Source organism: Xanthobacter oligotrophicus, from assembly GCF_008364685.1.
Lineage (GTDB): Bacteria > Pseudomonadota > Alphaproteobacteria > Rhizobiales > Xanthobacteraceae > Xanthobacter > Xanthobacter oligotrophicus.
The window spans coordinates 110740-222180 of the sequence record NZ_VTTL01000005.1 but is presented as its reverse complement, the minus strand read 5'-3'; the positions used below and the strand labels follow the sequence as shown (position 1 = coordinate 222180).

At 68.6% G+C, this 111441-nt stretch carries 107 protein-coding genes, 2 other RNA genes and 2 pseudogenes (2 of these 111 cut by a window edge); 54 read left to right on the top strand and 57 right to left on the bottom strand.

Annotated elements, in window-relative coordinates; translation table 11 throughout:
* Positions 1-630, top strand: the end of a protein-coding gene (gene gcvPA / locus FZ033_RS10015; RefSeq protein WP_149575992.1) for an aminomethyl-transferring glycine dehydrogenase subunit GcvPA. Its footprint begins 711 nt before the window's first position; the window shows 630 of its 1341 coding nt (coding positions 712-1341); its start codon lies off the left edge, out of view; it ends in the stop codon at positions 628-630.
* On the top strand, positions 630-2201 hold the full coding sequence (gene gcvPB / locus FZ033_RS10010; protein ID WP_149575991.1) for an aminomethyl-transferring glycine dehydrogenase subunit GcvPB: 1572 nt from the start codon (positions 630-632) through the stop codon (positions 2199-2201). Before gcvPA ends, gcvPB begins: the two co-directional genes overlap by 1 nt.
* A 259-nt stretch (positions 2202-2460) precedes the next feature.
* Here gcvPB and rpmB read toward each other — a convergent pair whose 3' ends face one another.
* From rpmB to FZ033_RS09995, 3 genes are all read right to left on the bottom strand, one after another.
* The gene (rpmB, locus tag FZ033_RS10005) at positions 2461-2763 is read right to left on the bottom strand and encodes a 50S ribosomal protein L28 (RefSeq protein WP_149575990.1); all 303 of its coding nucleotides are present in this window, start codon (positions 2761-2763) and stop codon (positions 2461-2463) included.
* Between the two features lie 144 nt (positions 2764-2907).
* Positions 2908-4401: a sensor domain-containing diguanylate cyclase gene (locus FZ033_RS10000; RefSeq protein ID WP_149575989.1), complete on the bottom strand. Its 1494-nt coding sequence runs from the start codon at positions 4399-4401 to the stop codon at positions 2908-2910.
* 87 nt (positions 4402-4488) lie between these two features.
* Positions 4489-5412 (bottom strand): LysR family transcriptional regulator, encoded by a 924-nt coding sequence (locus tag FZ033_RS09995; protein ID WP_149575988.1) that lies wholly within the window; start codon positions 5410-5412, stop codon positions 4489-4491.
* 244 nt (positions 5413-5656) lie between these two features.
* On the opposite strand from FZ033_RS09995, the gene FZ033_RS09990 reads away from it, so the two are divergent.
* From FZ033_RS09990 to mmsB, 5 genes are all read left to right on the top strand, one after another.
* Positions 5657-7153, top strand: coding sequence for a CoA-acylating methylmalonate-semialdehyde dehydrogenase (locus FZ033_RS09990; RefSeq protein ID WP_149575987.1), 1497 nt, complete (start codon positions 5657-5659; stop codon positions 7151-7153).
* A gap of 83 nt (positions 7154-7236) precedes the next feature.
* On the top strand, positions 7237-7461 hold the full coding sequence (locus FZ033_RS09985) for a FitA-like ribbon-helix-helix domain-containing protein (protein WP_138400290.1): 225 nt from the start codon (positions 7237-7239) through the stop codon (positions 7459-7461).
* Positions 7458-7883 (top strand): type II toxin-antitoxin system VapC family toxin, encoded by a 426-nt coding sequence (locus tag FZ033_RS09980; protein WP_149575986.1) that lies wholly within the window; start codon positions 7458-7460, stop codon positions 7881-7883. The genes FZ033_RS09985 and FZ033_RS09980 overlap by 4 nt, the downstream gene beginning before the upstream one ends.
* A 1-nt stretch (position 7884) precedes the next feature.
* Complete coding sequence (locus FZ033_RS09975; RefSeq protein ID WP_149575985.1) at positions 7885-9027, top strand: isobutyryl-CoA dehydrogenase; 1143 nt, start codon at positions 7885-7887, stop codon at positions 9025-9027.
* Positions 9028-9248: 221 nt separating this feature from the next.
* Entirely contained in the window at positions 9249-10148 is a 900-nt protein-coding gene (gene mmsB, locus FZ033_RS09970) for a 3-hydroxyisobutyrate dehydrogenase (RefSeq protein ID WP_149575984.1), read from the top strand.
* Between the two features lie 162 nt (positions 10149-10310).
* Here the strand turns inward: mmsB and FZ033_RS09965 are convergent, their stop codons facing one another.
* From FZ033_RS09965 to FZ033_RS09885, 17 genes are all read right to left on the bottom strand, one after another.
* Positions 10311-10910, bottom strand: a complete 600-nt coding sequence (locus tag FZ033_RS09965) for a HupE/UreJ family protein (RefSeq protein WP_149575983.1) — start codon at positions 10908-10910, stop codon at positions 10311-10313.
* 23 nt (positions 10911-10933) lie between these two features.
* A complete protein-coding gene (gene hypE, locus FZ033_RS09960) occupies positions 10934-11998 on the bottom strand; it encodes a hydrogenase expression/formation protein HypE (protein ID WP_149575982.1) in 1065 nt (354 codons plus the stop codon).
* The gene (gene hypD, locus FZ033_RS09955) at positions 11995-13119 is read right to left on the bottom strand and encodes a hydrogenase formation protein HypD (RefSeq protein WP_149575981.1); all 1125 of its coding nucleotides are present in this window, start codon (positions 13117-13119) and stop codon (positions 11995-11997) included. The genes hypE and hypD overlap by 4 nt, the downstream gene beginning before the upstream one ends.
* 10 nt (positions 13120-13129) lie before the next feature.
* Positions 13130-13429, bottom strand: a complete 300-nt coding sequence (locus FZ033_RS09950; RefSeq protein ID WP_149575980.1) for a HypC/HybG/HupF family hydrogenase formation chaperone — start codon at positions 13427-13429, stop codon at positions 13130-13132.
* Positions 13430-13440: 11 nt separating this feature from the next.
* Positions 13441-14934, bottom strand: coding sequence for a sigma-54-dependent transcriptional regulator (locus FZ033_RS09945; protein ID WP_149575979.1), 1494 nt, complete (start codon positions 14932-14934; stop codon positions 13441-13443).
* Entirely contained in the window at positions 14931-15980 is a 1050-nt protein-coding gene (gene hypB, locus FZ033_RS09940) for a hydrogenase nickel incorporation protein HypB (protein WP_149575978.1), read from the bottom strand. Before hypB ends, FZ033_RS09945 begins: the two co-directional genes overlap by 4 nt.
* The gene (hypA, locus tag FZ033_RS09935; protein ID WP_138400210.1) at positions 15980-16321 is read right to left on the bottom strand and encodes a hydrogenase maturation nickel metallochaperone HypA; all 342 of its coding nucleotides are present in this window, start codon (positions 16319-16321) and stop codon (positions 15980-15982) included. The genes hypB and hypA overlap by 1 nt, the downstream gene beginning before the upstream one ends.
* Entirely contained in the window at positions 16314-17327 is a 1014-nt protein-coding gene (locus FZ033_RS09930; RefSeq protein ID WP_149575977.1) for a nickel-dependent hydrogenase large subunit, read from the bottom strand. The genes hypA and FZ033_RS09930 overlap by 8 nt, the downstream gene beginning before the upstream one ends.
* Positions 17324-18238, bottom strand: a complete 915-nt coding sequence (locus FZ033_RS09925) for a [NiFe]-hydrogenase assembly chaperone HybE (RefSeq protein WP_149575976.1) — start codon at positions 18236-18238, stop codon at positions 17324-17326. Before FZ033_RS09925 ends, FZ033_RS09930 begins: the two co-directional genes overlap by 4 nt.
* Before the next feature lie 5 nt (positions 18239-18243).
* Complete coding sequence (locus FZ033_RS09920) at positions 18244-19098, bottom strand: hydrogenase expression/formation protein (RefSeq protein ID WP_149575975.1); 855 nt, start codon at positions 19096-19098, stop codon at positions 18244-18246.
* 30 nt (positions 19099-19128) lie between these two features.
* On the bottom strand, positions 19129-19539 hold the full coding sequence (locus FZ033_RS09915; protein WP_149575974.1) for a thioredoxin domain-containing protein: 411 nt from the start codon (positions 19537-19539) through the stop codon (positions 19129-19131).
* Positions 19539-19871 (bottom strand): HypC/HybG/HupF family hydrogenase formation chaperone, encoded by a 333-nt coding sequence (locus tag FZ033_RS09910; protein WP_149575973.1) that lies wholly within the window; start codon positions 19869-19871, stop codon positions 19539-19541. The genes FZ033_RS09915 and FZ033_RS09910 overlap by 1 nt, the downstream gene beginning before the upstream one ends.
* A 3-nt stretch (positions 19872-19874) precedes the next feature.
* Entirely contained in the window at positions 19875-20501 is a 627-nt protein-coding gene (locus FZ033_RS09905; protein WP_149575972.1) for a HyaD/HybD family hydrogenase maturation endopeptidase, read from the bottom strand.
* Positions 20502-20895: 394 nt separating this feature from the next.
* Complete coding sequence (gene cybH, locus FZ033_RS09900; RefSeq protein ID WP_149575971.1) at positions 20896-21648, bottom strand: Ni/Fe-hydrogenase, b-type cytochrome subunit; 753 nt, start codon at positions 21646-21648, stop codon at positions 20896-20898.
* A gap of 12 nt (positions 21649-21660) precedes the next feature.
* Positions 21661-23475: a nickel-dependent hydrogenase large subunit gene (locus FZ033_RS09895; protein WP_149575970.1), complete on the bottom strand. Its 1815-nt coding sequence runs from the start codon at positions 23473-23475 to the stop codon at positions 21661-21663.
* Positions 23472-24584, bottom strand: a complete 1113-nt coding sequence (locus tag FZ033_RS09890) for a hydrogenase small subunit (RefSeq protein WP_149575969.1) — start codon at positions 24582-24584, stop codon at positions 23472-23474. The genes FZ033_RS09895 and FZ033_RS09890 overlap by 4 nt, the downstream gene beginning before the upstream one ends.
* A gap of 189 nt (positions 24585-24773) precedes the next feature.
* Entirely contained in the window at positions 24774-25757 is a 984-nt protein-coding gene (locus FZ033_RS09885; protein WP_149575968.1) for a DUF4917 family protein, read from the bottom strand.
* Positions 25758-25869: 112 nt separating this feature from the next.
* Here FZ033_RS09885 and ffs (FZ033_RS09880) point away from each other — a divergent pair.
* Positions 25870-25967: signal recognition particle sRNA small type (gene ffs, locus FZ033_RS09880), an RNA gene on the top strand.
* 197 nt (positions 25968-26164) lie between these two features.
* On the opposite strand, the gene FZ033_RS09875 is transcribed toward ffs (FZ033_RS09880), so the two are convergent.
* Complete coding sequence (locus tag FZ033_RS09875) at positions 26165-26461, bottom strand: GIY-YIG nuclease family protein (RefSeq protein ID WP_149575967.1); 297 nt, start codon at positions 26459-26461, stop codon at positions 26165-26167.
* Between the two features lie 165 nt (positions 26462-26626).
* Between FZ033_RS09875 and ffs (FZ033_RS09870) the strand changes: the two genes are divergently transcribed.
* The 5 genes from ffs (FZ033_RS09870) (at position 26627) to FZ033_RS09855 (ending at position 32034) form a co-directional block, all read left to right on the top strand.
* Positions 26627-26724, top strand: an RNA gene (gene ffs, locus FZ033_RS09870) — signal recognition particle sRNA small type.
* Between the two features lie 202 nt (positions 26725-26926).
* Positions 26927-27190, top strand: coding sequence for a hypothetical protein (locus tag FZ033_RS24010; protein WP_188079431.1), 264 nt, complete (start codon positions 26927-26929; stop codon positions 27188-27190).
* A gap of 148 nt (positions 27191-27338) precedes the next feature.
* Positions 27339-29216 carry a DNA polymerase III subunit gamma/tau gene (locus FZ033_RS09865; RefSeq protein WP_149575966.1) on the top strand — a complete coding sequence of 626 codons (1878 nt, stop codon included), beginning with the start codon at positions 27339-27341 and terminating at the stop codon, positions 29214-29216.
* A gap of 55 nt (positions 29217-29271) precedes the next feature.
* The gene (locus FZ033_RS09860) at positions 29272-29592 is read left to right on the top strand and encodes a YbaB/EbfC family nucleoid-associated protein (protein ID WP_138400198.1); all 321 of its coding nucleotides are present in this window, start codon (positions 29272-29274) and stop codon (positions 29590-29592) included.
* Positions 29593-29691: 99 nt separating this feature from the next.
* Positions 29692-32034, top strand: a complete 2343-nt coding sequence (locus tag FZ033_RS09855; protein WP_408068475.1) for a Tex family protein — start codon at positions 29692-29694, stop codon at positions 32032-32034.
* Between the two features lie 95 nt (positions 32035-32129).
* Here FZ033_RS09855 and FZ033_RS09850 read toward each other — a convergent pair whose 3' ends face one another.
* Positions 32130-32429 carry a hypothetical protein gene (locus tag FZ033_RS09850; protein WP_149575965.1) on the bottom strand — a complete coding sequence of 100 codons (300 nt, stop codon included), beginning with the start codon at positions 32427-32429 and terminating at the stop codon, positions 32130-32132.
* A gap of 241 nt (positions 32430-32670) precedes the next feature.
* Here FZ033_RS09850 and FZ033_RS09845 point away from each other — a divergent pair, with 241 nt between their 5' ends.
* The 8 genes from FZ033_RS09845 (at position 32671) to FZ033_RS09810 (ending at position 38431) form a co-directional block, all read left to right on the top strand.
* On the top strand, positions 32671-33117 hold the full coding sequence (locus tag FZ033_RS09845; protein ID WP_149575964.1) for a host attachment protein: 447 nt from the start codon (positions 32671-32673) through the stop codon (positions 33115-33117).
* Between the two features lie 189 nt (positions 33118-33306).
* The gene (locus FZ033_RS09840) at positions 33307-33813 is read left to right on the top strand and encodes a TspO/MBR family protein (RefSeq protein WP_149575963.1); all 507 of its coding nucleotides are present in this window, start codon (positions 33307-33309) and stop codon (positions 33811-33813) included.
* A 30-nt stretch (positions 33814-33843) separates the two neighbouring features.
* A complete protein-coding gene (locus FZ033_RS09835) occupies positions 33844-34038 on the top strand; it encodes a twin transmembrane helix small protein (RefSeq protein ID WP_012114190.1) in 195 nt (64 codons plus the stop codon).
* Between the two features lie 42 nt (positions 34039-34080).
* Positions 34081-34662 (top strand): cob(I)yrinic acid a,c-diamide adenosyltransferase, encoded by a 582-nt coding sequence (locus FZ033_RS09830; RefSeq protein ID WP_149575962.1) that lies wholly within the window; start codon positions 34081-34083, stop codon positions 34660-34662.
* 141 nt (positions 34663-34803) lie between these two features.
* On the top strand, positions 34804-35535 hold the full coding sequence (locus tag FZ033_RS09825; RefSeq protein WP_149575961.1) for a rhomboid family intramembrane serine protease: 732 nt from the start codon (positions 34804-34806) through the stop codon (positions 35533-35535).
* A 180-nt stretch (positions 35536-35715) separates the two neighbouring features.
* Positions 35716-36465 carry an electron transfer flavoprotein subunit beta/FixA family protein gene (locus FZ033_RS09820; RefSeq protein WP_149575960.1) on the top strand — a complete coding sequence of 250 codons (750 nt, stop codon included), beginning with the start codon at positions 35716-35718 and terminating at the stop codon, positions 36463-36465.
* Positions 36465-37409: an electron transfer flavoprotein subunit alpha/FixB family protein gene (locus FZ033_RS09815; protein WP_149575959.1), complete on the top strand. Its 945-nt coding sequence runs from the start codon at positions 36465-36467 to the stop codon at positions 37407-37409. Before FZ033_RS09820 ends, FZ033_RS09815 begins: the two co-directional genes overlap by 1 nt.
* 140 nt (positions 37410-37549) lie before the next feature.
* Entirely contained in the window at positions 37550-38431 is an 882-nt protein-coding gene (locus FZ033_RS09810; RefSeq protein WP_012114184.1) for a 3-hydroxybutyryl-CoA dehydrogenase, read from the top strand.
* Positions 38432-38492: 61 nt separating this feature from the next.
* Here the strand turns inward: FZ033_RS09810 and FZ033_RS09805 are convergent, their stop codons facing one another.
* The gene (locus FZ033_RS09805) at positions 38493-39821 is read right to left on the bottom strand and encodes an ATP-binding protein (protein WP_149575958.1); all 1329 of its coding nucleotides are present in this window, start codon (positions 39819-39821) and stop codon (positions 38493-38495) included.
* A complete protein-coding gene (locus tag FZ033_RS09800) occupies positions 39818-40603 on the bottom strand; it encodes a response regulator (RefSeq protein WP_232847417.1) in 786 nt (261 codons plus the stop codon). Before FZ033_RS09800 ends, FZ033_RS09805 begins: the two co-directional genes overlap by 4 nt.
* Positions 40604-40743: 140 nt before the next feature.
* Here FZ033_RS09800 and FZ033_RS09795 point away from each other — a divergent pair, with 140 nt between their 5' ends.
* From FZ033_RS09795 to FZ033_RS09755, 9 genes are all read left to right on the top strand, one after another.
* On the top strand, positions 40744-41445 hold the full coding sequence (locus tag FZ033_RS09795; RefSeq protein ID WP_149575957.1) for a hypothetical protein: 702 nt from the start codon (positions 40744-40746) through the stop codon (positions 41443-41445).
* A gap of 249 nt (positions 41446-41694) precedes the next feature.
* Complete coding sequence (locus FZ033_RS09790) at positions 41695-42759, top strand: substrate-binding domain-containing protein (protein WP_149575956.1); 1065 nt, start codon at positions 41695-41697, stop codon at positions 42757-42759.
* Positions 42760-42826: 67 nt separating this feature from the next.
* The gene (locus tag FZ033_RS09785; RefSeq protein ID WP_149575955.1) at positions 42827-43855 is read left to right on the top strand and encodes an ABC transporter substrate-binding protein; all 1029 of its coding nucleotides are present in this window, start codon (positions 42827-42829) and stop codon (positions 43853-43855) included.
* A 95-nt stretch (positions 43856-43950) separates the two neighbouring features.
* Complete coding sequence (locus FZ033_RS09780) at positions 43951-44769, top strand: ABC transporter permease (protein ID WP_149575954.1); 819 nt, start codon at positions 43951-43953, stop codon at positions 44767-44769.
* Positions 44770-44773: 4 nt separating this feature from the next.
* The gene (locus FZ033_RS09775; RefSeq protein ID WP_149575953.1) at positions 44774-45580 is read left to right on the top strand and encodes an ABC transporter permease; all 807 of its coding nucleotides are present in this window, start codon (positions 44774-44776) and stop codon (positions 45578-45580) included.
* Entirely contained in the window at positions 45577-46638 is a 1062-nt protein-coding gene (locus FZ033_RS09770) for an ABC transporter ATP-binding protein (RefSeq protein ID WP_149575952.1), read from the top strand. The genes FZ033_RS09775 and FZ033_RS09770 overlap by 4 nt, the downstream gene beginning before the upstream one ends.
* A gap of 38 nt (positions 46639-46676) precedes the next feature.
* The gene (locus FZ033_RS09765) at positions 46677-47507 is read left to right on the top strand and encodes a phosphodiesterase (protein WP_149575951.1); all 831 of its coding nucleotides are present in this window, start codon (positions 46677-46679) and stop codon (positions 47505-47507) included.
* Between the two features lie 182 nt (positions 47508-47689).
* Positions 47690-48394, top strand: a complete 705-nt coding sequence (locus tag FZ033_RS09760; RefSeq protein ID WP_149576153.1) for an SDR family oxidoreductase — start codon at positions 47690-47692, stop codon at positions 48392-48394.
* Positions 48395-48520: 126 nt separating this feature from the next.
* A complete protein-coding gene (locus FZ033_RS09755) occupies positions 48521-48934 on the top strand; it encodes a hypothetical protein (protein WP_149575950.1) in 414 nt (137 codons plus the stop codon).
* Between the two features lie 177 nt (positions 48935-49111).
* Here FZ033_RS09755 and FZ033_RS09750 read toward each other — a convergent pair whose 3' ends face one another.
* A complete protein-coding gene (locus FZ033_RS09750) occupies positions 49112-49753 on the bottom strand; it encodes a cyclic nucleotide-binding domain-containing protein (RefSeq protein ID WP_149576152.1) in 642 nt (213 codons plus the stop codon).
* Between the two features lie 246 nt (positions 49754-49999).
* On the opposite strand from FZ033_RS09750, the gene FZ033_RS09745 reads away from it, so the two are divergent.
* The 11 genes and pseudogenes from FZ033_RS09745 to FZ033_RS09695 all read left to right on the top strand — a co-directional run bounded on the left by FZ033_RS09745 (position 50000) and on the right by FZ033_RS09695 (position 64360).
* Positions 50000-52756 carry a nitrate/nitrite transporter gene (locus tag FZ033_RS09745; RefSeq protein ID WP_149575949.1) on the top strand — a complete coding sequence of 919 codons (2757 nt, stop codon included), beginning with the start codon at positions 50000-50002 and terminating at the stop codon, positions 52754-52756.
* 17 nt (positions 52757-52773) lie between these two features.
* Positions 52774-56517, top strand: coding sequence for a nitrate reductase subunit alpha (locus FZ033_RS09740; protein WP_149575948.1), 3744 nt, complete (start codon positions 52774-52776; stop codon positions 56515-56517).
* Positions 56514-58040: a nitrate reductase subunit beta gene (gene narH, locus FZ033_RS09735; protein WP_149575947.1), complete on the top strand. Its 1527-nt coding sequence runs from the start codon at positions 56514-56516 to the stop codon at positions 58038-58040. Before FZ033_RS09740 ends, narH begins: the two co-directional genes overlap by 4 nt.
* Positions 58040-58750, top strand: coding sequence for a nitrate reductase molybdenum cofactor assembly chaperone (narJ, locus tag FZ033_RS09730; RefSeq protein WP_149575946.1), 711 nt, complete (start codon positions 58040-58042; stop codon positions 58748-58750). Before narH ends, narJ begins: the two co-directional genes overlap by 1 nt.
* Before the next feature lie 12 nt (positions 58751-58762).
* Complete coding sequence (narI, locus tag FZ033_RS09725) at positions 58763-59539, top strand: respiratory nitrate reductase subunit gamma (RefSeq protein WP_149575945.1); 777 nt, start codon at positions 58763-58765, stop codon at positions 59537-59539.
* Positions 59540-59544: 5 nt separating this feature from the next.
* A complete protein-coding gene (locus FZ033_RS09720) occupies positions 59545-60387 on the top strand; it encodes a peptidylprolyl isomerase (protein WP_149575944.1) in 843 nt (280 codons plus the stop codon).
* Between the two features lie 9 nt (positions 60388-60396).
* Positions 60397-60753, top strand: coding sequence for a hypothetical protein (locus FZ033_RS09715; protein WP_149575943.1), 357 nt, complete (start codon positions 60397-60399; stop codon positions 60751-60753).
* Positions 60740-61378 (top strand): annotated as a pseudogene (locus FZ033_RS09710) (carbonic anhydrase); the annotation flags it as partial. The gene FZ033_RS09715 and the pseudogene FZ033_RS09710, both read left to right, overlap by 14 nt.
* Before the next feature lie 182 nt (positions 61379-61560).
* Complete coding sequence (gene moaA / locus FZ033_RS09705) at positions 61561-62592, top strand: GTP 3',8-cyclase MoaA (RefSeq protein WP_149575941.1); 1032 nt, start codon at positions 61561-61563, stop codon at positions 62590-62592.
* Between the two features lie 71 nt (positions 62593-62663).
* A complete protein-coding gene (locus FZ033_RS09700) occupies positions 62664-63131 on the top strand; it encodes a hypothetical protein (RefSeq protein WP_149575940.1) in 468 nt (155 codons plus the stop codon).
* A 41-nt stretch (positions 63132-63172) separates the two neighbouring features.
* On the top strand, positions 63173-64360 hold the full coding sequence (locus FZ033_RS09695) for an NnrS family protein (protein WP_149575939.1): 1188 nt from the start codon (positions 63173-63175) through the stop codon (positions 64358-64360).
* 294 nt (positions 64361-64654) lie between these two features.
* Here FZ033_RS09695 and FZ033_RS09690 read toward each other — a convergent pair whose 3' ends face one another.
* The 5 genes from FZ033_RS09690 to rplU form a co-directional block, all read right to left on the bottom strand.
* On the bottom strand, positions 64655-65449 hold the full coding sequence (locus FZ033_RS09690) for an outer membrane protein (protein ID WP_149575938.1): 795 nt from the start codon (positions 65447-65449) through the stop codon (positions 64655-64657).
* Between the two features lie 309 nt (positions 65450-65758).
* Positions 65759-66277: an RNA pyrophosphohydrolase gene (locus tag FZ033_RS09685; RefSeq protein ID WP_149575937.1), complete on the bottom strand. Its 519-nt coding sequence runs from the start codon at positions 66275-66277 to the stop codon at positions 65759-65761.
* Positions 66278-66426: 149 nt separating this feature from the next.
* The gene (locus tag FZ033_RS09680) at positions 66427-67056 is read right to left on the bottom strand and encodes a GNAT family N-acetyltransferase (protein ID WP_149575936.1); all 630 of its coding nucleotides are present in this window, start codon (positions 67054-67056) and stop codon (positions 66427-66429) included.
* 146 nt (positions 67057-67202) lie between these two features.
* Positions 67203-67475 carry a 50S ribosomal protein L27 gene (gene rpmA / locus FZ033_RS09675; protein ID WP_149575935.1) on the bottom strand — a complete coding sequence of 91 codons (273 nt, stop codon included), beginning with the start codon at positions 67473-67475 and terminating at the stop codon, positions 67203-67205.
* Between the two features lie 21 nt (positions 67476-67496).
* Complete coding sequence (gene rplU / locus FZ033_RS09670) at positions 67497-67871, bottom strand: 50S ribosomal protein L21 (protein ID WP_149575934.1); 375 nt, start codon at positions 67869-67871, stop codon at positions 67497-67499.
* A gap of 791 nt (positions 67872-68662) precedes the next feature.
* Here rplU and FZ033_RS09665 point away from each other — a divergent pair.
* Together FZ033_RS09665 and FZ033_RS09660 are read left to right on the top strand one after the other, a co-directional pair.
* Positions 68663-69793 carry a type III PLP-dependent enzyme gene (locus FZ033_RS09665; RefSeq protein WP_149575933.1) on the top strand — a complete coding sequence of 377 codons (1131 nt, stop codon included), beginning with the start codon at positions 68663-68665 and terminating at the stop codon, positions 69791-69793.
* A gap of 276 nt (positions 69794-70069) precedes the next feature.
* Complete coding sequence (locus FZ033_RS09660) at positions 70070-70624, top strand: GNAT family N-acetyltransferase (RefSeq protein WP_232847415.1); 555 nt, start codon at positions 70070-70072, stop codon at positions 70622-70624.
* 180 nt (positions 70625-70804) lie between these two features.
* Here FZ033_RS09660 and FZ033_RS09655 read toward each other — a convergent pair whose 3' ends face one another.
* From FZ033_RS09655 to FZ033_RS09645, 3 genes are all read right to left on the bottom strand, one after another.
* The gene (locus FZ033_RS09655) at positions 70805-72235 is read right to left on the bottom strand and encodes a homospermidine synthase (protein ID WP_149575931.1); all 1431 of its coding nucleotides are present in this window, start codon (positions 72233-72235) and stop codon (positions 70805-70807) included.
* Positions 72236-72492: 257 nt separating this feature from the next.
* A complete protein-coding gene (locus tag FZ033_RS09650) occupies positions 72493-73767 on the bottom strand; it encodes an MFS transporter (protein ID WP_149575930.1) in 1275 nt (424 codons plus the stop codon).
* A gap of 209 nt (positions 73768-73976) precedes the next feature.
* Positions 73977-75194, bottom strand: coding sequence for a polyhydroxyalkanoate depolymerase (locus FZ033_RS09645; protein WP_149575929.1), 1218 nt, complete (start codon positions 75192-75194; stop codon positions 73977-73979).
* A 511-nt stretch (positions 75195-75705) separates the two neighbouring features.
* Between FZ033_RS09645 and FZ033_RS09640 the strand changes: the two genes are divergently transcribed.
* Together FZ033_RS09640 and FZ033_RS09635 are read left to right on the top strand one after the other, a co-directional pair.
* Positions 75706-76356 carry a glutathione S-transferase family protein gene (locus tag FZ033_RS09640; protein WP_149575928.1) on the top strand — a complete coding sequence of 217 codons (651 nt, stop codon included), beginning with the start codon at positions 75706-75708 and terminating at the stop codon, positions 76354-76356.
* Between the two features lie 8 nt (positions 76357-76364).
* Positions 76365-77153, top strand: coding sequence for a sulfite exporter TauE/SafE family protein (locus tag FZ033_RS09635; RefSeq protein WP_149575927.1), 789 nt, complete (start codon positions 76365-76367; stop codon positions 77151-77153).
* Between the two features lie 22 nt (positions 77154-77175).
* On the opposite strand, the gene FZ033_RS09630 is transcribed toward FZ033_RS09635, so the two are convergent.
* From FZ033_RS09630 to FZ033_RS09620, 3 genes are all read right to left on the bottom strand, one after another.
* Positions 77176-78327, bottom strand: coding sequence for a patatin-like phospholipase family protein (locus FZ033_RS09630; protein ID WP_149575926.1), 1152 nt, complete (start codon positions 78325-78327; stop codon positions 77176-77178).
* 189 nt (positions 78328-78516) lie between these two features.
* On the bottom strand, positions 78517-79266 hold the full coding sequence (locus tag FZ033_RS09625) for an acetoacetate decarboxylase (RefSeq protein WP_149575925.1): 750 nt from the start codon (positions 79264-79266) through the stop codon (positions 78517-78519).
* A 272-nt stretch (positions 79267-79538) separates the two neighbouring features.
* A complete protein-coding gene (locus tag FZ033_RS09620; protein ID WP_232847414.1) occupies positions 79539-80531 on the bottom strand; it encodes a WD40 repeat domain-containing protein in 993 nt (330 codons plus the stop codon).
* A 249-nt stretch (positions 80532-80780) separates the two neighbouring features.
* On the opposite strand from FZ033_RS09620, the gene FZ033_RS09615 reads away from it, so the two are divergent.
* Together FZ033_RS09615 and hrpB are read left to right on the top strand one after the other, a co-directional pair.
* The gene (locus tag FZ033_RS09615; RefSeq protein ID WP_149575923.1) at positions 80781-81707 is read left to right on the top strand and encodes a cation diffusion facilitator family transporter; all 927 of its coding nucleotides are present in this window, start codon (positions 80781-80783) and stop codon (positions 81705-81707) included.
* Between the two features lie 36 nt (positions 81708-81743).
* Positions 81744-84248, top strand: coding sequence for an ATP-dependent helicase HrpB (hrpB, locus tag FZ033_RS09610; protein WP_232847413.1), 2505 nt, complete (start codon positions 81744-81746; stop codon positions 84246-84248).
* A 29-nt stretch (positions 84249-84277) separates the two neighbouring features.
* Here the strand turns inward: hrpB and FZ033_RS09605 are convergent, their stop codons facing one another.
* On the bottom strand, positions 84278-84676 hold the full coding sequence (locus tag FZ033_RS09605; RefSeq protein ID WP_149575922.1) for an acyl-CoA thioesterase: 399 nt from the start codon (positions 84674-84676) through the stop codon (positions 84278-84280).
* 348 nt (positions 84677-85024) lie between these two features.
* Here FZ033_RS09605 and FZ033_RS09600 point away from each other — a divergent pair, with 348 nt between their 5' ends.
* Together FZ033_RS09600 and hemA are read left to right on the top strand one after the other, a co-directional pair.
* Positions 85025-86140 carry a linear amide C-N hydrolase gene (locus FZ033_RS09600; RefSeq protein ID WP_210247879.1) on the top strand — a complete coding sequence of 372 codons (1116 nt, stop codon included), beginning with the start codon at positions 85025-85027 and terminating at the stop codon, positions 86138-86140.
* 240 nt (positions 86141-86380) lie between these two features.
* Positions 86381-87670, top strand: a complete 1290-nt coding sequence (gene hemA, locus FZ033_RS09595; RefSeq protein ID WP_149575921.1) for a 5-aminolevulinate synthase — start codon at positions 86381-86383, stop codon at positions 87668-87670.
* Positions 87671-87853: 183 nt separating this feature from the next.
* On the opposite strand, the gene FZ033_RS24005 is transcribed toward hemA, so the two are convergent.
* From FZ033_RS24005 to FZ033_RS09570, 5 genes are all read right to left on the bottom strand, one after another.
* On the bottom strand, positions 87854-88054 hold the full coding sequence (locus tag FZ033_RS24005; protein WP_188079409.1) for a KTSC domain-containing protein: 201 nt from the start codon (positions 88052-88054) through the stop codon (positions 87854-87856).
* Positions 88055-88196: 142 nt separating this feature from the next.
* Positions 88197-88811, bottom strand: coding sequence for a HupE/UreJ family protein (locus tag FZ033_RS09585; RefSeq protein ID WP_149575919.1), 615 nt, complete (start codon positions 88809-88811; stop codon positions 88197-88199).
* The gene (locus FZ033_RS09580; RefSeq protein ID WP_210247878.1) at positions 88808-89419 is read right to left on the bottom strand and encodes a HupE/UreJ family protein; all 612 of its coding nucleotides are present in this window, start codon (positions 89417-89419) and stop codon (positions 88808-88810) included. Before FZ033_RS09580 ends, FZ033_RS09585 begins: the two co-directional genes overlap by 4 nt.
* Before the next feature lie 42 nt (positions 89420-89461).
* Entirely contained in the window at positions 89462-90478 is a 1017-nt protein-coding gene (locus tag FZ033_RS09575) for a HupE/UreJ family protein (RefSeq protein WP_232847412.1), read from the bottom strand.
* Complete coding sequence (locus FZ033_RS09570; protein ID WP_188079408.1) at positions 90475-91305, bottom strand: peptidyl-prolyl cis-trans isomerase; 831 nt, start codon at positions 91303-91305, stop codon at positions 90475-90477. The genes FZ033_RS09575 and FZ033_RS09570 overlap by 4 nt, the downstream gene beginning before the upstream one ends.
* Before the next feature lie 380 nt (positions 91306-91685).
* Here FZ033_RS09570 and FZ033_RS09565 point away from each other — a divergent pair, with 380 nt between their 5' ends.
* Entirely contained in the window at positions 91686-93593 is a 1908-nt protein-coding gene (locus FZ033_RS09565) for a hypothetical protein (protein ID WP_149575917.1), read from the top strand.
* 111 nt (positions 93594-93704) lie between these two features.
* The gene (locus FZ033_RS09560) at positions 93705-96425 is read left to right on the top strand and encodes a fused MFS/spermidine synthase (RefSeq protein WP_232847411.1); all 2721 of its coding nucleotides are present in this window, start codon (positions 93705-93707) and stop codon (positions 96423-96425) included.
* Between the two features lie 52 nt (positions 96426-96477).
* On the opposite strand, the pseudogene FZ033_RS24295 reads toward FZ033_RS09560, so the two are convergent.
* From FZ033_RS24295 to FZ033_RS09500, 12 genes and pseudogenes are all read right to left on the bottom strand, one after another.
* Positions 96478-96723: pseudogene (locus FZ033_RS24295) on the bottom strand (copper resistance protein CopC); the annotation flags it as partial.
* A gap of 77 nt (positions 96724-96800) precedes the next feature.
* A complete protein-coding gene (locus tag FZ033_RS09550) occupies positions 96801-97421 on the bottom strand; it encodes a TIGR02466 family protein (protein ID WP_149575915.1) in 621 nt (206 codons plus the stop codon).
* 115 nt (positions 97422-97536) lie between these two features.
* Positions 97537-98163: a hypothetical protein gene (locus FZ033_RS09545; protein ID WP_149575914.1), complete on the bottom strand. Its 627-nt coding sequence runs from the start codon at positions 98161-98163 to the stop codon at positions 97537-97539.
* A 218-nt stretch (positions 98164-98381) separates the two neighbouring features.
* The gene (gene gspM, locus FZ033_RS09540; protein ID WP_149575913.1) at positions 98382-98957 is read right to left on the bottom strand and encodes a type II secretion system protein GspM; all 576 of its coding nucleotides are present in this window, start codon (positions 98955-98957) and stop codon (positions 98382-98384) included.
* Positions 98954-100036 carry a PilN domain-containing protein gene (locus FZ033_RS09535; RefSeq protein WP_149575912.1) on the bottom strand — a complete coding sequence of 361 codons (1083 nt, stop codon included), beginning with the start codon at positions 100034-100036 and terminating at the stop codon, positions 98954-98956. The genes gspM and FZ033_RS09535 overlap by 4 nt, the downstream gene beginning before the upstream one ends.
* Positions 100033-100974 carry a type II secretion system minor pseudopilin gene (locus tag FZ033_RS09530; protein WP_232847410.1) on the bottom strand — a complete coding sequence of 314 codons (942 nt, stop codon included), beginning with the start codon at positions 100972-100974 and terminating at the stop codon, positions 100033-100035. The genes FZ033_RS09535 and FZ033_RS09530 overlap by 4 nt, the downstream gene beginning before the upstream one ends.
* Positions 100971-101684 carry a PulJ/GspJ family protein gene (locus FZ033_RS09525; RefSeq protein WP_188079407.1) on the bottom strand — a complete coding sequence of 238 codons (714 nt, stop codon included), beginning with the start codon at positions 101682-101684 and terminating at the stop codon, positions 100971-100973. Before FZ033_RS09525 ends, FZ033_RS09530 begins: the two co-directional genes overlap by 4 nt.
* Complete coding sequence (locus tag FZ033_RS09520) at positions 101681-102094, bottom strand: prepilin-type N-terminal cleavage/methylation domain-containing protein (RefSeq protein ID WP_149575910.1); 414 nt, start codon at positions 102092-102094, stop codon at positions 101681-101683. The genes FZ033_RS09525 and FZ033_RS09520 overlap by 4 nt, the downstream gene beginning before the upstream one ends.
* Positions 102072-102563: a prepilin-type N-terminal cleavage/methylation domain-containing protein gene (locus FZ033_RS09515; RefSeq protein ID WP_149575909.1), complete on the bottom strand. Its 492-nt coding sequence runs from the start codon at positions 102561-102563 to the stop codon at positions 102072-102074. The genes FZ033_RS09520 and FZ033_RS09515 overlap by 23 nt, the downstream gene beginning before the upstream one ends.
* On the bottom strand, positions 102560-103039 hold the full coding sequence (gene gspG, locus FZ033_RS09510; protein WP_149575908.1) for a type II secretion system major pseudopilin GspG: 480 nt from the start codon (positions 103037-103039) through the stop codon (positions 102560-102562). Before gspG ends, FZ033_RS09515 begins: the two co-directional genes overlap by 4 nt.
* A complete protein-coding gene (locus tag FZ033_RS09505) occupies positions 103036-104247 on the bottom strand; it encodes a type II secretion system F family protein (RefSeq protein WP_149575907.1) in 1212 nt (403 codons plus the stop codon). The genes gspG and FZ033_RS09505 overlap by 4 nt, the downstream gene beginning before the upstream one ends.
* Complete coding sequence (locus tag FZ033_RS09500) at positions 104247-105944, bottom strand: GspE/PulE family protein (RefSeq protein ID WP_149576145.1); 1698 nt, start codon at positions 105942-105944, stop codon at positions 104247-104249. Before FZ033_RS09500 ends, FZ033_RS09505 begins: the two co-directional genes overlap by 1 nt.
* A gap of 498 nt (positions 105945-106442) precedes the next feature.
* Here FZ033_RS09500 and gspD point away from each other — a divergent pair, with 498 nt between their 5' ends.
* The 3 genes from gspD to FZ033_RS09485 are packed head-to-tail and all read left to right on the top strand — an operon-like array spanning position 106443 to position 109850.
* On the top strand, positions 106443-108701 hold the full coding sequence (gene gspD / locus FZ033_RS09495) for a type II secretion system secretin GspD (protein ID WP_232847408.1): 2259 nt from the start codon (positions 106443-106445) through the stop codon (positions 108699-108701).
* An 8-nt stretch (positions 108702-108709) separates the two neighbouring features.
* Positions 108710-109297 (top strand): prepilin peptidase, encoded by a 588-nt coding sequence (locus FZ033_RS09490; protein ID WP_149575905.1) that lies wholly within the window; start codon positions 108710-108712, stop codon positions 109295-109297.
* Positions 109298-109316: 19 nt separating this feature from the next.
* On the top strand, positions 109317-109850 hold the full coding sequence (locus tag FZ033_RS09485; protein ID WP_149575904.1) for a tetratricopeptide repeat protein: 534 nt from the start codon (positions 109317-109319) through the stop codon (positions 109848-109850).
* A gap of 113 nt (positions 109851-109963) precedes the next feature.
* Here the strand turns inward: FZ033_RS09485 and FZ033_RS09480 are convergent, their stop codons facing one another.
* From FZ033_RS09480 to FZ033_RS09470, 3 genes are all read right to left on the bottom strand, one after another.
* Positions 109964-110710 carry a TetR/AcrR family transcriptional regulator gene (locus FZ033_RS09480; protein WP_149575903.1) on the bottom strand — a complete coding sequence of 249 codons (747 nt, stop codon included), beginning with the start codon at positions 110708-110710 and terminating at the stop codon, positions 109964-109966.
* 96 nt (positions 110711-110806) lie between these two features.
* Positions 110807-111025, bottom strand: coding sequence for an SAM domain-containing protein (locus FZ033_RS09475; RefSeq protein WP_149575902.1), 219 nt, complete (start codon positions 111023-111025; stop codon positions 110807-110809).
* A 127-nt stretch (positions 111026-111152) separates the two neighbouring features.
* Positions 111153-111441: the 3' portion of an SRPBCC family protein gene (locus FZ033_RS09470; protein WP_149575901.1), read on the bottom strand. The gene runs 182 nt beyond the window's last position; the window shows 289 of its 471 coding nt (coding positions 183-471); the start codon falls outside the window, past its right edge; the stop codon is at positions 111153-111155.

Genomic DNA, 111441 nt, shown 5'->3' with positions numbered 1-111441 from the left:
ACGGAAGCGGTGGCGCTGGGCCTCATCGAGCCGCCGGGGGCGCAGGGCGCCGACATCGTGGTGGGCGAGGGCCAGTCCATCGGCAATGCGCTGAATTTCGGCGGGCCTTATGTGGGCCTTTTCGCCACCCGCCAGAAGTTTGTGCGCCAGATGCCGGGGCGGCTTGCCGGCGAGACGGTGGACGCGGAAGGCCGGCGCGGCTTCGTGCTGACGCTGTCCACCCGCGAGCAGCACATCCGCCGCGAGAAGGCCACCTCCAACATCTGCACCAATTCGGGCCTGTGCGCGCTGGCCTTCACCATCCACATGAGCCTGCTGGGCAAGACCGGCCTCACCCGCCTCGCCCGCGCCAACCACGCGGCCGCCTGCGATCTCGCGGACCGGCTGGCGGCGGTGAAGGGGGTGAGCGTGATCAACGATACCTTCTTCAACGAATTCACCCTGCGCGTGCCCGGCTCGGCGGCGGACATGGTGGAGAAGCTGGCGGCCAGGGGCATCCTTGGCGGCGTGCCCTATTCGCGCCTCGCGCCCACATCGGGCCTCGACGACCTCATCCTCGTCGCCGCCACCGAGACGACCACGCAAGACGACCGCGCCGCCTATGCCGCCGCCCTGAAGGAGGTGCTGTGATGAACCGCGAAGGCCGCGGCGCCACCGCGCCGCATTCCACTGCCCTCACGGGCCCGCAGACCTTCACCGGCAACCGCGCGCTGGACCTGGAGGAAGGCCTGATCTTCGAGATCGGCCGCACCGAGGTGACGGGCGTCGACATTACCGAGCCCGCGCCGTTCCGCGACCGCCTCGGCACCCAGGCCCGCACCGCGCCGCTGGACCTGCCCGGCCTCTGCGAGCCCGAGGCCATGCGCCATTACGTGCGCCTGTCGCGCATGAACTATGGCATCGACAGCGGCCTGTTCCCGCTCGGCTCGTGCACCATGAAGCACAATCCGCGCCTCAACGAGAAGATGGCGCGGCTGCCGGGCTTTGCCGACATTCATCCGCTGCAGCCGCAATCCACGGTGAAGGGCGCGCTGGGCCTCATGGCCGAGCTGTCGCGCTACCTCTTGGAACTCACCGGCATGCAGGCGGTGGCGCTCACCCCCAAGGCCGGCGCCCACGGCGAATTGTGCGGCATGATGGCCATCAAGGCCGCACACGCCTCCCGTGGCGAAGGCGATGCGCGCCATGTGGTGCTGGTGCCCGAGAGCGCCCACGGCACCAATCCCGCGACCGCCGCTCTCATCGGCTATCAGGTGCGCTCCATCCCCGCCCGCCCGGACGGCACGGTGGACCCGGAGGCGGTGAAGGCCGCGCTCGGTCCCGAGGTGGCGGCGCTGATGCTCACCAATCCCAACACCTGCGGGCTGTTCGAGCGCGACGTGGTGGCCATCGCCGAGGCGGTGCACGACGCCGGCGCCTATTTCTATTCGGACGGCGCCAATTTCAACGCCATCCTCGGCAAGGTGCGCATCGCCGACCTTGGGGTCGATGCCATGCACATCAATTTGCACAAGACCTTCTCCACGCCCCACGGCGGCGGTGGTCCGGGGGCGGGGCCGGTGGTGCTCTCCGACGCGCTGGCCCCCTTCGCACCGGTGCCGGCGCTGGTCGCCACCGCCGAGGGGCTGGTGCTGGTGGAGGATGAAGGCGCGGACGGCGCCCAGCAGGCACTGGGCCGCATGAGCGCCTTCCACGGCCAGATGGGCATGTTCGTGCGCGCCCTGGCATGGATGCTGTCCCACGGCGCGGACGGCATGCGGCAGGCCTCGGAAGACGCGGTGCTGTCGGCCAACTATATCCGCGCCTGCCTCATGGACCTCATGAGCGCGCCCTTCGCCGAGCGGCCGGCCATGCACGAGGCGCTGTTCGACGACACCTGGCTCGCCGGCACCGGCCTCACCACCCTGGACGTGGCCAAGGCCCTCATCGACGAGGGCTACCACCCCATGACGGTCTATTTCCCGCTGGTGGTGCACGGGGCCATGCTCATCGAGCCCACGGAGAGCGAATCCAAGGCCTCGCTCGACCTGTTCATCGCGGCGCTCAGGGATCTGGCGCTGGCCGCCAAGGCCGGGGACAAGGAGCGCTTCCTCGGCGCCCCCTATTACGCCCCGCGCCGCCGCCTCGACGAAACCCGCGCCGCCCGCTCCCCGGTGCTGCGCTGGGTGAAGCCGGCGCCGGTGGCCGACGCGGCGGAGTAATCACGGCGGCCTCCCGCCTGCTCCCCCCGCAAGGGAAGAGCCGGCGGGAGGCGTCTTCGGGCACGGCTCTCGGCGCGTCGATCGGCGCAACACTGGGGTAAAGCCCGGACATGGCACCGGGAGGGGCTCACCCTTCAGGACTCACCCAAGATTCCATCAGGCCGGAATCCATCAGGCCTGGAACGACGAAAACCCGCGGGGGCATGGCCACCCGCGGGTCGATTTCTCGAAAATCGTGCCCGGAACCCGGGCGCCGGCCTCAGGCCGCGGTGGAGGCCGCCTCGGCCGCAGCCTTGGCGATCAGGCGCTTGAAGTCGAGCGCGCGCGGGGACAGTTCCTCGTCGTGGGCCTTCTTGAGGAAGGCGTCGAGGCCGCCGCGATGATCCACGCTCTTGAGCGCGTTGGCGCTCACCCGGAGGCGGATGGTGCGCTTCAGCGTCTCGCTCTCAAGGGTGACGTTGCACAGGTTCGGGAGGAACCGGCGCTTGGTCTTGTGGTTCGAGTGGCTCACCTTGTGGCCGCTCAGAACACCCTTGCCGGTCAGGTCACACCGCCGGGACATGGCAGAAGTCCTTCTTATCTGGTCTTCAGCGGGGAACGCGAAGCGGGGCCAGACGACCCTGCCGCACTCACCCGCTCTATCGGGAAGCGGCTCGTATAGGGGCAGAGCGCTGCTGCGTCAAGGTATGGGATGCCGCCGCCCCCCTCAATCCGCCAGCGCCGCCCGGTTGCGCCCGGCCCGCTTGGCGGCATAGAGCGCCCGGTCGGCGGCGCGCATCAGCGCGTCGAGGCTTTCCCGCCGGCCCAGCCGGGCGATGCCGATGCTGACGGTGACATGGAACAGGCCGCCGGTCGCGATCTGGACCGGGGCCGCCGCGATCTGCCGGCGCAGCCGTTCGGCCAGTTCCTGGCCGCCTTCAAGGGTGGCGTGGGGCAGGAGAAGCGCAAATTCCTCGCCGCCGATCCGGCCCGTCACATCAGTCTGGCGCGCGACCGCCGTACAGGCCTCCGCGATCATCTTCAGGGCGGCATCCCCGGCGGCATGGCCGTATTGGTCGTTCAGCTCCTTGAAATTGTCGGCATCGAGCATGAGCAGCACCAGGTCGCGGCCGTAGCGCTGCGCGGCGGCTACCTCGCGGTCCGCTCTCTCGATGAAATGGCGGCGGTTGTGAAGCTCGACCAGCGAATCCCATGACGCAAGCCGGGTCAGCCGGTCGATGAGGAGCCGCCGCTCCTCGAACATGGCGAACAGCATCAGGGAAAAGGTGCACGCCGCCGCCACGAAGAAGCCGACGTTGGACAGGCGGTCGGCCACCGACAGATGGGACATGAACCCCGCCCCCGACGCCCCCGCCCAGGTCACCGCGGCACCGATGAGCACGTTGGCGAGGGTGATGCCCCGCAGCCCCCGCCGAAGCCCGATCCACACCAGGAGGAAATAGGTCACGGCAAGCAGGAGCAGGGGGTGGGTCGGGATCCCGCTCAGGGCCAGCGCCGCCACCAGCAGGACGCCGCCGGCGCTCAGCATGAAGTCGAGTCGGCTCTTGGGCGCTCCCGGGCGGGTCGGCGGCACGCTCCAGGCGAGGATGAGCGGCGCCACCAGCAACTGCCCCACCGAATTGCCGATCCACCAGTGCACCCAGGCCGAGGGGACCAGATCCAGCGACGGCAGGGGCTTCTGCAGGCCCTGGATCCACCACGGCGCCCAGCCCGCCGGGATGAGGTCGGTGGGGATGGCGCCCAAAAGATACAGCACCAGCACCCCGCCGCTGGCGCTGACGGGCTGCAGGATCAGGAACACCATCGCCACGAACAACGCCACGTCGCGCGGGCGGCCGAAGCGCGGCGAGATCGCCATGCGCCGGAACAGCCAGCCCCCGAGGGCGCCTTCAGCGGCATTGGTGAGGCCGATGACCGCCCCGCCGAGCAGGGATGGCCCCGACCACAGGGACAGGATGGTCTGGCCGAGGAAGATGCCGAGCGCCACCCGCGGGCCGAACAGGATGCAGAAGGCCAGCGCCACGCCCTCCGGCGCGAACACCACGCTGGTGACGTTGCCGTACTCCACGGACACGGCGAACGTCAGCCGCCCCAGCACCACATAGGCGGCGGCAAGCACCAGCGACATGGCCACCGTACGGTGCAGGCTGGCAGGTCTCGCAGCGGGCGGCATCGCGGCCGGCGGTGTCCTGGTATGCATCGCGGTCTCGGCCGACGGTTCGTGCCTCAGGCTCGGTTCCGTCCGCGACGCGCCGGTGGCCGATGCTTTACGGTCGTTGATATCCTATTACCTTGGAGACAGGAATTGACTCCGCGCCGCCTGCACCACGCCGGCGATGAAATCCGCCGCTACCCGGATGCGGGCGAGGTCGCGCGTATCGGTATGGGTGAGCAGCCAGAAGGTGCGCGTCAGCCCCACCTCGCCGGGCAGGATAGGCACCAGGGCATCGGGCCGCTCGCCGGTGAACAGGTCCGCCATGAAGCAGGGCAGCACGCACACCCCCGCCCCCGCCTGGGTGGCGGTGAGCTGGGCAACGAGGCTCGAGCTCTTCAGCCGAACGCGGATGTCCTTGGCCACCAGCGGCACATAATCCAGCTCCGGCGCATAGATCAGGTCGTCCACATAGCCGATGAAGGGATGGCGCTGAAGGCCAGCGCGACTCTCGATGGGGCCGTGCCGCTCCAGATAGGCCCGCGCCGCATAGAGCCCCAGCCGGTAGTCGGTGAGCTTGCGCGCGTGCAGCCGCCCCTCCTTGGGCCGCGACAAAGAGATGGCGATGTCCGCCTCGCGCTTCGACAAAGAGAACAGGCGCGGCATGGCGAGGAGCTGGATGTCCAGCTCCGGGTGCAGGTCCGCCAGCGCCGAGATGCGCGGGGCGAGGAAGAAGGTGCCGAAGCCGTCCGGCGCGCCGATGCGCACGGTGCCGGCGACGCCCAGGTCCGCCCCACCGATCTCGCCCTGCGCCGCCAGCGCCAAGGTCTCCATGCCCTCGGCGGCAGCCATCAGGCGCTCGCCGGCGGCGGTGAGGCCATAGCCATGGGGCCGCCGGTCGAACAGCTTCGCCCCCAGCGCCTCCTCCAGCGCGCCGATGCGCCGGCTCACGGTGGAATGCTCCACCTTGAGGCGCGCGGCCGCCGCCGTCAGCCGCCCGGCCCGTGCCACGGCGAGGAAGAAGGTGAGGTCCGACCAGTCGAAATCCCCCGCGCGCACGGCTCCCCCTCATGTGATCCCGGCGGCCCGGACACGCCCGCCCGGCGCTTGGGTAAAACGCCAGGAGCCGGTCCAAGACCGGTGCCGCAGGTGTGAATTAGCGCACATCTATGGTGCGGAGATTGCCGTAGCTGTGCACAAAAAGATAGGGCAATGTGCCGGCCAACAAAGGGGTGCCGCCTAGGCGGCGCCCTCGCTCAAAAGCATCAGATCTTCGGAAACGCACCACAAGGGAACACCCATCATGCGCGAGATCGGCCATTTCATCGGCGGCAAGCACGTGCCCGGCACGTCGGGCCGCTATGCCGACGTCTACCAGCCCATGACCGGCGAGGTGATCGCCCACGTGGCCCTCGCCTCCAAGGACGAGCTGAACGCTGCAGTCGCCAACGCCAAGGCCGCCCAGCCGGCATGGGCCGCCACCAATCCCCAGCGCCGCGCCCGCGTGCTGATGAAGTTCCTGGAGCTGGTGCAGCGCGACTACGACCTCCTCGCCGACCTGCTCGCCCGCGAGCACGGCAAGACCGTGCCGGACGCCCGTGGCGACATCCAGCGCGGGCTGGAAGTGGTGGAGTTCGCAGTGGGCATCCCCCACCTCATGAAGGGCGATTATTCCGACGGCGCCGGCCCCGGCATCGACATCTATTCCATGCGCCAGGCGCTGGGCGTGGTGGCGGGCATCACCCCGTTCAACTTCCCGGCCATGATCCCCATGTGGAAGTTCGGCCCCGCCATCGCCTGCGGCAACGCCTTCATCCTGAAGCCGTCGGAGCGTGATCCCGGCGTGCCCATGCACCTCGCCGCGCTGATGCTGGAAGCCGGCCTGCCCCCTGGCATCCTCAACGTGGTGAACGGTGACAAGGAATCGGTGGACGGCATCCTCGACCATCCGGACATCCAGGCCATCGGCTTCGTGGGCTCCACCGCCATCGCCCAGTACATCTATGCCCGGGGCGCGGCCAACGGGAAGCGGGTGCAGGGCTTCGGCGGCGCCAAGAACCACATGATCATCATGCCCGACGCGGACATGGACCAGGCCGTGGACGCCCTCATCGGCGCCGGCTACGGCTCCGCCGGCGAGCGCTGCATGGCCATCTCGGTGGCGGTGCCGGTGGGCGAGGACGCCGCCGAGCGGCTGCTGGAAAAGCTGGTGCCCCGCGTCGAGAACCTGAAGATCGGCCCTTCCACCGACGGCTCGGCGGACTTCGGCCCCCTCGTCACCCGCGAGGCGGTGGAGCGCGTGAAGAGCTACGTGGACATCGGCCTTCAGGAAGGCGCGAAGCTGCTGGTGGATGGTCGCGGCTTCAAGATGCAGGGCTATGAGAACGGCTTCTACATGGGCGGCTGCCTGTTCGACAACGTGACCGCCGACATGCGCATCTACAAGGAGGAGATCTTCGGACCCGTCCTCTCCGTGGTGCGCGCGCCGGACTACCAGGAAGCCCTGCGGCTTCCCACCGAGCACGAATACGGCAACGGCGTCGCCATCTACACCCGCGACGGCGACGCGGCCCGCGACTTCGCCTCCAAGGTGAACGTGGGCATGGTGGGCATCAACGTGCCGATCCCGGTGCCACTCGCCTACCACACCTTCGGCGGCTGGAAGCGCTCGGGCTTCGGCGACCTCAACCAGCACGGGCCGGACGGCGTGCGCTTCTACACCAAGACCAAGACCGTCACCTCCCGCTGGCCCTCGGGCATCAAGGACGGCGCGGACTTCGTCATCCCCACCATGGGGTGAGGCGCGGCTGGGCCGGCGCTCCCTTGCAACCAAAATCTCGTGCTATCATTTTTGATAGCACGAGATGTGCGAAGGAGGGTTCCATGGCCCAGGTGCTGATCCGCAACATTCCCGACGAGACCCTCAACGTCTACCGGGAGCGGGCCAAGCGGAACGGGATCTCGCTGGAGCAGGAAATCCGCAACCTGCTGGAGAAGAACCGGCCTTACACGCCGGAGGAGCGGGTGGCGGTGTCGCGGTATTTCCGTTCCCGCACCAAGCCCTCTCCCCCCTTGACCCTTGATGAGATCCGCGAGGGCAGCAAGTGAGCCGCTTCATCGTCGATGCCTCCATCGCGCTGAAATGGTTCTTCGATGAGGGCGACGAGGCCCAGGCCGAAGCCCTTGCCGCCTCCGGCGCCACCTTGCTGGCGCCGGTTCTGATCCAGACGGAAGTCGCGAACGCCCTGTGGAAGAAGGGCCGGACGGGAAGGGTGACGGTGACCGAGGCGATCCACATCTGCGCCCAGCTGCCTGCGTTCTTCGAGCGGCTCTTTCCAGTAGAGCCGCTGCTTCCCGAAGCTGTGGCGCTGTCGTTCCGGCTGGATCACCCCATCTACGACTGCATCTATCTCAGCCTTGCCCGCCATGCCGATTGCCCGCTCGTGACCGCCGATCGCCGACTGGTCCAGAAGACCAGGGGCGAAGCCGGCCTGCCGCACATCCTCTCCCTCGATCACTGGCGCCCCTGACATGTTCACGCTTACCGAAGACCAGATCGCCATCCGCGAGATGGCGCGGGATTTCGCGAACGCCGAGATCGCCCCCTTCGCCGTGGACTGGGACGAGAAGAAGCACTTCCCGGTGGACACCCTGCGCGCCGCCGCGGCGCTCGGCATGGGCGGCATTTATGTGCAGGACGACGTGGGAGGCTCCGGCCTGTCGCGGCTCGATGCGGCGCTGATCTTCGAGGCGCTGGCCACCGGCTGCCCCGGCACGGCGGCCTTCCTTTCCATCCACAACATGGCGACCTGGATGATCGACCGCTTCGGCGACGAGGACCAGCGCGCCACATGGGTGCCCCGCCTCACGAGCATGGAGCACATCGCCTCCTACTGCCTCACCGAGCCGGGCGCTGGATCGGACGCCGCCGCGCTGAAGACCAAGGCGGTGCGCGACGGCGAATATTATGTGGTCGATGGGCAAAAGCAGTTCATCTCCGGCGCTGGCGCCTCCGACATCTATGTGGTGATGGTGCGCACCGGCGGGGACGGCCCCAAGGGCATCTCAACCCTGGTGATCGAGGCGGGCACCCCCGGCCTCTCCTTCGGCGCCAACGAGAAGAAGATGGGCTGGAACGTGCAGCCCACCCGCGCCGTCATCTTCGAAGGCGTGCGCGTACCGGTGCAAAACCGCCTCGGGGCGGAGGGAGACGGCTTCAAGATCGCCATGGCCGGGCTCGACGGCGGGCGGCTGAACATCGGCGCATGTTCCCTCGGCGGGGCGCAGGCGGCCCTGGACAAGACGCTCGCCTACATGCGCGAGCGCAAGGCCTTCGGACAAAGGCTCGACGCGTTCCAGGCGCTGCAATTCCGCCTCGCCGACATGGCCACCGAACTGGAGGTGGCGCGCACTTTCCTGTGGCGCGCGGCAGCGGCGCTGGACGCCAAGACGCCGGACGCCACAACACTCTGCGCCATGGCCAAGCGCTTCGCCACCGACGCCGGGTTCAACGTGGCCAACGAGGCGCTCCAGCTCCACGGCGGCTACGGCTATCTCGCCGACTACGGGGTGGAGAAGATCGTGCGCGACCTCAGGGTCCACCAGATCCTGGAAGGCACCAACGAGATCATGCGGCTCATCATCTCCCGCGCGCTGATCGCGCGGGGGAACTGAGCAGGGCGGCTCCCGATGCTGACCACGGATCGTGGGCAGGACAATTCAGACCGTCATGCCCGGGCCTGTCCCGGGCATCCACGCGGATGGGCCGGGCACTGCATCACAGGTTCAACACAAGCGGCACGGCGTGGATGGCCGGGACAAGCCCGGCCATGACGACCCGCCAAGGACACGCATCAGGAACGCCTGCAAGACGTTCCATCCGGGGAGGAACCATCATGACCACCATCGCATTCATCGGCCTCGGCAACATGGGCGGGCCCATGGCTGGCAACCTGGTCAAGGCCGGCCACAGCGTGCTCGGCTTCGACCTCGCCCCGGCGGCACTGGTGGGGGCGAAGGCGAGGGGCGTGGTGCTGGCTGACAGCGCGAAGGCGGCCGTCGCGGCGGCGGATGTGGTGGTCACCATGCTGCCCTCGGGCAAGCACGTGGTCGCCGCCACCACCGGCTCCGACGGCCTTTTCGCGGCGGCCAAACCCGGCACGCTGTTCATTGATTCATCCACCATCGACGTCGCCTCCGCCCGCGCCTTCCACGAGGCGGCGCAGGAGGCGGGGCACGCCAGCGTGGACGCGCCCGTCTCCGGCGGCGTGGGCGGGGCGGAAGCGGGCACGCTCACCTTCATGGTGGGCGGCACCGACGAGGCCTTCGGCGCGGCAAGGCCGCTGCTGGAACTGATGGGCAAGAAGATCGTGCATTGCGGCGGCGCAGGCGCGGGTCAGGCGGCGAAGATCTGCAACAACATGATCCTCGGCATCTCCATGATCGCGGTGTCGGAAGCCTTCGTGCTGGGCGAGAAGCTGGGGCTGTCGCACCAGGCGCTCTATGACGTGGCCTCCACCTCGTCCGGGCAATGCTGGTCGCTCACCACCTATTGCCCGGTGCCGGGGCCGGTACCCACCAGCCCGTCCAATCGGGACTACGTGCCGGGCTTCGCGGCGGCGCTGATGCTGAAGGACCTGAAGCTGTCGCAGGACGCCGCCGACACATCGGGCGCCGCCACGGCACTGGGCGCGGCGGCCACCGCCCTCTACACCGCCTTCGCGGCGGAGGGGAACGAGGGCAAGGATTTCTCCGGCATCGTGGAGTGGATCCGCACCCGCACCGACGAGACCTGACGGCCATTCTAAAATCGTCCGCGCTTTCTGCAGACGCCATGGCCGGACTTGTCCCGGAAGTCGGCTGTTGCCGGCTTCTGGCCTAGCAAACGGAACCCGCAATCATGCGGGTTCCGTTTCTTCACGCCCGCTCAGCTTAAAGAAAGCGGGCAGGCGCAAACCTCACAGGATGCCGGTGACGAGCCCGATGCCGGCCAACGCCACCGCAGCGCCCGCGCCGCGCACATAGCGCGCGCCATGGGTCTCGCCGAAGCGGCCGATGGCCATGCCGAGCCCGAGGCCGGCCACATGCAGCAGCGCGGTGGCGGTCATGAAGCCGAGGCCATAGGTGAAGCCGGAGGCGTCCATGGGCATCTCGGTGCCATGGGCGTGGCCGTGGAAGAGGGCGAAGAAGCCGACAAGGCCCATGGCCAGCGCCAGCGGCGCCTTGAGGCCAAGGGCCACCACCGCGCCCAGCACCACCACCGACAGGGCGATGCCCAGCTCCACGAACGGCAGGTCGATGCCGCCGACGCCCAGGGCGCCGCCCACCGCCATGAGGGCGACGAAGCTCAGCGGCACCGCCCACAGGGCGCGCCCGCCCAACTGGAAGGCAAAGACGCCCACGGTCACCATGGCGAGCAGGTGGTCGAGGCCGCCCATGGGATGGGCGAAGCCGGCATCGAAGCCGTGCACGGCCCCCGCGCCCGTATGGGCGAAGGCCAGCTGCGGCAGGACCGAGAAGGCTGCAACGGCAAGGGCCGTGCGGGCTGTGTGACGCATATTTTTCTCCCCAAATGAAGGTTTCAGCAGATGCGGGGCAATTGATCGCCGACCAGCATATCGACGATGCGCTCTCCCCCGAAGCGCGTTTGCATGACCACCCGTCCGGGCCGCTGGGCCGTGACCGCGCCGATGATGGCCGCCTCCCGTCCCAGCGGATGGGCGCGCAGCGCCGCAAGCGCGGCGTCGGCCTCCTCCGGCGGCACCACGGCGAGGATCTTGCCCTCGTTGGCAAGATAGAGCGGGTCGAGGCCGAGGATCTCGCAGAAGCCCATCACCTCGGCCCGCATGGGCAGGCTGAGTTCCTGAAGCCGCACCCCCACAGCGCTGGCCTCGGCCAGTTCGTTCACCACCGCTGCGACGCCGCCACGGGTGGCATCGCGCATCATGCGGATGCCGGGGGCGGCCGCGATCAGCGCGTCGATGAGGCCGTTGAGGGGCGCGCAGTCGCTCTCGATGGCGGTCTCAAGGGCAAGGTCGCCGCGCGCGTTCAGGATGGCGGCGCCATGGTCGCCCAGAAGGCCGTTCACCAGCACCACGTCGCCGGGTCGGGCCTTGGCGATGCCCACGTCAAGGCCACGCCGCACCACGCCGATACCGGTGGTGGTGATGAAGAGCTTGTCGCACGCCCCGCGCGCCACCACCTTGGTGTCGCCGGTGGCGATGGCAACGCCTGCCGCCCGCGCGGTCTGCGCCATGGAAGCCGCCACCTGCCGCAATGTCTCCACCGGCAGGCCTTCCTCGATGATGACGGCGCAAGACAGCGCCACCGGCGTCGCACCGCCCACGGCGAGGTCGTTCACGGTGCCGCAGACGGCGAGCTTGCCGATATCGCCGCCGGGAAAGAACAGAGGGTCCACCACGAAGCCGTCGGTGGTGAAGGCGAGGCGGTCGCCATGGGCCATCAGGGCCGCGAGGTCGAAGCGGGCCTGGTCCTCCGGCGCGGCGCGGCCATCGCCGGAAAAGGCGGCAAGGAACACGTCATCAATGAGGTCACGCATGGCGCTGCCGCCGCCGCCGTGGGCGAGCGTCACCGTCTTGTGGCTCAGCGGCCGGCGCCGGGTGGGGGGAACGAAGGGGATATTCATGCGGCTTCTCCCCGCACGCCACCATATTGGTAATAGGCAGCGCAAGAGCCTTCGGACGACACCATGAGCGCGCCCAGCGGCGTCTCGGGGGTGCAGCCGGTGCCGAATTCCGGGCAGGCCCACGGCTTCACCGCGCCGGTCAGCACCTCGCCGCAGCGGCAGGACGAGGGGTCCGCCACCTTCACGTCCGGCACGCTGAAGCGCTTCTCCGCATCGAACGCCGCGTAGGGCGCCTTGAGCCGCACCCCGGAGCCGGCGATGGAGCCGAGCCCGCGCCACTCGAAGGTCTCGCGTGGCTCGTAGACTTCTTCCACCGCCTTCAGCGCCTGCGGGTTGCCATGCTCCGGCACCACGCGGGCGTATTGGTTCTCGATCCGCGCCGTGCCGGCCTCGATCTGGCGCAACACCATGAGCAGGGATTGCAGCAGGTCGATGGGCTCGAAGCCGGCCACCACGAGGGGCTTGTTGAACTCTTCGGCGATGAAGCGGTAGGGCGACGTGCCGATGACCATGGAGACATGCCCCGGCCCGATGAAGCCGTCGATGCCGAAATCCGGCTGCTCCAGCAGCGCCCGCAAGGTGGGGATGATGGTGATGTGGTTGCAGAACAGGGAGAAGTTCTCCACCTGCTCCCGCGCCGCCCGCAGCACGGTGAGCGCGGTGGAGGGCATGGTGGTCTCGAAGCCGAGGCCGAAGAACACCACCTGCCGCCCGGGATTGCGCTTGGCCAGAGTAAGCGCATCAAGGGGCGAATAGACCATGCGCACGTCGGCCCCGTCCGCCTTGGCCTGAAGCAGGCTCTTCCGGGAGCCCGGCACGCGCATGGCGTCGCCGAAGGTGGCGAAGATCACATCGTCCCGCTCGGCGATGGCGACGCAATCATCCACCCGGCCCATGGGCAGCACGCACACCGGGCAGCCCGGTCCGTGCACGAACTCCACAAGGTCCGGCAACAGGCCCTCGAGCCCATAGCGGAAGATGGCGTGGGTGTGCCCGCCGCAAACTTCCATGATGGCGAACGGCCGGTCGCGCCCGCGCTCCAGGCGGGCGGAGATGGCGCCGATCTCCTTCACCAGGGCCGAGGCGAGGGCGGGGTCGCGGAATTCGTCGACGTAGCGCATGGCCGTCTCCTCAGGCGATGGCGGGGTGAAGATCGACGCTGCCATTTGTCAGCGCTTCCATTTCCGCCGCCGCCTCGCCGATCTCGGTGAGCACCTTGAGGGTGGCGGCGGCCTCCTCCTCGTCGATGCGGCTCATGGCGAAGCCCACATGCACCAGCACCCACGCGCCCACGAGGTCGGAAAGCGGCGCACCGGGCTCGGCGACGCACACCACGTCCACGCTGCGGCGGACGCCGGAGACATCCACCACGCACAGCATGGCGTCCTCATCCGCGACGGCGACGATCTGTCCGGGAATGCCGAGGCACATGGCAAGGCTCCTCAATGCGACTTGGAAAAGGCCCCGCCGCGGGAGATCCCGTAGCGGTCGAGTTTCGCCCTCAGGCCCACGCGGGAGAGGCCCAGTTCCTCCGCCGCGCGGCTCTTGTTCCAGCGACAGCGCACCAGCGTCTCGGTGAGGATGGTGGCTTCCATGCGCTCCACCCGCTCCTTCAGCGGCCCGCCGTCGGGCAGGGCGATGGCCTGCGACGCGCCTGCCTCGGACAGGCGGGTCTCCACCGCCCGCGTCTCGGCAGCGGCGGCGCGCACCACATGGGGCGAGAGCAGGTCGGCGGACAACGTGTCGCGCTCGGCCAGCACCAGCATGCGCGTGATCTCGTTCTGCAGCTCGCGCACGTTGCCCGGCCAGTCATAGGCCCGCATGCAGGCGAGCGCTTCCTCGGTGAAGCCCTTGACCCGCTTGCCGTGATGGGATGAGAGCGCATCGAGGATGCTCTGGGCCAGCACCGGGATGTCGGCGCGTCGCTCGCGCAGGGCCGGCAGGGTCAGCACCATGGCGCAGAGGCGGTAATAGAGATCCTCGCGGAAGCGGCCCCGCCCCACCTCACCATAAAGGTCGCGATGGGTGGCGGCGAGCACCCGCACGTTCACGCGCTTGGATTCGTTGGAACCCACCGGGCGGATCTCGCCCTCCTGCAAAAAGCGCAGCAGCTTCACCTGGAAGGCGGGGGACACGTCGCCGATCTCGTCGAGGAAGATGGTGCCGCCGTCCGCCTGGTCGAGCAGGCCGATGCGGGTGACGTGGGCGCCGGTGAACGACCCCTTCTTGTGGCCGAACAGCTCCGATTCCAGAAGCTCGTCCGGGATCGCCCCGCAATTGACGGCGAAGAACGGCCGGTCGCTGCGCAGGCTGGAATAATGGATGGCGCGGGCGAGCAGTTCCTTGCCGGTGCCGGTCTCGCCATGGACGAGCACGGGCACGTCGAAGGTCGCCACCTGCGCCGCCCGCAGGCACACCGCGCTGAGCGGGCTGCCGGGCGCGCGGATGAGGGTGTCGAAATGGAAATTCTGCTTCACCCGCGCCTGCTGCGCGCCGAGCCGCGCCTCGGCGGTGACGGCGGTGAGTTTCATTTCCAGGTTCAGCCGCTCGTGGTCGCGCTGGAGCTCGAACAGATGCGCGGCATTGCGGGCGGCGAGTAGCAGTTGGTCCGGATGCCAGGGCTTGGGGATGAACTGGTAGATGCCAGCCTCGTTGATGGCGCCGATCATGTCCTGCGGCTCGGTATAGCCGGTGACGATGATGCGCAGGATGTCCGGCCAGCGCTCGCGCACCTCGGTGAGCAGCGCGACGCCCGAGGTGTGCGGCATGCGCTGGTCGCAGAAGATCACCTGGATCCACTCGTTCTCGAGGATGCGCCGCGCCTCGTCCGCGTTGAGCGCGGTGAAGACATCGAACTCCTCGTCGAGCACGCGGGCGATGACTTCCACCGAACGCGGCTCGTCGTCCACCACGAGGATGGCGGGGCGGCGGTTCACCGCGCGCCTCCGCTCACGGCGGCAGTCATGGCCGCGCGCAGGGCCTGCGCCTCGCGCTCGCGGGCGGCGGCGAGCGCGTCGAGGCGCTCCGCGCGGGCCTTGTCCAGCCACGCCAGCCAGCGGGTGAGCCCCACCTCGCCGCGCGCGGAGACGCGCAGGATCTCGGCCCGCGGGTTCACCCGGCGGATGTTGGCCTCAAGCTGCGCCATGTCCGCGTCCACATAAGGCGCAAGGTCCGCCTTGGTGATGAGGACGAGGTCGGCACCCTCGAAGATGTCGGGATATTTCAGCGGCTTGTCGTCACCCTCCGCCACCGAGATGAGGGTGACGCGCTTGGTCTCGCCGAGGTCGAAGGCGGCGGGGCACACAAGGTTGCCCACATTCTCGATGAACAGCACGCCGCCCGGCGGCAAGGGCAGTTTTTCCACCGCGTGCCCCACCATGTGGGCGTCGAGGTGGCAACCCTTGCCGGTGTTGATCTGCACCGCCGGCGCCCCGGCGGCGCGGATGCGGGCGGCGTCATTGTCGGTCTGCTGGTCGCCCTCGATGACGGCGGTGGGCAGGCGGCCGGCCAGCGCTTTCAGCGTCTCCACCAGCAGCGTGGTCTTGCCCGCGCCGGGGCCGGAGAGAAGGTTCAGGGCGAGCAGCCCGGCGGCCTCGAAGCCGGCGCGGTTGCGGGCGGCGTAATCGTCGTTCTTGGCGAGGATGGAGGTCTCGATCTCGACCATGCGCGCCTGCGACAGCCCCGGTGCATGAGCGCGGGCGGGGCCGGTGCCGTAGTCGAGGGTGCCGCCGGCGGGGTGGTGGTCGTGATCGTCGTGGGGGTGATGGGCGTGCCCATGGCCATGATCGTGTTCATGGCCATGGGCATGGCTGTGCCCGTGACCATGCCCATGGCTGTGGGTGGTGCCGTCCGCATGGGTGTGGACGTGGCCTTCGCCGGGGGCATGGCCCTCGCCGTGCTCATGAGGGTGGGCGTGGGCATGCCCGCCCGTGGCATCGGAAATGGTGGCGCCGTCGCCGCTACAGCCGCAGACCGTGCACATCACAACACCTCCAGGTCCTTGATCTTCATGTCCGTGCCGCCGTTGGGCACGAGGCGTTCCCCGCCGCATTTCGGGCAGGAGGCGAGGCGGTGGGAGAGCGCCACCGTCTCGCAGCAGTCGAAGCACCAGGCGCTGCCGTCCTCTTCCAACACCACCAGTTCGGCGCCCTCGGCGAGGGAGCCGCGCATGACCACGTCGAAGCCGAAGCGCAGGGCCTCCACCTCAATGCCGGCGAAGCGGCCGATGGCAAGGCGCACGCGGGTGACGCGGGAGAAATTCTGCGCCTGCGCCGCCTCTTCCATGGCGGAGAGCAGGCTCTCGCACACGGCCATCTCATGCATGGGCCGGCTCCTCCGCGAAGGACAGGGTGACCGGCACGCAGGGATTGATGGCCGACACCAGCAGCGGCGCCAGCCGCCGCACGCCCGGACCGGGAGTCAGCGCCGCGAAGGCGCGTTCCAGCAGGCCGCCGGGGGCAAGGTTCCACGCGCTGGGGGAGAGGATGCGATAGGCCGCGACGCGCCCCGCCTCCACCCGCGCCCCATGGCCCAGCAGCCCGCGCGCGGCGGGCGCGATGCCGAGGCCGGGGGGCAGATCGTCTGTCGAAAGGGGTGCAGGTTTCAGCGCCACGAGGCAATCCACCAGCCGGGCCAGCAGGCGCACGAACAGGCTCGGCCCCTCGCGGACGAGAAGGGCGGCGACCAGCGGGGTGCGCGCCACGCGTCCGAGGGCGCCGGTCTCGCGGAGACCGCCTGCGATTGAAGCCCGCGCGGGATCGAGTGCCGTCGCCACGTCCTGCACCGTCAACTCCGGCAGCCCCGCCCGCCCCTCGGCGGGATCGGTGTCGCGGCGCAAGCGGGCCAGCAGGCGGGCGGTGGCCGTAGGCGCCTCGGCAAGCCACGCGTCCAGCTCGGCGGGCGAGAAGGACGGCAGGTCTGCCCCCTGCCCCACCAGCGCCGTGGCGAAATCCTCGGTGCGTCCCGGTCGGGCCAACAGGCCCAGCGCGGCGCGGTCGGGCGCCTCGCCCAGCGCCTGCGGCCAGGCGTGGAGCATGGCGAGGGCGTGGTCGCGCACGGTCTCCCGCGCCATGGTCACCCCGTCCGCCGCCCCATCCGCCGCCGCCGGCAGGCCGAGGGCGGTGGCGGCGGCAAAGCTGTGTGCGGCGCCGCACAGGTTGAAGACGAGGGGCGCGAGCCGCGCCGCCTCCTGCGGCGTGCGGCCCACCAGCGCCTGCGCCGGGTCCAGCCCGGTCTCCCGCCCAAAGCGCCAAGTTTCCGCGCCCTCCCTCCCCGCGCGCTGATCGAGCGCGATGGTGAGGCGGCGGAGCGTGGCGGGAGCGTGGATCATGCGATGCTGTCCTGCGGGCCTTCCGGGGCCGCGCTCTGTGCCGCGCGCGGGCCGAGGATCACGGCGCGGCGGGACATCTCGGGCGGCGGACCGGCGGGCCGGGGGGCGGGCTCTTCGGACGCGAGCGCCGCAGCTTCGGCCTGGGCCAGCGCCGCCGCCTCCTCTTCCGCGCGTCGGCGGATCTCGCCGGAGCGGGTGCCCTCCTCCCGGTTGGCGACATCGAACAGCGCCGGCAGTACCGCCGCCGCCGTCTCCACCGCCTGCAGCATGGAGGAGAAGTCGAACATGGGCGAGAACAGGGAGCAGGCCTTGTAGGGCCCCGTCTCCGGCCGGTTGGCGGCGAGAAATTCATACGCCCCGGACGGGAAGGCGATCAGCTCCTTGTCGCCGGTTTTCAGGCCACTCCAGTCGTCCTGCGCACCGGGCAATAGCACGAGATTCATGAACCAAGGCGTCACCAGCACGCCGAGCGCGCGACCCTCATGGGCGCGGAAGCCTACCGCCTTCACCCCCAGGCTCTCGTTCACGAAGGGCACGCCCTTCATCTTGGCCGAATGGATCTCGCGGAACACCGCCTCGAACCGCCCCGGCATGTCCTTCAGCTGGGCTTCCAGATGGGGATCCACCGCCGGTGCGAGCGCGGGCACGGAGACCGAAGGAAGATCCGGCGCGCCGCCATCCAGCACCATGAACTGGTCGCGCGCGCCGTCGCACACCGGGCAGCGCCAGTGCTCGGGCAGCGCGGTGAACGGCGTGCCGGCCGGGATCTGCCACGTCTCGCACCCCTCGGCGGGGTCGTAGACGTGCCAGCATATCTTGCATTCCAGGCGCGCGGTGGGGGCAAGGCGCGCCCGGTCGCCCAGATAGGAGCCTTCGAAGAAGGCGTGGGAGGGGGAGGAGGTGGCGGACATGGCGCTCACCGGATCGCCGCGAGCACGTCGGTGAGGCGCTCGGCGCTGTCGGCGATGTCCTCGCGGGCGGCGCAGGCCACTTCCGGCACCTCGGTCACCTCGATGGTGTCGAGGATGAGCATGTCCTGCGAATTATAGAAGCGCACCCGCCAGACGTTCCGCGTGGCGCAGGCGTCGATGCGGCAATTGCCGTAGCCGCGCGAGAGCACGGTGGTCGCCCCCTGCCCCAGCCGCTCGTCGAGCATGGCGAGGTCTTCGGGCGTGTGGGGCAGCAGCGACAGGTTGATGACGTGGGGCAATTCCCCCGGCTGGCGGGAGCGGGCGCGGTGGTCGATCTCCACCAGAAGCGCCGGCGCATTGAAGATGCCGGGTGCCGGCGTGTCCAGGCCCTCGAGGTCGATGCCCGTTCCCAGCCCGAAGGCCCGCACCAGCGCGCCGCGCGGGAAGGCCGCCACCTCGATGCGGTCGGTGCCGGCGGCACCCCGCAGGCGCCACACCCCGGCAAAGGTCGCTTCCTGGATCTCCATGGCGCGGGCATCGCCGAATGCCGCCACCTTGATGGCCACTTCCCCCTCGCCCATGGCCTCGTCCACCAAAGCGATATTGTCCCGGTCGAGATGGGTGAGCGGGATGACGTGGCTCGTCCCCGGCTGCCAGGCCTGGAGCGCCGCGATCACCTGTTCCAGCACGCTGAGCGCCGGGGCGAGGCGATCGGCGTCCTCCACCTCCGGCAGATGAGCCTCGAAGATGCGCATGCCGGAGGGCAGCGGCAGATAGGCGAGGCCCTCCTCGTCGCTGCCGGACTGGCTGCCAGGACCGAAGCCGACGGGGGGCTGTGTGGCGAAGGGGGAAGAGGACATTCGGGGCGTGCCTTCTTGTGGGTCTTAACCTCAGTGGGTGGCGGCGGACGGGGTCTTCAGCAGCGCGCCGAGGCGTTCGAGATATTCGTCCCAGTCACGCATGCGGGAGATGGCGCCCACCGGCAGGCCGCCGCGCACCACCACGATGGCCGGCAGCGCGAGGCTGAGCGCGTCACGCAATGCGGCCTCGGTCTTCGGCCCCGCCACCGCGACGCCGAGCACCGCCTCGCCGCCCAGCGCATTCACCAGCTCGGGCAGGACCACGGCGATGTCCGGGCTTTCCAGATGCGCCTTGCCGTGGGCCGGCAGGAACAGGAAATGGTCGCGGGCATCGAGCCGCGCGGTGTCCTCGGGCGCTTCGAGATAGGGCCAGGCGCGCTCGGACACGAGCCGGCGCACCAGGGGATGCAGGTTGGGATCGGGGATCGCGGCCTCGGACATCAGGCTTCCTTTCGGCCGGCGGCATAGGCCGCGGCGAGATGGGGCGGCAAAGTGGGCTCGCGGTCGGCGAGGTCGGCGAAGGCGCGGTCGATGGCTGCGGTGTCCGCCTCCCCCGCCATGATGGCGGCGACGCCTTTGAGCGCATCGGTGATGAGGCGCGCCTCGTCGGCGTCCAGCAGACGGCGGGCGGTGCCCTGAAACACCAGCACATGGTCGCCGGCACGCGCCTCAGGCACCAACGCGAGGTCCACCCGCTCGCGCGCGTCCTCGGCGCGGCACAAAGCAAAGGTGCCCTCCACCTCCTCGATGCGCATGGGAAGGCCGAGGCACATGGCTCAGCTCCGGGGCGTGGCGAGCACGCGGGGGTCGCCGATGCGGCATGCCGCCTCGGCGCTCGGACGCTCGCTCTCGTAGGACTGCCGGCCGACCGCGGCGGTGACGAGGCTGCCCTCTCCCGCGCGGGGCGCGGGAACCACCCCGAACTCGTCCTTCAGGATGTCGAGCACCTTGCGCGCCGCCGGCTCCACCTGGGCGGCGATGGTGGCGGTGAGGCCGCCGCCGTAATCGTCCAGCAGCTCGGGCTGCACGCCCACCAGAACGATGCGTGCGGGAGTCTTGCCGCGCAAGGCGAGTAGGCCGAGGATTTCCTGGAAGCCGGTCTGGTGCAGGCTCACCTTGCGGGCGGCGAGCACGGCGGGCACCTCGCCATCGGCGAGGATGTGGAGGGTGCCGGGGACAAGGCCGTAATCCACCGCGTCCACGATGACCACGCCGTCCGCCTCTTCCAGATAGGGCAAGAGATAGAGGCCCTGGGTCCCGCCATCGAGCAAAGTGACGGTGTCGGGGAAGACGTGCGAGGCGTCGAGAGCCTCCAGCACGCGGACGCCGAAGCCCTCGTCAGCCCACAGGATGTTGCCGATGCCGAGCACCAGAATGCGCGCAACTTGCCGATCGTCGTCCATGCGACGCATCCCTCCTGGCTAGCCTCCCACGGCGGTCTACCGCCGCCTGATTTTCGAGATCCTCCAATTCAAAGAGCATGCCAGTCGTTCGCAATTCCGGACAAAGCGTTGATTCGGATCGTGGCGGCTGCATACCTCATACGTGGCGCCTGCATGACAAGTGGAAGAACCCTCGCATTTTCATCCACAAATTGGAATTCTGATTTCCATTTTCCGCATGGCGGGATGCTATTTCACACCACTCCGAGCCCACACAGCCGCCTGACCTTGCGGCAACATGCGACAGCGCAAGCACGGGCGTGCCCCCTTCCTGACCGAAAAACACGGGACGGCACGCCAAACAAAAAGGGCGCGGCCGAGGCCGCGCCCTTTCCTTCCAAGCTGCTTGCGCCGCTCACTCCGGATCGTCGTCCCGGAAGGTGCGATGGCCGTTGGTGATGGCCGAGACCATGGTCTGGCGGGACATGATGTCCTCGCGGATCACCGAATAGACATGGATGATCACGAACAGGATGATCACCCACATGCCCAGGTGATGCAGCGTGTGCACCTGCATGGACCCGCCCAGCAGCGGCAGCACCCAGCCGAACAGCCTGTCCTGCCACGAGCCGGCCCCGGTGCCTTCCGAATAGAGGGCGAAGCCGGTGACGATCATGAAGGCCAGCCCCAGCACCATCACGAAGAACATGAAGACCTGGGCCAGCGGATTGTGCCCCACGAACTTCAGCGGGCGGGGCTTCAGGAACGCATACCACTTGATCTCGACGAAGAAGCCCCGCCAGAAGCTCTTCCGCCAGAACGGGAAGGTGAACAGCTCGCGGGAATACTTGTTGCCGAAGAAGGCCCAGATGATCCGCCCCAGGAAGCCCACGGCAAGGATGTAGCCCGCCGAGAAGTGCACGAAGCGGATGGTGCCCATGAGGTAGTGGGAACTCGCCTCCCCCGACAGGGTCGGGAACGGCGAGCCGATGAAGTAGCCGGTGATGCACAGCACCACGATGGAAAGCGCGTTCACCCAGTGCCAGAGGCGCACCGGCGCCTCGTACACATAGACGGTGGTCAGCTTCTTTCCACCTTTGATCGCCTGCGCGACCGGGGTCGCGGGGGCCGCCGGAGGCGCGGCGCCGGAGAGGGATGTATCGCTCATGGCATCCCTCCCTCAGCGGACGGTGACGCGGGCGAGTTCCTCGCCGCCTTCGGACATGACGTGCGTGGAGCAGGCCAGGCACGGATCGAACGAGTGCAGCGTACGCAGGATCTCCACCGGCTCCTCGGGGCGCTGCATGGGCGTGTTCATGAGGGAGGCCTCGAACGCGCCGATATTGCCCTTGGGATCGCGCGGCCCGCCGTTCCAGGTGGTGGGCACCACGCACTGGTAGTTCTCGATCCGCCCGTCCTTGATCTTGATCCAGTGGCCGAGGCCGCCGCGGGGCGCGGCCACCGTGCCCACGCCCTTGGCCTCCTTCGGCCAGGTCGAGGGGTCCCACTTCTCCATGTTGGCGGTGGAGGTGTCGCCGGCCTTGATGTTGGCGATGAGGTGGTCGAAATCATCAAGGAACATCTTGGCGCAGTAATGGGCTTCCAGCGCCCGGGCCAGCGTGCGCCCGATGGTGGAGGGCAGCGCCTGCTTCGCGGTCAGCTGGGTACCGGCCAGGGTGTTGAACTGGCCCAGCGCCTCGTCCACCTGCCCCTTCACATAGTCGACGCCCTGGGCATAGGCGAGGATGTAGCGGGCGAGCGGGCCCACCTCCACCGCATTGCCCTTCCAGCGCGGCGCCTTGATCCACGAATACTTGGCGTTCTCGTCCACCGCCTCGATATTGGTGCGGGTGCCCTTGGCGTTGGGGCCGAGCACATACTGGGGATCGGTGATGCCGTCCCACGGATGCAGGCCCTTGTCCTTGTTCGCATCGCCGTAGGTGTACCAGGAATGCGCCACGAACTCCTGCACCTCATCCGGGTTGCGCGGATCGATGGGGTGTACCTCGTTCCAGTTGCCGTTGAGGATGACGCCGCCGGGCAGGCGATCGGTCCGCTTCTGGCCCTGGATGGCTTCGTAGTCGCCATAATCCATGACGTTCTGGCCGGAAAGCCCGCCGCCATAGAGCCAGCCCTTGTAGAAGCTGGCGATGGCGATCACGTCCGGCACATAGACGTTCTGGGAAAACTCGAAGGCTTCCTGAAGCTTCAGCTTCACGAAGTTCAGCCGCTCCATGTTGAGCGGGGCGCCGGCAGCCAGGTCGCCGTCCATGTTGATGGCGCAGGGCACGCCACCCACCAGATAGTTCGGATGCGGGTTCTTGCCGCCGAAGATGGTGTGGACCTTCACGATCTCCTTCTGGAAGTCGAGCGCTTCCAGATAATGCGTCACCGCCAGCAGGTCCGCCTCGGGGGGCAAGAGATAGGCCGGGTTGTCCCAATAGCCGTTCTTGAAGATGCCGAGCTGGCCGCTCTCCACGAACTTCTTCAGCCGGTTCTGCACGTCGCGGAAATAGCCCGGCGAGGACTTGGAATGCGCCGAGATGGACTGCTGGAGGACGCTGGTCGCCTTCGGGTCCGCCTTCAGGGCGTTGACCGGGTTCACCCAGTCCAGCGCGTGCAGGTGGTAGAAATGGACCACATGGTCATGCCACTGCAGCACCTTGGCCATGATCTCACGGATCAGGAAGGCGTTGTTGGGGATCTTGATCTGCAGTGCGTCTTCCACCGCACGCACGCTGGTGAGCGCGTGGCAGCCGGTGCACACGCCGCAGATGCGCTCCACGAAGGCCCAGGCGTCGCGCGGGTCGCGGCCCTTCAGGATCACCTCCAGCCCGCGCCACATGGTGCCGGTGGAGACCGCGTTGCGAATGATGTTGTTGGAGTCGACATTCACCTCGCAGCGCATGTGGCCTTCGATGCGAGTGACCGGATCGACCACGATGCGCTTGCCGGAGGTGTCGAGGGAAAAGCCATTCGGCGTCTGGATGGTCACTTCTCGCCTCCCGTCGCGCCCGTATCAGCGCTGTTGTCCGTCGTCTTGTGCTGGGCGCGCTTGAGCGCGCTCACCGCCGCATGCACAGCCACCCCCGCGCCCACCGCGCCGGCGGCGATGAGGCCCACCTGGTCGGCGTTGGATTCGATGCCGAAGCCGGCGCTCTTCAGGTCGGACAGGCGGGCGTACCACGAGCCCTTGTCCCAGAAGCCGTCTTCCGAGCAGCCGATGCAGCCGTGGCCGGCCTGGATGGGGAAGGAGACGCCGTCGTTCCAGCGTACCGTGGAGCAGGCGTTGTAGGTGGTGGGGCCCTTGCAGCCCACCTTGTAGAGGCAGTAGCCCTTGCGCGCGCCCTCGTCGTCGAAGCTCTCCACATACTGGCCGGCGTCGAAATGGGGACGGCGGTAGCACTTGTCGTGGATGCGCTGGGAATAGAACATCTTGGGCCGCCCCTGCCGGTCGAGGTCGGGCAGGCGGTCGAAGGTGAGCATGTAGGTGATGACGCCGGTCATCACCTCGGCGATGGGCGGGCAGCCCGGCACCTTGATGATGGGCTTGTCGAAGATCACCTCATGCACCGGCGTGGCGCGGGTGGGGTTGGGCCGGGCCGCCTGCACGCAGCCATAGGAGGCGCAGGAGCCCCAGGAGATGATGGCCTTGGCGTCTTTGGCCACCTTCTTCAGCTGGTCCACGAAGGGCTTGCCGCCGATGATGCAATACATGCCATCCTCGTTCAGCGGCGGGTTGCCTTCCACCGCGAGGATGTAGTTGCCCTTGTACTTCTCCATCACCTCGTCGAGGATCGCTTCCGCCTGATGGCCGGCGGAGGCCATGAGGGTGTCGTCGTAATCCAGCGAGATCATGCTCAGCACCACATCCTTGGCCAAGGGATGGGCCGAGCGGATGAAGCTTTCCGAGCAGCAGGTGCATTCCAGCCCGTGCAGCCACAGCACCGGGGTGCGCGGTTTGGTCTCCATGGCCTCCGCGATCTGCGGCGCGAACTCCGGCCCGAGGCCGAGGGCCGCGGCGGTGAGCGAGCAGTATTTCAGGAACGAGCGGCGGGTGATGCCCTGCCGCCGCATGACTTCATAGAACGTCTCGAGGGCCATCCGGCGCTCCCCCTTGGCTGACCACCCCACCGGCGTCGAGGCCGGGGGATTGGGGCAAGTTCAGCAAGGGGTGTGCCAGAGGGGGAGTGTGTGGGATTTCAGTTGGTTAGGCGGGATAGGCGGCGGAGGGGGTGGATGGGGGGTGAGCGGTTGGGTGGGGGAGGTGGAAAGGGGGTTATCGGGGCGAGGCTACGGAGTGATCCGATCCCAGACTTTTGCGCTTTCAGCATCGTAAAAAGTGTAATCAATTTTCGATTTTGCAAGCCTTTGATAGCGAGCTAATTGAGAGTCGAGTTGCGCAATATTTTCAGAATTTGGCCTGTAGACTCCGAAATATATATGCTCAATATTAGATGAAAATATCTTATTATATATGTGAGAATCATTATCTGCGGCTGAGTGACCGAAAATGAATAGGTTTCCCTCCATACGACCTAAAGTCGTATAACAAAATCTAAGATATTCAACTGAATTTATTTTTGCCACCTTTTGCCAAGAGGTTCCTTCGGCGACGTATGTTGGAAGTTTCTTTTTGTTCTCTATAGTGCTTGTGATCGCATCAATGATGCCGTTCGAATTTTTTAGATGCTTATGGATATCACCTTGGTGGTCTGAAAATAAATGAAGCCCCCCGTGCAGATAGTACGTATTACAATAAGCTCCCTCTTTGAATGGGCCTATCATCCCCTGACTGACCACACCAAGGCCAAATCCATCACCCACGAACGTCTTGGGGTTTTCAAGCAGAACCCAGTATAGTAATAGATCGTAGTTTAACGAGAAGAATTTATTGAAACTGTTCAAAAATTCAATGCAACTTGGGATGATTGTTTCGATGTCGGTACGATTCGTTGGGTGGTTCGCTCGGATTGCATGCACCAATTGCGCACGTAGTGAATCAGCGTCCCCCAAAAATCGCGAGGCGCTATCTGTATCTCCATACGTTTCTGAAACCGCCGCAGCATCCGTCAAGGAGCGAATTACAGATTCAAAATCAAAAGTGTCCAACTTTTTAAAAAGTTTCATAACAGGCTCTTCTGAGCCAATGGCGACAGAATCAAGCAGAGTCTTATAACTGAAAAATTTCGAAGAAAAGCCATTTCCGATTAGAAGAGCCCTATCTTGGTTGGCAGTTGCGCTGATAGCATCGTCGAACGAAATGATTGGTGGCATCTCCCCCCCATTCGAATCTTGGTAACGCAACTATCACGGGTTGTTGCAGTTTTGACAACCAAAATTCAAGCTAAAGCCCCCTCGCATCCCCCGCCCCTGCCATATCGCGCGTGGGAGGTTCGCGGTGGACGAGCCACTCGCCGACCGGGTCAGGTCCGGAAGGAAGCAGCCCCAACGCGCCCGACTCGGGTCTTCGTCCAGCCTCCCGTCCCTATTCCCCACATAAGCGCCTGCCCTCTGCCGATGGATGCTCCGGTCAAGCCGGAGCATGACGGCGGTTTGGGATGGAGGGCGCGGCACGAGCGCCGGGGGCCTTCCCATGACGGGGCTTTCCTCCCACCGTCGCCCTCCGGCTTGACCGGAGGGTCCATCGCCCCGCCGGGCACCGCGCTGGGCGGGACCATGCTTCAGCCGAGCGCGATCTCGTCGAACAGGTCCCGCCATCCGGGATTGTCCTTCTCCACCAGATCGATTTTCCACTGCCGCAGCCATGCCTTCAGCCGCTTCTCGCGCTGAATGGCGGCCATCGCCGTCTCGTGGATCTCGAACCAGACGAGGCGCTGGACATGGTAGCGGCTGGTGAAGCCGGGTCCGGTTCCAAGCCGGTGCTCGAACACGCGGCGCGTCAGGTCATTGGTCACGCCCACATAGAGCGTCCCGCGGGGCTTGCTGGCGAGGAGATAGACGAAGTAGCGCCGCTCCATGCTCAAGCTCCGCTGCGGTGGCGGCTACATTGCACCGGGAGCCGACCGCTTCGCCAGCGGTCCCATGGATGCTCCGGTCAAGCCGGAGCAAGACGGCCGATGAAGGTGGACACGCGGCTTTGGCGCCCTCTTGCATCCCTCCCCTGCCCCTGCCATATAGCGCTCGGGAGGTTGGCGGTGGACGAGCCACTCGCCAACCGGGTCAGGTCCGGAAGGAAGCAGCCCCAACGAGCCCGACTCGGGTCTTCGTCCAGCCTCCCACCTCTCGATCCTCGCATCGCAAGGTCCCGCCCGCAGCGCCGTCAAGGTGCGCGGGGGGTCTTTGGCGTGGGGAGCCTGGGCGTTACGACTTGGGCGTTGGCTCTTCCCCGCTCCTCCCCTCCTCGCCCTGTGAATTGCCGCGCCCCGGTCGCAATCCGGTTCGGATTTGGGGATAAGACTAGCCACCTTTCCAAGGAGGATCCCATGTGGGTCGTCGTCGTCCTCGTCCTCAGCGCCCTCGTCAAGCCGGAAGCGGTGGTCAACCGCGACAACTCCTATCCCACCGAGGAGGCCTGCAAGGCCGCCATCGCCAAGAACGTGCCCGCCCGGCTCGATGCCAGGCACAAGGAAGCCGTGGCCGAGGGCTATCGCCGCTACGTCTGCATCCGCGTCCCCGCCGCGGAAGCGCCCAAGGCTGACGCCCCGAAGGCCGACGCGCCGAAGGTCGAGGCCCCCAAGGCCAAGTGAACGCCGGCAGGTGAGCGCCGGCGCTTAAGCGCGGCAGGCCGGCGGCGGTTTTGCCGGCCCGCCCATCGACGCGGGCGACCGCGATGCTATGTATGGGGCAGGTGCATCGTAGGGTAGGCATCCCCTGCACATCCCCAAAGGCAGCTTCATGAGCGAGGACACCCACGCGCACCCGGACGACGACGGGCCAAATCCGGGGCTAGGCCTGGACCTCGGCGCCCCGTCCGCTGCCGCGCGACCGGCTCCGACCCCGGAGGCCCTCGCGCCGGCCCCCGCCGCCTATCGGGTGCTGGCCCGCAAATACCGCCCGCAGAATTTCACGGACCTCATCGGCCAGGAGGCCATGGTCCGCACCCTGAGAAATGCCTTCTCCTCGGGGCGCATCGCGCAGGCCTATATCCTTACCGGCGTGCGCGGCGTGGGCAAGACCACCACCGCGCGCATCCTCGCCCGCGCGCTTAATTACGAGCCCATGGATGGCGGCGCTGGCGGGCCGAGCCTCGATCTCTCGGTCATGGGCAGGCAGTGCCGCGACATCATCGAATCCCGCCATGTGGACGTGATGGAGATGGACGCGGCGTCCAACACCTCCATCAACGACATCCGCGAGATCATCGAAAGCGCCCGCTACCGCCCGGTGATGGCGCGCTACAAGGTCTACATCATCGATGAAGTGCACATGCTCTCCACGGCGGCCTTCAACGGCCTGCTGAAGACGCTGGAAGAGCCGCCGGAGCATGTGAAGTTCATCTTCGCCACCACCGAGATCCGCAAGGTGCCGGTCACCGTGCTGTCGCGCTGCCAGTGCTTCGACCTCAGGCGGGTGGAAGCGAGCGAGCTGGCGGCGCATCTGTCCGGCATCTGCGCCAAGGAAGGCGTCACCATCGAGCCGGAGGCGCTCGCCATCGTGGCGCGGGCGGCCGAAGGCTCAGTGCGCGACAGCCTGTCCCTGCTCGATCAGGCCATCGCCCATGGCGGTGGCACGGTGGGCGCGGAAGAGGTGCGGCGGCTGCTCGGCCTTGCCGACAAGGGCCGCGTCATCGACCTGTTCGAGGCGCTGATGAAGGGCGAGATGGCCCGCGCGCTCGCCGAATTTCGCGACCAGTACGATGCCGGCGCCGACCCGGCGGTGATCCTCACGGATCTGGCCGAATTCACCCATCTGGTCACCCGCCTCAAGATCATGCCCGACGCGGCGCAGGATGCAGCCCTCGTGGAAGCCGAGCGCGTGCGCGGGCTGGAGATGGCCCAGGGCCTGTCCATGCGGGTGCTAGCGCGGGCGTGGCAGATGCTCACCAAGGGCATCGGCGAGGTGCAGCAGGCCCCCAAGCCCGCCCAGGCGGCGGAAATGGCGCTGGTGCGCCTCGGCTACGCCACCGACCTGCCCACCCCGGACGAAGCCCTGCGGCGCCTGAAGGACCAGCCGGTTACCGACGCCCCGGCGCCGCCCTCCGCCCCCTCGGGCGGTGGTGGTGGAGGGGGCGGCGGCGCGCGGCTGTCCCTCGCCCCTCGCCCCGCCGAGGCCCGGCCGCAGATGCAGCCCGCGCCGGTCGCGGCCGTTGCGGCGCCGGCGGCGGGTCCCCGCCTCGCAAGCCTGGCCGACGTGGCGCAGTACGTCGCCGCCAAGCGCGACCTGGCCCTGAAGCACGCCGTCGAGACCTCGCTGCGGCCGGTGCACGTGGAGGAGGGACGCATCGAGGTGGCGCTGGTGCCCGGCGCCCCCGCCAGTGTCATCCAGGATCTCTCCCGCAAGCTGTCGGACTGGACCGGCCGGCGCTGGCTGGTTTCCATTTCCTCGCAGGCGGGCGGGCCGACCTTGGCGGAGGAGAATGCGGCGGTGAAGGCCGAGCGGGAAGAAGGCATCAAGGCACATCCGCTGGTGGCCGCCGTGCTCGCCCGCTTCCCCGGCGCCGAGGTGGTGGACGTGCGCACCCGCGAAGAAGCGCCCATCGACACCGAGGTCCTCGCCCCCTCGGAAGAGGACCTTTATGCCGGTCCCGGCGCCGACGACGAACTCGAATACTGACCAGCCCGCGCGGCGCCAGAGCGCAGCCGCGCGCCACGACAGGAGAGATGAAGCCATGCGCGACCTGATGGGGATGATGAAGCAGGCCAAGGAGCTTCAGGAACGCATGCAGCAGATGCAGGCGGAGCTGGAACAGGTGGAGGTGGAAGGCGCCTCCGGCGGCGGCCTCGTCACCGTGCGCGTCACCGCCAAGGGCGAGTGCAAGGCCGTGCGCATCGATCCCTCGCTGGCGAAGCCGGACGAGGTGGAGATCCTGGAAGACCTCCTCGTCGCCGCCCTGGGCGATGCCCGCGTCAAGGCCGAGCGGGTGATGCAGGAGAAGATGAAGAGCCTCACCGGGGGCCTCGCCCTGCCGCCGGGGCTGAACCTGTTCTGAGGCGGCTTTTCCACCGCGGGCGGCGGCGCCTGGTTACCTCATCGTGACAGCGCCCCATTGCTCCGCTATGGGGCGTGCCCCGAATTCGAAGGAGAGCCCATGGCTGCCGCCGCACCGCAGGGAATGAGCGAGACCATCGCCCGCATCATCGCCGCCGAGATCAGCGCCCGCCCGGCGCAGGTCAGCGCGGCCGTGTCCCTCATCGACGAAGGCGCCACGGTTCCTTTCATCGCCCGCTACCGCAAGGAGGTCACGGGCGGCCTCGACGACACCCAGCTGCGCACCCTGGAGGAGCGCCTGTCCTATTTGCGCGAGCTGGAGGCGCGGCGGGCCGCCGTGCTGTCCTCCATCGACGGGCAGGGCAAGCTGTCGGACGAACTGCGCGGCAAGATCGACGCCGCCACCACCAAGGCGGAGCTGGAGGACCTCTATCTCCCCTTTAAGCCCAAGCGCCGCACCAAGGCGGAGATCGCCCGCGAGAAGGGGCTCGGGCCGCTGGCCGAGGCCCTCCTCGCCGACCGCTCGGTGGCGCCAGCAGAGCGCGCGGCGGCCTTCCTCAACGAGCAGGTGGCTGACATCAAGGCAGCCCTCGACGGGGCACGGGACATATTGGTGGAGACCTTCGCCGAGAATGCGGAGCTGGTGGGCCGCCTGCGCGCGCACCTGAAGGCCAACGCTGTGCTCAAGGCCAGGGTGGCCGAGGGCAAGGAGGAGGCCGGCGCCAAGTTCCGCGACTATTTCGACCATTCGGAAAAATGGGCCACCGCCCCCAGCCACCGCGTGCTCGCCATGCTGCGCGGCCGCAACGAGGAGATGCTGACCCTCGACCTCGTGGTGGACGAGGACGCCACCACCCCGGTGAAGCCCACCGAGCGCATCGTGGCGGAGGCCTTCGGCATTCCCCTCGCCAACGGCGCGCCGGCCGACGGCTTCCTGCTGGAGGTGGCGCGCTGGGCATGGCGGGTGAAGCTCTCGCTCCACCTCACCGTGGAGCTGATGGGCGACATGCGCGAGCGGGCGGAAGAGGAAGCCATCCGCGTCTTCGCCCGCAACCTCAAGGACCTGCTGCTGGCAGCCCCCGCCGGCTCGCGCGCCACCATGGGGCTCGACCCCGGCATCCGCACCGGCGTGAAGGTGGCGGTGGTGGACGGCACCGGCAAGCTGATTGCCACCTCCACGGTCTATCCCTTCCAGCCGCGCAACGACGTGCAGGGGGCGAGCGCGGCGCTGGCCCACCTCATCCGCCAGCATAAGGTGGAGCTGATCGCCATCGGCAACGGCACCGCGAGCCGGGAGACCGACAAGCTGGTGGCGGATCTCCTCGGCATGCTGCCGCCGCCCCACCCCATCAAGGTGGTGGTGAGCGAGGCGGGGGCCTCGGTCTATTCCGCCTCCGCCACGGCCGCCGCCGAGATGCCGGACATCGACGTGTCGATCCGCGGCGCCGTCTCCATCGCCCGCCGCCTCCAGGACCCGCTGGCGGAACTGGTGAAGATCGAGCCCAAGGCCATCGGCGTGGGCCAATACCAGCACGATGTGGACCAGGCCCGCCTCGCCAAGGCCCTCGACGCCGTGGTGGAAGATGCGGTGAACGCTGTGGGCGTGGACCTCAACACCGCCTCCGCCTCTCTGCTCGCCCGCGTGTCGGGCCTCGGCGCCTCGTTGGCGGAGGCCATCGTGGCCCATCGCAACACGGTGGGGCCGTTCAAGACCCGCAAGGAATTGCTCAAGGTCGCGCGCCTCGGGCCGAGGACGTTCGAATTGTCCGCCGGCTTTCTGCGCATCGCGGAGGGGGCGGAGCCGCTGGATGCCTCAGCCGTCCATCCGGAAGCCTATGACCTCGCCAAGAAGATCGTTTCCGCGTGCGGGCGGGACGTGCGCACGCTCATGGGCGACACGGCGGCGCTGAAGGCGCTGGACCCGCGCGCCTTCGTGGACGAGCGCTTCGGCCTGCCCACGGTGCGCGACATCCTGAGCGAGCTGGAGAAGCCCGGCCGCGACCCGCGCCCGCAGTTCAAGACCGCCACCTTCGCCGAGGGGGTCAACGAGATGAGCGACCTCAAGCCCGGCATGGTGCTGGAAGGCACGGTGACCAATGTGGCCGCCTTCGGCGCCTTCGTAGACATCGGCGTGCACCAGGACGGGCTGGTCCACGTCTCGGCCCTGGCCGACAAGTTCGTGAAGGACCCCCACGAGGTGGTCAAGGCCGGCGACGTGGTGAAGGTGCGGGTGGTGGAGGTGGATGTGAAGCGCAAGCGCATCGCCCTCTCCATGCGCAAGGACGATGCGGGCGGGCGGCCCCCGGCGGGTCGGCCGCAGGAGCAACCCCAGAACGGGCCGCGCCAGAACGACGCCCGCCGCGGTCCGCCGCCGAAGGACAAGCCCACCCAGGGCGCCTTCGGCGCCGCGCTCGCTGACGCCCTGCGGCGCAAGGGCCAGTAGGCCGGGAAACGAAAAGGCCAGGCAATGCCCGGCCAGTCAAATGGCGCGACGGTTTACATCCCGAACTTGGGCGCAGGCTTTCGCCTGCGGCCGCCTCAGCGGCCCGCGTGCACCCGGGCGAGCCGCGGCATCAGACGGATGAGGCGGATGCGCCGGCCGCGCGGCGGCTCGTCCTTGTCGCTCATGAGCATCACGGCAAAGCCCATCTGCACGCTGCCGAAGGTCACGCCGAGGGCCAGGGTGAGCACGACCAGCGCCAGCGGGCCATCGGAAGAGGTGGCGAACAAGGTCCCCAGGTGCGCCACGTCGAAGGCGGCGAGAAGGGCGACGAAGACGGCGGCCACGCCCACCCCGATCACCGCATGCCGCAGCAGGAAACGAACGAGAAATGGCATCGCGAGGCCTCCCCTCCTGAACCCATGCTGTGGAACGACCAAGCGGCCTTGGGGTTTCCGTATCGAAAATGGTCTCACGCGCCTTTGATGGCGGCAAGCGCCCCCATGCCGGCACAAAGTCGCAGGATGCGCCATATCAAGGCGGCACAGTCAAGGTGTCCGGGCGGCAGGGCGTCTAGAATCGCGCCGCATCCGGTGTCGCTGACCACGGCGCCGGCAAAATAACAACGGGAGGCAGCACATGACGAAGCACGACAAGGCCCACCGCCTGGTGGTGGTCTGCGACGGCGCCAAGGCCATCCTTCTGGCCGATGCCGGCACCGCCCTCGTCCCGCAGCTCAGCGTCCTCGAAAGCTACGACGAGCCCCATGCCGGCACCGCCGCGCTCGGTACTGACCGGCCCGGCCGCGTGCACGAATCCGCCACCACCGCCCGCAGCGCCATGGAGGAGACCGACCTGCACGCGCAGGCAGAGGCGGCGTTTCTCGGCCGCGTGGCCGCACGGATCGGCGTGATGGTGGAGGCTGGCACCGCGCCGGAGCGCATCCTCCTCGTGGCGCCGCCGCGCGCGCTCGGCACCCTGCGCGGCGCGCTGAGCGCCAAGGTCAAGGGCCGGGTGGACGGGGAAATCGCCAAGGACCTCGTAAAGCTGCCGGTGGAGGAGATCGGCCGCCACATCGCGGCCTGAACCATGGCCACAGGCTAAGGGTTCCCAGGAAACGATCCACCCCGGCACCGCGTTCGAATAATGCCGACGGCTCCGGTCTTCGACGGGATCCGCGAGAGGGCTTCGCTCAAGCGCCGCGCGGGCTGAGCCGGGGGCCGGGGCGTCAGGCCCACCGGCCCCCGGCTCAGTTTTGAACGCGAAAGGTGGTCCATGTCCCTGATCCAATCGAGGTTCTTCTCCCCCTGCGCCATCTCGCGGCTGAGGCTCCTTGCCTGTCTTGCGCTGGTGGGGGTGGTTGCGGCGGTGGGCGGCGCCGTCACCGCCCCCGCCATTCCCGGCTGGTACCAGGGTCTTCACAAGCCGGCGTGGACCCCGCCCAACGCGGCGTTCCCCATCGCCTGGACCATCCTCTACATCCTGATGGCGCTGTCGCTCTGGCGGCTGTGGGACAAGGTCGCGCCGTCGCCGGCGCGGCGCACCGCCATCGGCCTGTTCCTCGGCCAGCTGGCGCTGAATGCGGTGTGGTCTCCCGTGTTCTTCGGGCTGCACGCGCCGGTGGCGGGGCTCATCATCATCCTCGCGCTCATCGTCGTGCTGGCGCTCTCGCTGCGGGCCACCTTCCGGGTGGACCGCACGGCGGGAGGGCTGCTGGTGCCCTATCTCGCCTGGGTGTGCTACGCCTCCACCTTGAATGCATCCATCGTCCTCCTCAACTGACGCGGCCCTACCGCGTCCCCGAGGTCCGCCATGCTCCACTGGTCCATCTATCTCTTCATCCCGCTGGCCCTGGCCCTGGTGGCCGGGGTGCTGATCCTCGGCCTGTTCAATGTCGCCTCGGGCGGCTCGCCCCAGCGCTCCCAGCGGCTCATGCAGCTGCGCGTGCTGTTCCAGTTCGGCGCCATCATCCTGGTGATGATCACCATCTTCGCCATGGGGCGGTGAACCGGGACGCCGATCGGGGCCGATGAGAGGGACTGCAACCAGATGGTGAAGCTGAACAAGATCTACACGCGCACCGGCGACGACGGCACCACCGGGCTCGGCACCGGCGCGCGGGTTCCCAAGTACGACCTGCGGGTGGACGCCTACGGCGCGGTGGACGAGACCAACGCCGCCATCGGCCTCGCCCGCCTGCATCTTTCGGGCGAAGCGGTGCTAGATTCCACACTCATGCGTGTGCAGAACGACCTGTTCGATCTCGGCGCCGACCTGTGCGTACCCCCGAAGGCGGACGAGGCGCCGGGCACGGCGCTACGCATCATTCCGGCGCAGGTGACCCGGCTGGAGACCGACATCGACACCCTCAATGCCGAGCTGTCGCCCCTCACCTCCTTCATCCTGCCGGCGGGAACGCCGGCATCCGCCCACCTGCATTTCGCCCGCACCGTCTGCCGGCGCGCCGAGCGCATCATGGTGGAGCTGTCGCACCAGCCGGACGAGACCGTGGGCGGGCCGGCCATCCAATATGTGAACCGCCTGTCGGACCTGCTGTTCGTGGCCGGCCGCTACGCCAATGCCCGCGGCGCCGCCGACGTGCTCTGGGTGCCGGGGGCCAGCCGCGCCTGAGGATGAGGCGGGGCGGAGCGGCTCTTCCTGTGCGTCATCCCGGCGCATTTTCTTCCGGCGAACCGCTGCCTCCTCCATCCGAAAATGCTCTAGGCTTCAGGCCATGGGCGCGCACCGGGCGCCCGTGGAAGACCCTGGGCCATGTTCCTCCCCATCGCCGACGCCAACCCGCTGGAGCATGTGCGGCACGCCTACGTCACCTGGGCGCTGCTGGCGCTCAACCTGTTCGTGTTCCTGGCGCTGCAGCACGGCGCCTTCGGGACGGTAAGCGAGGCCGGCACGCTGACCTTCGGCACCATTCCGGCGGTCGTGACGGGGGAAGCGGTGCTGCCGGAAGGCTATGCGCGCATTCCCGCGCCGTTCAGCCTTGTCACCTACATGTTCCTGCACGGCGGCTGGCTGCACCTCATCGGCAACATGGCGTTCCTGTTCGTGTTCGGCGACAACGTGGAAGACGCGCTCGGCCACATCCGCTTCCTCGCCTTCTATCTGTTATGCGGCGCGCTGGCGGCGAGCGCCCACGTGCTGGCGAACCCCGCCTCGGAAGCGCCGCTGGTGGGAGCCTCCGGCGCGGTGGCGGGAGTGATCGCGGCCTATCTGGTCCTGCACCCCAACATCCGCCTGTGGGCGCTGGTGCTCATGAAGATCCCGCTGCGCGTGCCGGCCTACTGGGCCATAGGCGCGTGGTTCACGCTCCAGATCTGGCAGATCCTGGTGAGCGACGACCACGACACCGCCTGGTGGGCCCATGTGGGCGGCTTCCTTGCCGGCGCGCTGCTGGTGACGGTGATGCGTCAGCGCGGGGTGGCGCTTCTGGATCCCGATCCCTCCGGCGTACCGAGCCGCCCGGCGCCGCGCAAGAACGAGCCGTGAAAGGGCGACGAGGCCGACTTTAGGAGACCTTGAAAGCGCGAGCGTTGACACACTTTCTGGCCCCTCCTACGTTGCCGGCCCGCACAAAATGCTGCAATGCAGGGACGACGCGGAAGACTGGAAGACCGGCGCGATTTTTCGACCGCCGGTCAATATTTCGGGAACGGGGAGCACGCCTCTATGAAGATCCTGGTGCCCGTTAAGCGGGTGGTGGATTACAACGTGAAGGTCCGGGTGAAATCGGACGGGTCGGGCGTGGAGCTCGCCAACGTCAAGATGTCCATGAACCCGTTCGACGAGATCGCGGTGGAAGAGGCGCTCCGCCTGAAGGAAGCCGGCAAGGCTACCGAGGTGATCGCCGTCTCCATCGGCCCGGCCCAAGCCTCCGAAACCCTGCGCACGGCGCTGGCCATGGGCGCCGACCGCGGCATCCTGGTGAAGGTCGACGGCGTGGTGGAACCGCTCGCGGTGGCCAAGATCCTCAAGGGCGTGGTGGGCGAGGAAGCCCCCGGCCTCGTCATCCTCGGCAAGCAGGCCATCGACGACGACTGCAACCAGACCGGCCAGATGCTCGCCGCCCTGCTGGGCTGGCCCCAGGGCACCTTCGCCTCCAAGGTCGTGGTCGAGGACGGCGGCGTCGCCGTCACCCGCGAGATCGACGGCGGCCTGCAGACCGTGAAACTCAACGGCCCGGCCATCGTCACGACGGACCTGCGCCTCAACGAGCCGCGTTATGCCTCGCTGCCCAACATCATGAAGGCGAAGAAGAAGCCCATCGCCGACAAGACGCCCGCCGATTACGGCGTGGACGTCGCCCCGCGCCTCACCGTGCTCTCCACCGCGGAACCTGCGGGCCGCAAGGCGGGCGTGAAGGTGGGCTCGGTGGCCGAGCTGGTGGCGAAGCTCAAGGATGAGGCGGGGGTGATCTGATGGCAACTTTGCTGCTCGCCGAACACGACAATTCGGCTCTCAACGGCGTCACCGCCAAGGCACTCTCCGCCGCGGCCGCCCTCGGCGGCCCGGTGCACATCCTGGTGGCCGGCCAGAACGCCAAGGGCGTCGCCGACGCCGCGGCCAAGCTCGCCGGCGTCGAGAAGGTGCTGCTGGCGGACGATGCGCTCTATGCCCATCGCCTCGCCGAGCCGCTGGCCGCCCTCATCGTGGCGCTGGCTCCCGGCTACGACGCCATCGTCGGTCCCTCCACCGCGGTGGCCAAGAACGTGCTGCCGCGCGTGGCCGCCCTGCTGGACGTGATGCAGGTCTCCGACATCACCAAGGTGGTGGCCCCCGACACTTTCGAGCGGCCCATCTATGCCGGCAACGCCATCCAGACCGTGAAGTCCTCGGACGCCAAGAAGGTCATCACGGTGCGCACCGCCTCCTTCGCCGCCACCGGCGAGGGCGGCTCGGCGGCTGTGGAGGCTGTCGCGGCGGTGGCCGATCCCGGCGTCTCCACCTTCGTGGAGGAGACCATCGCGGCCTCCGACCGTCCGGAGCTGACGGCAGCGAAGATCATCGTCTCCGGCGGCCGCGCCCTGGGCTCGCGGGAGAAGTTCGCGGAATTGATCGAGCCGCTGGCGGACGTGCTGGGCGCCGCGGTGGGCGCCTCGCGCGCCGCCGTTGACGCGGGCTACGCGCCGAACGACTGGCAGGTGGGCCAGACCGGCAAGGTGGTGGCGCCCGAGCTGTACATCGCGCTCGGCATTTCCGGCGCCATCCAGCATCTGGCCGGCATGAAGGACAGCAAGGTCATCGTCGCCGTCAACAAGGACGAGGAGGCCCCCATCTTCCAGGTGGCCGACTACGGGCTCGTGGGCGACATCAACACCGTCATCCCCGAGCTGAAGGCGGAACTCGCCAAGGCGAAGGGATAAGGCCAAAGCGTTTTCGCGCGCGGTGCCCCCATTCAACGCGGCGCGAAAATGCTCTAGAAACAAGCGGCCGGGCACGCTCCGGCCGCTGCCATCAGGGGCGCCGGCTCCTCCCCCCGGCATCAAGGTGAAACGAGAGAATCATGCCGCTCGAGATCAAGAAGGTCGGGGTCATCGGCGCAGGCCAGATGGGCAACGGCATCGCGCACGTCTGCGCCCTCGCCGGCTATGACGTATTCATCCATGACGCGGACCCCGACCGCATCCGCTCGGGCCTTGCCACCATCAACGGCAACATGGCCAAGCAGGTCTCCAAGGGCACCGTGACCGAGGAAGCCCGGCAGGTGGCCCTCGCCCGCATCGGCATGGCCGAGCGCACCGAAGACCTGGCCGACTGCGACCTCGTCATCGAATCGGCCACCGAGAAGGAAGAGGTGAAGCGCAAGATCTTCACCGGCCTGTGCCAGGTGCTGCGGCCCGACGCGCTGCTGGCCTCCAATACCTCGTCCATCTCCATCACCCGGCTTGCCGCCGCCACCGACCGTCCCGAGCGCTTCATCGGCATTCACTTCATGAATCCGGTGCCGCTGATGGAGCTGGTGGAACTGGTGCGCGGCATCGCCACCGACGACGACACCTTCGAAAGCTCGAAGCAGTTCGTCACGCGCCTGCACAAGACCTATGCGGTGGCCGAGGACTTCCCGGCCTTCATCGTCAACCGCATCCTGCTGCCCATGATCAACGAGGCCATCTACACCCTCTACGAGGGCGTCGGCAGCGTGGATTCCATCGACCGGGCCATGAAGCTCGGGGCGAACCATCCCATGGGGCCGCTGCAGCTGGCCGACTTCATCGGCCTCGACACCTGTCTTGCGGTCATGCAGGTGCTGCACGAGGGCCTGGCGGACTCCAAGTACCGCCCCTGCCCGCTGCTGGTGAAATATGTCGAGGCCGGCTGGCTCGGTCGCAAGACCCAGCGCGGCTTCTACGACTATCGCGGCGAGAAGCCGGTCCCGACCCGCTGAGAGCGCGGGGCGGCCCCGGCCGCCCTTGCCTGCGCTTGAGGCGCGTCGGTGCCGCGCGCCCTCAGCCCTCCACGGCCACCCCCGGCAGGTCCACCCGCTGCAACAGGCCGCCGCCCGGCCGGTTGGCGAGGGTGAGGCGGCCGCCGTGGCGCGAGACGATCTCGTTGGCGATGGCAAGGCCCAGCCCCGCGCCGGGAATCTTGACCTGACGCGCCGGATCTACCCGGAAGAACGGCTCGAACACCTGCCCCATCAGCGCCTCCGGAATGCCGGGGCCGTCATCCTCGATCAGCAATACCACCCGGCCCGCCTCGGCGCTGACGGCCACCCGCGCACCGCCGCCATGGGTCGCGGCGTTGACCACCAGATTGCGCACCGCCCGCTTCAGCGACAGGGGCCGCCCGCGCACCGCCGCCGGTGACGCGCCGACCAGGCGGACGGGTCGCCGCGCCTCGGCCACCTCTGCCACCACGCCATCCACCAGATCGTCGAGACGCACGATCTCCTCCGGGCCCCCCTCCACCTCCTCGCGCACCAGCCGGATGGCACTGTCCGCGATGCGGTCCAGTTCCTCCAGGTCGGAGAGCCACTGGGCACGTTCCTCGTCGTCGGGGATGAACTCGGCGCGCAGGCGCATGCGGGTGAGCGGGGTGCGCAGATCATGGGCGGCGCCGGCCACGATGCGCATGCGGCTGTCCATGGCCACCTTCAGGCGGGCCGACAGGCGGTTGATGGCGGCGGCCGCCGCGCGCACCTCGGCCGGCCCCTCCTCGGGCAACACCGGCAGTTCGCCGTCGGGGCCGATGCGTCCGGCCGCCTCCTCGATCAGGGACAAAGGCTTCGTCAGCCGGCGGACGGCGAATACCACCACCAGCGTCACCCCCGCCACCATGAAGGCGAGCCAGGTGGCGAAACCGAACGTACCGCCCGGCGGGCCGGGGGGCGGGCGCATGGGGCCGAAGCGCCGCTGAAGCACCAGCCAGCGGCCGTCGGCAAGGCCCAGCGCGGTGAGCGACGGACCATCGGGGCCCGGCTGCCCCTCAGGCCCCGGGCGAAACACCCGCACCGGCATGGTCCGGCCGAGGCGGGCGAGACCTTCGGCCAGCATGCGCGTGGCCTCGGGATCGATCTCGCCCTCGGGCGGCGCCGGCTGGATCACCGCTCGCCCGCCGCCGGGTTGCGTGGGGCCTGCCCCGGTCGCGGTTCCCGTGGTGGGCGCGGAGGCCGCCAGATCGGCGATCACGGCCAGTTCCTGAGCGTTCTCGGCCCCCCGTCCCTGAAGCGGCCACTCCGGACGGGTCAGGAAGAAGGAGGCGACATTGGCCAGAGCCGTCACCACAAGAACGGCCACCACCAGGAGCGCGGTGACCTGTGCGCGCAGGGTCCTCACGAGGCGTCCTCCCGGTCCACCCGCACCGCAAGCTGATAGCCGCCGTTGCGCAGGGTCTTCAGGATCTGGAACGCGCCCTGGTCGCCGAGCTTGCGCCGCAGGCGGCTCACCAGCACGTCCACCGAGCGGTCGAACGGCCCGGCCTCGCGGCCACGGGTGATATCCAGCAACTGCTCGCGGGAGAGGATACGGCCCGGCCGCTCCAGGAAGGCCATCAGCAGGTCGAACTCGGCACCGGTGAGCTGGATCTCCACCCCCTCGCCATCGGTCACGCGGCGCAGCTCCGGCTCCGCGCGGAAGCGAGCGAAGCGAAAGGCCGAGGCCGCTACCGGCTCCGGCTCAGCCCCGCCGGTGCGCCGGAGCACGGCGCGGATGCGCGCCACCAGCTCTCGCGGGTTGAACGGCTTGCCGAGATAATCGTCGGCGCCGATCTCCAGCCCGATGATGCGGTCCACATCCTCCTTCAGCGCGGTGAGCAGGATGACGGGGATCCGCGAGCGGTTGCGCAGGGCGCGGCACAGATCGAGGCCGGAGGCGTCCGGCAGCATCAGGTCGAGCACCACGAAGTCGATGCGCTGGGTGGCGAGCTTCTCCTCCATCTCCCGCCCGTCGCCGGCCGTGGTGACGCGGAAGCCCTGGGCCGCCAGATAGCGCCCGAGCAATTTCCGGATTTCGAGATCGTCGTCGACGACGAGAATATGCGTTGCGCCTTCGGACTGCACCGGCGTCTCCTTTTCGCCGAGTCTAGCGGAGACGCGCCACCGCCGCGCCCTCCATTGCATCGAAGCGTTGCCCACCGGCTTCGAGCAACATTGCGATACAAATTCGGCCCGCGCCGACACCTTGGGACATGTCCCGACCTTCGCCAGCAACGGGACGGGGCGAAAGTGCCTTCAACCTGAAGACAGACAGGAGGCACCCCATGTCGTTCAAGCCCCTGCGCTCCAAGCTCCTGGCGGGCGTCACCCTCGCCCTCGTGGCGGGATGCGCCTTCGCTGCGTCCATGTCCGGCCCCGCCGCCTCGAAGACGCAGGACCGGCTACCGCAGGCCGCCGCGGGCGCCCCGGTGCGCGTCGCGGCCCTCGCCATGGAAGGCCTGCCGCTGCCGCCGGAACTGCCCCGGGACCTGCCGCCACCCGGCCTGGGTGACGAGGCCGGCACGCCGCCGCGCCCCGGCCATCCGCGAGACGCCGCCCGATCGCGCGGTGGCCCGCCCCCCGGCGGACCGCTGGGCCTCGCCCAGACCTTGGCTGCCGCCGAAACCGCCATCGGCGTCCGGCCGAACCAGATGGACGCCTGGCGCGACTTCACCGACGCCTTCCAGGCTGCCCTTCCTCCACCTCCGCCCCCTGCGGGCGCGCCCTTCCCGCCGCCCGGTGCATCCGCCGCGGCGCCCGCCCCCTTCGCCCTCGTCACAGCCCTTGCGGTGCGCGACGAGGAGGCCGGCAAGGCCGGCGCGCGGCTGCGGCAGGCGGTGGAAACCCTGAAGGCGCGCCTGTCCGAGGACCAGCTCCAGCGGCTGGCCCAGATCGAGCCGGCACTTCTGCCGTCACCGCCGCCCGGCCTCGTCCCGCCCCCGCCCGGCGGTCGGCGCGGCCCCCCAGATCGCCTCCCGCCCAGGTAGAGGCTCCGCGAAGGAAGGGAGTCTCGCCGCCCTTGATCCTCCCTTCCCCACAGCGGGCGTGCTCCGGCACGCCCGCTGTCTGCGTTTGCGCAGGTGGTCATAGAAAAGACGGTGAGACCAGCACCTGCCGAGGTCCCGTTTCAAGGGATCGCGCGGCCGGTCATATGCCTGTCGTGATATGTAGAATAAGTTCCTGAAAACGATTTCACGGACTGGACGGCCTCCAGTCGGCGGCTTCAGGATCGCGCGATGGCACGCATCGTCACCATTCGCACCGTCGCCGAACGCGCCGGCTGCTCCATCGCCACCGTCAGCCGGGTCATCAACCGCTCGGCCCCCACCAGCCCCGCCGTGGAAGCGCGCGTGCGCGCGGCCGTCGCCGAACTCGGCTTCCGCCCGAGCGAGATCGGCCGCGCGCTGAAGACGTTGCGCACCAGGACGCTGGGCGTGGTCATCCCCAGCCTGACCAATCCGGTGTTCGCCGCCTCGGTCGCCGGCATGCAGTCGGCGGCGCGGGAGCGGCAGCACACGCTGCTGCTCACCGCCACCGATTACGAACCCGGCGCCGAGGCCGAGCTGGTGGAAACGCTGGTGGCCCAGAATGTGGCCGGCCTCATCCTCACCGTTGCCGATGCCGCGGAGAACGCCACCCTCGACCTGCTGGACGCGGAGGGCATCCCCTACGTCCTGGTCCATAACGAGCCCACCCGCCCCGGGCGGGCCGCCGTATGCGTGGACAATGCCGCCGCCACCTTCGCCCTCACCGAGACCATGATCGCGGCCGGGCACCGGCGCATCGCCTATCTCGCCGGGCGCTTCGCGACCTCCGATCGTGCCCGCCGCCGCTTTGAGGGCTACCGCGCCGCCATGGAAGCGGCGGGCCTTGAGCCCGAGGCTCCCCTCGAGCTCGATTATCTCGGCGATGCGCCGAGCCATGCCGAGGCCCTCGCCGGCCTCTTCTGTGCCGGAGCGCCCCCCACGGCGGCGCTCTGCTCCAACGACCTGCTCGCCCTCTCCGTGGTCGGCGCCCTGCGCACGCTGGGGCTCCGCGTGCCGGACGACGTCTCGGTCGCCGGCTTCGACGGCATCGCCCTGGGCGGCGCCGTCCACCCCACCCTCGCCACGGTGGACACGCCCACCCGCCTCATGGGCGCGCACGCCGTGGCGATGCTCTTCACCATGATCGAGGCGGGCGCCGCGCCCCGCGTCGAGCACCTGCCCTTCACGCTCCGCCCCGGCGGAACGCTCGCTCCCAGAGGAGCCGCCGATCCGATTGGATCGCAAGCCGACCGGTTAACGCGTTCTCTTTCCTAGAGTTTGGAGCCGGAAGCCGCCATCCCGCGGCAACCCGGCAAGCCCCTTCCTTCTCCCGAGGCCAGCCATGCGCCCCACCCTTCCCCGCCTCCTCAAAGCCGGCGCCTTCGCCGCGCTCGCCCTCGCGACGCTTCCCCTCGCCGGCCGACCTGCCGCCGCGGCGGACGCCATCTGCTACAATTGTCCGCCCGAATGGGCCGACTGGGGCAGCATGCTGAAGGCCATCAAGGCCGACACCGGCATCGACGTGCCGCAGGACAACAAGAATTCCGGCCAGTCCCTCACCCAGATCATCGCCGAGAAGGCGAGCCCGGTGGCGGACGTGGCCTATCTGGGCGTCACCTTCGGCATCAAGGCCAAGGACGCCGGCGTCACCCAGCCCTACGAGCCCAAGGGCTTCGCCGAGATCCCGGCCGGGCTGAAGGACAAGGACGGCAACTGGTTCACCATCCATTCCGGCACGCTCGGCCTGTTCGTGAACAAGGATGCGCTCGGGGGCACCCCCATTCCGGCCTGCTGGGCCGACCTGCTGAAACCCGAATACAAGGGCCTCGTGGGCTATCTCGACCCCACCAGCGCCTTCGTGGGCTATGTGGGCGCGGTGGCCGTGAACGGCGCCATGGGCGGCTCGCTGGACGACTTCAAGCCCGGCATCGAATACTTCAAGAAGCTGCAGGCGAATCAGCCCATCGTGCCGAAGCAGACCTCCTACGCCCGCGTGGTTTCCGGCGAGATCCCCATCCTGTTCGACTACGACTTCAACGCCTACCGCGCCCGCTACTCGGACATGGGGCACTTCGAATTCGTCATCCCCTGCGAGGGCAGCGTGGTGGTGCCCTATGTGATGACCATGGTGAAGGGCGCCCCCCACCCCGAGGCGGCCAAGAAGGTGCTGGACTACGTGCTCTCCGACAAGGGCCAGACCATGTGGGCCAAGGCCTACCTCCGGCCGGCCCGCGACATCAAGCTGCCGCCGGAGGTGGCCAGCCGCTTCCTGCCCGCCGCCGACTATGCCCGCGCCAAACCGGTGGACTACGCCAAGATGGAAGCCGCCCAGAAGGCCTTCTCGGAAGCCTATCTGAACGCGGTGAAGTGAGGGGATGAACCTCGCCGGCTCCCTCTCCCGCCTGCGGGGGAGGGAGCCGGCCTGTCCTTGCGCAGTTTTCCCGCGCGTATCCTTGAGACCACCTCATGCACAGCGCCGACCGCCTCGCCCGCCTGTTCCTCCTGCCGCTGTTCCTGTTCGTGGCGGCGTTCTTCCTGCTGCCCATGGTGCGGTTGGTGGGCGTGGCCGGATCAGGCCCCAACGGCATGGCGGAATATCTCGCCATCCTCACCAATCCGCGCCATTTCGCGACCCTGGTCGCCACGCTGCTCCTTTCCGCCGCGGTGACGGCGGCGACGCTGGCCATCGGCACGGTGGTGGCGCTGTTCCTCGCCCGCAACCGCTTCTTCGGCCGGCCGCTGCTGGTGTCCCTGCTGACCCTGCCGCTGGCCTTTCCCGGCGTGGTGGTGGGCTTCATGGTCATCCTGCTCGCCGGCCGGCAGGGGCTGCTCGCCGGCCTCTCCATGGGGCTCGGACTGGGACGGTGGGTGTTCGCCTATTCCATGGCCGGGCTGTTCGCGGGCTATGTCTATTTCTCCCTGCCCCGGGTGCTGGTCACCCTCATGGCGGCGGTGGAGAAGCTGGATCCGGCGCTGGAGGAGGCCGCCCGCTCGCTGGGTGCAAGCCGCGCGCTGGTACTGCGGGACGTGACCCTGCCCGGCATCGCCCCGGCGCTCATGGCCTCCGGCGCCATTGCGTTTGCCACCGCCATGGGTGCCTTCGGCACCGCCTTCACACTCGCCACACGCATCGATGTGCTGGCCATGACCATCTATACGGAGTTCACCTTGAACGCGAACTTCGCCACGGCGGCCGCCCTCTCCATCGCGCTTGGCCTCATCACCTGGGTGGTGCTGGCGCTGGCGCGCAATCTCGCCGGCTCCGGCGTCGCGGCGGCAGGATGACGTGATGACCGCGTCGATGAAACCCCACCGCCTCACCTTCGCATTCCAGTTGATGGTGACGCTGCTGGCCTGCGCCTTCCTGATGGTGCCGGCGGGCGCCTCCATCCTCGCCGGCTTCACCGTCAATTACTTTCGCGGCGTCTCCTCCGGCCTCACGCTGAAGTGGATCGGCGAGGTGCTGGCGCTTTATTCCGACACCATCCTCCTCTCCATCGCCATCGCGCTCGGCACCCTCAGTGTCACCCTGCTCATCGGCGTTCCCGCCGCATGGGCGCTGGCGCGGAAGCCCTCGCGGCTGACGCGGCTGGTGGAGGAGGTGGTGACCCTGCCCGTCGCCATCCCCGGCCTCGCGCTGGCGCTGGCCCTCATCCTGGCCTACGGCGGCATCCGCGAATTCCGCATGAGCCCGCTCTTCATCCTCACCGGGCACGTGCTCTACACCCTGCCCTTCATGCTGCGGGCGGTGATGGCGGTGCTCGCCGCCGTCGACGTGCGCACGCTGGAAGAGGGCGCCGCCTCGCTGGGCGCCTCGCCGCTGCAACGCTTCTTCCATGTGGTGGTGCCCAATGCGCGGGGCGGCATCCTCGCCGGGGCGCTGATGGTGGTGACCCTCTCCATCGGCGAGTTCAACCTCACCTGGATGCTGCACACGCCCCTTACCAAGACGCTGCCGGTGGGCCTTGCCGACAGCTACGCCTCCATGCGCCTCGAAATCGCGAGCGCCTACACGCTGGTATTCTTCGTCATGATCGTGCCCCTCCTCGTCGCCCTCCAGCTGTTCGGCCGCACCGTGCAGAGCGCGGCGCGATGAACCGGGGCGCCGCCATCACGGTCGCCGGCTGCGGCAAGACCTTCGCCGACGGCACAAAAGCCCTCGCGCCCCTCGATCTCGACGTCAGGGCGGGCGAGACCCTTGTGCTGCTCGGCCCCTCGGGCTGCGGCAAGACCACCCTGCTGCGCCTCATCGCCGGGCTGGAGGCCCCCGACGCGGGCGGGCATATCCGCTTCGACGGGGCGGACGTGACCGCCCTGCCCATCGAGAAGCGCAACGTGGGCATGGTGTTCCAGTCCTATGCCCTGTTCCCCAACATGAGCGTCATCGACAATGTGGCCTACGGCCTGCGCGTGCGCGGCATGGCGCAGGCGGCGCGGCGCGCGCAGGCCGCGGGCGTGCTGGAGATGATGCGCATCGGCGCGCTGGCGCAGCGGCGCATCGACCAGCTTTCCGGCGGCCAGCGCCAGCGGGTGGCGCTGGCCCGCGCCCTCGCCGTGGAGCCGCGCGTGATCCTCCTGGACGAGCCGCTCACCGCGCTGGACGCAGCCCTGCGCGAGCATCTGCGTGGCGAGATCGACGCGCTGCTGAAACGCCTCGCCATCACCGCCATCTATGTCACCCACGACCAGGCCGAGGCTCTGGCCCTGGGCGACCGGATCGTGGTGATGCGCAACGGCGCCATCGCGCAGGTGGGCACCCCGCGCGATGTGTATTTCCGCCCCGCCGACGATTTCGTGGCCGATTTCGTGGGCGTCACCAACCGCCTCGCGGGCACGGTGACGGATGGCCGCTTCGAGACCGCCGCCGGTTCCGTTCCGTTGCCGCCGGATCTTTCGCCACCCGCCACCGCCCCGGGCGGGCAAGGTGCGGCGCGGCTGCTGTTCCGTCCCGAGGCGGCGCGGCTCGCGAGCGCGGCGGATGCCAGCCTCGTGTTCGAGGTGGTGCAGGTGGAATTCCAGGGCGCCCGCCAGAAGGTCACCCTCAAGGACCCGGCCGGGACCCGCATCCTGGTGGAGGCACCCGCGGATGGAACGCTGGCCCCCGGCACCGCCGTGGGGCTTATCCTCGATCCTGCCCGAATCAGCCTCGCCTGATGGTCTTAACCCGGTCCTGCCTCGTCTGATCCTGCCCCATGCTCATCGCCCAACTCACCGACACCCACATCCGCCGCCCCGGCACCCTCGCCTATGGGGTGGTGGACACGGCGCTTTATCTGGAAGCCGCGGTCGCCCACATCCTCGCCCTCGCGCCCCGGCCCGACGTGGTGATCGTCACCGGCGACCTGACGGATTTCGACGACCCGGCCGAATATGCCCGCTTCCGGGCGATCACGGCGGCGCTGCCCATGCCGCTGTTTCCCATTCCGGGGAACCACGACTCGTCCGCAGGACTGCTCGCCGCCTTCCCTGAGATCGCGGCGCGGTGCGACGGCGGGCGGGTGAATTATGTGGTCGAGGATTTCCCGCTGCGGCTGGTGATGCTGGATTCCACCGTCCACGGCCGCCCCCATGGTGCGCTGGGCGAAGAGGGCCTCGCCTTCCTCGACCGCGCGCTGGGCGCGGCGCCCGGGCGGCCGGCCTTCGTCAGCGCCCACCATCCGCCGTTCCTCACCGGCATCCGGCACATGGACGTGCAGAACCTGTCCGACGCGGCGCGGCTGGAAGAGGTGTTCGGCCACTGGCCCCAAGTGCTGGGCTTCACCTGCGGCCATGTCCACCGAGCGGTGACCACCACCTTCGCCGGCGTCACCGCCACCATCGGGCCGGCCCCCGCCCATTCCGTGAGCCTCGCCCTCGATCCGCAAGCGCCGCCCACCTTCCACATGGAGCCGCCGAGCCTGTCCCTGCACCTGTTCACGGATGGCCGGGTGGTGACCCACCGCAGCTTCATCGGCGCCTATGACGGTCCGCACCCCTTCTTCGGCCCGGACGGCAAGGCCATCGGCACGCCCAAGCGCGCCTGAGCGCAGGCATCGTTCCCAGCCTGAGCTTTGCAGCCGTTCGCACCCGGCAGCCTGGCCTCCGAATTGGTGTGGCAGGACATGGCACGCTCGTGCAAGGTATTGAGAGAAGGCACGATATCCCCGTCGAGCACGGGAAAAATGCACTCCGGCGCGGCGAGCGCCATCCGATGGGAGAAGAGGCCATGGCAGGAGACAAGGTCGCGCTGGTCACGGCAGGCGGCAGCGGCATGGGCGCGGAAGCCGCCCGCCGGCTCGCAGGCGACGGCTTCAAGGTGGGCATCCTGTCATCATCCGGCAAAGGCGAGGCGCTCGCGCAGGAACTGGGCGGGTTTGGCCTGACCGGCTCCAACCAGTCGAACGACGACCTGAAGCGCCTTGTCGATGATGCAATGGCACGCTGGGGCCGCATCGACGTCCTGGTGAACAGTGCGGGCCATGGACCGAGGGCCCCGGTGCTGGAGATCAGCGACGCCCAGTGGCACACCGGGCTCGACGTCTACCTGATGAACGTGATCCGCCCGACGCGCCTCGTCACCCCCATCATGCAGGCGCAGAAGTCCGGCGTGATCATCAACATTTCCTCGGCCTGGGCGTTCGAGCCCACCGCCATGTTTCCGACCTCGGCCGTATTTCGTGCCGGCCTCGCCGCTTTCACCAAGATCTTCGCCGACACCTACGCGCCCGACAACGTGCGGATGAACAACGTCCTCCCCGGCTGGATCGACAGCCTGCCCGCCACCGAGGAGCGCCGGCAAGGCGTGCCCATGCAGCGCTATGGCACGAGCCAGGAGATCGCGGCCACCGTCGCCTTCCTGGCCTCGGAGGGCGCAGGCTACATCACGGGCCAGAACATCCGCGTCGACGGCGGCCTCACCCGATCCATCTGAGCGCCCGCTTGGAAATTCAAAAAGGGCGTTGCCGCAATCACGTCCGCCGCGCCCGGCTCAATCCGCTTGGCTGAAGGGCGCGCGTGACGTACCGAGTATGATCCATGGTTCCACTCTCAACCCGGCATGGCCTCGTTGCATAAGCTCCTTGCGGCGCTCGTGATCGCTCTGCTCGCATCGGTGTCGGGCGGGAATGCCCGCGCCGAGCCACCCGCCCGATCGCCGGCAAACGCGGTGCCGGTCAATTCCTTCGATGACCTGTCCCGCGCGCTGTTCGCCTGCTGGGTTCCCCCGCCGGGAACGATGGGCTTCGAGATCACTCTGCGCTTCGGCCTCACCGGCAAGGGCGAGCTGCGCGGCAAGCCGCTGGCCACCTATTCGGTGCTGACCGGCCCGCCGGACCTTCAACGGGCCTTCGTGGCCGCCGCCATTCTCGCCCTGAGCAACTGCACGCCGGTGCTGATGACCGAGGCCTTCGCCCGCGTCGCAGCGGCGCGGGTGCTGACCATCCGCTTTATTGCGACCGGACGGGAGACCTGAGCGCCCCCTCTCGCCACCGTTCTAAGACCGGGGCGGGTCACCACCGCAATCCGTGAACCGGGGCATTCGGCGGATGCCAAAGATACCGCCGCAAGGAAGAGAACGGCCGCGCTCGGGCGTACGTCATTCCGGTCCGTCGACAAGCGGACTGGGATTGGCAAAGCGCAGCAGCGCCGCTTAATCCTGGATCAGGATTTCAGGCCCCAGAATGACAACGCCGTGGGGCTTGAGAGCGGAAAGGGCGCGCGACAGATTTTCTGGCGTCATGCCGAGCAGCGAGGACAAGACCCGCTTCTCGAACCTGAGCCTGACCCGAGCCTCCGTATCGCTTGGAACCGCTTGCCGTAGCAGCCAGTTGGCAAGCCGCTCCGCTCCGGTCCGCAGCTTCTGGTTCTTCACCTCCTTGATGGCGCGCCGGTAGCCGCGCGCGAGTTCGGTGACCACGGCATGGGTGAAGGCAGGGTCGGTGCCCAGCGCCTCGCGTACCTTCTCCGCCGGAATCATCAGGATCTGCGCCTTCTCCAGCGTGCGCGCCGACTGGAGATAGACCTGGTCGTTCAACACCGCGGCGAGGATGAAGGTGCCCACCGGCTCGACGATGCTCATGGTGGTCTCGCGATCGCCGGAGGTGGCGAACAACTCCACCAGCCCCTCCACCACCACGTGCAGAAAATCGGCCGGTTCGCTCTCATTGATCAGCGTGACGCCCGGCGGGAACCGCTGGAGAAACCCGGCGCGCACCAACTCTGCGAACGTGTCCTCCCGCGCATCCCGAAAAAGGAGCAGGTCGCGTATGGCGGCGGCGTCTTCGGGCCTCATGCGTGCCTCGATCGGAGCGGATGAGCCAATAGAAGCCACCGTTTGATAAATGTCAATCGGCAGCAGTAAATATGTAAAATCCAAATACTGAATCATATAATCGAGAGACATTAATGGCTTAAATCATCCCACACTTCGTCGCTCGCAAGCTTTTTACTGATTTAAGTCAAAGCTCAATGGCCCCGCGCGGACGAACTTGCCCGGCGCACGACGAAGCCGTGCCCTTGCAACAGGCGAGATCAGGCCATGCAACCCACTCGAGACGTGAGCGCCGCCGACCAGCGGACCTCCCTCGCCATGAGCACCGTCGCCTTCACCGTATGCTTTGCGGTGTGGACGATCTTCTCCATCATCGGCATCCGCATCCGCCAGGACCTGGGGCTTTCGGACACGCAGTTCGGCCTCCTGGTGGGCACGCCCATCCTCACCGGCTCGCTCATCCGCGTGGCGCTGGGCATCTGGACCGACCTCTATGGCGGGCGCATCGTCTTCACCCTGACCATGCTCGCGGCGGCGGTCGCCACCTTCCTGCTGACCTACGCCACCACCTACCCGCAATTCCTCATCGCCGCCCTCGGCGTCGGCATCGCCGGCGGGTCGTTCGCGGTGGGCGTCGCCTATGTCTCGCGCTGGTATCCGCCGCAGAAGCAGGGCACGGCGCTGGGCATCTTCGGCGCCGGCAACGTGGGCGCGGCGGTCACCAAGTTCCTCGCCCCCTTCGTCCTCGTCGCCTTCGGCTGGCAGATGGTGGCGCAGGTGTGGGCGGCGGCGCTGGTGGTGATGGCCGTCATCTTCTTCGTCACCACCAAGGACGATCCGGTCCTGGTGGAGCGCCGCCGCCTCGGCATCCGGCCGAAGAGCGCGTGGCTGGAGCTGGAGCCGCTCAAGAACATCCAGGTGTGGCGCTTTTCGCTCTATTATTTCTTCGTCTTCGGCGCCTTCGTCGCGCTGGCGCTGTGGCTGCCCCAGTATCTGGTGAAGGTCTACGGCCTCGACATCAAGAGCGCGGGCATGATCGCCGCCTTCTTCTCGGTGCCGGCCAGCCTGTTCCGCGCCTATGGCGGCCATCTCTCCGATGTCTATGGCGCGCGCCGGGTGATGTACTGGACCTTCCTGGTCTCGGTGGCGGCCACCTTCGTCCTGTCCTATCCGCCTACCGACTATGTGGTGCAGGGCATCCATGGCCCCATGGCCTTCCACATGCAGATGGGCGTGGTGGGCTTCACCGTCACCATCTTCGTCCTCGGCTTCTTCATGGCCCTGGGCAAGGCGGCCGTCTACAAGCACATCCCGGTCTACTACCCGAACAACGTGGGCGCCGTGGGCGGCCTCGTGGGCATGATCGGCGGCCTCGGCGGCTTCGTCCTGCCGCTCATGTTCGGGGTGCTCAACGACCTGACCGGGCTGTGGACCAGCTGCTTCATGCTGCTTTTCGTCCTCGCCACGGGCGCCCTCGCGTGGATGCACTTCGCCATCCGCCAGATGGAGCGGGAGGCCACGGGCCAGACGCTGGAGACGCTGCCCCAGCTGCCGGAAATGCAGGGCATGCCGGCCGCAATTACCGCCCCGGCGCCGGTCAAGGGCGCCATCCTCACCGACTGGCGGCCGGAGGACCCGGGCTTCTGGGCCTCCACCGGCCGCGCCATCGCCCGGCGCAACCTGTGGCTGTCCATCCCGGCGCTGCTGTTGTCCTTCGCGATCTGGCAGGTGTGGTCGGTGGTGGTGGCCAAGCTGCCGCTGGTGGGCTTCAAATTCACCACCGACGAGCTCTTCTGGCTCGCCGCGCTGCCGGGCCTGACCGGCGCGACGCTGCGCATCTTCTATTCCTTCATGGTGCCCATCTTCGGCGGGCGGCTGTGGACGACGCTCACCACCTGGTCGCTGATCATCCCGGCGGTGGGCATCGGCTATGCGGTGCAGAACCCGGATACGCCCTATGTGGTGCTGCTGATCCTCGCCCTGCTGTGCGGCTTCGGCGGCGGCAACTTCGCCTCCTCCATGGCCAACATCTCCTTCTTCTTTCCGAAGGCGGAGAAGGGCAACGCGCTGGCGCTGAATGCCGGCCTCGGCAACCTCGGGGTCAGCGTGGTGCAGTTCGTGGTGCCCCTCGTCATCACCACGGGCATCTTCGGCGCGTTCGGCGGCGATCCGGCCATCGTGAAGACGGCGGGCGGGCCGGCCCCCATGTGGCTGCAGAATGCCGGCTTCATCTTCGTGCCCTTCATCGTCCTGTCGGCCTTCGCGGCCTGGTTCGGCATGAACGACATCGCCTCCGCCAAGGCCTCGTTCCGCGAGCAGGCGGTGATCTTCCAGCGCAGGCACAACTGGATCATGTGCTGGCTCTACACCGGCACCTTCGGATCGTTCATCGGCTATTCGGCGGGCTTTCCGCTGCTCACCAACATCCTCTTCCCCGAGGTGAACGCCCTCAAATATGCCTTCCTCGGTCCCCTCGTCGGCGCGCTGGCGCGCTCCGGCACGGGCTGGCTCGCGGACCGCTACGGCGGCGGGCGTGTCACCATCTATGTGTTCGTGCTGATGATGGCGGGCGTCTCCGGCGTGCTGTGGTCCATCGGCATGCGCGCAGAGCCCTGGGCGTTCTGGGCCTTCTTCGGCTGCTTCCTGGTGCTGTTCTTCGCCACCGGCGTGGGCAATGCCTCCACCTTCCAGATGATCCCCGCCATCATGGCGAAGGAGATGGATCGCCTGATGCCCGCCGCCGACGCCGAGACGCGCCGCCGGCAGGCCGAGAAGGAGGCGGCGGCCATCACCGGCTTCACCTCGGCCATCGCCGCCTTCGGGGCCTTCTTCATCCCCAAGGGCTACGGCACCTCCATCGCCCTTACGGGCGGACCCGAAGCGGCGCTGTGGGCCTTCCTCGGCTTCTATGTGAGCTGCCTGCTCATCACCTTCGCCGTCTACACCCGCAAGGGCGGCCTCCTCCATGACATCGAGCGCGGGATCGCCCCGCGCCCCACCCACCGTCCGGCCACGGCCGCGTAACGGGAGGCAGGAAGCACATGTCCCATTTCCTCGACCGTCTCACCTTCTTCCGCCGCGAGACGCAGACCTTTTCCGACGGCCACGGCATCGTCACCCACGAAGACCGCTCCTGGGAGGACGGCTACAGGAAGCGCTGGCAGCACGACAAGATCGTGCGCTCCACCCACGGCGTGAACTGCACCGGCTCCTGCTCGTGGAAGATCTACGTGAAGGGTGGCATCGTCACCTGGGAAACCCAGCAGACGGACTATCCCCGCACGCGGCCCGACCTGCCCAACCACGAGCCCCGCGGCTGCGCCCGTGGCGCCTCCTATAGCTGGTACCTGTATTCCGGCGCGCGGGTGAAATATCCCATGATCCGCGGCCGGCTGCTGAAGCTGTGGCGCGCGGCGCGGGCGAAGCTGCCGCCGGTGGCGGCCTGGGCCTCCATCGTGGAGAATCCCGAGGCGCGCGCGTCCTACACCTCCATCCGCGGCCATGGCGGCCTGGTGCGCTCCACCTGGGACGAGGTGAACGAGCTGATCGGCGCCGCCAACGCCTACACCGTGCGCAAGCACGGGCCGGACCGGGTGGCGGGCTTCTCGCCCATCCCGGCCATGTCCATGGTCTCCTATGCGGCGGGCGCGCGCTATCTCTCGCTCATCGGCGGCGTGTGCCTGTCGTTCTACGACTGGTATTGCGACCTGCCGCCCGCCTCGCCCCAGACCTGGGGCGAGCAGACCGACGTGCCGGAGAGCGCCGACTGGTACAATGCCGGCTTCATCATCGTGTGGGGCTCCAACGTGCCGCAGACCCGCACACCCGACGCCCATTTCTACACCGAGGTGCGCTACAAGGGCACCAAGAGCGCCGTGGTCTCACCCGATTATGCCGAGGCCACCAAGTTCGCCGACATCTGGCTGAACCCCAAGCAGGGCACGGACGCCGCCCTCGCGCTGGCCATGGGCCATGTGATCCTGAAGGAATATCACCTCGACCGGCAGGTGCCTTACTTCGACGATTACTTGCGGCGTTACTCGGACATGCCGTTCCTGGTGCGCCTGGTGGAGCGCAACGGACATCTCGTGCCCGAGCGGATGCTGCGCGCCTCCGACCTGCCGGGAGCGCTGGGCGAGACCAACAATCCGGAATGGAAGACGGTGGCGCTGGACGAGGCTTCGGGTGATCTCGTAGCGCCGCTCGGCTCCATCGGCCATCGCTGGGGCGAAGCGGCCAAGTGGAACCTTGAGGAGAAGGACGGGCAGGGCCGCGACATCCGCCTGAAGCTCTCCCTCGCCGGTGACGGCGGTGAGGTGGAGGCCGTGGACTTCCCCTATTTCGGCGGTCGGGCGACCGAGCATTTCGTCGCCACCCAGCACGGCGAGATCCTCACCCGCAATGTGCCGGTGCGCACCCTCGCGGCCGCTGACGGAAGCGAGATGAAGGTCGCCACCGTCTACGACCTGATGATGGCGAACTACGGCGTCGACCGTGGCTTCGGCGGCGACCACGTCGCCGCCTCCTATGACGATGACGTGCCCTTCACCCCCGCCTGGGCGGAGCGCATCACCGGCGTGAAGCGCGAGGCCATCGTCACCGTGGCGCGCGAGTTCGCCACCAATGCGGAGAAGACCAACGGCCGGTCCATGGTGATCATCGGCGCGGCCATGAACCACTGGTACCACATGGACATGAGCTACCGGGGGGTGATCAACCTCCTGGTGTTCTGCGGCTGCGTCGGCCAGTCCGGCGGCGGCTGGTCGCATTATGTGGGGCAGGAGAAGCTGCGCCCGCAGACCGGGTGGCAGCCCTTGGCCTTCGGCCTCGACTGGAGCCGCCCGCCGCGCCAGCAGAACGCCACCTCCTTCTGGTACGCTCACACGGACCAGTGGCGCTACGAGACCCTGACCGCCGGCGAGATCCTCTCCCCCACCGCGCCGGAGGGCGACTGGAACCAGACCTTCATCGACTACAACGTGAAGGCCGAGCGTATGGGCTGGCTGCCCTCGGCGCCCCAGCTCAAGCAGAACCCGCTGGACATCGCCACCCGGGCCAAAGCGGCCGGCCGGGAGGTGAAGGACTATGTGGCCTCCGCCCTGAAGTCCGGCGAGCTGGAACTGTCCTGCCACGATCCGGACCATGAGGCCAACTGGCCGCGCAACCTGTTCATCTGGCGCTCCAACCTGCTCGGCTCCTCCGGCAAGGGCCACGAATACTTCCTCAAGCACCTGCTCGGCACGCAGAACGGCGTCATGGGCAAGGATCTCGGCGCGGAGGGCGCCGTGCGCACCAAGGAAGTCACCTGGCATGAAGAGGCGCCGAAAGGAAAGCTCGACCTGCTGGTGACGCTGGACTTCCGCATGTCCACCACCTGCGTCTACTCGGACATCGTGCTGCCCACCGCCACCTGGTACGAGAAGAACGACCTCAACACCTCGGACATGCATCCCTTCATCCATCCGCTGTCGGCGGCGGTGGACCCGGCGTGGGAAGCCCGCTCCGACTGGGACATCTACAAGGGCATCGCCAAGGCCTTCTCGCTGGCTGCGCCGGAGGTGCTGGGCGTGGAGGAGGACACCGTCCTCACCCCCATCCTGCACGACACCGCCGGCGAGCTGGCGCAGGCCTTCGACGTGAAGGACTGGAAGAAGGGCGAGGTGGAACCGATCCCCGGCAAGACCATGCCCCAGGTCACCGTGGTGACGCGCGACTATCCCGCAACCTATGCCCGCTTCACGGCGCTGGGCCCGCTGATGGAGAGCATCGGCAACGGCGGCAAGGGCATCGCCTGGAAGACCGGGCACGAGGTGGATGCCCTGCGCGCCCTCAACGGCGTGCATCGCGACGGGCCGGCCAAGGGCCTGCCGAAGATCGAGACCGACATCGACGCCACCGAGGTCATCCTCATGCTGGCGCCGGAGACCAACGGCGAGGTGGCGGTGAAGGCGTGGGACGCCCTCTCCAAAGCCACCGGGCGTGAGCATGCCCACCTGGCGCGGGCGAAGGAGGACGAGAAGATCAGCTTTCGCGATGTGCAGGCCCAGCCGCGCAAGATCATCTCCTCGCCCACCTGGTCGGGCATCGAGAGCGAGACCGTCTGCTACAGCGCCGGCTACACCAACGTGCACGAGCTGATCCCCTGGCGCACCCTCTCCGGCCGCCAGCAGCTCTACCAGGATCATCTGTGGATGCGGGCCTTCGGCGAGGGTCTCGTGACCTGGAAGCCCCCGGTGGACCTGAAGACCATCGTCGGCCACCGCGACGCCCGGCCCAACGGGCACACGGAAATCGTGCTCAACTTCATCACCCCGCACCAGAAATGGGGCATCCATTCCACCTACACCGACAACCTCTTGATGCTGACGCTGAACCGCGGCGGCCCGGTGGTGTGGGTGTCGGAGGATGACGCCCGCGTGGCCGGCATCGTCGACAACGACTGGGTGGAAGTGTTCAACGCCAACGGCGCGCTGACCGCCCGCGCAGTGGTCTCCCAGCGCGTCATGCCGGGCATGATGATGATGTACCACGCCCAGGAAAAGATCGTGAACACGCCCGGCTCCGAGCTTACCGGCAACCGCGGCGGCATCCACAACTCGGTGACCCGCACGGTGCTGAAGCCGACCCACATGATCGGCGGCTACGCCCAGTTGGCCTACGGCTTCAATTACTACGGCACCGTGGGATCGAACCGCGACGAGTTTGTCGTCATCCGCAAGATGAACAAGGTCGACTGGCTGGAAGAGCCTCTTTCGACCACCCCGGCGAAGGAGATGGCCCAATGAAGATCCGTGCCCAGATCGCCATGGTTCTGAACCTCGACAAGTGCATCGGGTGTCACACCTGCTCGGTCACCTGCAAGAACGTGTGGACCAGCCGCCAGGGTGTCGAATACGCCTGGTTCAACAATGTGGAGACCAAGCCCGGCGTCGGCTATCCCCGTGAATGGGAGAACCAGAAGAAGTGGAACGGCGGCTGGCGCCGCAAGGCGAACGGCAAGATCGAGCCGAGGATGGGCGCCAAGTGGCGCATCCTCGCCAACATCTTCGCCAATCCGGACCTGCCGGAGATCGACGATTACTACGAGCCCTTCACTTTCGACTACGAGCACCTGCACACGGCGAAGGAATCCAAGGCGTTCCCGACCGCCCGCCCGCGATCGCTGATTTCCGGCGAGCGGATGGAGAAGATCGAATGGGGGCCGAACTGGGAGGAGATCCTCGGCGGCGAGTTCGAGAAGCGCCGGAAGGATGTGAATTTCGAGGGCATTCAGGCCGACATCTACGGCCAGTTCGAAAACACCTTCATGATGTACCTGCCGCGCCTGTGCGAGCACTGCCTCAACCCAACCTGCGCGGCGGCCTGCCCCTCCGGCGCCATCTACAAGCGAGAGGAGGACGGCATCGTCCTCATCGACCAGGACAAGTGCCGGGGCTGGCGCATGTGCGTCTCCGGCTGCCCCTACAAGAAGATCTATTACAACTGGTCTTCGGGAAAATCGGAGAAGTGCATCTTCTGCTATCCGCGCATCGAGGCGGGCCAGCCCACCGTGTGCTCGGAGACCTGCGTCGGCCGCATCCGCTATCTCGGCGTGCTGCTCTATGATGCCGACCGCATCGAGGAGGCGGCCAGCGTCGCCGACGAGACGAAGCTCTACCAGGCCCAGCTCGACCTTTTCCTCGATCCCAAGGACCCCGCCGTCATCGCCCAGGCCCGCGCCGACGGCGTGCCGGATGCCTGGATCGAGGCGGCGCGCCACTCGCCCATCTGGAAGATGGCCATGGAGTGGAAGGTGGCGTTCCCGCTCCATCCCGAATACCGCACCCTGCCCATGGTGTGGTACGTGCCGCCGCTCTCGCCCATCCAGAACGCCGCCGCCTCCGGCAAGATGGGGCTCGACGGCGAGATGCCGGACGTCCGCTCCCTGCGCATCCCGCTGAAGTATCTCGCCAACCTGCTCACGGCTGGCAACGAGGAGCCGGTTGCCCTGGCGCTGGAACGCATGCTGGCCATGCGCGCCTACATGCGCGCCAAGACCGTGGACGGGCGCATCGACGAGCGCATCGCCGCCAAGGTGGGCCTCACCGGCGCAGCCATCGACGACATGTACCAGGTGATGGCCATCGCCAATTACGAGGACCGCTTCGTCATCCCCACCGCCCACCGCGAATGGAGCGAGGACGCCTACGATTTGCGGGGATCCTGCGGCTTCTCCTTCGGCAACGGCTGCTCCGGCGGCGACAGCGATCTCAACCTGTTCGGCAGTCCTTCAACGAAGAAGGCCCGCACCCCCATGGAGGTGGAGTGATGGCGAGCGCATCCCCGAACCTGACCTTCAAGGCCCTCTCCGCGCTCCTCGCCTATCCGGGCGAGGATCTGGTAGCCGCCGCGCCGGCCATCGCCGACGTGCTGGCCCTGGAGGGCCTCGTGGCAGAGCCGGCGCGTGCCGGCCTCGCGCCACTGCTTGAGGAGTTGGCGCAAGACGACCTGTTCGCCCTGCAGGAGACCTATGTGGGCCTGTTCGACCGCACGCGGCGTCTGTCGCTGCATCTGTTCGAGCACGTGCATGGCGAAAGCCGCGACCGGGGGCAGGCCATGGTGGACCTCGCCGCGCTCTACGAGAAGGGTGGGTTGGTGCTCGTCGCCAACGAGCTGCCGGACTACCTGCCGCTGTTCCTGGAATTCCTCTCCACCCGCCCCCTGCCCGAGGCGCAGGCCCTCATCGCCGACATCGCCCACATCCTCGCGAGCCTGGAGGAACGGCTCATCGCGCGCAGCTCCGCCTATGCGGCGGTGTTCGCCGCCTTGCGGACGCTGGCTACGGACGGGGCGGTGGCCGCCCCCGCCCCGGCACCCGCGGTGGATGAGCCGGTGGACGACCTGGCCGCCCTCGACGCCGCCTGGGAGGAAACCGCAGTCACCTTCGGGCCGGGCGAGGGCATGGGGGCGTGCTCCGTGGACCGATTCAGAACCCAGTTGCGTGCCGCCCAACGCGACGCGCGCCACACCGCAGCCTGAGGGAGGACGATCATGTCGCAGACCATCAATGCCGCCCTGTTCGGCTGGTACCCCTATCTTTGCCTCACGGTGTTCCTGCTCGGCAGCCTGGTCCGCTTCGACCGCGAGCAATACACCTGGAAGACCGGCTCCTCACAGCTGCTGCGCCGCAAGCAATTGCGCCTGGGGTCGAACCTGTTCCACGTGGGCATCCTGGTGATCTTCATCGGCCATGCCGGCGGGCTTTTGACACCCCTCTGGGTGTTCGATGCGCTCGGCATCTCCCATTCGTTCAAGCAGGGCCTCGCCATCACGGTGGGCGGCATCGCCGGCATCATGTGCTTCGCGGGCATTGCGCTGCTGGCCCACCGCCGGCTGTTCGATCCGCGCATCCGCGCCAATTCGAGCTTCGGCGACACCGCCATCCTGCTGCTGCTGTGGGTGCAGCTCACTCTCGGGCTCTCCACCATCTTCGTCTCGCTGCACCACATGGACGGGCACGAGATGGTGAAGTTCATGACCTGGGCGCAGGGCATCCTCACCCTCCAGCCCTCGGCGGCCGCCTATGTGGCGGACGTCAGCCCCGTGTTCAAGGCGCACCTGCTGCTGGGCATGACGATCTTCCTCGTCTTCCCCTTCACCCGCCTCGTCCACGTGTGGAGCGCGCCGGTCTGGTATCTCGGCCGCACCGGCTACCAGGTGGTGCGCACCCGTTTGCCCCGAAGCGCCGCCCGGCCCGCAACGGGAGGCCGGACGCTGGCCGCGGTGCGCCCGGCCGCGCCCCGCTCCTTCAACCGTCCGGCGGAGTGAGCGCCATGACCGAAATCATCGGCACATCCCCCGCGGCCCGCCCGCAGCATCGCCCGGACGAAGTGCGCGTGGACGGCGTGGTCATCCCCCGCGCCGCCATCGCCCGCGAGATCCAGAACCACTCGGCGAAGACCCCGGCTGACGCCTGGCGCGCCGCCGCCCGTGCCCTCGTCGTGCGGGAGCTTCTTCTAGCCGAGGCGCGGCGCCTCGACATCGTCGCCGAGCCGGCGACCGACGCCGACGGCACCCGCGAAACCGACGAGGAGGCGACCATCCGCACCCTCCTCGAACGCGAAGTCACGGTGCCCAAGGCCGACACCGCCACGTGCCGGCGCTATTTCGAGCGCAACCGCGCGGCCTTCCGCTCGGATGACCTCTACGAGGTTTCGCACATCCTCATCCCCGCCCCGCCGGCCGACGAGGCCAGGCGCTCGGCGGCACGGGCCGAGGCGGAAGCGGTGCTGCGCGCCCTGCTGACGGATGAAACCGCATTCGCCGAGATGGCCCGGGCGCATTCCGCCTGCCCGTCGCGCGAGGTGGGCGGCAGCCTCGGCCAGATCGGACCGGGACAGACGGTGCCGGAGTTCGAGACCGCGCTGTCGGCCATCGACCCCGGCTCGGTCCATCCGCAGCTCGTGGCCACGCGCTACGGCTTCCACATCGTGCGGGTCGCCCAGCGCCTGCTCGGCGAGGACCTGCCGTTCGAGGCAGCGGAGGAAGCCATCGCGGCGCATCTGGAGGTGACCTCCTGGCACATCGCCATGCGCCAGTATCTGAGCCTGCTCGCCGGCAGGGCCGACATTCAGGGCGTCGCCCTCGAAGGGGCGACAACGCCCCTCGTGCAGTAGGGGGAAGCGATGCTGCTCGGCGCCCTCCTGCGGCAATTGCAGGACGAACGGTTCGCGCAGGAAACCCTGTTCGCCCTCGGCGACGTGACCCTCGCGGGACGCGTTGCGCAGGCGGGGGCGCGCTTCGGCGAGACCGCCGCGGCCTATGCCGCCGGCGCCTGCGCCCGCTTCAGCGATGGAGCGAGCGACGAGGACTGGCTGGCGCTCATGACGGCGCTGGAGCGCGGTTCCGACCCCGCCGCCACCTGCCTGCGCACCATGATCGACTGGTCGTTGAAGCAGGATGCCGCCCCTCCTCCGGCGGAAGCGGGTTGCGGGTGCGGCGGAGGCGGAGGCTGCGGAGGGCACGACCATGGGCCGGGCTGAAACCGTCCTCGACGAGCTGTTCGACAAGAACTTCGCCTGGGCTGCCCGGAAGACGGCAGAGGATCCGACCTTTTTCCGCCGCCTCGCCGAGCAGCAGGCGCCGCGCTTCCTTTGGATCGGCTGCTCGGACAGCCGGGTGCCCGCCAACGACGTGGTCGGGCTCGATCCGGGCGAGATCTTCGTTCACCGCAACATCGCCAACGTGGTGCATTCGAGCGACATGAACATGCTCGCGGTGCTCGAATTCGCGGTGGAGGTGCTGCGGGTGCGGCACATCATCGTCTGCGGCCACTACGGCTGCGGCGGCGTGCGGCGGGCGCTGGAGAATGCCGATGGCATCGGCGGAAGCGGCCTCGTGGACCACTGGCTGGCCCCCGTCGTCGAGCTTTATGTCCGCCATCGCGTCGCCGTGGATGCATCTGCCGTCAACCGGCTGGACCGCATGTGCGAGCTGAATATCGAGATGCAGGTCCGCCGTCTCGCGGCAACGCCGGTGCTCAAGAGCGCGTGGGCGCGGGGCATGGAGGTGACCGTGCACGGCTGGATCTACGGCATAGGCGACGGCCTGCTGCGCGATCTCGGCACCACCGTCTCCTCATCCGTCGAATTTGCCGCCCTGCCCTCCCTCGATGCGCTGATGGCGGCGCCGGTGGAGCCCATGACGGCGGCGCGCCGCCATGCCATCGCAGCCTTCCTCGAAATGGACATGGAAGATATCGCGCCCTGCGGCGCCGGCTGCACGTGCGGCGCGTTCGGCCTCGGCACGCCCGAAGCGCCGCCCCTCGCTGCGCGGCAGGAGACCCGCTGATGCCCCACTCATCAGGCCCCTCGGCCTCGCCACCGTCCTGCGCCATGGTCGACCTGTTCGGCCGGCGCGTGACCTATCTGCGCCTGTCGGTCACCGACCGCTGCGACCTGCGCTGCGTGTATTGCATGGCGGAGGACATGACCTTCCTGCCGCGCGACCAGGTGCTTTCCATCGAGGAACTGGACCTGTTGGCCTCCGCCTTCGTGGCAGCCGGCATCACCAAGCTGCGCATCACCGGCGGCGAACCGCTGGTGCGCAAGGGCATCATGGACCTGTTCGCAAGCCTCTCCCGGCATCTGAAAAGCGGAGCGCTGAAAGAACTCACCCTCACCACCAACGGCACCCTTCTGGCCCGCCATGCGGACGACCTCGCCCGTGTGGGCGTGAAGCGGGTGAACGTCTCCCTTGATACCCTCGACGCCGCGCGCTTTCGCGCCATCACCCGCCGGGGCAATCTGGGCGTGGTGATGGACGGCATCCGGGCCGCGCTGGAGGCCGGGCTGAAGGTCAAGCTCAACGCGGTGGCCCTCGCCAGCGTCACGCCGGACGAAGTTTTCGACCTCATTGATTTCGCCCATGGCCACGGCATGGACCTCACCTTCATCGAGACCATGCCGCTGGGCGACGTGGGCGTTGACCGCATCGACCAGTATTATCCCCTCGATGCCCTGCGACAGCTGATCGAGACGCGCCTGACCCTCGCCGACACGACGGAACGCACCGGCGGACCCGCGCGCTATGCCCGTGTCGCCGGGACCGGCGGACGCCTCGGCTTCATCACGCCCATGAGCCACTCCTTCTGCGAGAGCTGTAATCGCGTGCGCGTGAGCGCGACGGGGGTGCTCCACACTTGCCTCGGACAGGAGGACTCCTTCGATCTCAAGACCCCGCTGCGCGCCGGCGGGGACGGCGCGGCCCTGCGCGCGGCGATCGCCGCGGCCATCCGCGCCAAGCCGCGGGGGCACGACTTCGTCATCGCCCGCGATGGCACCCCGGCCCTGGCGCGGCATATGTCCGCTTTGGGCGGCTGAACGACTTTCTTGGCATTGATCAAAGACCGGAGCCATTCGATGTGAGAACAAACAAGAAAAAGGATGTGAGAATGGATGACGTAACCTTGGCCCGTGCGCTTCATGTGCTTGCCTTGGTGCACTGGATCGGCGGTGTTTCCTTCGTCACCCTCGTGATCCTTCCCCTCGCGCGCCGTGCCGGGGCTGAGGGCGCGGAGCTGTTCGAGCGGGTGGAACGGCGCTTCTCGGCGCAGGTGCGCATCTCCATTCCGCTCGCCGGACTGGCGGGCTTCTGGATGACGTGGCGCCTCGACCTCTGGGATCGGTTCGCCAGCTCCTCCTTCTGGTGGATGGGCGCCATGGTGGCGCTCTGGCTCGTCTTCATGGCCGCTGTCTTCGTCGTGGAGCCGCTGTTGAAGCGCCGCTTCGAGGCCGCCGCCCGCGCGGCGCCGGACGTTGTGCTGGTCAGGGCGCTGCGCATTCACCTCGTATTGCTGGGGGTGGCCGCGATAACCATCTTCGGCGCCACCGCCGGCGCCCACGGCCTGTTCTTCCTGTAGCCGGCCGGCGCTGTGACACGCCGGGGTAAGGAGCGATCCACATGCGCACCGCGCAAACCCTGAGGGCCTTCACCGGACTCGCGCTGCTCAGCCGGGGTTTCCGCCCCTTCTTCCTGGGCGCGGGCGTGTTCGCGCTCGCGGCGATCGCCATATGGCCGGCCGTCTTCACCGGCACGCTTGCGCTGCCCACCGCCTTCTCGGCCATCGACTGGCACACCCACGAGATGCTGTTCGGCTACGGGAGCGCGGTCATCGCCGGCTTCCTGCTGACGGCCATTCCCAACTGGACCGGGCGGCTGCCGGTGGCAGGGGCGACGCTCGGCAGCCTCGCACTGCTCTGGCTCTTGGGGCGCTGCGCCGTGCTGGTGTCGGGACTGATCGGCTGGGCTGTGGCGGCAACCGTGGACGTGGCGTTCCTGGCGGTCTTCACCGCGGTGGTGGCCCGCGAGATTATCGCCGCGCGCAACACCCGCAACCTGAAAGTCGCCGCGGTGGTGCTGCTACTGGCGCTCGCCAACCTGGGCTTCCACCTGGAGGCCCGCCTGACCGGCACGGCGGAGCATGCGGCGCGGGCCGCGCTCGCATTGATCGTGTTCCTCATTCTCCTGTTCGGGGGGCGCGTGGTGCCGAGCTTCACCGGCAATTGGCTGGCGAAGCGCGGGGAGGCGCGCCGGCCGGCCCCCGCCGATCGCTGGGACACGGCTGCGCTGGTGGTTTCCGGCGTCGGCCTCTCCGGATGGGTGGCCGTGCCGGATGCCCGCATCACCGGCGCCGCGCTGTTGGCGGGCGGCGCCGCCAACCTCTGGCGGCTTGGGCGCTGGCGGGGATGGCGCACCTTCCCGGATCCACTGGTGCTGGTCCTCCACGCGGCCTTTCTGCTGGTCGCCCTCGGCTTTCTCGCCGCCGGCGCCTCATGCTTCCGCGCAATCTTGCCCGTGGACTTGCCGGTCGCCGTCGGCATTCACGTCTGGGCCATTGGCGGCATTGGCGGGATGACGCTCGCCATGATGACGCGCGCGACACTGGGACATGTGGGCCACGCGCTGGTGGCCTCCACGGGGACTCGGGCGATCTATCTTTTGGTGGCTGTCGCGCTCGCGGCACGCGTGAGCATGGCACTCCTGCCGTCCTGGGGCGCGCAACTCATGCTCGCAGCCGCCACAGCCTGGTGCATGGCCTTCGCCGGATTTCTGGCCATCTATGGGCCAATGCTGACGCGCCGAAGCTAGACCGTTTTCGAGCGAAGTAGACACCGGCTCGCGTGAAGAAGACGGATCGATACAAAAATCCAGAGCCATTTCCGTGAACCAATGCGAACGGAAATGGCTCTGGATCGAAGATGGCAAAGGCTAATTTTCTCTGTCGGGTACCAGCTGTCGCCGGATCACCGCTTCTTCGCACAACTGCGCGAGTCTTTGGCGGACTGCTTCTCAAGAGGCGCGGTCACACCACGCGTCGTGGCATGCCGGCACCCACGGCGGGTCGGCGCGGGTCGCGCAAAGCCGCCGCGGGTGCCGTCGTTCTCAGAAGCGATAGTTGATGCCGGCCTTCACGAGCTGAACGCTCTGATCGACGGTGGAGGTATAAGCCGGCATATAGGTATTGGGGACGAAGTTGAAGGTCACATCGTTGCTGCCGAGGTCGATGTAATTGTACTCAACCTTCGCCGACCAGTTGTTGAAGAAGGCCCATTCGACGCCCGCGCCCACGGTCCAGCCCCAGCGGGTGGCGTCCGTGCTGGCATGATAGCCCAGATTATCACCGCTCAGGTCGGTGAAGCCGGCCGTGTGGGAGGTGGTGGCCCAGGCCGCACCGCCCTTGGCGTAGACCAGGACGCGGTCGAAGGCATAGCCGAGGCGGCCAGTGATGGTGCCCAGCGCGTCGATCTTGGACGTGCAGGCATCGTTGCTCTGGATGCAGGTTTTGGCAATGGAGCCGTCTAAAGCGATCTGGGAGTAAGAGCCGGAACCGGTAAGGTCGGCCCAGTTCGCGTCGGCCTCGACGCCGAGCACGATGTTGTTGATCTGGTAGTTGTAGCCGATCACGCCACCGACGAGACCGCCGTCGAGGTTGTAGTGCGCGTCCGCCGGACCGTAGGTCACGAGGGTGGACGGATTCTGCGGATCGTAGCTGTTGCTGAAATCGTTCTTGGCCCAGCCGTATCCGCCCTGGGCGCCGATGTAGAAGCCGGTCCAGCTGAAGGCGGGCGCGACAGGCGCGGCCTTGACCGGCATCTTGGTGGCAAGGTCCGCCGCCTGGGCGGCGCCGGCGGCGACCATCGCCGCGAGAATGGTGGTAGCGAGCAGCGACTTGCGCATGTAATCCCCCGAGCCCGGATGAAGCAGGATGACGGGGTCTTAGCGCAGTTCAACGCCCATGACTGTCTCCCAAGGGCAACAGGTGATCTTATCCGGACTGTCATACCACGGACAAAATAGTCTGGTATATTGATTTTAGAGTACGGATTCTGTGTATTTCGTGTAGAAACTCAAATCATTGCCCATGCTATGATTTAAATATTCGGCGATTACCTAATCTATTCATTCCCGACTCGCACCGGCGGGCGTAATTATGCGGCGCGATACTGCCGCTCCCGCCATCATACAGGTGCGAAGACCGGCGCTTCGCTATCCGGCGAACGGGCGGAAAGCCTTCACCACCTCTTCATAGACCCTGCGCTTGAACGGGACGACGAGGTCCGCCACCTTGTCGAGGCTCTCCCAGCGCCAGTCCATGAATTCGGGCTTGTGGTGGCCGCCGCCGGGGCGGGTGATGTTGATCTCGGCATCGAGGCCGGTGAAGCGCAGGGCGAACCATTTCTGCGTCTGGCCTCGATACTTGCCCTTCCAGGCCTCGCCGGCGATGCGGCCCGGCAGGTCGTAGGACAGCCACTCCTGCGCCTCGGCGAGCTTCGTCACCGAACGCATGGAGGTCTCCTCGTAAAGCTCGCGCAAGGCGGCCGCGAACGGCTCCTCACCCTTGTCGATGCCGCCCTGGGGCAGCTGCCAGGAATGGGTGGCATCCACGTGCTCCGGCCCGCCGACGCGGCGGCCGAGGAAGACCTTGCCGGCCGCGTTGAACACGCACAGGCCGACGCAGGGGCGATAGGGCAGGTCGTCCTGTTTCTTGTCGTGGCGATTGGACATGGGCGCGATCCGCAAGGAGGAGTTGCTTTACCCTTGATTGGCCCGCGCGGCGTCGCCGCGCAAGCCCGGGAAAGGTCCAATGCCCTCGGCGCGCCGCACCACGACGCGCCCTCTTCGTCAGTGCGCCGCGCGATGGCGCGCCCTCTCCGTCAGTGCGCCGCGCGATGGCGCGGCATGGCGGTGGAGCCCCAGGCGCGCAGCGAGGCCCAGATACGCCGGTCGAGCTGGAAGCGGTCCACCGGCACGGAGGCGCCCAGCGCCTTCACCCGGGTGAGGCCCACGCCCGACCACTGGAAACCGCACTTCTCCAGCACCCGGCGCGAGGCCGGATTGACCACGCGGGCCGAGCCGATGAGGAGCTGCAGCTCGGTCTCGGAAAACGCATAGTCGATGACGGCGCGCACCGCCTCGGTGGCGATCCCGCGGCCCCAGAAGGGCTCGCCGATCCAGTAGCCGATCTCCGGGGCGGGCTCGGGCGGGCGGCGGCCGAAGCTCACCATGCCGGCGAAGGTCAGGGCGCCTTCACCCTTGAGGAACAGCGCGAAGGTGGCCGCGTCCGGAACGGCAGCCAGCGTCTCGACGAAGGCATGGGCATCGGAGCGCTTGTAGGGGAAGGGCAGGTTCGCGGTCATTTCCGCGATCTTGCGATTGTTGGCGAGCTCCGCGACGGCGGCAACGTCCTCGAGGCGCGGCGCGCGGAGCACGAGCCGGTCGGTTTCGAGGACGGGGATACAGTTCTCCGCGAGCGGCGCTCCGGACGGCGTCTCACACAGGGTCATGGCAAGCTCCTCAAGGCCAGACAAACGAAAACCGGGGAGAGGTGTCCCGCCTCCCCGGTTCGTGTCTGAGCTTTGAGGTTCGGCCTGCTCAGGCGCCCACCGGGTCGACGTGACCGGCGGGAACCTGCATTCTCAGGTCTCGCCGTTTATTCAGCCGCCTCGGCGGCGATGGGAAGCACCGATACGTAGGTGCGGTCGTTGGCTTTGGTCTGGAAGGTGACTTTGCCTTCCACCAGGGCGAAGAGGGTATGGTCCTTGCCCATGCCCACGTTCGTGCCGGGATGCCACTTGGTGCCGCGCTGGCGCACGATGATGTTGCCCGGGATGACGTCCTGGCCACCGAAGCGCTTCACGCCAAGACGGCGACCATCGGAATCACGACCGTTGCGAGACGAGCCGCCTGCCTTTTTATGAGCCATTGTTGCTCTCCTCGTTCGCTATCAGGCGTCGGCAGCGGCTTGGGGAGCCGGCGCGCGCTGGGACTTGGGTTCAGCCTTGACGGTCTCGCCGAGGCCTGAAATCTCGGTGATGCGCACGACGGTGAGGTCGGCGCGGAAGCCCCGCTTGCGGCGCGAATTCTGCCGGCGGCGCTTCTTGAAGGCGATCACCTTGTCGCCGCGGGTCTGCTCGACCACTTCGCCGGTGACGGTGGCGCCGTCCACGTGGGGCGCGCCGATGGCGATGGTGGCGCCGCCCAGCATCAGCACCGGGAAGGTGAAGACCGAGCCGACCTCGGCGTCGAGGTGGTCGATGGTAATTTCGTCGGCGGCGGCAACGCGATACTGCTTGCCGTTTGCCTTGATGACCGCGAACATCTTGTCTCGCTTTCGTGTTCCGCCGAGCCTCGAAGGGCTGGCTTCTTCCGGTCGGGAATGGGAATGCGGGCACGAGGGCCCACGCGAAGTGGGTCCGATACACCATGGATGCCTGAAAAGTCAACGCCGCGGGCGTATCTGCCCCCTGCTCCGCGTCCGCCCTCTTCCCGGTCCAGGCGGAGCCGCCACGCAGCCATGGCCCGGATCAGGCACGGCCGCCCGTTTCGGCGGCAGGATCGGCGCTGAGAAAATCACCAAAATGCCACTTGCATGGGCGGGGCGAATCCACTAAATCCCCTCTGCCCAAATTCGCACGTGCCTGTGGTCGCGTGTCGGTCGGTAGGATCTCCGGACAAGAGGCCGGAAAGCTGCCAGGACGACCGATAGCCGGAGGGAACCGGCCCACCCCGCTCCTCATGCGGGGGACGTGACTTGAAGCAACGACGTAAGGGCTTTTTTGGTCTCGGTCACCCCTCCAAAGGGCGACTGTACTGAAGAGGCACTACATCTTGCCGGCCGTGCGGAGCGGGATTCCCTCTCCAATCGTGCGCAGTTGTCTCGCCCTCGCCTGGCTTGTCGCCCGGCGGGCGGTTCGACTGCCGTTCGGTCCGATGATGCGGCCGGGATAGAGCCCCGGCGAAGCGGGTACGGCCCGCAGACGACCCGGCGTGTCCACAGCGCCGGGCGGCTGCTTGCGCGTGCCCCGGCCGAGCCCAGTGCGGGTTCGTCCGTCCCTGTCGTCGCACGGAATTCTCCGTGCTTCACGAGGCTTCAGGTCACGGGAGGACACCATGACCGATCGCATCCGCGAATTCCTGCGTACCCGACGAGAGGATGGCCCCTGCGTGGTGGTGGACCTCGACGTGGTCCGCACCAATTACCAGGCCTTCGCCCGTGCCCTGCCGGACACCCGCGTCTATTACGCCGTGAAGGCCAATCCCGACGCCGCCATCCTGCAGGCGCTGGAAGAGTTGGGCTCGTCCTTCGATTGCGCCTCCGTGGGCGAAATCGAGATGGTGCTCGCCACCGGCGCCGGCGCCGAGCGCATCTCGTTCGGCAACACCATCAAGAAGGAGCGCGACATCGAGCGCGCCTTCCGCCTGGGCGTGCGCCTGTTCGCGGTGGACAGCTACGAGGAGGCGGAGAAGATCGCCCGCGTGGCGCCCCACGCCAAGGTGTTCTGCCGCATCCTGTGCGATGGCGCCGGCGCCGAATGGCCCCTGTCGCGCAAGTTCGGCTGCGAGCCGGAGATGGCCGCGGACGTGCTGGAGCACGCCCATCGCCTCGGCCTTGCGGCCTATGGCGTGTCCTTCCATGTGGGCTCGCAGCAGAAGAACGTGCACGCCTGGGACGGCGCGCTCGCCTCTGCGGCGCAGATCTTCCGAGCCTGCGCGGAGCGGGGCATCTCGCTCTCCATGGTCAACCTGGGCGGCGGCTTCCCCACCCGCTATTTGCAGGAGGTGCCGGGCGCGCAGTCCTACGGCGAGGCGATCTTCTCCTCCCTGCGCAAGCACTTCGGCAACCAGGTCCCGGAAACCATCATGGAGCCCGGCCGCGGCATGGTGGGCAACGCCGGCCTCATCGAGGCCGAGGTGGTGCTCATCTCCAAGAAGTCCGAGGCCGACGCCATGCGCTGGGTCTATCTGGACATCGGCAAGTTCGGCGGTCTCGCCGAAACCATGGACGAGGCGATCCGCTATCCGCTGCGCACCCCGCGCGACGGCGATGACACCGCGCCCTGCGTGCTGGCCGGCCCGACCTGCGATTCGGCCGACGTGATGTACGAGAAGACCCCGGTGGACCTGCCGCTGTCGCTCTCCATCGGCGACAAGGTGATCATCGAGGCGTGCGGCGCCTACACCACCACCTATTCGGCGGTAGCGTTCAATGGCTTCCCGCCGCTGAAGTCCTACGTGATCTGAGCACCTGATCAGAGGCCGCGTTCCAGGGCCTGCGATCGAAAGGGACAGCGCGTTGAGGAGCCGGACCCGGGAGGGTCCGCTCTTGGGCGCGCACACCCCTGCACGATCCCCATCGCGCGCCGGACCTGATGGCCCGCGCCGGTGGCAATGAGGAGGGGGCTTCCCCTCGTCTTCCGCACCGTCCCGAAAGGCCAGAGCCGCAAGCCGATGGCCGACCGCGCATCCCGCGCGGCGGGACGGATGTCTTCGCCTCTCACGTTGGCACAGGAGCTGCTGATGACTGAGATCGTGCTGGAAACCGTGGAAGATGTGGCCCCGCGCGAGGCCCTGCTGGACCTGTGCCTGGGCGCCGAGCGCTTCACCAAGTCATCCGAGCGCCTGCGCGAAGGCCGCCTGCCGGCGCGCGACCTTGCCTTCGTGGCCCGTGGCCCCGATGGCCGCCTCGCCGGCACGGTGCGGCTGTGGAACGTCGCCGCCGGTCCCGGCAAGCCGGCGCTGCTGCTCGGGCCGCTGGCGGTGCACCCCTGGTTCCAGGCCCATGGCCTCGGCGCCACCCTCATGCGCACGGCGTTGGATACGGCGCGGGCGCAGGGGCACGGCGCGGTGATCCTGGTGGGGGATGCGGCCTATTACGAGCGCTTCGGCTTCAGCGCGCAGAAGACCGGCGCGCTCTGGATGCCCGGCCCCTATGCCCGCGACCGCCTGCTGGCGGTGGAACTGGAAGCCGGCGCGCTGGACGGCGCGCGCGGCCTCATCAGCCCCACGGGCGGCCGTGTTGCCCAGCCTTCGCTGGCTGAACTTCTCGCGGGGGAGATGCGCAAGTCGGCATAGGACGAAGGGCCGCGGCCGGCCCTCGGTCCGGCCTGTACGGCGGCCAGATGCAGAAAAGCCCCGGCCTCAGCCGGGGCTTTTTCATTTTGGGACATGGGCGGTGAGTGATGCAGGCCCGGCGCGGGGCCGGGCCTGTCGCAGCTCTCATGCGGTCCGGGCGGCGGCTGCCGCCCGCAAACATCAGCGCACGATGACGTTCTTGAACTGCCAGGGATCCTCGAGGTCCAAGTCCTCAGGGAACAGCTTCTGGCGACCGGTGAGGGGTGTCCAGTCCGTATAGGTGCCGATCACCGGGCCGAGATAGGGCAACTGCACGTCGAGGCAGCGGCGGAAGTCCATCTCGTCGGCTTCCACGATGCCCGCGTTGGGGTTCTCCAGCGCCCACACCATGCCGGCGAGCACGGCGGAGGTCACCTGAAGGCCGGTGGCATTCTGGTAGGGCGCAAGCTCGCGCGTCTGCTCGATGGAGAGCTGGGAGCCGAACCAGTAAGCGTTCTTGGCGTGGCCGTAGATGAGCACGCCCAGTTCGTCGATGCCGTCAACGATCTCGTGCTCGTCGAGGATCTTCCACTTGCCCTGGAAGTGGCCGCCATTGCCGAACATCTCGTGAAGGGAGAGCACCGCGTCGTTGGCCGGGTGGTAGGCATAATGGCAAGTGGGTCGATAGAGCACGGTGTCGCCGTCGCGCACCGTCAGGTAGTCGGCAATCGAGATGCTCTCGTTGTGGGTGACGAGAAAGCCGTACTGGGCCTGCGGCGTCGGGGTCCAGGAACGCACCCGCGTGGCGGCGCCGGGCGAGAGCAGGTAGATGGCCGCGCCGCAGCCGGCCTCGTGGGTGCGACCGTCCGGCGGCAGGGACTTCTCATGGGTGCCCCAGCCCAGCTCGGCGGGCTGGAGGCCCTCGGACACGAAGCCTTCCACCGACCAGGTGTTCCAGAACTCGCCCATCACCTTGGGCTCGCGGGCGCGCTGGGTGTCGCGCTCGGCGATGTGGATGCCCTTCACCCCCAGTGCACGGGCAAGCTGAGCCCACTCCTCGCGACTCGCCGGCTCGGGCCGGTCGAGGCCGGTGTCGTGGGCGATGTTCAGCAGGGCCTGCTTGACGAACCAGGACACCATGCCGGGATTGGCACCGCAGGTGGACACCGCCGTGGTGCCGCCCGGATTGCGCCGGCGCGCGGCGAGCAGGCTCTCGCGCAGGGCGTAGTTGGTGCGCGCGGCGTTATCCATGGATTCGTCGAAATAGAAGCCCTTCCAGGGCTCGATCACGGTGTCCACATAGAGCGCGCCGATCTCGCGGGTGAGTTCCATCACCGCGATGGACGACACATCCACCGACAGGTTCACGCAGAAGCCCTGCCCGCCGCCGTTGGTGAGGAGCGGGGTGAGCAGTTCGCGATAATTCTCGGCAGTGACTTCCGACTGGATGAAGCGGATGCCGCGGGCGTCGAGCAGCGTCTTGTGGTCCGCCACCGGGTCGATCACCACCATGCGGGAGAGATCGAAATCGAAGTGGCGCTCGATCAGCGGCAGGGTGCCGCGGCCAATGGAGCCGAACCCGATCATCACGATGGGGCCGTCGATCTTCGCGTGGACCGGCCAGTCGCTCATGGCGCTACACTCCTCGTCGGGGGGGCGGCGCTTCCCGTCACGGGAACGGGGCGCCGCTCGATCACAGATTCCCGGGACGCGCGTCAAGCGGGCGGAAAACGCTTCGTCGGCGCAGCGTCGGGGGCAAAGACCCGCGACGGATGCGCGGGCGGCGGCACCATGGGAAAAGCGCGCCCGCGCGTCAACCGAAGAGGCGCGCGGAAGCCGGCAAACCAAATGTTTGCGGTGGCTCTCGGCTTCTCTGGTGCCGGATCGGCTCAGGCGGATTTGGCCTGCGCGGGATGGGTCCGCGCGGGGCGGGAGGGCATGTGGTCCACCTTCAGCAGGCCGGGGAACAGGCGCATCCACAGCAGGGCCACCAGGATGGTGCCGACGCCGCCCGCCACCCCCGCGCCCACCGCGCCGAGCAAAGCGGCGGCCATGCCCGATTCGAACTCGCCGAGCTGGTTGGAGGTGCCGATGAACAGCGAGTTCACCGCGCTCACCCGTCCGCGCATGGCGTCCGGGGTGGAGAGCTGCACCAGCGAGGAGCGGATGACCACGCTCACATTGTCCGCTGCCCCCAGCACGAACAGGGCGCCAAGCGAGACAAGAAAGCTGCTCGACAGGGAGAACACCACGGTCGCCAGGCCGAACACCGCCACGGCGGCGAACATCTTGTGTCCCACACGGTGCGACAGCGGCACGCGGGCGAGCACCACCGACATGAGCACGGCACCCACCGCCGGGGCCGCGCGCAGGGCGCCGAGGCCCTGCGACCCCACATGCAGGATGTCGCTGGCGAAGATGGGCAGCAGCGCCGTGACCCCGCCCAGCAGCACCGCGAACAGGTCGAGGGAGATGGAGCCCAGCACCACCTTGTGCCCGCGGATGAAGGCAAGGCCTTCGAGCAGGGTGGCGATCGTCATCCCGCCGCGCTGCACCGGGGCGTGCACATGGCGTATCGCCATCATGGCGAGGGCGGCGGCGGCGTAGCACAGGGCGGCGCCCGCCAGGGGCACGGTGGGACCGAGCGCATAGGCGAAGCCGCCAGCCGCCGGGCCGGCGATGGTGGCCATCTGCATGGCGGAGGAGGACACCGCCAACGCCCGGGGCAGCACCTCGCCGGGCACGAGGCGGGGCAGCAGCGCGGCCATGGTGGGATGCTCGAAGGCGCGGCAGGCGCCGAGCATCACCACCGCGCCATAGATGGCGGCAAGGCCAACCATCCCCTCCGCAAGGCCCAGGGCCAGCAGGGCGAGCGTCACCGCAGCGACGCTCTGGCCGATGAAGACGATGCGGCGCCGGTCGAACACGTCGGCGGCATGTCCGGCGATGAGGCTCAGGAACAGCAGGGGCAGGAACTGGGCAAGGCCCACCAGTCCCAGGGCTACCGCGCTGCCGGTGAGGGCATAGACCAGCCAGCCCACCGCCACGCCCAGCATCTGGAACGCGAGGGCGGAGGCGACGCGGCTGATCCAGAACAGCAGAAAGGCCGGGTGATCCCGCAGCCGTTCGGAGGGGGATGGGGTCGGGGCAGAAGCTTGGGGCACGGGGCAGATCTCCGGGCCAAGGCGGCCCGGCTCTGGTCCGGCCTGCCCTGGCCCGTCAGGCTAGGTGGGAACGCGGCCGGGGCAGGCGCCCCGGACCGCTGGAGCGTTTTTGAGCGAAGTGGATAACGGTTCGCGTGAAGAAAACGCGTGAACACAAAATTCCAGAGTGATTTCCGGGAGCCAAGGCGAGCGGAAATCACCCTGGAGGATCAGTCGCTGGACAGGATGTGATTGCGGACGATGGGATAGACCTGCCCGGCCCATTTGCGGCCGGAGAACACGCCGTAATGGCCGACGCCGGCCTGCATGTGGTGACGCTTCTTGTGGGGCCGCAGGCCCGAGCAGATGTCCTGCGCCGCCATGGTCTGGCCGATGGAGCAGATGTCGTCCCGCTCGCCTTCCACCGTCAGCAGGGCCGTCTTGCGGATGGCCTTAAAGTCGATGGGCTGGCCGCGATAGGTGAGTTCGCCCTTGGGAAGCCGGTATTCCTGGAACACGTACCGCACCGTTTCCAGGTAGAACTCGGCATCGAGGTCCAGCACCGCGAAATATTCGTCGTAGAAGGACTTGGTGGCCTCGGCCTTCTCGTGGTCACCCTCGGCGAGGGCGTTGTAGAGGTCGAGATGGGCCTTGACGTGCCGGCTCACGTTCATGCTGACGAAGGCGGTGAGCTGCACGAAGCCCGGATAAACCTTGCGGCCCGAGCCGGGAAACCCCTTCGGCACCGTGGCGATGAGGTTTTTCTCGAACCAGGAGATGGGCTTGGAGGTGGCGAGTTCGTTCACCTTGGTGGGGTTGACCCGGCAGTCGATGGGGCCCGCCATGAGCGTCATGGAGGCGGGCGCGGCCGGATTCTTGTCCTGCGCCATCACCGCCGCCGCCACCAGCGCCTGGACGCACGGCTGGCACACCGCCACGAGATGGGAGCCCGGCCCCATGATCTCCAGGAACTTGATGACGTGCTCGACATAGTCGTCGAAGGCGAACGGGCCGGCTGACAACGGCACGTCACGGGCATTGTGCCAGTCGGTGATGTAGACGTCGTGGTCCGGCAGCATCGTCTTCACGGTGTTGACGAGCAGCGTCGCGAAATGGCCGGAGAGGGGCGCCACCACCAGCACGCGGGGCTGGGCAATGTCCACGTCCTTCTTGAAGCGCAGCAGGGTGCCGAAGGGCAGCACCGCCGCCTTCTCCTCGGTGACCTGGACCTCGCGGTTGCCCACCTCCACCGTGCGGAGGCCGAAGTCGGGGCGCCCGTGGCTGAGCCCGGTGCGCTCCACCAGTTCGTAGGCAGCGGCGAGATGGCGCAGGCCTGCATGGCCGTAGCCGTTGATGAGCGGACCCGTGAGGGTCTGGCGTGCGAGCCCCGCCAGAAAGCGGATGGGGCCCATCAAGTCGGACTGGGTTTGATACGCCTGATACATCATGGCCGCCCGTGCCGCTGCGCCCGGCGGCCGAGCCGCGGAGAGAATGACCTGAATAACATCTGCAGCATGACGCTGAAAGGTCCTTCTGTTCCCCGTCTGCCGACGCCCTCATGGACGGCGGAACCCTCTGTTTAAGTTATTGCCGCAGGGCCTGCTTTCCGCTTTGCAGCAAGCCTGAACGGATGTACCTGTTACACGAATATTGAAGCGGAGCCTGCTGCAATGCAACATGCTTCCGCGCAAGGAACTCAAAACCGGAGCCGCTCACGTCGAAATCGGCCCGATGGGACGATCCGTCTGCGAATGGACACTGGAATTCGGATCCCGACCAGCCCTTTCGCCGGACACGGTTGGTGCCCTCGCGGCGTCACTTTGTGCTGTTACGTTAGGTTCACGGGTTAGCGGGCCACCGTGACAACATGATAATGGAAACGGGCATCCAAGTTGGGCGCCCAAGTCTAGCACTTAGGTCGAATATTCGAAGCGCAGGACAGGCAGGCGAGCATCCAGCATGGCGACACTCACCATCTCCAGCAAGAACTACTCCTCCTGGTCCCTGCGCGGCTGGCTTCTGTGCAAGATGGCCGGCCTGTCGTTCGAGGAGGAGCGCGTACCCCTCGACGACCCGGACATGAAGGCCGAGCTGCTGCTGTTGTCCCCCTCCTTCCTCGTGCCCCGCCTGGTGCATGAGGACGTGACCGTGTGGGACACCCTCGCCATCGCCGCTTTCCTCAACGAGGTCTTCCCGCAGGCCGGGCTTTTGCCGGCCGATCGCGCGGTGCGGGCGCACTGCCTGTCCATCTCGGGCGAGATGCATTCGGGCTTCGCCAACATGCGCTCGGCCCTGCCCATGAATATCAAGGCCCATTATCCGGGCTTCAAGGTGTGGGCCGGGGCACAGGCGGACATCGAGCGCATCGTCGCCATCTGGCGCGGCTGCCTCACTGCCCACGGCGGCCCCTTCCTCATGGGCCCGACGCCGACGCTGGCGGACGCCATGTACGCCCCGGTCTGCTCGCGCTTCACCACCTATGACGTGAAGCTGGATGCCGAATGCGACGCCTACCGCGCCCGCATCATGGCCCTGCCCCTGATGCAGGAATGGATCGCCAGCTCGCAGGATGAGCCCGAGGAACTGGAAGAACTCGGCGCCGAGTTCTGATCGCCGCGATGCTGGCATCCGCCGCCGGCGTCGGGGCCGCCCTGCCCGTCGGCATGCTGGTGGCGGGTTTCGCCGTGCTGGTGCTGGCCGGCATGGTGAAGGGGCTCATCGGCATGGGCCTGCCCACGGTGGGCATCGGGCTGCTCAGCCTGTTCCTCACCCCCGCCGAGGCGGCGGCCGTGCTGATCCTGCCGGCCACCGTCACCAATCTCTGGCAATATTTCACCGGGCCCAACGTGGCCGGCACGGCCCGGCGCTTCGGTGCCATGATGGTCGCCGTGGTGCTGGGCACCCTCGCGGGCGGGCTGCTGCTGGGCGGCCTTACCTCCCCGGCCGCGGTGCCAGCGCTGGGGGCGACCCTGCTGCTCTACGGCGCCCTCGGCCTCAGCGCCATTCCGCTGCGCCTGCCGGCGCGTCTTGAGCCGTGGTTGTCGCCGCTCATGGGCCTGCTCACCGGGCTGGTGACCGGCACCACCGGGGTCTCGGTGATGCCGTCGGCGCCCTATCTCCAGGCGCTGGGGCTCAACCGCGACGATTTGGTGCAGGCCCTCGGCCTCACCTTCACAGTCTCCACCTTCGCGCTTGCCGCGGTCCTCGCAAGTCCCGGGGAGGGCGGCGCGGTGCTGACCGATCCCAAGGTGGCGCTGGCTTCGGTGGCGGCGCTTGCGCCCGCCTTCCTTGGCATGGAACTGGGCCGGCGGATCCGCCTCGCGGTCTCGCCGCTGGTGTTCCGCCGGGTCTTCTTTGCCGGCCTCGCCCTGCTCGGCGCCTACATGCTGGCGCGCGGATTCCGGTAGGGCGCGCTCCCGGTGCCCCCGCCTACTCGGAGAGGCGGTGGATGTCGTGCACCACGATGCCGATGGAATCGTCCGGCTTCTTGAGCCAGTCACCCCGGCGCAGGGTCTTCACCGTATCCTCGTAGCCGGTCTGCCAGTGATCGCGCATGGAGGCGGCGGAAAACTCGTAGTCCTTGGTATCCCGCTCGTAGGTCTTCTCCTGATAGATCAGGTGGCAGATGTTGACCGGGCCGGATGAGCTGTAATCCTCGATCAGGGCGAGGTCGTCCTCGGAGCGCAACTGCTCGGGAATGCGCTGGAGCGCGTCATACAGCTTGGAGCGCAGCTCCTGGACCCGGCGGAAGACGTCGGTGGTGTAGCGGGTGCGGCTCGAATAACCGATGTCCTTCTGCCGCTCGGACACGTCGTACATGTCGCGGGGCAGCTGGCCGCGGGCGCTGAACAGATCCACCTGGAACACCAAGGCGCTCGGATGATCAGGCTGGTCCAGCAGGAACTGGAGCGGGGTGTTGGAGACGACGCCGCCGTCCCAATAATACTCGCCGTCGATCTTCACCGCCGGAAAGCCGGGGGGCAGCGCTCCGGAGGCCATGATGTGCTCCGGCCCGATGGTGTGCTCGCTGTTGTCGAAATAGATGAAGTTGCCGGTGCGCACGTTGACCGCGCCCACCGAGAAGCGCTTGTCGCCGGAATTGATGCGGTCGAAGTCCACCAGCTTCAGCAGCGTGTCGTGCAGGGGCGAGGTGTCGTAGAAGGAGGTGGCGCCGGGGGCGCCGGTGGGCAGCATCAGGGGGCTGGGGAAACGCGGCTTGAAGAAGCCGGGCTGGCCCTGGAAAATGGTCCGGGCGGCGCTGAACTGGTTGCGCCACTGCCGGAAGATGTCCCCCTCCAGATTGAAGGGGATGATCCGCTGTGAGGTAATGGTTTCCCAGAACGCCTTTAGCCGCGGCACCCGGTCCTGCGGCGCGTTGCCGGCGATGATGGCGCAATTGATGGCGCCGATGGAAACACCCGAGATCCAGTTGGGCTCGCACCCAGCCTCCGCCAGGGCCTCGTAGACGCCGGCCTGGTAGGCGCCAAGCGCTCCGCCGCCCTGGAACACCAGGGCGATGCGCTTGTACTCGCCGACGATGTCGCAGAGGTCGGGCGGAAGGTGATTGGCGCTTAGTGTCATGGACCTTGCCCCTCGCATTCCGGCGGAACGCTCTTCGTGCCGATGAGCGGGCGGCGCGCCGCCCGTTCCGCCAGATCATGTTCCGATCAGATAAGCCTGAGCGGATCCGGCGCTCGTCATGTGTTTCATCCACGTTCCTCCCGCAAGCCGCGAGCCGGTGCCCGCTTCACGGGAAGAAGTCTTGAGGCCTCAGCCCTCGCCGTCCTTCATGTAGTCGTAGATCACCTCGCCGAGGCCGAGGGTGAGATCCGCCTTCACATGCAGGGCGGAAATCACTTCCAGTACCGGCAACTGGGAGACGTTGCACAGGGCGTGGGGGAACAGGCCGAGGGCACCGGGGCCGGTCCAGCACTCCTTCACCGTCACGTCTTCCAGATAGTAACGCACCAGCTCGCAGATGCGCGGCTTGGCGTCCACGTCCGGGATGATCTTCAGCAGGAAGCTCGGGGTCAGGAGCGAGGCGAGCACCTTCTCCTTGTCGCAGGCCACGTGCTTGTAGCCCATGGTAGCGGAGGCGCAGAGCACGCTGCCATAGTTCAGCGTACCGACCAGCGTGTCCTTCTCCACCACCAGCTTGGGATTGGCGAACTTCTTGGGGAAGCCCCACAGCTCGCGGCCGCCGGCGATGGGGGATTCGTCGTCGAGGTACATGGAGTGGACGTAGCCGCCCGCCACGCCCTCGAACTTCACCGGAATGACCTGGCCGGTCTCGGTATAGTCGCCGAAGCCGGTGGAATCCGGCATGCGGATGAATTCGTACTTCACGATCGGCTCGATGATCTCGAGCGGCTCCGGCACCACCTTCGCCAGCGCGGCGGGATCGGTGCGGTAGGTGATGATCATGTATTCACGATCGACGAACCGATAGGGGCCCGGCGGGTAGGAGGGGTTCACGAGCGGCATCGAATAGGCGGTGCGGCGAACGTCGGCGATCTTCATCGGCGTTTCTCTCGTGCTCCGTGGCCCGCTTCGCAGTCGCGAACGGGTGGTGCCACGTTAGTGCGCGCGCGGGCGCGTGAAAAGCGGTTCCATCGGCTGCGGCGCGCTAATTCGCCAATGGCTTGCGGCGGGATCTGCGACCAGCCCCAAGGCCGCTTACCGGTGCGCGGTGACAGGGCTGCGACGAGGCACAACCGCACCGGAAGGGTTCATCCTGAAGGCAGCCCCACTCTTCGCGGCCCGAAAACGTTCCACCCCGGCGCCGCGCGGGCTCAGAAGGCGAGCAGGCCGCCCTTGCCGCCCTGGGTGCCGAAGGCCACCGCCCCGCCGGAGGGGTGCCAGGCCATGGCGCTCACCGCATCCGAATCCGGCGCGCGCAGCAGGATCTCGGCGGCGTCGGTGATGCGCACCATCATCACCATGCCGTCCTCGTAGCCGATGCCCACCACCGGGTCCTTGGGATGGGGCGCCACCACGGTGACGCGGGTGGTGGGGGACGGGGCCAGCATGGACGGCTCCTTGCCCATGGGGCCGTCCTTCGCCTGGAACGGCCACAGGATGGCCTCGCCCGAGCCGGAGGTGGCGAGCCACTTGCCGTCCGCCGTGAACGCGAACGACTTCACCCGCGAGGGATAGCCGGACATGCGCATGTGCGCGCCGTCCACCACCCGCCAGCCGTGGAGCGCCGGCTCCTGCATGGTGGTGACCAGGAAGCGGCCGTCCGGGGAGAAGGTGACGCCGAGGTGGGAGCCCTTCCAGCCGAACAGCTCCGGCTTGGCGGCGGCGGCATTGGGAAACCACAGGGTGACGCCGCCATAATGGGCCACCGCGAGGCGCAGGCCCTTGGGAGCGAAGGCGAGGCCACCCACGGTGGAGGGCACATCAAGGCTTTTCGGCTCGCCCTTCGTCGGCAGCACATGGGCGGTCTTGCCGGCGGACCAGGCAACGACGCCGTCCGGTCCCAGCGCCACCCGGTCGATCCAGCGGCCCTTCTGGCCGGCGAGGATGCGGGTGGAGCCGTCCGAACGGGTCTCCATCACCTGCCCGTCATCGCCGCCGGTGACGAGGCGCTTGCCGTCGGAGGCGGCATCGAGCACGGCGCCGCCGTGAACCTGAACCGCCTTCGGCTCGGGGCCCACCAGATGCACCACGCCCTCCGTGCCCACGAAGGCCGCTGCCGCATCGAGGAAGGCGAGGGCGAAGATGCCGGTATCGAAGGCGAAGGGCTGCACCTTGCTGGTCAGGCTGGACGGGGCGGTGGACATGAAGGCGGCGTTCCCGGTTGCGGCATCGACGCGCCTCATAAGGCACCGAACGTGCCCGACCGCAAGGCTGGATGCAGGCGCCGGAGAGCGCCGCGAGGGAGGCCCGGAAGGGCGAGCGGCAATGGAGCTTGTCAAGCCGGAGAGGCCGGCCGCGTTCGCCCTACGGCTCTTTGCCGCGCCCGCTCCATGACCTATACCCGCAGGATCACACCCCGCGAAGGCACGCGCCAGCGGTTTCAGGGACCATACATGCAGACGGAACAGGGCGTTCTTCGCGCCTCGATCATGGTCACGTTGCTGATCTCGGCGTTCGGCATCACCTTCGGCATCCTGTCCGGGTCCTTCTCCATCGCCTTCGATGGCATCTATGCCCTGGTGGATGCCAGCATGAGCGTGCTGGCCCTGATCGTGGCCAACCTCATCGCCTCCTACACGTCGAGCCGGGCCGCTGCCGGGCCGCTCAAGGCGCGCTTCTCCACCGGCTTCTGGCACCTGGAGCCCATCGTGCTTGGGCTGAACGGGGTGCTGCTGGTGGCAGTCTCCATCTACGCTCTGGTCAACGCCATCGGCAGCCTGCTCATGGGCGGGCACGCGCTCGAATTCGACTTCGCTATCGTCTATGCGGTGGTCACGCTCATCGCCTGCACGGTGATGGCCGTCCTGGAGACCAAGGCCAACCGCAGCATCAAATCGGACTTCGTGGGGCTCGACGCCAAGGCGTGGATGATGTCGGGGGGCATCACCGCAGCCCTCTTGGTGGCCTTCTGCGGCGGCTACCTGGTGCAGGGCACCAAGCTCGAATGGGTCTCGCCTTATATCGACCCCGCCGTGCTCGCTCTGGTGTGCGCCGTCATCATTCCCATGCCGGTCTCCAACATAAGGCAGGCGCTCACCGACATTCTCCTGGTGGCGCCGGACGACCTCACCGCCCATGTGCATGAGGTGGCGAAGGGCGTGCTGAAGGAGTACGGCTTCCTGTCCTACCGGGCCTATATCGCCAAGGTGGGGCGCGCCAAGCAGGTGGAGCTGTATTTCATCGTGCCCACCGGCCTGCCGCCGCGCCGGGTGGAGGAATGGGACGCCGTCCGCGACCGGATCGGCGATGCCATCGGCTATGAGAGCCCCGACCGCTGGCTCACCATCGCCTTCACGGCGGATCCGGCCTGGGCGGACTGAGCGGCGGACGCTCCCGCCCTGTCCCGGATCGTCGCCATGCCTTATGACCGGGCGAACACCATGTTCGACACGCCCCTGCCCATCGACGCCGTTCTCGGCGACCTGACCGCCACGCTGGCCGCCGCCCCCTGCGCGGTGCTGGTGGCGCCGCCGGGCGCCGGCAAGACCACGCGGGTGCCCCTGGCGCTGCTGGACGCGCCGTGGGTGAAGGGCGGGCGCATCCTGGTACTGGAGCCGCGCCGCCTCGCCGCCCGCGCCGCCGCCCGCCGCATGGCGCAGAGCCTTGGCGAACGGGTGGGGGAAAGGGTGGGCTACCGCACCCGCCTCGCCTCGGAGGTGTCCGGCCGCACCCGCATCGAGGTGATCACCGAAGGCATCTTCACCCGCATGGTGCTGGAGGACCCCGAATTGTCCGGCGTCGCCGCCGTCCTGTTCGACGAGTTCCACGAGCGCAGCCTCGATGCCGACCTCGGCCTCGCCTTAGCCCTCGACGCCCAACGGGGCCTGCGCGAGGACCTACGGCTCCTTGCCATGTCGGCGACCCTGGACGGCGCCCGCGTCGCCGCCCTCATGGGCAGCGCCGAGGCACCCGCGCCGGTGATCGAGAGCGAGGGCCGGGCCTTTCCGGTGGACACCGCCTATCTCGGCCGCGACCCGCGCAGCCCGCTTGAGCCGCAGATGGCGGAGGCCATCCGCCGGGCGCTGACCCGGGAAAGCGGCTCCATCTTGGCTTTCCTGCCCGGCGCGGCGGAGATCCGGCGCACCGAGAGCCTGCTGCTGGACCAGGTGCGCGACCCGTCCGTGGACGTGGTGGCCCTGTTCGGGGCGCTGGAGGCGGCCGAGCAGGACCGCGCGGTGCTGCCGGCGCCCAAGGGCCGGCGCAAGGTGGTGCTGGCCACCTCCATCGCCGAGACCTCGCTCACCATCGAGGGGGTGCGGGTGGTGGTGGATTGCGGCCTCGCCCGGGTGCCGCGCTTCGAGCCCGACGTGGGGCTGACGCGGCTGGAGACCGTACGTGTCTCCCGCGCCGCCGCCGACCAGCGGCGCGGCCGCGCCGGGCGCACCGAGCCGGGCGTGTGCTATCGCCTGTGGGGAGAGGGCGAAACGGGAAGCCTCGCCGCCTTCGCCACCCCCGAAATCCTCGCCGCCGACCTCACCGGGCTGGTGCTGGACCTCGCCCGCGTCGGCGTGCGCGAGCCCGCCTCCCTGCCCTTCCTCGATCCGCCGCCCGCTCCGGCGGTGAGCGAGGCCAAGGCGTTGCTGCGCCTGCTCGGCGCCCTCGATACCGACGATACGGTGACGCCGCTGGGCCGGCGCATGGCGCGCCTGCCCCTGCCGCCGCGCCTTGCCCATCTGGTGGTGGTGGGCGCCGACCGGGGCGTGGCGCGGGAGGCGGCGGAGATCGCCGCCTTGCTCACCGAGCGCGGGTTGGGCGGCGATGGCGTGGACCTCCTCCACCGCCTCGACGGCTTCCATCGTGACCGCTCCCGCCGGGCCGAGGATGCCCGCCGCCTCGCCGCCCGCTGGGCCGAGATGGCGCAGCGCGGCGGCGAAAGGTCCGATGGCCCGCGCCCGCCGCCGGCGGCGCTGCTCGCCTTCGCCTTTCCGGACCGGGTGGCGAAGGCCCGTGGCGACGGCACCCGCTTCCTCCTCGCCAATGGCCGGGGCGCAGTGATGGACCCCGCGGTGGCCCTCGCGCGGGCGCCCTTCCTCGCGGTGGCGGAAGTGGGCGGACGGGCCGAGGCCGCGCGCATCTCGCTGGCCGCCGCCTTGTCGCCGGACGAGGTGGAGACGCAGTTCGCCGGCGACATTGCCTCCGGCACCGAGATCGCCTTCGATACGGAAGCCGCCGCCGTGCGGGCACGGGAGGTGCGGCGGCTGAGGGCCATCGTGCTTGCGGCCCAGCCGCGTCCGGTGCCGGCGAATGAGGCGACCGCGCGGGTGCTGGCGGAGGGCATCGCGGCGCTCGGCCTCCACCGCCTGCCGCTGAATGCCGCCACGGCCCAATGGCGCGAGCGCGTCGCCTTCCTGCGCGCGGCCGAGGGCGAGGAGTGGCCGGACCTGTCGGATGGGACCCTCGCCGCCACCGCCGCCGACTGGCTAGCGCCCTTCCTCATTGGCAAGACCGCACTAGCCGAGATTTCACCGGGCGATGGGAGCAACGCCTTCCACGCGCTCCTACCCTATGGGCTTTCGGCGCGCCTGGAGGCGGAGGCACCCACCCATTTCACCGCCCCCACCGGCTCGCGCCTGCCCATCGACTATGGCGCGGAGGGTGGGCCGCAGGTGAGCCTGCGGGTGCAGGAACTGTTCGGCCTCACCCATCATCCGGCCATCGCCGGCGGCCGGGTGCCGCTGACACTGGCCCTGCTGTCCCCCGCCCACCGGCCGATCCAGGTCACCAAGGACCTGCCGCAATTCTGGCGCGGCTCGTGGCGGGACGTGCGCGCCGATATGCGCGGGCGCTATCCTAGGCACTCCTGGCCCGAGGACCCCGCCGAGGCGCCCCCCACCACCCGCGCCAAGCCAAGGGGAACGTAGGGGCGGGACGTGAGGCGCGGGAGCGTGAGTCAGCCCTCGTCCACCGGGATCGGGCGGGGGCGACCCTCCTCGTCGATGGCGACGAAGGTGAAGACGGCTTCCGTCACCTTGGTGGTCTGCTCGCTGGCGCGGGCGCGGCGCCAGGCCTCCACCTCGATGCGCATGGAGGTGCGGCCCATCTTCGCGACGCGGGCGAACAGGCTCACCTCGTCGCCCACCGCCACCGGCGACAGGAAGCTCATGGCCTCCACCGCCACCGTGGCCGCGCGCCCGCGCGACCGCCGCGCCGCCACGTTGCCGGCGGCAAGGTCCATCTGCGACATCAGCCAACCGCCGAAAATATCGCCGTTGGGATTGGTGTCCGCCGGCATGGCGATGGTCCGGATCACGGGGATCTCGTCCGGCATATGGGCCTCTTTATCGAGCATCGTCTCTCCAGGCGCCTGAGGCGCGTTCCATCTTGCCAAGCGCCTGAGGCGCTGTTGCCCTTTTGCGCGCGGCCGCGCTGGCTACGACTTTTGTCCATAGCAAAAATCTGACCGACTTCCGCCAAATTTGATCCATCTCAGAGAATCGAGCCGGGGGTAGTGGTTATCTCCCTCTTGTCCATGTCTTTTCGGGGCAGACAGGGCATGGATGACCGGCTCCGCCTTGCTGTGTGGGCGGAGCCGGTATCTCTTTCAGCCGTCTATCCGGCGGCCGATGCGGTGGTGCCGGGGCCTAAGGCTCCGGCAGCCCGCTCAAAAAATGGCCCGGCCGCCCAACCGGAGGCCGTTATGCCGCACGCGCGTGCTCCCCTTTCTCTCAGATCCGTCCGCATCGCCGCGCTTGCCGCCGCCGCGCTTTATGTCGCAGGCCTCGGCGCCGGGGTGGCGCAGGCCTGCACCCGCGCGGTCTATCTGGGTTCGGATGGCGTGGTCATCACCGGCCGGTCTATGGACTGGGCCGAGGACATGCACACCAACCTCTGGGCCTTCCCGGCGGGTATGGCGCGCACTGGCGCCGCCGGTGCGAACACCCCGAAATGGGTATCCAAATACGGCAGCCTCATCGCCTCCGGCTATGACGTGGGCACCGCGGACGGCATGAACGAGAAGGGCCTCGTCGCCAACCTGCTCTATCTGGCCGAATCCGAATACGCCAGGCCGGATGGCCGCCCCGCCCTCTCCATCAGCCTGTGGGCGCAATATGTGCTCGATAATTTCGCCACCGTGAGCGAGGCGGTGGCGGCGCTGTCCGCCGAGCCGTTCGTGGTGGTGACCGCGGACCTGCCCAACGGCAAGGGCGCGCAGCTGCACCTCGCCATTTCCGATCCCTCGGGCGACAGCGCCATCTTCGAGTATCTGGGCGGCAAGCTGGTGGTTCATCACGGCCGCCAGTACCAGGTGATGACCAACTCGCCGTCCTTCGACCAGCAGCTGGCGCTCAACAGCTACTGGGAGCAGATCGGCGGCACCGTGTTCCTGCCCGGCACCAACCGGGCGGCCGACCGCTTCGCCCGCGCCAGCTTCTTCATCAAGGCCATTCCGACGCAGGCATTCCCGGCCATCCTCACCGCCGTGCCGGACGGCACCTATGCCAACCAGGCGGTGGCCAGCGTCGCCAGCGTGATCCGTTCGGTGAGCGTGCCGCTGGGGCTGACCACGCCGGGCCAGCCCAATATCGCCTCCACCCTGTGGCGGACGGTGAGCGACCAGAAAAACCGCGTCTATTTCTACGATTCCGCCACCAGCCCCAACAGCTTCTGGGTGCCCCTCGGCGATCTCGACCTGAAGGCCGGGGCGCCGGTGAAGAAGCTGACGCTGACCGGCGGCAAGGTCTATTCCGGCAATGCGGCGGCGCGCTTCGAGCCGGCCGAGCCCTTCGCCTTCCTGCCGGTGGATGTGAAGTAGCACGCCCCGGTTGCATCACGGGGGCCCGACGGCGCGGGGCGGCCAAGGCTGCCCCGCGCAAGATGCTGCAATGCGGGATTTTTCCGATCCGCCCGCCCGCCTTGCGCCGGATCGCCGCGCGTCCTGCTCGCCTCTTGATTGGTATCAATACAAGGAGCAAGGTGCCGGCATAACCTTATAACAATGAGGAACGGCTCCGTCGGAGCCGCACCCAGTCGCTCAGTCGCCGCAGGGTTCGGAATGAACTACGACAGCTTTTTTGCCGACGCCATCGACGCCCTGCGCAAGGAGCGCCGTTATCGGACCTTCGCCGAGATCGAGCGTGACGCGCGCCATTTCCCGCGCGCCGTCTGGCATTCCCCCGGCGGCCCGCGCGACATCGTGGTGTGGTGCTCCAACGACTATCTCGGCATGGGCAGCCATCCCGATGTGGTCTCCGCCATGTGCGAGGCAGCGAAGGCGCGCGGCGCCGGCGCCGGCGGCACCCGCAACATCTCGGGCAACAGCCACGAGATCGTGATGCTGGAGCGCGAGCTGGCCGACCTGCACGGCAAGGAATCCGGCCTGGTCTTCACCTCCGGCTACATTTCCAACGCCACCGGCATCTCCACCATCGTCAAGCTGATCCCTGACTGCGTGGTGATCTCCGACGAGCTCAACCACAATTCCATGATCGAGGGCGTGCGCCACGGCGGCCGGCAGAAGGCCATCTTCCGCCACAACGACCTCGAGCACCTGGAAGAGCTGCTGAAGGCCGCCGGCGACCGGCCGAAGCTGGTGGTGTTCGAGAGCGTCTATTCCATGGACGGCGACATCGCCCCCATCGGCGCCATCTGCGAGTTGGCGGAGCGCTACGGCGCCATGACCTATCTCGACGAGGTCCACGCCGTGGGCATGTATGGCGAGCGCGGCGGCGGTGTCGCCGAGCGCGACGGCGTCATGCACAAGGTGGACGTGATCGAGGGCACGCTGGGCAAGGCGTTCGGCGTGGTCGGCGGCTACATCACCGGCAAGCGCCTGATCATCGACGCGGTGCGCTCCTATGCGCCGGGCTTCATCTTCACCACCGCGCTGCCCCCGGCGGTCGCGGCGGCGGCGGCGGCCTCGGTGCGGCACTTGAAGAACTCCCAGGCGGAACGCGACGGCCAGAGGGCCCAGGTGGCCAAGGTCAAGCGCGCCCTCGCCGCCGCCGGCCTGCCGGTCATGGAGACGCCCACCCACATCGTCCCGGTGATGGTGGGCGACGCCAAGGCCTGCAAGATGGCGAGCGACCTGCTGCTCGCCGAGTACGGCATCTATATCCAGCCCATCAACTACCCCACCGTGCCCCGCGGCACGGAGCGGCTGCGCATCACCCCCACCCCGTTCCACGACGACGCGCTCGTCGCCCATCTGGCCAAGGCGCTCACCGACGTTTGGGAGCGGCTGGAACTGCCCTATGCCGACCACGTGGCCGAGCGCGCCTCCGCCTCGTCCCGGCGCACGGCGCTGGGCCCCGCGCCCATCCCGCTGCCGGTGGCCGGCGGCTGATGCGATTGGCCTTTCACGAATGAAAAAGCCCCGGCTGGTCCGGGGCTTTTTCATTTTCGGGGCTGAAGATCGGGGCGTGCTCCGGAGCGTTGTCGAGCGAAGTGGATACCGGCGCGCGTGGAGAAAGGCGTCAATACAGGAGTCTAGAGCGATTGCCGCGAGCCAAGGCGAGCGGAAAACGCTCTAGCGGGCGGCGTACTGGTCCAGGATGTAGGTGTTGAAAAAGCTGCGCTTCGACCCGGCCCGGCACAGGCCTTCGTACACGAACAGCGGCACGCGATCGTAGTCGTAAGGACCGCCGCCATCGGTGAACCAGATCGACAGGACCCGCGTCTTCGGGTTGTATTCGGCCCGCGATATGGCCGTAGAATTGAAATGCGGCAATGCGCTTTTCCCCTCTGCAGCCGCGATTCGGCATTGGGGAAAGAGCTTAGCCGAGCCTCCGTCCATTACAACTTGGCCGGCAGGCGGCACGCGCCAGACGCCCGCGGGCGCGCCACCCGGCACGATCGCGTCGCGGCGGATCTCACCCCGCGACGGGGCGCACCAGATTGAGGCCAAGCACCATGATGCCCACGGCCGCCACCCAGCTGCCTCCGGCCCTGAGCGCAATGGGCCGCCACGATGCGCCGTGCAGGAAGGCGATGGCGCTTCCAGTGGCCAGTGTGATCACCCCATAGCCGATGGCCGTCATGCCGGAGAGGAACAGTACCCGGTCGGTGGTCGCTACCATGGCCGCGCCGTTCTGCGCGCCGTGCAGCAGCCCCATCACCACCGCGATGGCGAGCAGCACGCCCAGCGGCAGGCGCGCCGCCGCCGCCACACCGAGGCCCGTGACTGCCACCAACGCGAGTCCAAGGAGCGGACCGAAGGCCGGCAGCGGGACATAAAGCGAGGCAATCCCGCCGGCGGCGAGGGCCAGCGGGAACACCAGGATGACCCAGCGCGCCCGCTGCGCGCCCTGGAAAGCGGCGAGCACCGCCAATGCGATCCAGGGCAGCACCTGCTGCAGGTCGGTGAGGGGATGCAGCGCGCCGCTGTAGAAATCGCCGAGCCGCGTATCCACGAGATGGGCGTGGGCCGCGGTGGGCGCGAGTGCGAGCGCTGCCGCCGCGGCGAGGAGACGAAGCCAGCGTTTCATTCGATGACACCCACGGCCGCGAGCAGGAAGTAGACGCCGACGCAGCCGATGGCGGCGCCGCAGGCGCGCACCACCCTGGCGCCAGCTTCCCAGCCCACCAGCACGCCGATGAGGATGCCCGACAGGTGGAGCAGGCCGGTGGCTGCCACGAAGCCCGCCGCATAGGCCACCGCGTCCGCCGCCTCGGGCAGCTCGCGGCCGTGGGCATAGCCGTGGAAGATGGCGAACACGCCCACCATGGCGGCGGCGACCCACAAAGGCGGGCGGGCGCTGAGCGCCACCATCAGGCCCAGCGCGATGCCCGACAGCGCGATCACCGGCTCCACCGCCGGCAGCGGCACGCCGAGCACGCCGAGCAGGCCGCCCACGGCCATCACCAGCGGGAAGGTCACCGGCAGCACCCAGATGGCGGGATTGCCGAGCTGCGCGCCCCACAGGCCCACCGCCACCATGGCCACCAGATGGTCGGCGCCGGAGAGGGGATGCATGAAGCCGCTCAGGAGCCCGAGCGAGACGCCGGTCCCGGTATGGGCAAAGGCGGGAGACAGCGGAAGGGCGGCGAACAGGACCGCGACCAGCGCGGTGGCGTTCGGGCGAAGGCGTTTCATCTGCTCTTTTCTCTCACAGCAGGGGTGCGCGGGGCACCCAAATCAGATCCGCAGCAGGAACCAGTAGGAGGCCACCGAGCCGATCACATAGGCCGGGATGGCGGCGCCCCAGCGCGGCATCAGCGCCTGTGCCTGCCGGTGGGCCCACAGCAGCACCAGCACCACCGCCACGAAGGAGAGTTGGCCGATTTCCACGCCCACATTGAAGAACAAGAGCGCGATAGGCAGCGTCGCCTGCGGAATGCCCAGCGCCGTGAGCGCGGTGGCAAATCCCAGCCCGTGCAGCAGGCCAAAGGCGAAGGCGACGGTCCAGGGATAGCGCGCCGTCAGGCCTACCTCCCCGCGCTGCAGCTTCACGATCTCCACGCCCACGAACACGATGGAGAGGGCGATGGCGGCATTGAGCGGGCGCTCCGGCACCCCCACCAGGCCGAAGGTGGCGGCGGCGAGCGAGATGGAGTGACCTACCGTGAAGGCGGTGATGGTCTTCACCAGCTTCCAGCCGCCCTTCACCAGCCAGATCAGGCCGAGCACGAACAACAGATGGTCGATGCCGCGCAGGATGTGGTCGATGCCCAGATTGACGTAGGTCTCGGCCAGGTCCCGCCACACGGCGAGGTCGGTGCCGGGATCGCGCGCCGCCATCACGGTGGGCTTGGCGGCGCTCACCGTATAGACCTCCATGGGCCCCTCGTGGGGGATGACCCGGATGGTGGCCACCGACTGCTTGCTGCCGAGCCCCATGAAGCTCAGCTGGCCGGTGAGGCCCCGGGCGCCGCAGACCAGCTCCGGCGGCTCCCACGTGCAGTGGGGCGGGAAGATCGGCTGAAGCGTCATGTCCACGGGCGGCATGGTCCACTGGCCGATGAAGCGGCCCGGCGCGATCTCGCGCAGGGTGATCACCGCCATGGTGGCTTCGTGTGCCCGCGCCGCCGAGGCCGGCACCAGCAGCGTGAGCGCGAGGCACAGCAGAGCGGCGGCAAGGCTGCCCAGCACGGCGAAAGGACGGCGCCGCGCGCCGGGGTTTGCCGTTGCGGTGGGGTTTGCCGTTCCGCTCATGGGTTGCCGCCCGCCGGTGCGTCGTCGCGCCGGATCACATAGGCCTTGCCGAGGTCTCGGGTGGCGGCGATGGCGAGCACGCGCCGGCGCTCGTCCTTCCACGCCTGCGCCACCTGGGAGCCCACCTCGTCCAGCTCCACCCGGCGGCCGGGCACGAAGCTGTCGAGGCGCACCACGTGCCAGCCTGCCGCCGAGGGCAGCACCCGCCACTCGCCCGTGGGGCCGGCGACGATCTGGTCCACGAAGTCCTTGCCGAAGGACGGCTCCAGAGTCAGCCGCGGCCGCTGTCCGAAGATGAGGGCGCGCAGCTGCACGTCCTCAGGCTCGGTACCGGCGCTGATCTGGTTCAGCACGGCGCGGCTCTCGGCCTCCGCGTCGGCGCCGGTGAAGGGCACGGCGATGAAGCTGACGAGATCGGGAATGTCGTAGGCGACGCGGCGCTTCTCGAACCAGGCGCTCAGCTCGGCCCGGGTGGGCTCGTTCACGTCGACGCCGTTGAAGATGAGCAGGCGCATCTTGTGGGTGATGCGGTCGCGGATCATCTCGTCGCCCTTGTCGAGGCCCTGCGCCAGCGCCTCGCGGAAGGTGATCTCGTTCAGCAGCCACAGGTCGACCAGCTTGGCCAGTTCGTCGGCGCCCGGCTCGCGACCCTCGTGGGAGGCCTTGAAGGCATCCACGATGGACTGGCGCACCGCCGGCGTCACTTCGATGAGCCGTTCCTTGCTGACCGAGGGCGTGGTGGCGGCATGCACGGCGAAGATGACCGCGCCCAGCACCATGAACTGCACCAGCGGCTCGCGCACGAGGCGCCGGAGGAAGCCCAGCACGCCACCGCTGCCCGCCGTCGCTTCGCCGACAGTCGCGCCGCTGTCCCTGGTGCCGTTTTCCCGGGCGCCCTTTGCATCGGCCGCTGCCGGCTCCAAACCCGATGACGTCAAATCCCGTCCCCCGCACCGACCCTGCACGGATGCTCGCAAGCGCTTCGAAGGCTTGCGTTCCGGCTGCGACTTCCTGTTGAGGCGCATGACCTAGCGAACGGGTGGTGTCGCGTTGATGACAGCGCGGCGTGTTTTCCCGCGGCTGCGACAATCCAGTTCTTCGGCTCACCTTTCCCCGCGTCATCAAAGCTTCAGCATGAAGTCACAGAACACCGATAGGAGAGCGCCAGCGGATTCTGGACGTCCGTTTCATTCAAAGGGGTTGGAGAATGAAAAGCGCGGTGCTGGCGCATCAACTGATTGCGGGGGCCTCGGTCCTCGCCGTGGCCGGTGGGATGGCTTTGTCGTCCACGCCGGCGTTCGCCGACAGCTACATGGCCGGCGACTTCCATAACCACACGCCGTGCTCGGACGGCCGCTCGTCGGTCGAGACCATGGTGAAGAAGGCGGTTCAGAGCTACGGCCTCGAATGGCTCGGCGCCGCCGACCACGGCGGCTCCAGCCCGCGCGACTGCCGCGTGGACGATCCCGAGGGTGACGGCTCCGTCACCGGCACCGGCAAGTTCTGGGACGTGGCGCCGGTGACCCAGGTCAAGGGCGACGTGGCCATGTCGCAGGGCCATCGCTCCATGTGGCGCTGGCAGAGCGCCGAGGAGATCATCTATCCCGAGCTCACGCGCCTCGCGAAGGAGCTCAACCGGCCCATGCTCTATGCCGGCATCGAAACCAACGTGCCCGGCCACGAGCACACCTCGATGACCGTGATCGGCAACCAGAAGCCGCAGAATTTCGGTGGCGACACCGGCGACGCCACCGGCGTGGCCGAGTTCGAATACCGCTTCGACCGCTCGGACACCGACTTCTCGAAGGGCGCGCCCAACCACACTTGGGAAGGCAAGGTGGCCAACGCCTCGGGCTCCGGCTCGGGCACGGCCAACCACAAGAACAAGGCCGTTCCCTCCGTCCAGTGGCTGCAGAAATACTATCCCCTCGACAGCTATTACGTGCCCGCCCACGTTGAACGCGCTGGCGTGTTCAACGCCAACGGCAACAACGGCTTCAACGTCGAGCACTTCCGCGACTTCAACAATGCGGGCCCGACCGTCGCCGTCGGCTTCGAGAGCCAGCCGGGCCACCAGGCCGCCAACAATCGCGGCGAATACCGCGCCGGCTTCTGCGGCACGGGCTGCGATTCGGTGGGCGTGACCACCTTCGGCGGCACCGGCATCTACGCCGCCAAGGTCGGCGGCCTGTGGGACGCCATGCTGGGTGAAGGCCGCAACTGGTTCTTCTATGCCAGCTCGGACTGGCACAACCGCGGCTCCTTCAGCATCTACGAAGCCGCCTCGACCCAGGATTTCTATCCCGGCGAATACCAGAAGCTGTACCTGCCGCGCCCCGCGGCCGGCACCACCCTGCGCCCGAACGTGATCGTCGACGGCGTGCGCTCCGGCAATTCCTACTCGGTGCAGGGCGACCTGATCACCGGCGAGCTGAGCTACAAGGCCGAGGTCATCGGCTACGCCGCTGCCGGCACCGCCAAGATGGGCCAGACACTGGTGGTTCCGCGTGGCCGTTCGGTCAAGCTCACCCTCGAGGTGAACCTGCCGACCACCAAGAACAACTCGCCCTACAGCTTCAACAACCCGTCGCTGGCCCAGATCGGCATTCAGGAGCCCCTGAACCGGCCGACCCTGCGCCAGGTGCAGTTCATCAAGGGCAACGTCACCGGCGTCATCGCCGCCGACAACGCCAACTACACCAACGCCACCAACTCCACCGCCGGCATCTACGCCTCCTTCGGCCCGAACAACTGGACCGTGAACGGCCAGAAGCGGACCATGGTGGTGACGATCTCGAACGTGCAGAACAACATGTACGTCCGGACCCTCGGCAGCAACCTGCCGCCGTCCACCCCGGCCGAGACCGACGCCAAGGGCAACCCCCTGAACGACTGGGATCCGCTGAACGCCGACCAGGGCCCGTTCGTGCCCTGCACGGACGCCGCCTGCCCCTCGCACATGGTGGTGCGCAACGGCGCGAAGATCTCCAGCTACGACGTGGCCGGCTGGGCGGACCTGTGGTTCCACACCAACCCCATCTTCATCCGCGTCGCCGACCAGCCCAAGCTGCTGGTGGAGACCAACGGCGCCATCGCCGTCTCGCTGAAGAAGTGAGGCTGAACCGGCGCGCTTCGGCGCGCCGGTCCGGACCCGATTTTGGGACCGCGTAACGCCGGGGGCCTTCACGGCCCCCGGCTCGCTTTTTTTCGACACTCCGGGTTCTCCATGTTCCAGTCCACCGTGTCCGATACCCGCTCGGCCTCGACCGCCACGATGACAGCTTCGTCGCCTGCTGCCGTTTCGCCCGAGGCCGCCGGTGCCGGCGGCGGCCGCATCGGCGCCATCACCGCCGTCGCCGCGCTGTCGGGCTTTGCCGGGCTTGGATATGAGATCGTCTGGGCGCGGATGCTGGCCGTCGCGCTGGGCCATGAGATCGTGGCGGTGCTGGGCGTGGTCTCCGCCTTGTTCGCGGGCCTCGCCCTCGGCAGCCTGCTCCTCGGCCGCCGCATAGCGTCGAGCCCCAAGCCAGCCGCCTGGTATGCCGGCCTTGAATGCATGATCGGCCTGTGGGCCCTCGCCCTGATCATCCTGTCGCCGCTGGCCGCCGAACAGGCCCCCGCACTGGTACCGGTGGATGCGGGCCCGCTGCGGCAATGGATCGTGGCCTTCGGCCTGCCCTTCGTGCTGCTGCTGCCGGCGACACTGGCCATGGGCGCCACGTTGCCGGCGCTGGAAGCCGTGCTCGCGCCGCTGTTGGCGACGCGGGACGCGGCGACGCATGGGGCGGTAGGGCGCGTCTATGCGGCCAACACGGCGGGCGCCGTGGCCGGCACCCTCGGCACCGCCTTCCTGCTCATTCCGGTGCTGGGCCTGTCGGCGACGCTCATGGCCTGCGCCGGGCTGAATTTCGCCTGCGCCGCCCTGCTCATCGCCTGCGCGGGGGAAGGACGCGCTGCGCTTGGGACAGCAGCGGCTTCCCTCCGCAACGGAACGGAACACGCGCGCAGCCTCCTCGCTGCCCTGTTCATCACCGGCCTGCTCGGTATCGGCTACGAGGTCGTGACGGTCCGGGTACTGAGCCAGATCCTCGAAAACACCATCTACACCTTCGCCATCCTTCTGGCCGCCTACCTCACCGGCACCGCCCTCGGTGCGGTGGCGCGCAACGCCGTCGCCGCGCGGCGTCCCGGCGCCGACCTCACCCGCGCCCTGGTGGTGGCGACCGCCCTTGCCTGCCTCCTCGGCGCGGCGCTGCTCGGCGTCTCCGACACGATGCTGGAGATGCTGCGGGCGGCGCTTCCCGCCACGTTCGAAGGCCGGCTTGCCGCCGAGCTGGGCATCGCGGCGCTGGCCTTCCTGCCGCCGACCATCGCCATGGGCGCCCTGTTCACCGAACTCGCCCAGCGCGCCAGCGACAAGGCGGGGGGCGTCGGGCCGGCGCTCGCCGTCAACACGCTGGGGGCGGCGCTGGCGCCGATCCTGTTCGGCCCGCTGCTGCTGCCGGTGCTCGGCGCCAAGCTCGCCTTCGTGCTGATCGCTATCGGCTATCTCCTGGTACTGCCGGATCTGGGGCGCAGGTCCCTCATGGCGGCGGGACTGGTGGGAGCAGCGACGGCGGCGCTGGCGGTGGCGCCGCTGTCCCTGCGCTTCGTGCGCATTCCGCCCGGCGGCGAACTGGTGTGGCACCGCGACGGGGTGATGGCGGCGGTCAGCGTCATCGCCAACAGCGCGGGCGACCGGCACCTGCAGGTGAACAACCATTTCCGCATGGGCGGCAGCGCCTCCATGCGCTCGGACCACCGGCAGGCGCACATCCCCCTGCTGCTGCATCCGGCGCCCGAAAGCGCTCTGTTCCTCGGCCTCGGCACCGGGGCGACCCTGTCGGCGGCGGGCGCCCATCCCGGCCTCCGGGCGGACGGGGTGGAACTGGTGCCGGAGGTGGTGGAGACCTTCCCCCTGTTCGGCGCCTCGGCCGGCGAGATCGGCCGTAACCCGCGCCTGCGCGTCCATGTGGCCGATGCCCGGCGCTTCGTGCGTGCGCCGGGCAGCCGCTACGACGTGATCGTCGCCGACCTCTACCATCCGTCCGTGGATGGCTCCGGAGCGCTCTATGCGCGGGAGCATTTCGCCGCCATCCGCGACCGGCTGGCGGAGGGCGGGCTGTTCGCCCAGTGGCTGCCGCTGCACCAGTTGGACCTGCCCACGTTGCGCATAATCGTGCGCACCTTCCTCGACACCTTTCCCGATGCCAGCGCCTATCTCGCCCAGTTCAGCGTGGAGACGCCGCTGATCGCGCTCATAGGCCGGCGCGAGCCGAAGACCTATCCCGCCGACTGGGCGGCGCGCCGCATCAAAGATCCGGCTTTGGCCGGGCGCCTCGCCGCGCTGGACATGACCGGGAATTTTTCCCTGTTCGGCCTGTATCTCGCGGGCCGACCCGAGCTTGCGGCCTTCGCCGGGCCGGGGCCGGTGAACACGGACGACCGCCCCCTCGTCACCACCGACGCGCCCCGCATCGCCTATGCCGGCACGGACACGCCCGCCGACCGGCTGGTCGCCCTCCTCGCCGCGCTCCACCCCATGCCCGAGGAGGTGCTCGACACCGCCGACCCGGACGCCCGCCGCCGCCTTGCCGCCTACTGGCGGGCGCGCGACGCTTATCTGGAGACGGGTGCGCAGACCCTGGCCGCGCGCGGCCCGCGAGACGTGATAGGCACGCTCGCCCCGCGCCTCATCGAGATCGTGCGCATGAGCCCGGATTTCGAGCCGGCCTACGCGCCGGTGCTCGCCATGGCGCGGCAGCGCGCGGTCAGCGAGCCTGCTGCGGCGCGCCGCCTCCTAGAAGCACTCGATAGGGCGAACCCGGCCCGACCCGATGCACGCCGCCTTCTTGCGGCGCTGCCGCCGGATGCGGCGTCGGCGCCTCGCCCGCAGCAGCCACGGTGAAGGGAATGGAGCCGCCGTCGGCGTGGTAATGGCGGCGCAGGTATCCGTTCCAGATCACCATATACTTGCCCGGTGGCAGGGGCTGGGTGACGCGAAACTCGGTCTTGCGCACCTGCTCGGCAGGGCGGGTCCAGTCGGTGGGCCATTCGGCATTGTCCGGCCCGATCACCCGCACCTCGTGGAGTTCGAACTCGTCGGTGAAGTCGATGCTCACCGCCGGCTGCGCGTCGCCCAGAATGTCGTTGGCATTGGGCACCGACTGGTCGAACGCGCACTGGGCGAGGGCCGGCGCAGCCATGCCGGCGACGAGGCCGGCGACAAGCGCGGCGAGGACGGAGGCGGGTTGCATCGTGAACTCCTGAAAAGGCCGCCCGCTCACGCGAAGCGGATGGCGTAGCCGAAATTGTCGAGCCGGTCGGGAATGGCGTTGAAGGCGATGGAGATGCGCCGCTCGCCGCGATTGGCGGGCACCTCGTGCAGCAGGTAGCTCGGGAACATCACGAGATCGCCGGCACGCGTCTCCGGCATGGCCCACTTGCCGCCGTTGAAGGCGTTGACGCGGGCGTTGGGATTGCTGTTGCCGAACAGGAAGCCGGTGCCGCCGATGCTCTTGTGGAACACGATGTTGGCGGAGGGATGCGCCTCGGTAAGATAGACCACGCCGGAGATGAAGCTGTTGGCGTGGGTGTGGATGGCCTGGTGCCCGCCGGGCTCCAGCACGTTCACCCAGATTTCCTTGATCTGCCAGGTGAGCGCCTCGCCGAACAGCACCTCGCCGAATTCCGCCACCTTGGGCAGCACCAGCGCGCCGAGCCGGCCGTGCAGGGAGTTAGCCTCGGTGCCCGCCACGGGGGTGTGGGAGAGCAGGTCGGAATAGGCGTTGGTGAGGCTGGTGGCGTCCTGCGCCTCGGCGGCGAGGGCAGCCACCGTCTCCGGTTCGAGCAATCCCGGCACCCGCATCACCGGGGTGGGAAACAATCCGATAAGCTGGCTCACGATGGCGCCCGTCCGGTCCGGCAGAATTAGGGGAGACGGGGCGCACTTTCCCCATGGGCTGTGACCTGCCGATGACGATGGAGCGACCCGGCGCGCCCGGCCGGCGCAGTCAGCGTCAATGGCTGGATTCGATGTCCGAGAGTGCCGGAGGGGGCCGGTACGGGGCGATGATGTGCGCTGTCGGCCGCTCGGCGGCGGGACGGCCCGGCCGGGCCAGCAGGGGGGTGCCGTCCGGCCCGCGGGCGGCCGGCGTCGCGCCACCGCTCCCCGAGGTCGGAAGCGCCAGCACCACGCTGTTGCGGCCGTTCTGCAGCAGCGCGTCGCGCACACTGACGGAGCGCAGCACCCAGCCCTCAAAGCTCTCCCCGGTGCGCAGCCTCAAAACGGCATTGCTCGCCGGATCGAGGAAGATGCCATAGGCGTCGCCCAGCCCCACCACGGTGCCGATAAGGGTGACGCGCGGCCGCGCCGGAGCCGCCGCCATCGGCGCGGCGGGCGGGGGCGGCGGCGGGGCCTCGGCCGTTGCCGGCGGGCGCCGCGAGGGCGAGAAGAGGGGCCGCGCGCGGGTGGCCTCGAGCCGCTCAAGCGGAAGCGACCACAGGGGATTGCCGCGCGGCGCCGCCTGCGGCTGGCCGGGGCCTCTAGCCCCATCGCCGCCATCGGCCGTGCGGACCTGGACCGGGCCAGCCGGCGGGATGGGCGCTTCTAGATCGTTTGCGCGCGCAGGACCGGCGGGCGACATCAGGACCACCGTCACGACACCCAGGATCAACGCCCGCTGGTCCAGGCCCACGGGCCGGCTGGGCGAAGCTCGCCCGGCATCAGTTAAAGACCAAAGCCGTTGGCCTGGGCCGACGCCGGGAGATTCCCGGTGTAGACGCAGACCAAGCCCCAGTAGCGACCGAGCCTTCCGGAGGAAGACTTCCGAGGGAAGACGGCCGAGGACCGGCGCGAAAGCTCTCATCGCGCACCCTGCCATTGGCCGTAGGCAGTGAAGGTCACTTTCAGCGCTATCTGCTGCTGGCTGCCCCCGTCCGCCGACCTCCCGCCGGAGGACGGCGCCTCGCTCTGGATCGCCAGCTGGTCCACGAACAGGAACGGCTGGCCCGCCTCGATGTCGTAGAGCAGCTTCTGGAGCCCATCCGCGCCGATGTCGAGGCTGGCGGCCACGGCGACGAAGCCCGGCCCGTAGGGCGTGCCCTGAAGCTCCGGCCGGGACGAAGTGATGCGCCCTCCCGCGCGCTCCACGGCGGCGGCGATGCGCTGCATGAGCACGGCGCCCGCCACCGTCACCGTGGGTCCCTCCAGCACCGGCGCGCCGGTCCACGGGTCCGCCGGGTCGCCGGCGCGGGGCGGCTTGCGACCCTGCAGCCGGTCCAGCGCATCGGAAGCCTCGGCCACGGCGGTGCGCTTGTCCATGAGGTCGCCGACAGCGCTCCCCGCCACCGCGAGAAGGGCCACCACCAGTGCCAGATAGCACAGCGCCGCAAGCAGCGGCCGCCGGCCGGCCGGGACAACGGACGACAGCATGCTCATCGCCCCACCTCCATGGGCAGGAGGACGCGCGCGGAGATTTGGAAGCGCTCGCCGGCCTCGCCCGGCGCGCGGGTGGTGGGCGCCACGAAGGTGGCTTCGGCGAACTGGCGAGACTGCTCCAGCAGGCGGATCAGCGCCGCCGCCTCCCGCGAGACGCCCGTCACCTCCACCTTGTCGCCCTCGATCTGCAACTCGGTGACATAGGTGTCGTCGGGCAGCACCTGCGACAGCGCCTCCAGCACCAGAACGCCGGCGGGCACCTCGCGCTTGCGCCGTTCGAGGGCGGCCAGGACACCCCCGGCCCCGCCCTGCCCGTCGCGGGCGGCTACCATGGCCCTGCGCTGGGCGGCGATACGCTGGGTGATGTCGCCCAGATCCGCATCGAGGCTGCCGCCGACCAGGCCGGACACGGCGAGCGCCAGCAGGGCGGCCCCCGCTGCGCCTCCGAGCACCGCGAGCAGGATCCGCCGCACCCCGGCGGCACCCGAGGCCGCGCCGGACGCCGCATGATCGAGCACACGGATGGGCGCCCCCATGCCATCCGCCTGCGTGGTCACGAGGATGGCGCCCACGCCCTGCGCCTTCAGCCGCTCCACGAGGGGTGAAATGCGGGCCCGTGCGGTGGCGGCCACGGTGAGGGCGAGGCGATCGTCGGGGGCCTCCTGCGGCGCCGTGAAGCCATAGGCCGCTTCGGTCGCGCTCCAGGGCGTCAGGCGGTCGATCTGCGAGCGCACGATGCCGTCGAGGAATGCCGCCGCGCCACGCGGCAGCTCCAGCGGCCGGAACAGGAAGCGGCCGGGATCGAGCGCCAGCTCCACCTCCCGCCCCTTGAGCGCCGCCGCGATCTCCGGCGGAAATGGGGTGGGATCGTCCAGCCGGAGACGGACCGTCCCGCCCGGCAGGGCCAACGTGAACACCCCGCCCTCCCCCTCCACCAGACGCGCCGGCGCCCCGCGCGTGAGCCGGCCGCGCAGGTCGGCGAAGAAGCCGGCGGCAAGGTCGATGAAGACGGAGAAGGCGTCGAGCAACCGCGCCAGGGAGACGGCCGAGGACGGGGAGTGCGTCGTCATCTGCGTCATGGCCGGCGCTCCGCCTTGGGGCGCGGCGGCGGGGTCTCCGCAGGCAGGTCGATATCCTCGCGCCAGGAGAGGACCCGATAGGGATCGTCGCCGAAGTCGCGCAGCAGGATCACCGCCTCGGCCGCCCGATGGCGCCCATTATCGAACGCCATGCGGATGCGCACGCGCACCGCGTCGCTCGCCTCGCGGACGGTGCCGGGCAGGACCGCAGGTGCGCCTTGCGCGCCCTCCCCGCCGATCGCATCCGGCGGCGCCGCGCCGGGCAGGGCCGCGCGCACCACGGGATCGGCATCGGCCGCGTTGATCTCGCCGCGCCCGCTGAACACGGTGAGATGCGGCAGCGCCTGCTCCACCAGCGCCGGCGGCAGGCCCACCACCCGCCAGATCTCCTCCACATGCACGAAGGGCGCGCCCCGCGGCCCGTAATCGAGGCCGGCGTCGCGATAGAGCGCCACCTCCCGCCCGCCATCGCCGGAGGATGGTGTGCGGAAGCCGAGGATGCGGTCGGCAAAATCGGCGGCCGCTTCCGCGGGCGCGCCCAGCGCCGTGAACAGGCCGGCGAGCAGGTCCTTGGGCGCCGCGTTGAGGTCGATACGCGCCGCCTCACCGACAAAGGTGGCACTCACGCTGGCCTTGCCCATCCGGAACGCCACCTCGCCGCTGGAGGGCCGCTTGTCCTTCGGCACGGCGACGAGGCGAAGGGCCGCGATCTCGACTGCCGCCGTGGCGAGGCCGTGGGCGAGCAGGCCGTCATCGCGCACCGCGGCGGCCGTTGCGGTGCTGGAGATGTAGACCGCATAGACCGTGGCGAGGGTAGCGAGCGCGGCGAGGATCCACAGCACCGCCACCAGGATGAAGCCGTCGCGGCGGGCACCGTCCGCATCGGCGGGATCGCGCGGTGAAGACGCGGCAACGGATGCGGCGATCATGGCGGTCATGGCGCGCGCCCCTCGCCCGATGCATCCGGTACGCCCTGCCCGGCCCCCGCCGGGCGCGACTTGGCGCAGACGGGGCGGGTCTCGTCGGTGACGCACACCGCCGGGAGCTCGGCGCGGATCACCACCGCACTGGAAGCGTCGAGGGCCCGGCCGGTACGCGCCTCGCGGATCACCATGCGCACCGCACGCGGCAGGGTGTCGGCGTCGGTCCAGCCGTCGCGCCACACCCCGTCGCGCCCCGCATAGGAGAAGGAGGCCCGGTAAGCCGCGCCCAGCAGCGGCACCGGCGCCCCGAATGGCGGCAGGCCCGCATCGGCCGGGCGCGGAGCGAAGGAGGCTGCGCTGCGCGCGAGCCCGCCGCCGCCGGCCGCCGCTAACTGTACGATTTCAAGTCCCGGCCGCGCATTCGGGCCGAGCGCCGTGCGCACGAACAGCACGGACGAGGACGTGCCCACGAACAGGGGGCGCCTGGCCGTGAGATTGGCCGGCACGAATTCGGCGGCGGCAAGGTCCGCGGCCATGCGGTCCACGGCGAGGGCGATGAGTTCGCTCGCCTCCACGCGGGCAAGGCCGCGCTGCCAGCTGGGCAGCCATTTGCCCGTCACCATGGCCAGCGCCGAGAGCACGAGGCCGGTCAGCGTCAGCGCCACCAGCACCTCGATGAGGGAGAAGCCGGCCACGGCTGGCCGGCGCAGGGAAGCCCGGCTCATTCGACGGCCACCGGCACGAGGCGCACCGTCTCCAGCACCACCATGGCGCCGGAGGGCGCGCGCACGCGGATCACCACGTCGCGCGGCGCCCATTTCGCGCCATCGGGCACCCCGGCCACGGCGAGGGGCCGCACATCCATGCGCCAGCCATGGCCGGCGATGTCGCCATCGGTGCGGCCGAGGGCGAGAGCGCTCCGGGCCGGGATGCCGGCCTCCACAGCCCGCGCAGTGGAGATGAGCCCGGCGCGCGCCTCCAGCGCCCGGGCGCCGCGCCCGTTGGCGCCCATGACCTGCCCGATGGCGGCCAGCACCGCCGCCGCCACGGCGAGCGCCACCAGCACCTCCAGCAGGGTGAAGCCGGCGCACGCCGTAGCGCCGGTGGCGGCATCAGGACTTGAGGCGCGGGACAATCTCCACTCCTCCCGTCAGCCAGTTCACCCGCACCTCATAGCCGGCGCCGTTGCGGGTGAGGGCGACCACCCCGCCGCACGACAGGCCCGAGGGCAGGAAGCCGATGCGCCCGCCCGCCGCGCGGCCGTTGCAGACATTCGGCAGCACGGCGGTCATGCGCACGTCACCGGGAATGCGCACCTCCCGCGCGCCCTGGCGCCCTGCTGCGCCGGAACGGATGCGGCCTGTAGGGGCATCCACCACGGTTGCGACCGGCGTGCCGCGCCGCATCGCGGCGGCGCGGTCGGCCTTCAGGAGGGCCGCCGCCTCCACCGCATAGGCCTCAAGCCGCTGGCGCGAGGTGCCGAGCGGCAGGCGCGGCAAGGCGAGGGCCGCGAGCGCCGCGACGATGGCCAGCGCGCACACCACCTCCAGCAGGCTGAAGCCCGCCTGCCCCGCTTTCGCGGCGGTGGTGCGCGCGTCTCTCACTTGGACCAGCTCGTGATGTCGGCGGCGGTGCCGGTGCCCCCCTCCTGCCCGTCCGAGCCGAGGGAGACGATGTCGTAGGCGCCGTGCTCGCCCGGCGCGCGATAGGAATAAGGCTTGCCCCAGGGGTCGGACGGCAGGGTTCCGCCCTTCAGGTACGGCCCGTTCCAGGTGGTCGCGCCGGGGGTGCGCTGGACCAGGGCGGCGAGCCCCTCCGAGGTGGAGGGATAGCGGCCGGTGTCGAGATAGAACAGGTCGAGGGCGCTGGAGAAGCCCTGGATCTGGATCTTCGCGGTCTTCACCTTCGAGTCGCCGAGATAGCCGAGCACGCGCGGCCCCACCAAGGCGACGATGAGGCCGATGATGGTGATGACCACCAAAAGCTCCACGAGGGTGTAGCCGCCCTCGCTCCTACGCCGGCGACGCAATTGGGCAGCGCGGGCGCGGCCCGCCGGAAAACAAGTATTCACGCGGTTCATCCGATGCTTTGACTGACCGACAAAAGCGCGGTCATGACGGAAACGATCAGGCCGCCGACGACGACGCTGATGGTGACGATGGCGGCGGGCCCGATGATCGCGACCACTTTCGCAAGCGAGCGCTGGAGCTTTTCCTCGTAGAAATCGGCGATGCGGCCCGACAGCATGGCAAGCTGTCCGGTCTCCTCGCCGAGGCGCAGCATGCGCACCGCCATGGGCGGCAATGCCGCGCCGGCCGCCACCGCATCCGACAGCCGCGCACCCTGGCGCACCTTGTCGGAGGTGGCGGCCCAGACGGACGCATCGTCGCCCGCCGCCATCACCTCCACGATGATGCGCAGCGCCTGGGTGAGGGTGACGCCGTTGCCCAGCAGGATGGAGAGGTTGCGGCAGAACACGGCCGAGCGGCGAAACAACAGAATGGTGCTGACCAGCGGGAGCCGCGCCAGCGTGTCCATCACGGCGGCGCGCGTCGCCGGCCGCCGCAGCACCAGCCATGCGAGGGCCACCAGCCCGCATGCCCCCGCCCCCAGCGCGGCGCCATGGGCCTGGGCGAGGTCCGACAGGTTCAGCAGCATCTCCACGGCGGGATCGAGCTTGGCGCCCATGTCGCGCAGCACGGTGGAGAATTGCGGCAGCACGAACAGCAGGAAGAACACCAGCACGCCGCCCGCCGCCACCAGCACGAAGGCGGGATATTGCAGCGCCTCCATCAGCTTGCGCCGAAGCTGCTCGGCCCGCGCGCGCTCCTGGGCGAGCAGGTCGAGGATGCGATCCATGGTGCCGGAGGCTTCGCCCACCCGCACCAGCGCCACATAGACCGGCGGGAACAGCTTCGGCTCCCCCGCCGCCGCCTCGGCGAAGCTCTGGCCGGCGAGCACATCGGCGCGCAGCTTGCGCACCACGGCGCGCATGCGGCCGAGGTCCGCGTCGCCGGACAGCAGCTCCAAGGCCTCGTCGAGTCGCGCGCCGGCCTTCAGCAGCAGCGCGAGGTCGCGGGTGAAGAGGGTGACATCCTCCGCCTTCGGCCCGCCCAGCGCGAGGCCGAACCGTCCGCTTTCGCTTTTGGCCCGCGCAGGGGCGGTCTCCACCGGCATGAGGCCGAGGAATTCGATGCGCCGGCGCACCTCCGCCTCGGTGGGCGCGGTGATCTCGCCGCTCACGATCTGTCCGGCCTGGGTGAGGGCCCTGTAGGTGAAGGTCGCCATCAGCGCACGGTGGTCACGCGCAGCACCTCGGCCGGGGAGGTGATGCCGGCCCGGCATTTCAGGATGCCGTCGTCGAGCATGGTGGTCATGCCCCCCGCGATGGCCGCCTTGTCCACGGCGGCGGCACCGGCGTGGCGGTCGATCATCTCGCGGATCTCGTCGGAGAGGGTCAGGATCTCGAACACCCCCACCCGCCCGCGATAGCCCGCCCCGCCGCAGCGCTCGCAGCCCTTGGGCTCATGGACGGTTTCGCCAGCCTTGAAGCCGAGCGCCGAGAAGCGCGGGTCCTCCGCCACGTCCATCGCCGTGAGGGTGCGCGGGCGCTTGCAGCGGTCGCACAGCTGGCGCACCAGCCGCTGGGCGATGACCGCGCGCAGGGTGGATTTCAGCAGGAAGCCCTCCACCCCGAGGTCCAGCAGGCGCGGCACCGAGGCCGCCGCCGTGTCGGTGTGGAGCGTGGTGAGCACCAGATGGCCGGTGAGCGCGGCGTGGACCGCGATGTGCGCCGTCTCCGGATCGCGCACCTCGCCCACCATGATCACATCCGGGTCGTGGCGCAGGAAGGAGCGCAGGGCCGCGGCGAAGGTGAGGCCGATGGCGGGCTTCACCTGCGACTGGTAGACGCCCTTGATCTCGTATTCCACCGGGTCCTCGATGGTGAGGATCTTGCGCGTGGGCTCGTTCAGGATGGAGAGGATGGTGGCAAGCGTGGTGGTCTTGCCCGATCCGGTGGGACCGGTGACCACCACCATGCCGTGGGGCAGCGCCAGCAGCCGCTTGAGGATTTCGGTATCACCCGGCGACAGGCCGAGCTTGTCCATGTTCAGGAGGCCCCGGTCGCGGGGCAGCAGGCGGATCACCACCGCCTCGCCGTGCTGGGTCGGCATGAGCGCCACGCGCACGTCGATCTCGGAGCGCCCGAGCTTGAGGCGCGCCGCGCCGTCCTGCGGCAGGCGGCGTTCGGCGATGTCGAGGCCGGCCAGGATCTTGATGCGCGAGATCACCGCCTGGGGCAGCACGTCGGCGGGCGCGAGCACCACCCTGAGCAGGCCGTCGATGCGCATGCGCACCTCGATGGTCCCCCGGAACGGGCCGATATGGATGTCGCTGGCGCGCAGTTCCATGGCCTTTTCCAGCAGGTCGTTCACCGCGCGCACCACCGGCGCGCCCGACGCCAGATCGCGCAGGCTGTCGATGTCGTCGTCGGCCCGCGCGCTGCCGGCCTCCGTGGTCCCCGCCGCCGGTGCCTCGTCGCCGCCGAGCCGCTCGGTGAGCACGGTGGCGATGTCCTCGAAGGAGGCCACCACCAGCGCCACCGGTTCGCCCAGCGCGATCTCGGCGGCGCGCCGCACCGCACCGTCGGTGGGATCGCCCACGGCGAGACAGACCACCCCGTCGGCGCCGCGATAAGGCAGCGCCGTCATCTCGCGCAGGAAGCGCGGCGAGAAGTGTGACACCAGCGCAGGCGCCGCCATCAGCTCCGGCAGGCTCACCCGCGGCAGGCGATAGAAGCCGGCCACCGCATCGGCGAAATCGCCGGCAGCCAGCTCGGTGGATTCCCATACCTTGCGCAGGGGCTTCGGGCTTGCGGAGGTGGACGAGGCAGAAGAGCGCGCGTCGGGGGAATGCGCCTCATCCGGGCGCACGGACACGGCGTCGCCCGGCCGCAGCAGCCCGCATCGCGCCAGATAGCCCATGAAATCGCCAACGAATTCGCCGGCGCCGTCGGCCGTCATCCCTGTCCCCGTCGCCCGAACGGCGCGCCGGCCGGTTTGGCTCGCCGCTCGCGCCTCACCTTGATCCTTGCCGCCGGGCAGGGCTCACGCGTGCGCCGGACATATCGTCCCGCGACGGCCTCTATGCGGGGCCCTTCGAGGGATCCCTGATCGAACGCGCAGCCGTCCGGCCCGAGCACGCTCGCGTCGGCGGGCGCATCATCGTGTCGCCCCATGAAGGTTTCGCGGCGACTTCATGACAGTCCTGCAACAGTCCCGTCCGATGCGCCGTGCACAGCCAGTCGTTCCGCAACTGTGGGTGACCCTAATATTTCTGTCATACGGCATCGATACTAGGTGTCGTCCGTCCGGAGATCGGGGCCATCCACCTCGAACGGCAGCTGGGTTCTATCGAGGCATCGGGTGGAAGTGCGGAAAGATCGGCCAAACCGGTTCGGCTCCCGACCGGGCACCCTGCTGTTGACGTGCGCGATCTTCCTCGCCACGGCGCTGGCCGCGTGCTCCCTGGTGCCCGACGACGTCAAGCCGCCGAGCGTGATGGACCAGGTCCGCGCCATCGACCTCCTGCCCCGCGACACCAAGCCCGTGCCCGGCCCGCAGGACATTCCCGACGACCGTAAGGCCATCGAATATTTCGGCTCGAGCACCGCGGCGGCTGTCTCCGACCGCGCCGAGGTGGGCGTGGCCGGACGGGGCGGCGTGAGCGGCGGCGCCGATGGCTATGACCTCAACTTCGACAACACGCCGGTGACCAGCGTCGCCAAGGTGGTGCTCGGCGACATCCTCGGCGTGGGCTACGTCATCGATCCGCGGGTGCAGGGCACGGTCACCCTGGCCTCGGCCCGGCCGGTGCCGAAGACCGAGCTGCTCTACGTGCTCGAAACCGCGCTGAAGACCAACAACGTGGCCATGGTGCGCGAGGCATCCGGCTATCGCCTCGTGCCCCTCACCGAGGCGGCGGGCGGCGGCAATGCCGACGTGGGCACTTCGCGGCCGGAGCCGGGCTACGGCATCTCCGTGGTGCCGCTGCGCTATGTCTCCGCCGAGGCGCTGATGCCGCTGCTGGACAGCTTCGCCACCAAGGCCGGCGCGGTGCGCGCCGATCCCGGCCGCAACCTGCTCATCATCCAGGGCACCGGGGCGGAGCGGCAATCGGCCATCAACACCGTGCTCTCCTTCGACGCCGACTGGATGCGCGGCCAGTCGGTGGGGGTCTATCCGGTCCGCAACAGCGCGCCCGAGCCGCTGATCTCCGAGCTGGAAAGCATCATGGACGCGGGCGACAGCGGGCTCAGCCACAAGATGGTGAAGTTCCAGGCCATCAACCGCCTCAACGCCATCATGGTGGTCGCCAAGAAGCCGGAGCTGCTGCAGACCGCCGGAACCTGGATCGGCCGCCTCGACCGCTCCGACACCACGGTGGGCGTGCGCGTCTATCGCCTGCGCTATGGCGACGCCAAGCAGATGGCGAAGGTGCTCAACGAACTGTTCGTGGGCGGATCGTCCAGCGGCCTCGACCAGGCGGCAAGCCAGATCGCGCCGGGCTCCGGCGCCTCGGTCTCGTCCGGCGGCGGGTCGGACGGCAATGGATCGGGGTCGGGGTCCGGATCGGGCCTCACGGTGCAGCAGCGGCTGGGCCAGTCCCAGCCCAAGCAGGACACGGGCGGCACCGGCGGCAAGACCACCGCCGTCGACAGCGAGGGCGCGCCGCTTACCGGCTCCGGCGGCGGCTCGGGAGGGGGCGGCGCGCTGCTGGCCGGCATCCGCATCACCGCCGACGCCATCAATAACTCGCTGCTGATCTTCGCCAGCCAGGAGAATTACCGCATCATCGAGCGCACCCTGATGCAGCTCGACCAGCCGCAATTGCAGGTGGCCATCGAGGCCACCGTGGCCGAGGTGACCCTCAACGACACGCTGGCCTATGGCGTGCAATTCTATCTCACCAGCAAGGACCTCGGCCTCGGCCGCAACAACGGCTCGGTGCTGAATACCCTGTCGGGGGAGATCGCCGACCAGGCCATCAACCGCGTGCTGCCCGGCTTCAACCTGCTGGTGGGCCGCGCGAACCAGCCGCGTGCCATCCTCGACGCCCTGCACACGGTCACCGACGTGAAGGTGTTGTCCAACCCGTCCGTGGTGGTGGTGGACAACCAGAAGGCGACGCTGCAGGTGGGCGACGAGGTGCCGGTCTCCACCGGCAGCGCCACGGTGCTGTCGTCGTCCAACACGGTGGTCAACACCATCGAGTACAAGAACACCGGCATCATCCTGCATGTGGTGCCGCGGGTGAACGTGAACGGGCAGGTGCGGCTGGAGATCGAGCAGGAGATCAGCAACGTCACCCAGTCCGATCCCACCACCTCCGGCACCGGCAGCAATTCCACCGGCCTCACCCCCACCGTGTCCCAGCGCAAGGTGAAGAGCGTGATCGCGGTGGCGAGCGGGCAGACCGTGCTGCTCGCCGGCCTGATCAGCGAGCGCCACAACGGCGTGCGGCAGGGCGTGCCCATCCTCGACCAGATCCCCGGCGTCGGCGACGCCTTCGCCCACACCACCGGCACGGTGAAGCGCACCGAGCTGATCATCTTCATCCGGCCCCAGATCATCCGCGACAATGTGGATGCCCACACGGTGGCGGAGGAACTGCGCGCCAAGCTGCGCGGCACCGTCACCACCCTGCCCGGCGGCCCGCAGGCCCCGCTCGGCGCACGGTGAGGCCGGCCATGAGTCTGTCTTTCCCCGCAATGCGTTCCGCCGGTGACCGCGCCGGCAAGGCGGCCCTCGCGGCCGTGGTCGCAGCGGCCATGGCGGCAAGCCTTGCGGTTGAGCCGTCCATCGGCGGCCTGCTGGCGGCGGCGCTGGTGCCGGTCCTCGCCGCCATCGCCATCATCGACGGGCGGCACTTCATCATTCCCGACTCATTGAACGCGCTGGGCGCCCTGCTCGGCCTCGCCGCTGCCGCCACGGCGCCGGAGCCGCTGAATGGCCTCCTCGCGGCGGTCCTCGGCGGCGCGGGGCTGGCCCTCGTGTTCCTCACCATCCGCCTCGGCTATCGCGCGCTGCGCGGCCGCGACGGGCTGGGGCTCGGCGACGTGAAGCTCGCGGCGGTGGCGGGGATCTGGCTCGGCGTCACGGCCATGGCGGTGGCGGTGGAGATCGCCGCGCTGACGGGCCTCCTCGCCTATGGCGTCAGCCGCCTCGCCGCCGGCAGCGCCGTGCGCGTGCGGGACCGGCTGCCGTTCGGATTGTTCTTCGCGCCGGCCATCTGGATCGGCTGGCTCTTCGACCGCTGGTCGGCCGGGCTGATGTGACGGGAAACGGGAGGTGCCAATGAAGCTGACGGGTCCCATTTCCCCGCGCCGGATGCTGGCGACGCTTCTCGTCGCGGCGACGCTCAGCCTGCCCGTGACACCCGCCGGCGCGGGCGCGCCCTCCACCGCCGGCGCCTTCGCGCTCTACGCGCGGGGCGACTATGAGGCCGCCGCCGCCGAGCTGACGCCGCTGGCGTGGGCCGGCGATCCCCGGGCCCAGGGCCTGCTTGGCTTCCTCTACGAATACGGCAAGGGCGTACCACAAAATTATCTGGCGGCGGCCAATTGGTACGCCTGCGCGGCCGAGCAGGGCGAGGCGACGGCGCAATATCTGCTGGGCCTGCTCTACGACAAGGGCCATGGCGTGCCGCGCGATGTGGTGCTGTCGCAGAAGTGGCTCATCCTCGCCACGGCCCGGGCCTCCAAGCGCGAGCGGGATGTCTACACCCGGCTGCGCAACGCGGTGGCCACCAAGATGAGCCCCGCCCAGCTCGCGGTGGCCCAGCGCCTCGCCATCGAATGGGCGCCGGTGCGCGGGCTGCCGGCGCAATAGGGCCAGCCTCCTGCGGTGAGGCTGCGTCTTCGTCCGCGCGAATGGCATCGATCACAAGGCTCGCCAAGTGCGGGTCGCCAAGTATAGCGCCCGTCCCGGACATGACGGCGGAGCTAGATCGCTGCTGCTGCCTCACCCCGCCCCCGCACCGCCAGCGCGCCTTCCACGAAGCGCGTCACCTGCGCGGCATAGGTCGCGGCGTCGATGCCGCGCTCGCGATACTTGCTGCGCTTCACGTACCAATCCTGAAGCAGCGGCTTGATGAGGGTAGCGGCGAACAGCGGGTCGTCGGCGGAAAACACACCCTGCCGCAGGCCCTGCGCGATCACGTCCGCGAAGATGCGCTCGGTCAACCGCTCGCTGTCGATGGCGCGCTTCCTGGCCTCGGGCGGGAAAGCCTTTGCCTCCATGTAGGCGAACACGAACCAGGCGTGCATGGCCTCGGACAGCCGCACGTGGGCGGCGATGAGCCAGTTGAGATGCGCTGCCGGGTCCGCGCGCATCGCCTCGGGCGCGCTGCCCAGTTCCGCTTCCACGGCGTGGGAGACCTCGCCGAGGATCATCAGCAGCAGGGTGTCCTTGCTGTCGAGATAGGAATAGAGCCCGCCCATGCTGAGGCCGGATTCGGCGGCCAGTTGGCGCAGGGTCATGGCGTGGAAGCCGTGGCGGTTGGAGAGCTTCAGCGCCGCATCGATGATGCGCGCGAGATTGGCCACCGCCACATGGGGCTTCTGCACCTTGATGAGGTCGCGGTGACGCGCGTGGATTCGCGCCGAAAGGGCTTCCAGGGAATGGGCTTCCAACGCGTCAGGTCGGGGTGCGTGGGTCTCGCCGGCCTCGGCCCTCTCGTCTGCACCCACCCCGTAACCCCCGATCTTGGAAGGGGGAAGACTGCGGCGCGGACGCGGAAAGTCAAGCGCGCAGAGGTCGCGCGCGGCCAGTCGGACCGCGCCTCGTCAGACCATGGCGCAGAGCGCTTCCATGCGGGCGCAGACATCGCTTAGGGACGGCGCCGCGCCATCGCTCGGCAGGGTCAGGAGCAGGTCGGCGAAATCGTCGGCCTCCTGCTGGCGCAGGAAGCGCACCACGTCGTCGATGCTGGAGGCCTGCGTCTCCGCATCGCCGATGACGATGCGCAGGGAAAAGGGATCGGTCGGCGGAAGGCTGCGTCCCATGGTGATCTCCACTGCCGGCGCGCTTTGCGGGCGCATCATGGCTACCGGAGAATGAACGCGGCCTTCGCCGAAGGGTTCCCTCGTCTGTCGCACATCCCGCACGCACGGCGACTTTAGCGCCAGCGCCTCACGCGCCGTGCTGGATGAGGTCCGGCAGGCGTCGGGTCAGGGTGCGCAGCACGCTCTGGGAGCCCTTGTTCATCACGTCGAACACTCCGTCGGAGGTGGCGGCGGTGCTGAAGCCGTCATGGACGAAGCGGAAATGGGTGCCGCCGCTGGGCGTGGGCGTGAGCGTCCAGGTCACCAGCGTGTCGATATAATGACCGAAGCCCTTCAGCTCCTCGTGCCCGCCCTTCCAGCTGAAGGACAGCTCGCGCTCGGTGACGGCGGTCTTCACCTGGCACTGGAACTCGCCG

What these genes read in the sequence shown, in the direction of transcription:
- gcvPB (WP_149575991.1), top strand. Translation starts at nt 630, where the DNA reads ATGAACCGCGAAGGCCGCGGCGCCACCGCGCCGCATTCCACTGCCCTC.
- rpmB (WP_149575990.1), bottom strand. Translation starts at nt 2,763, where the DNA reads ATGTCCCGGCGGTGTGACCTGACCGGCAAGGGTGTTCTGAGCGGCCAC.
- FZ033_RS10000 (WP_149575989.1), bottom strand. Translation starts at nt 4,401, where the DNA reads ATGCATACCAGGACACCGCCGGCCGCGATGCCGCCCGCTGCGAGACCT.
- FZ033_RS09990 (WP_149575987.1), top strand. Translation starts at nt 5,657, where the DNA reads ATGCGCGAGATCGGCCATTTCATCGGCGGCAAGCACGTGCCCGGCACG.
- FZ033_RS09985 (WP_138400290.1), top strand. Translation starts at nt 7,237, where the DNA reads ATGGCCCAGGTGCTGATCCGCAACATTCCCGACGAGACCCTCAACGTC.
- FZ033_RS09975 (WP_149575985.1), top strand. Translation starts at nt 7,885, where the DNA reads ATGTTCACGCTTACCGAAGACCAGATCGCCATCCGCGAGATGGCGCGG.
- mmsB (WP_149575984.1), top strand. Translation starts at nt 9,249, where the DNA reads ATGACCACCATCGCATTCATCGGCCTCGGCAACATGGGCGGGCCCATG.
- FZ033_RS09965 (WP_149575983.1), bottom strand. Translation starts at nt 10,910, where the DNA reads ATGCGTCACACAGCCCGCACGGCCCTTGCCGTTGCAGCCTTCTCGGTC.
- hypE (WP_149575982.1), bottom strand. Translation starts at nt 11,998, where the DNA reads ATGAATATCCCCTTCGTTCCCCCCACCCGGCGCCGGCCGCTGAGCCAC.
- hypD (WP_149575981.1), bottom strand. Translation starts at nt 13,119, where the DNA reads ATGCGCTACGTCGACGAATTCCGCGACCCCGCCCTCGCCTCGGCCCTG.
- FZ033_RS09950 (WP_149575980.1), bottom strand. Translation starts at nt 13,429, where the DNA reads ATGTGCCTCGGCATTCCCGGACAGATCGTCGCCGTCGCGGATGAGGAC.
- hypB (WP_149575978.1), bottom strand. Translation starts at nt 15,980, where the DNA reads ATGTGCACGGTCTGCGGCTGTAGCGGCGACGGCGCCACCATTTCCGAT.
- hypA (WP_138400210.1), bottom strand. Translation starts at nt 16,321, where the DNA reads ATGCATGAGATGGCCGTGTGCGAGAGCCTGCTCTCCGCCATGGAAGAG.
- FZ033_RS09930 (WP_149575977.1), bottom strand. Translation starts at nt 17,327, where the DNA reads ATGATCCACGCTCCCGCCACGCTCCGCCGCCTCACCATCGCGCTCGAT.
- FZ033_RS09925 (WP_149575976.1), bottom strand. Translation starts at nt 18,238, where the DNA reads ATGTCCGCCACCTCCTCCCCCTCCCACGCCTTCTTCGAAGGCTCCTAT.
- FZ033_RS09920 (WP_149575975.1), bottom strand. Translation starts at nt 19,098, where the DNA reads ATGTCCTCTTCCCCCTTCGCCACACAGCCCCCCGTCGGCTTCGGTCCT.
- FZ033_RS09915 (WP_149575974.1), bottom strand. Translation starts at nt 19,539, where the DNA reads ATGTCCGAGGCCGCGATCCCCGATCCCAACCTGCATCCCCTGGTGCGC.
- FZ033_RS09910 (WP_149575973.1), bottom strand. Translation starts at nt 19,871, where the DNA reads ATGTGCCTCGGCCTTCCCATGCGCATCGAGGAGGTGGAGGGCACCTTT.
- FZ033_RS09905 (WP_149575972.1), bottom strand. Translation starts at nt 20,501, where the DNA reads ATGGACGACGATCGGCAAGTTGCGCGCATTCTGGTGCTCGGCATCGGC.
- cybH (WP_149575971.1), bottom strand. Translation starts at nt 21,648, where the DNA reads ATGAGCGATACATCCCTCTCCGGCGCCGCGCCTCCGGCGGCCCCCGCG.
- FZ033_RS09890 (WP_149575969.1), bottom strand. Translation starts at nt 24,584, where the DNA reads ATGGCCCTCGAGACGTTCTATGAAGTCATGCGGCGGCAGGGCATCACC.
- FZ033_RS09885 (WP_149575968.1), bottom strand. Translation starts at nt 25,757, where the DNA reads ATGCCACCAATCATTTCGTTCGACGATGCTATCAGCGCAACTGCCAAC.
- FZ033_RS09875 (WP_149575967.1), bottom strand. Translation starts at nt 26,461, where the DNA reads ATGGAGCGGCGCTACTTCGTCTATCTCCTCGCCAGCAAGCCCCGCGGG.
- FZ033_RS24010 (WP_188079431.1), top strand. Translation starts at nt 26,927, where the DNA reads ATGTGGGTCGTCGTCGTCCTCGTCCTCAGCGCCCTCGTCAAGCCGGAA.
- FZ033_RS09865 (WP_149575966.1), top strand. Translation starts at nt 27,339, where the DNA reads ATGAGCGAGGACACCCACGCGCACCCGGACGACGACGGGCCAAATCCG.
- FZ033_RS09860 (WP_138400198.1), top strand. Translation starts at nt 29,272, where the DNA reads ATGCGCGACCTGATGGGGATGATGAAGCAGGCCAAGGAGCTTCAGGAA.
- FZ033_RS09855 (WP_408068475.1), top strand. Translation starts at nt 29,692, where the DNA reads ATGGCTGCCGCCGCACCGCAGGGAATGAGCGAGACCATCGCCCGCATC.
- FZ033_RS09850 (WP_149575965.1), bottom strand. Translation starts at nt 32,429, where the DNA reads ATGCCATTTCTCGTTCGTTTCCTGCTGCGGCATGCGGTGATCGGGGTG.
- FZ033_RS09845 (WP_149575964.1), top strand. Translation starts at nt 32,671, where the DNA reads ATGACGAAGCACGACAAGGCCCACCGCCTGGTGGTGGTCTGCGACGGC.
- FZ033_RS09840 (WP_149575963.1), top strand. Translation starts at nt 33,307, where the DNA reads ATGTCCCTGATCCAATCGAGGTTCTTCTCCCCCTGCGCCATCTCGCGG.
- FZ033_RS09835 (WP_012114190.1), top strand. Translation starts at nt 33,844, where the DNA reads ATGCTCCACTGGTCCATCTATCTCTTCATCCCGCTGGCCCTGGCCCTG.
- FZ033_RS09830 (WP_149575962.1), top strand. Translation starts at nt 34,081, where the DNA reads ATGGTGAAGCTGAACAAGATCTACACGCGCACCGGCGACGACGGCACC.
- FZ033_RS09825 (WP_149575961.1), top strand. Translation starts at nt 34,804, where the DNA reads ATGTTCCTCCCCATCGCCGACGCCAACCCGCTGGAGCATGTGCGGCAC.
- FZ033_RS09820 (WP_149575960.1), top strand. Translation starts at nt 35,716, where the DNA reads ATGAAGATCCTGGTGCCCGTTAAGCGGGTGGTGGATTACAACGTGAAG.
- FZ033_RS09815 (WP_149575959.1), top strand. Translation starts at nt 36,465, where the DNA reads ATGGCAACTTTGCTGCTCGCCGAACACGACAATTCGGCTCTCAACGGC.
- FZ033_RS09810 (WP_012114184.1), top strand. Translation starts at nt 37,550, where the DNA reads ATGCCGCTCGAGATCAAGAAGGTCGGGGTCATCGGCGCAGGCCAGATG.
- FZ033_RS09800 (WP_232847417.1), bottom strand. Translation starts at nt 40,603, where the DNA reads ATGCAATGGAGGGCGCGGCGGTGGCGCGTCTCCGCTAGACTCGGCGAA.
- FZ033_RS09795 (WP_149575957.1), top strand. Translation starts at nt 40,744, where the DNA reads ATGTCGTTCAAGCCCCTGCGCTCCAAGCTCCTGGCGGGCGTCACCCTC.
- FZ033_RS09790 (WP_149575956.1), top strand. Translation starts at nt 41,695, where the DNA reads ATGGCACGCATCGTCACCATTCGCACCGTCGCCGAACGCGCCGGCTGC.
- FZ033_RS09785 (WP_149575955.1), top strand. Translation starts at nt 42,827, where the DNA reads ATGCGCCCCACCCTTCCCCGCCTCCTCAAAGCCGGCGCCTTCGCCGCG.
- FZ033_RS09780 (WP_149575954.1), top strand. Translation starts at nt 43,951, where the DNA reads ATGCACAGCGCCGACCGCCTCGCCCGCCTGTTCCTCCTGCCGCTGTTC.
- FZ033_RS09775 (WP_149575953.1), top strand. Translation starts at nt 44,774, where the DNA reads ATGACCGCGTCGATGAAACCCCACCGCCTCACCTTCGCATTCCAGTTG.
- FZ033_RS09770 (WP_149575952.1), top strand. Translation starts at nt 45,577, where the DNA reads ATGAACCGGGGCGCCGCCATCACGGTCGCCGGCTGCGGCAAGACCTTC.
- FZ033_RS09765 (WP_149575951.1), top strand. Translation starts at nt 46,677, where the DNA reads ATGCTCATCGCCCAACTCACCGACACCCACATCCGCCGCCCCGGCACC.
- FZ033_RS09760 (WP_149576153.1), top strand. Translation starts at nt 47,690, where the DNA reads ATGGCAGGAGACAAGGTCGCGCTGGTCACGGCAGGCGGCAGCGGCATG.
- FZ033_RS09755 (WP_149575950.1), top strand. Translation starts at nt 48,521, where the DNA reads ATGGCCTCGTTGCATAAGCTCCTTGCGGCGCTCGTGATCGCTCTGCTC.
- FZ033_RS09750 (WP_149576152.1), bottom strand. Translation starts at nt 49,753, where the DNA reads ATGAGGCCCGAAGACGCCGCCGCCATACGCGACCTGCTCCTTTTTCGG.
- FZ033_RS09745 (WP_149575949.1), top strand. Translation starts at nt 50,000, where the DNA reads ATGCAACCCACTCGAGACGTGAGCGCCGCCGACCAGCGGACCTCCCTC.
- FZ033_RS09740 (WP_149575948.1), top strand. Translation starts at nt 52,774, where the DNA reads ATGTCCCATTTCCTCGACCGTCTCACCTTCTTCCGCCGCGAGACGCAG.
- narH (WP_149575947.1), top strand. Translation starts at nt 56,514, where the DNA reads ATGAAGATCCGTGCCCAGATCGCCATGGTTCTGAACCTCGACAAGTGC.
- narJ (WP_149575946.1), top strand. Translation starts at nt 58,040, where the DNA reads ATGGCGAGCGCATCCCCGAACCTGACCTTCAAGGCCCTCTCCGCGCTC.
- narI (WP_149575945.1), top strand. Translation starts at nt 58,763, where the DNA reads ATGTCGCAGACCATCAATGCCGCCCTGTTCGGCTGGTACCCCTATCTT.
- FZ033_RS09720 (WP_149575944.1), top strand. Translation starts at nt 59,545, where the DNA reads ATGACCGAAATCATCGGCACATCCCCCGCGGCCCGCCCGCAGCATCGC.
- FZ033_RS09715 (WP_149575943.1), top strand. Translation starts at nt 60,397, where the DNA reads ATGCTGCTCGGCGCCCTCCTGCGGCAATTGCAGGACGAACGGTTCGCG.
- moaA (WP_149575941.1), top strand. Translation starts at nt 61,561, where the DNA reads ATGCCCCACTCATCAGGCCCCTCGGCCTCGCCACCGTCCTGCGCCATG.
- FZ033_RS09700 (WP_149575940.1), top strand. Translation starts at nt 62,664, where the DNA reads ATGGATGACGTAACCTTGGCCCGTGCGCTTCATGTGCTTGCCTTGGTG.
- FZ033_RS09695 (WP_149575939.1), top strand. Translation starts at nt 63,173, where the DNA reads ATGCGCACCGCGCAAACCCTGAGGGCCTTCACCGGACTCGCGCTGCTC.
- FZ033_RS09690 (WP_149575938.1), bottom strand. Translation starts at nt 65,449, where the DNA reads ATGCGCAAGTCGCTGCTCGCTACCACCATTCTCGCGGCGATGGTCGCC.
- FZ033_RS09685 (WP_149575937.1), bottom strand. Translation starts at nt 66,277, where the DNA reads ATGTCCAATCGCCACGACAAGAAACAGGACGACCTGCCCTATCGCCCC.
- FZ033_RS09680 (WP_149575936.1), bottom strand. Translation starts at nt 67,056, where the DNA reads ATGACCCTGTGTGAGACGCCGTCCGGAGCGCCGCTCGCGGAGAACTGT.
- rpmA (WP_149575935.1), bottom strand. Translation starts at nt 67,475, where the DNA reads ATGGCTCATAAAAAGGCAGGCGGCTCGTCTCGCAACGGTCGTGATTCC.
- rplU (WP_149575934.1), bottom strand. Translation starts at nt 67,871, where the DNA reads ATGTTCGCGGTCATCAAGGCAAACGGCAAGCAGTATCGCGTTGCCGCC.
- FZ033_RS09665 (WP_149575933.1), top strand. Translation starts at nt 68,663, where the DNA reads ATGACCGATCGCATCCGCGAATTCCTGCGTACCCGACGAGAGGATGGC.
- FZ033_RS09660 (WP_232847415.1), top strand. Translation starts at nt 70,070, where the DNA reads ATGACTGAGATCGTGCTGGAAACCGTGGAAGATGTGGCCCCGCGCGAG.
- FZ033_RS09655 (WP_149575931.1), bottom strand. Translation starts at nt 72,235, where the DNA reads ATGAGCGACTGGCCGGTCCACGCGAAGATCGACGGCCCCATCGTGATG.
- FZ033_RS09645 (WP_149575929.1), bottom strand. Translation starts at nt 75,194, where the DNA reads ATGATGTATCAGGCGTATCAAACCCAGTCCGACTTGATGGGCCCCATC.
- FZ033_RS09640 (WP_149575928.1), top strand. Translation starts at nt 75,706, where the DNA reads ATGGCGACACTCACCATCTCCAGCAAGAACTACTCCTCCTGGTCCCTG.
- FZ033_RS09635 (WP_149575927.1), top strand. Translation starts at nt 76,365, where the DNA reads ATGCTGGCATCCGCCGCCGGCGTCGGGGCCGCCCTGCCCGTCGGCATG.
- FZ033_RS09630 (WP_149575926.1), bottom strand. Translation starts at nt 78,327, where the DNA reads ATGACACTAAGCGCCAATCACCTTCCGCCCGACCTCTGCGACATCGTC.
- FZ033_RS09625 (WP_149575925.1), bottom strand. Translation starts at nt 79,266, where the DNA reads ATGAAGATCGCCGACGTTCGCCGCACCGCCTATTCGATGCCGCTCGTG.
- FZ033_RS09620 (WP_232847414.1), bottom strand. Translation starts at nt 80,531, where the DNA reads ATGTCCACCGCCCCGTCCAGCCTGACCAGCAAGGTGCAGCCCTTCGCC.
- FZ033_RS09615 (WP_149575923.1), top strand. Translation starts at nt 80,781, where the DNA reads ATGCAGACGGAACAGGGCGTTCTTCGCGCCTCGATCATGGTCACGTTG.
- hrpB (WP_232847413.1), top strand. Translation starts at nt 81,744, where the DNA reads ATGCCTTATGACCGGGCGAACACCATGTTCGACACGCCCCTGCCCATC.
- FZ033_RS09605 (WP_149575922.1), bottom strand. Translation starts at nt 84,676, where the DNA reads ATGCTCGATAAAGAGGCCCATATGCCGGACGAGATCCCCGTGATCCGG.
- FZ033_RS09600 (WP_210247879.1), top strand. Translation starts at nt 85,025, where the DNA reads ATGCCGCACGCGCGTGCTCCCCTTTCTCTCAGATCCGTCCGCATCGCC.
- hemA (WP_149575921.1), top strand. Translation starts at nt 86,381, where the DNA reads ATGAACTACGACAGCTTTTTTGCCGACGCCATCGACGCCCTGCGCAAG.
- FZ033_RS09585 (WP_149575919.1), bottom strand. Translation starts at nt 88,811, where the DNA reads ATGAAACGCTGGCTTCGTCTCCTCGCCGCGGCGGCAGCGCTCGCACTC.
- FZ033_RS09580 (WP_210247878.1), bottom strand. Translation starts at nt 89,419, where the DNA reads ATGAAACGCCTTCGCCCGAACGCCACCGCGCTGGTCGCGGTCCTGTTC.
- FZ033_RS09575 (WP_232847412.1), bottom strand. Translation starts at nt 90,478, where the DNA reads ATGAGCGGAACGGCAAACCCCACCGCAACGGCAAACCCCGGCGCGCGG.
- FZ033_RS09565 (WP_149575917.1), top strand. Translation starts at nt 91,686, where the DNA reads ATGAAAAGCGCGGTGCTGGCGCATCAACTGATTGCGGGGGCCTCGGTC.
- FZ033_RS09560 (WP_232847411.1), top strand. Translation starts at nt 93,705, where the DNA reads ATGTTCCAGTCCACCGTGTCCGATACCCGCTCGGCCTCGACCGCCACG.
- FZ033_RS09545 (WP_149575914.1), bottom strand. Translation starts at nt 98,163, where the DNA reads ATGTCGCCCGCCGGTCCTGCGCGCGCAAACGATCTAGAAGCGCCCATC.
- gspM (WP_149575913.1), bottom strand. Translation starts at nt 98,957, where the DNA reads ATGAGCATGCTGTCGTCCGTTGTCCCGGCCGGCCGGCGGCCGCTGCTT.
- FZ033_RS09535 (WP_149575912.1), bottom strand. Translation starts at nt 100,036, where the DNA reads ATGACGCAGATGACGACGCACTCCCCGTCCTCGGCCGTCTCCCTGGCG.
- FZ033_RS09530 (WP_232847410.1), bottom strand. Translation starts at nt 100,974, where the DNA reads ATGACCGCCATGATCGCCGCATCCGTTGCCGCGTCTTCACCGCGCGAT.
- FZ033_RS09525 (WP_188079407.1), bottom strand. Translation starts at nt 101,684, where the DNA reads ATGAGCCGGGCTTCCCTGCGCCGGCCAGCCGTGGCCGGCTTCTCCCTC.
- gspG (WP_149575908.1), bottom strand. Translation starts at nt 103,039, where the DNA reads ATGAACCGCGTGAATACTTGTTTTCCGGCGGGCCGCGCCCGCGCTGCC.
- FZ033_RS09505 (WP_149575907.1), bottom strand. Translation starts at nt 104,247, where the DNA reads ATGGCGACCTTCACCTACAGGGCCCTCACCCAGGCCGGACAGATCGTG.
- FZ033_RS09500 (WP_149576145.1), bottom strand. Translation starts at nt 105,944, where the DNA reads ATGGGCTATCTGGCGCGATGCGGGCTGCTGCGGCCGGGCGACGCCGTG.
- FZ033_RS09490 (WP_149575905.1), top strand. Translation starts at nt 108,710, where the DNA reads ATGAGTCTGTCTTTCCCCGCAATGCGTTCCGCCGGTGACCGCGCCGGC.
- FZ033_RS09485 (WP_149575904.1), top strand. Translation starts at nt 109,317, where the DNA reads ATGAAGCTGACGGGTCCCATTTCCCCGCGCCGGATGCTGGCGACGCTT.
- FZ033_RS09475 (WP_149575902.1), bottom strand. Translation starts at nt 111,025, where the DNA reads ATGGGACGCAGCCTTCCGCCGACCGATCCCTTTTCCCTGCGCATCGTC.